The organism is Arthrobacter sp. P1_B9, assembly GCF_056406495.1.
On the sequence record NZ_JBFUAA010000009.1, the window covers coordinates 112810 to 201881 of the forward strand.

76 protein-coding genes, 3 pseudogenes and 2 riboswitches (1 of these 81 running past the window's edge) are annotated in these 89072 nt (G+C 65.8%); of the genes and pseudogenes, 37 read left to right on the forward strand and 42 right to left on the reverse strand.

The genetic code is table 11. The features are described from left to right. Both AC1D1A_RS13940 and AC1D1A_RS13945 read left to right on the forward strand, forming a co-directional pair. Nucleotides 1-442 carry the end of an MFS transporter gene (locus AC1D1A_RS13940; RefSeq protein WP_476947958.1) on the forward strand. 881 nt of this gene lie to the left of the window's left edge, so the window shows 442 of its 1323 coding nt (coding positions 882-1323); its start codon lies beyond the left edge, outside the window; its stop codon occupies nucleotides 440-442. A gap of 217 nt (nucleotides 443-659) precedes the next feature. Further along, on the forward strand, nucleotides 660-1496 hold the full coding sequence (locus AC1D1A_RS13945; protein ID WP_476947959.1) for a hypothetical protein: 837 nt from the start codon (nucleotides 660-662) through the stop codon (nucleotides 1494-1496). 162 nt (nucleotides 1497-1658) lie between these two features. On the opposite strand, the gene xylB is transcribed toward AC1D1A_RS13945, so the two are convergent. Then, on the reverse strand, nucleotides 1659-3173 hold the full coding sequence (gene xylB, locus AC1D1A_RS13950) for a xylulokinase (protein ID WP_476947960.1): 1515 nt from the start codon (nucleotides 3171-3173) through the stop codon (nucleotides 1659-1661). 19 nt (nucleotides 3174-3192) lie between these two features. After that, the gene (gene xylA / locus AC1D1A_RS13955) at nucleotides 3193-4383 is read right to left on the reverse strand and encodes a xylose isomerase (protein ID WP_476947961.1); all 1191 of its coding nucleotides are present in this window, start codon (nucleotides 4381-4383) and stop codon (nucleotides 3193-3195) included. A gap of 209 nt (nucleotides 4384-4592) precedes the next feature. Here xylA and AC1D1A_RS13960 point away from each other — a divergent pair, with 209 nt between their 5' ends. From AC1D1A_RS13960 to AC1D1A_RS14000, 9 genes are all read left to right on the forward strand, one after another. Further along, nucleotides 4593-4760, forward strand: coding sequence for a hypothetical protein (locus AC1D1A_RS13960; protein ID WP_476871425.1), 168 nt, complete (start codon nucleotides 4593-4595; stop codon nucleotides 4758-4760). Between the two features lie 10 nt (nucleotides 4761-4770). Next, on the forward strand, nucleotides 4771-5991 hold the full coding sequence (locus AC1D1A_RS13965; protein WP_476947962.1) for an ROK family transcriptional regulator: 1221 nt from the start codon (nucleotides 4771-4773) through the stop codon (nucleotides 5989-5991). Between the two features lie 211 nt (nucleotides 5992-6202). After that, nucleotides 6203-7222: a VOC family protein gene (locus AC1D1A_RS13970; RefSeq protein ID WP_476947963.1), complete on the forward strand. Its 1020-nt coding sequence runs from the start codon at nucleotides 6203-6205 to the stop codon at nucleotides 7220-7222. 6 nt (nucleotides 7223-7228) lie between these two features. After that, entirely contained in the window at nucleotides 7229-8191 is a 963-nt protein-coding gene (locus tag AC1D1A_RS13975) for a fumarylacetoacetate hydrolase family protein (RefSeq protein WP_476871427.1), read from the forward strand. Further along, nucleotides 8188-9231, forward strand: coding sequence for a cyclase family protein (locus AC1D1A_RS13980; protein WP_028275798.1), 1044 nt, complete (start codon nucleotides 8188-8190; stop codon nucleotides 9229-9231). Before AC1D1A_RS13975 ends, AC1D1A_RS13980 begins: the two co-directional genes overlap by 4 nt. A 61-nt stretch (nucleotides 9232-9292) precedes the next feature. Continuing rightward, nucleotides 9293-10417, forward strand: coding sequence for an FAD-dependent monooxygenase (locus tag AC1D1A_RS13985; RefSeq protein WP_476849705.1), 1125 nt, complete (start codon nucleotides 9293-9295; stop codon nucleotides 10415-10417). Next, nucleotides 10414-11487: an amidohydrolase family protein gene (locus AC1D1A_RS13990; RefSeq protein WP_476849706.1), complete on the forward strand. Its 1074-nt coding sequence runs from the start codon at nucleotides 10414-10416 to the stop codon at nucleotides 11485-11487. Before AC1D1A_RS13985 ends, AC1D1A_RS13990 begins: the two co-directional genes overlap by 4 nt. A 10-nt stretch (nucleotides 11488-11497) precedes the next feature. Beyond that, the gene (locus AC1D1A_RS13995) at nucleotides 11498-12496 is read left to right on the forward strand and encodes a fumarylacetoacetate hydrolase family protein (RefSeq protein WP_476947964.1); all 999 of its coding nucleotides are present in this window, start codon (nucleotides 11498-11500) and stop codon (nucleotides 12494-12496) included. A gap of 1 nt (nucleotide 12497) precedes the next feature. Then, entirely contained in the window at nucleotides 12498-13274 is a 777-nt protein-coding gene (locus AC1D1A_RS14000) for an SDR family oxidoreductase (protein ID WP_230008665.1), read from the forward strand. A gap of 18 nt (nucleotides 13275-13292) precedes the next feature. On the opposite strand, the gene AC1D1A_RS14005 is transcribed toward AC1D1A_RS14000, so the two are convergent. The 6 genes from AC1D1A_RS14005 to AC1D1A_RS14030 all read right to left on the reverse strand — a co-directional run bounded on the left by AC1D1A_RS14005 (nucleotide 13293) and on the right by AC1D1A_RS14030 (nucleotide 20284). Beyond that, on the reverse strand, nucleotides 13293-14075 hold the full coding sequence (locus AC1D1A_RS14005; RefSeq protein WP_476857615.1) for an SDR family NAD(P)-dependent oxidoreductase: 783 nt from the start codon (nucleotides 14073-14075) through the stop codon (nucleotides 13293-13295). Nucleotides 14076-14148: 73 nt separating this feature from the next. Beyond that, nucleotides 14149-15111: a LysR family transcriptional regulator gene (locus AC1D1A_RS14010; RefSeq protein WP_476947965.1), complete on the reverse strand. Its 963-nt coding sequence runs from the start codon at nucleotides 15109-15111 to the stop codon at nucleotides 14149-14151. A 75-nt stretch (nucleotides 15112-15186) separates the two neighbouring features. After that, nucleotides 15187-16764 carry a GMC oxidoreductase gene (locus AC1D1A_RS14015; protein WP_476857616.1) on the reverse strand — a complete coding sequence of 526 codons (1578 nt, stop codon included), beginning with the start codon at nucleotides 16762-16764 and terminating at the stop codon, nucleotides 15187-15189. Nucleotides 16765-16780: 16 nt separating this feature from the next. Continuing rightward, on the reverse strand, nucleotides 16781-18262 hold the full coding sequence (locus AC1D1A_RS14020) for an MFS transporter (protein WP_476857617.1): 1482 nt from the start codon (nucleotides 18260-18262) through the stop codon (nucleotides 16781-16783). A 187-nt stretch (nucleotides 18263-18449) separates the two neighbouring features. Then, a complete protein-coding gene (locus AC1D1A_RS14025; RefSeq protein ID WP_476849713.1) occupies nucleotides 18450-19247 on the reverse strand; it encodes a hypothetical protein in 798 nt (265 codons plus the stop codon). Further along, nucleotides 19244-20284 (reverse strand): Gfo/Idh/MocA family protein, encoded by a 1041-nt coding sequence (locus AC1D1A_RS14030; RefSeq protein ID WP_476849714.1) that lies wholly within the window; start codon nucleotides 20282-20284, stop codon nucleotides 19244-19246. The genes AC1D1A_RS14025 and AC1D1A_RS14030 overlap by 4 nt, the downstream gene beginning before the upstream one ends. Before the next feature lie 106 nt (nucleotides 20285-20390). On the opposite strand from AC1D1A_RS14030, the gene AC1D1A_RS14035 reads away from it, so the two are divergent. Then, a complete protein-coding gene (locus AC1D1A_RS14035) occupies nucleotides 20391-21653 on the forward strand; it encodes an ROK family protein (protein WP_476947966.1) in 1263 nt (420 codons plus the stop codon). 29 nt (nucleotides 21654-21682) lie between these two features. On the opposite strand, the gene AC1D1A_RS14040 is transcribed toward AC1D1A_RS14035, so the two are convergent. Further along, the gene (locus AC1D1A_RS14040) at nucleotides 21683-22099 is read right to left on the reverse strand and encodes a C-glycoside deglycosidase beta subunit domain-containing protein (RefSeq protein WP_476947967.1); all 417 of its coding nucleotides are present in this window, start codon (nucleotides 22097-22099) and stop codon (nucleotides 21683-21685) included. A 68-nt stretch (nucleotides 22100-22167) separates the two neighbouring features. Here AC1D1A_RS14040 and AC1D1A_RS14045 point away from each other — a divergent pair, with 68 nt between their 5' ends. After that, entirely contained in the window at nucleotides 22168-23151 is a 984-nt protein-coding gene (locus AC1D1A_RS14045; protein WP_476947968.1) for an apurinic/apyrimidinic endonuclease family protein, read from the forward strand. Between the two features lie 129 nt (nucleotides 23152-23280). Here AC1D1A_RS14045 and AC1D1A_RS14050 read toward each other — a convergent pair whose 3' ends face one another. The 12 genes from AC1D1A_RS14050 to AC1D1A_RS14105 all read right to left on the reverse strand — a co-directional run bounded on the left by AC1D1A_RS14050 (nucleotide 23281) and on the right by AC1D1A_RS14105 (nucleotide 34452). Next, nucleotides 23281-24285: a sugar phosphate isomerase/epimerase family protein gene (locus AC1D1A_RS14050; RefSeq protein WP_476947969.1), complete on the reverse strand. Its 1005-nt coding sequence runs from the start codon at nucleotides 24283-24285 to the stop codon at nucleotides 23281-23283. A 13-nt stretch (nucleotides 24286-24298) separates the two neighbouring features. Next, the gene (locus AC1D1A_RS14055) at nucleotides 24299-25510 is read right to left on the reverse strand and encodes a Gfo/Idh/MocA family protein (protein WP_476947970.1); all 1212 of its coding nucleotides are present in this window, start codon (nucleotides 25508-25510) and stop codon (nucleotides 24299-24301) included. Beyond that, entirely contained in the window at nucleotides 25507-25905 is a 399-nt protein-coding gene (locus AC1D1A_RS14060) for a C-glycoside deglycosidase beta subunit domain-containing protein (protein ID WP_223913478.1), read from the reverse strand. Before AC1D1A_RS14060 ends, AC1D1A_RS14055 begins: the two co-directional genes overlap by 4 nt. 8 nt (nucleotides 25906-25913) lie before the next feature. Further along, complete coding sequence (locus AC1D1A_RS14065; protein ID WP_476849720.1) at nucleotides 25914-26978, reverse strand: sugar phosphate isomerase/epimerase family protein; 1065 nt, start codon at nucleotides 26976-26978, stop codon at nucleotides 25914-25916. A 20-nt stretch (nucleotides 26979-26998) separates the two neighbouring features. Continuing rightward, nucleotides 26999-28102, reverse strand: coding sequence for a sugar phosphate isomerase/epimerase family protein (locus AC1D1A_RS14070; protein ID WP_476871442.1), 1104 nt, complete (start codon nucleotides 28100-28102; stop codon nucleotides 26999-27001). Beyond that, nucleotides 28099-28494: a C-glycoside deglycosidase beta subunit domain-containing protein gene (locus AC1D1A_RS14075; protein ID WP_476859983.1), complete on the reverse strand. Its 396-nt coding sequence runs from the start codon at nucleotides 28492-28494 to the stop codon at nucleotides 28099-28101. Before AC1D1A_RS14075 ends, AC1D1A_RS14070 begins: the two co-directional genes overlap by 4 nt. 73 nt (nucleotides 28495-28567) lie before the next feature. Beyond that, nucleotides 28568-30130, reverse strand: a complete 1563-nt coding sequence (locus tag AC1D1A_RS14080; protein ID WP_476947971.1) for a GMC oxidoreductase — start codon at nucleotides 30128-30130, stop codon at nucleotides 28568-28570. Further along, nucleotides 30124-30900 carry a TIM barrel protein gene (locus tag AC1D1A_RS14085; protein ID WP_476871444.1) on the reverse strand — a complete coding sequence of 259 codons (777 nt, stop codon included), beginning with the start codon at nucleotides 30898-30900 and terminating at the stop codon, nucleotides 30124-30126. Before AC1D1A_RS14085 ends, AC1D1A_RS14080 begins: the two co-directional genes overlap by 7 nt. Before the next feature lie 30 nt (nucleotides 30901-30930). Then, nucleotides 30931-31302, reverse strand: a complete 372-nt coding sequence (locus AC1D1A_RS14090) for a nuclear transport factor 2 family protein (protein WP_476849724.1) — start codon at nucleotides 31300-31302, stop codon at nucleotides 30931-30933. 6 nt (nucleotides 31303-31308) lie between these two features. Beyond that, entirely contained in the window at nucleotides 31309-32145 is an 837-nt protein-coding gene (locus AC1D1A_RS14095; protein ID WP_223913472.1) for a carbohydrate ABC transporter permease, read from the reverse strand. Between the two features lie 3 nt (nucleotides 32146-32148). Continuing rightward, the gene (locus tag AC1D1A_RS14100) at nucleotides 32149-33108 is read right to left on the reverse strand and encodes a carbohydrate ABC transporter permease (protein ID WP_476859986.1); all 960 of its coding nucleotides are present in this window, start codon (nucleotides 33106-33108) and stop codon (nucleotides 32149-32151) included. Between the two features lie 54 nt (nucleotides 33109-33162). Then, on the reverse strand, nucleotides 33163-34452 hold the full coding sequence (locus tag AC1D1A_RS14105; RefSeq protein ID WP_476947972.1) for an ABC transporter substrate-binding protein: 1290 nt from the start codon (nucleotides 34450-34452) through the stop codon (nucleotides 33163-33165). Between the two features lie 228 nt (nucleotides 34453-34680). Between AC1D1A_RS14105 and AC1D1A_RS14110 the strand changes: the two genes are divergently transcribed. Next, entirely contained in the window at nucleotides 34681-35625 is a 945-nt protein-coding gene (locus AC1D1A_RS14110; RefSeq protein WP_476849727.1) for a LysR family transcriptional regulator, read from the forward strand. Between the two features lie 64 nt (nucleotides 35626-35689). Here the strand turns inward: AC1D1A_RS14110 and AC1D1A_RS14115 are convergent, their stop codons facing one another. From AC1D1A_RS14115 to AC1D1A_RS14185, 15 genes and pseudogenes are all read right to left on the reverse strand, one after another. Beyond that, the gene (locus AC1D1A_RS14115) at nucleotides 35690-37168 is read right to left on the reverse strand and encodes a sugar phosphate isomerase/epimerase family protein (protein ID WP_476947973.1); all 1479 of its coding nucleotides are present in this window, start codon (nucleotides 37166-37168) and stop codon (nucleotides 35690-35692) included. A 32-nt stretch (nucleotides 37169-37200) separates the two neighbouring features. After that, nucleotides 37201-38493 carry a C-glycoside deglycosidase beta subunit domain-containing protein gene (locus AC1D1A_RS14120; RefSeq protein ID WP_476948003.1) on the reverse strand — a complete coding sequence of 431 codons (1293 nt, stop codon included), beginning with the start codon at nucleotides 38491-38493 and terminating at the stop codon, nucleotides 37201-37203. 123 nt (nucleotides 38494-38616) lie between these two features. Beyond that, on the reverse strand, nucleotides 38617-39474 hold the full coding sequence (locus tag AC1D1A_RS14125; protein ID WP_476947974.1) for a phosphotransferase: 858 nt from the start codon (nucleotides 39472-39474) through the stop codon (nucleotides 38617-38619). Nucleotides 39475-40184: 710 nt separating this feature from the next. Beyond that, entirely contained in the window at nucleotides 40185-41645 is a 1461-nt protein-coding gene (locus AC1D1A_RS14130) for an HNH endonuclease signature motif containing protein (RefSeq protein WP_476948004.1), read from the reverse strand. 150 nt (nucleotides 41646-41795) lie between these two features. Continuing rightward, a complete protein-coding gene (locus tag AC1D1A_RS14135; protein WP_476947975.1) occupies nucleotides 41796-42623 on the reverse strand; it encodes an aminoglycoside phosphotransferase family protein in 828 nt (275 codons plus the stop codon). Between the two features lie 1138 nt (nucleotides 42624-43761). Beyond that, nucleotides 43762-44691 carry a formyltetrahydrofolate deformylase gene (gene purU / locus AC1D1A_RS14140; protein ID WP_476947976.1) on the reverse strand — a complete coding sequence of 310 codons (930 nt, stop codon included), beginning with the start codon at nucleotides 44689-44691 and terminating at the stop codon, nucleotides 43762-43764. Next, nucleotides 44688-46154 carry a D-serine/D-alanine/glycine transporter gene (gene cycA / locus AC1D1A_RS14145; protein ID WP_476849732.1) on the reverse strand — a complete coding sequence of 489 codons (1467 nt, stop codon included), beginning with the start codon at nucleotides 46152-46154 and terminating at the stop codon, nucleotides 44688-44690. Before cycA ends, purU begins: the two co-directional genes overlap by 4 nt. Then, nucleotides 46144-46980: a methylenetetrahydrofolate reductase gene (locus AC1D1A_RS14150; protein WP_476947977.1), complete on the reverse strand. Its 837-nt coding sequence runs from the start codon at nucleotides 46978-46980 to the stop codon at nucleotides 46144-46146. Before AC1D1A_RS14150 ends, cycA begins: the two co-directional genes overlap by 11 nt. A 76-nt stretch (nucleotides 46981-47056) precedes the next feature. Beyond that, a complete protein-coding gene (lipA, locus tag AC1D1A_RS14155; protein ID WP_476947978.1) occupies nucleotides 47057-48064 on the reverse strand; it encodes a lipoyl synthase in 1008 nt (335 codons plus the stop codon). A gap of 14 nt (nucleotides 48065-48078) precedes the next feature. After that, the gene (locus AC1D1A_RS14160; protein ID WP_476947979.1) at nucleotides 48079-49491 is read right to left on the reverse strand and encodes an L-serine ammonia-lyase; all 1413 of its coding nucleotides are present in this window, start codon (nucleotides 49489-49491) and stop codon (nucleotides 48079-48081) included. A 117-nt stretch (nucleotides 49492-49608) separates the two neighbouring features. Beyond that, nucleotides 49609-50931 (reverse strand): serine hydroxymethyltransferase, encoded by a 1323-nt coding sequence (gene glyA, locus AC1D1A_RS14165; protein WP_476947980.1) that lies wholly within the window; start codon nucleotides 50929-50931, stop codon nucleotides 49609-49611. Continuing rightward, nucleotides 50928-51311: a glycine cleavage system protein GcvH gene (gene gcvH / locus AC1D1A_RS14170; RefSeq protein ID WP_476947981.1), complete on the reverse strand. Its 384-nt coding sequence runs from the start codon at nucleotides 51309-51311 to the stop codon at nucleotides 50928-50930. The genes glyA and gcvH overlap by 4 nt, the downstream gene beginning before the upstream one ends. A gap of 57 nt (nucleotides 51312-51368) precedes the next feature. Next, nucleotides 51369-52505 carry a glycine cleavage system aminomethyltransferase GcvT gene (gene gcvT / locus AC1D1A_RS14175; RefSeq protein WP_476874397.1) on the reverse strand — a complete coding sequence of 379 codons (1137 nt, stop codon included), beginning with the start codon at nucleotides 52503-52505 and terminating at the stop codon, nucleotides 51369-51371. Nucleotides 52506-52515: 10 nt separating this feature from the next. Beyond that, the gene (gene gcvP / locus AC1D1A_RS14180) at nucleotides 52516-55362 is read right to left on the reverse strand and encodes an aminomethyl-transferring glycine dehydrogenase (RefSeq protein WP_476947982.1); all 2847 of its coding nucleotides are present in this window, start codon (nucleotides 55360-55362) and stop codon (nucleotides 52516-52518) included. 52 nt (nucleotides 55363-55414) lie between these two features. Then, a riboswitch (glycine riboswitch) is annotated at nucleotides 55415-55522 on the reverse strand. A 1-nt stretch (nucleotide 55523) separates the two neighbouring features. Continuing rightward, nucleotides 55524-55621, reverse strand: a riboswitch (glycine riboswitch). A gap of 143 nt (nucleotides 55622-55764) precedes the next feature. Continuing rightward, nucleotides 55765-55941, reverse strand: a pseudogene (locus tag AC1D1A_RS14185) (short-chain dehydrogenase); the annotation flags it as partial. Nucleotides 55942-56019: 78 nt separating this feature from the next. Between AC1D1A_RS14185 and AC1D1A_RS14190 the strand changes: the two are divergent. Next, nucleotides 56020-57108 carry a type I restriction endonuclease gene (locus AC1D1A_RS14190; protein ID WP_476947983.1) on the forward strand — a complete coding sequence of 363 codons (1089 nt, stop codon included), beginning with the start codon at nucleotides 56020-56022 and terminating at the stop codon, nucleotides 57106-57108. An 825-nt stretch (nucleotides 57109-57933) separates the two neighbouring features. Here the strand turns inward: AC1D1A_RS14190 and AC1D1A_RS14195 are convergent. Both AC1D1A_RS14195 and AC1D1A_RS14200 read right to left on the reverse strand, forming a co-directional pair. Further along, on the reverse strand, nucleotides 57934-59628 hold the full coding sequence (locus tag AC1D1A_RS14195; RefSeq protein ID WP_476947984.1) for an AAA family ATPase: 1695 nt from the start codon (nucleotides 59626-59628) through the stop codon (nucleotides 57934-57936). 298 nt (nucleotides 59629-59926) lie between these two features. Continuing rightward, nucleotides 59927-60979, reverse strand: a complete 1053-nt coding sequence (locus tag AC1D1A_RS14200; protein WP_476948005.1) for a DUF4062 domain-containing protein — start codon at nucleotides 60977-60979, stop codon at nucleotides 59927-59929. Between the two features lie 67 nt (nucleotides 60980-61046). On the opposite strand from AC1D1A_RS14200, the pseudogene AC1D1A_RS14205 reads away from it, so the two are divergent. Further along, nucleotides 61047-61279: pseudogene (locus AC1D1A_RS14205) on the forward strand (recombinase family protein); the annotation flags it as partial. Here the strand turns inward: AC1D1A_RS14205 and AC1D1A_RS14210 are convergent. From AC1D1A_RS14210 to AC1D1A_RS14220, 3 genes are all read right to left on the reverse strand, one after another. Then, a complete protein-coding gene (locus AC1D1A_RS14210) occupies nucleotides 61275-61460 on the reverse strand; it encodes a hypothetical protein (RefSeq protein ID WP_476947985.1) in 186 nt (61 codons plus the stop codon). The pseudogene AC1D1A_RS14205 and the gene AC1D1A_RS14210 overlap by 5 nt on opposite strands. Before the next feature lie 360 nt (nucleotides 61461-61820). Beyond that, on the reverse strand, nucleotides 61821-63854 hold the full coding sequence (locus AC1D1A_RS14215) for an ABC transporter ATP-binding protein (protein ID WP_476947986.1): 2034 nt from the start codon (nucleotides 63852-63854) through the stop codon (nucleotides 61821-61823). Next, nucleotides 63851-65593, reverse strand: coding sequence for an ABC transporter ATP-binding protein (locus tag AC1D1A_RS14220; protein ID WP_476849745.1), 1743 nt, complete (start codon nucleotides 65591-65593; stop codon nucleotides 63851-63853). Before AC1D1A_RS14220 ends, AC1D1A_RS14215 begins: the two co-directional genes overlap by 4 nt. A 214-nt stretch (nucleotides 65594-65807) precedes the next feature. On the opposite strand from AC1D1A_RS14220, the gene AC1D1A_RS14225 reads away from it, so the two are divergent. Next, nucleotides 65808-66170: a VOC family protein gene (locus tag AC1D1A_RS14225; protein ID WP_476947987.1), complete on the forward strand. Its 363-nt coding sequence runs from the start codon at nucleotides 65808-65810 to the stop codon at nucleotides 66168-66170. 88 nt (nucleotides 66171-66258) lie between these two features. Further along, nucleotides 66259-66882, forward strand: coding sequence for a dihydrofolate reductase family protein (locus AC1D1A_RS14230; protein ID WP_476947988.1), 624 nt, complete (start codon nucleotides 66259-66261; stop codon nucleotides 66880-66882). A gap of 32 nt (nucleotides 66883-66914) precedes the next feature. Here AC1D1A_RS14230 and AC1D1A_RS14235 read toward each other — a convergent pair whose 3' ends face one another. Then, nucleotides 66915-67835 carry a 2-hydroxyacid dehydrogenase gene (locus tag AC1D1A_RS14235; RefSeq protein ID WP_476947989.1) on the reverse strand — a complete coding sequence of 307 codons (921 nt, stop codon included), beginning with the start codon at nucleotides 67833-67835 and terminating at the stop codon, nucleotides 66915-66917. A 136-nt stretch (nucleotides 67836-67971) separates the two neighbouring features. Between AC1D1A_RS14235 and AC1D1A_RS14240 the strand changes: the two genes are divergently transcribed. From AC1D1A_RS14240 to AC1D1A_RS14330, 19 genes and pseudogenes are all read left to right on the forward strand, one after another. After that, a complete protein-coding gene (locus AC1D1A_RS14240) occupies nucleotides 67972-68907 on the forward strand; it encodes a serine hydrolase (protein WP_476947990.1) in 936 nt (311 codons plus the stop codon). Nucleotides 68908-69390: 483 nt separating this feature from the next. Further along, nucleotides 69391-70056 carry a response regulator transcription factor gene (locus AC1D1A_RS14245; protein ID WP_223913445.1) on the forward strand — a complete coding sequence of 222 codons (666 nt, stop codon included), beginning with the start codon at nucleotides 69391-69393 and terminating at the stop codon, nucleotides 70054-70056. A gap of 44 nt (nucleotides 70057-70100) precedes the next feature. Next, nucleotides 70101-71633 (forward strand): sensor histidine kinase, encoded by a 1533-nt coding sequence (locus AC1D1A_RS14250; RefSeq protein WP_476947991.1) that lies wholly within the window; start codon nucleotides 70101-70103, stop codon nucleotides 71631-71633. Between the two features lie 300 nt (nucleotides 71634-71933). Then, nucleotides 71934-73166 carry a glycosyltransferase family protein gene (locus AC1D1A_RS14255; RefSeq protein WP_476947992.1) on the forward strand — a complete coding sequence of 411 codons (1233 nt, stop codon included), beginning with the start codon at nucleotides 71934-71936 and terminating at the stop codon, nucleotides 73164-73166. Continuing rightward, on the forward strand, nucleotides 73153-74373 hold the full coding sequence (locus AC1D1A_RS14260) for a glycosyltransferase (protein ID WP_476947993.1): 1221 nt from the start codon (nucleotides 73153-73155) through the stop codon (nucleotides 74371-74373). The genes AC1D1A_RS14255 and AC1D1A_RS14260 overlap by 14 nt, the downstream gene beginning before the upstream one ends. Continuing rightward, entirely contained in the window at nucleotides 74370-75545 is a 1176-nt protein-coding gene (locus tag AC1D1A_RS14265; RefSeq protein ID WP_476947994.1) for a glycosyltransferase, read from the forward strand. Before AC1D1A_RS14260 ends, AC1D1A_RS14265 begins: the two co-directional genes overlap by 4 nt. Before the next feature lie 161 nt (nucleotides 75546-75706). Next, nucleotides 75707-77428, forward strand: a complete 1722-nt coding sequence (locus AC1D1A_RS14270; RefSeq protein WP_476947995.1) for an ABC transporter ATP-binding protein — start codon at nucleotides 75707-75709, stop codon at nucleotides 77426-77428. Next, nucleotides 77425-78729 (forward strand): phosphotransferase family protein, encoded by a 1305-nt coding sequence (locus AC1D1A_RS14275; protein WP_476947996.1) that lies wholly within the window; start codon nucleotides 77425-77427, stop codon nucleotides 78727-78729. Before AC1D1A_RS14270 ends, AC1D1A_RS14275 begins: the two co-directional genes overlap by 4 nt. Continuing rightward, nucleotides 78726-79856 carry a phosphotransferase gene (locus tag AC1D1A_RS14280; protein ID WP_476947997.1) on the forward strand — a complete coding sequence of 377 codons (1131 nt, stop codon included), beginning with the start codon at nucleotides 78726-78728 and terminating at the stop codon, nucleotides 79854-79856. Before AC1D1A_RS14275 ends, AC1D1A_RS14280 begins: the two co-directional genes overlap by 4 nt. A gap of 5 nt (nucleotides 79857-79861) precedes the next feature. Further along, nucleotides 79862-80989: a phosphotransferase gene (locus AC1D1A_RS14285; RefSeq protein WP_476947998.1), complete on the forward strand. Its 1128-nt coding sequence runs from the start codon at nucleotides 79862-79864 to the stop codon at nucleotides 80987-80989. Nucleotides 80990-81082: 93 nt separating this feature from the next. Continuing rightward, nucleotides 81083-81919, forward strand: coding sequence for an alpha/beta fold hydrolase (locus tag AC1D1A_RS14290; RefSeq protein ID WP_476947999.1), 837 nt, complete (start codon nucleotides 81083-81085; stop codon nucleotides 81917-81919). A gap of 153 nt (nucleotides 81920-82072) precedes the next feature. Further along, nucleotides 82073-82570: a 2-oxo-4-hydroxy-4-carboxy-5-ureidoimidazoline decarboxylase gene (uraD, locus tag AC1D1A_RS14295; RefSeq protein WP_476948000.1), complete on the forward strand. Its 498-nt coding sequence runs from the start codon at nucleotides 82073-82075 to the stop codon at nucleotides 82568-82570. Continuing rightward, a complete protein-coding gene (gene uraH, locus AC1D1A_RS14300) occupies nucleotides 82567-82908 on the forward strand; it encodes a hydroxyisourate hydrolase (protein WP_230010411.1) in 342 nt (113 codons plus the stop codon). Before uraD ends, uraH begins: the two co-directional genes overlap by 4 nt. Before the next feature lie 506 nt (nucleotides 82909-83414). Beyond that, complete coding sequence (locus tag AC1D1A_RS14305) at nucleotides 83415-84755, forward strand: MFS transporter (RefSeq protein WP_476858189.1); 1341 nt, start codon at nucleotides 83415-83417, stop codon at nucleotides 84753-84755. 69 nt (nucleotides 84756-84824) lie between these two features. Further along, complete coding sequence (locus AC1D1A_RS14310; protein ID WP_476858188.1) at nucleotides 84825-85505, forward strand: GntR family transcriptional regulator; 681 nt, start codon at nucleotides 84825-84827, stop codon at nucleotides 85503-85505. After that, entirely contained in the window at nucleotides 85505-86290 is a 786-nt protein-coding gene (locus AC1D1A_RS14315) for an aspartate/glutamate racemase family protein (protein WP_230009168.1), read from the forward strand. The genes AC1D1A_RS14310 and AC1D1A_RS14315 overlap by 1 nt, the downstream gene beginning before the upstream one ends. Nucleotides 86291-86315: 25 nt before the next feature. Next, nucleotides 86316-87779, forward strand: a complete 1464-nt coding sequence (locus AC1D1A_RS14320; protein ID WP_476948001.1) for an amidohydrolase family protein — start codon at nucleotides 86316-86318, stop codon at nucleotides 87777-87779. Between the two features lie 8 nt (nucleotides 87780-87787). After that, entirely contained in the window at nucleotides 87788-88513 is a 726-nt protein-coding gene (locus AC1D1A_RS14325; RefSeq protein ID WP_476874376.1) for a maleate cis-trans isomerase family protein, read from the forward strand. A 196-nt stretch (nucleotides 88514-88709) separates the two neighbouring features. Beyond that, nucleotides 88710-89072 (forward strand): annotated as a pseudogene (locus tag AC1D1A_RS14330) (pyruvate dehydrogenase (acetyl-transferring), homodimeric type); the annotation flags it as partial.

The following is an 89072-nucleotide window of genomic DNA, read 5'->3' on the forward strand; positions in this document are numbered from 1 at the left end:
CCCGATCGGCGGAGTCCTCGCGGACAAGGTGGTCAAGGGTGCGAGCCGGTACATCCGGTTGGCGTTCCTGTGCCTGATCCCGGTGGTGGCGGTGCTGCTGCTCCTCCCGGCCGATCCCGGCAGCCAGATCCCGGCGATGATCGTGACCCTGCTGTTCTCGCTTATCGTCTTCACTATGCGGGGTGTGTTCTGGGCGCCGATGGACGAGGTCGGGATTCCGGAGGAGACCAGCGGCACGGCTTTCGGAATCGCATGCCTGGTCGGTTATGCACCAGGGATGTTCGCTTTCATCGTCTACGGGACAATCCTCGACGCAAATCCGGGAGCCGCCGGTTACCACATCGTGTTCCTCGTGCTCGCGGCGCTCGCCCTCGTGGGAGCGGCCGTGTCCAGCGGGCTCGTGCGAGCCGCCCGGGCCCGACGGGCTGCGGCCGAGGTTTGATCGTGTACCGGACGACGGCGGGGACTTCCCGCCGTCGTCCGCTTCCGTTTTGGTGAGGTGCTGGACAGCGCGGGCGAGCCGCCGTCGGAGGCATGGATGGCGCCGAAGATCTACCGTGAGAAGCGTCTCAAATTATTACCGAGGCAGCCGGGGGCCACCTGCCGGCAGGGTAAAGTTATCTGTTCGTAACATTTATCTGACTGAAATGTGTTTGAAGATGCCTGCAGACTCCGCTAATGAAGACAAGCCGAAACAGCTCCTCGGGCTAAGTGGCACCCAGACTATTGGCTCGGCGTTGGCCGCGGTGACCTCTGCCTTGGTGGGGTCCTTTCTAGGCGTTGCCGGGACGCTTATTGGCGCCGCACTCGGCTCCATCGTTGCCACGGTGGGCGCCGCCCTGTATGCCCGGACACTCAGTTCGGCCGCCACCGTGGCAATGACGAAAATCCCAAAGCGACGCAGGGGTGGACTGCCCGCTGACGACGCCGGCGTGCTGGCCGCCAGCGCCCCGGCCGAAAGCGACGGACCTCAATCCAACCGGCTGAAGAGGCAGGTCACCCCAAAGACCTGGATTAAGATCGGGGCGGTCAGTGCTGCCGCATTCGTGATCGCGATGGTCGGTGTCACTGCAGTCGAATTCGGAACCAATAAGCCCATCTCCAGCCTGGTCTCGTCGGCGTCGAGCATCGACGGTGCGGCTGGCCCCACGACGACGCTGGGCACGGCCCTGGGTGGCACTCCGACTGTCCCGGACAAAACGGATGCATCGACCAAGGACGTGAAGGATGGACCCGGGCAAGTCGCGCAAGTGCCCGGGCAGGTCGAGCAAGGTGCCACCAAGACAGATGGCCTGACCACGGAGGGTAGCCCCAGTGGCACGGACAGCGGCTCGGCCGGAACCGCAGTGCCGGGAGCCGGCGCACCAAGCGACACCACGCCGGCGGACGTCGCCCCCGAAACCGGCCAGAGCCCGGAGCCTGCCCCCGCAACCGAACAGACCCCGCAGCCCGAGGTGTCCTCGGATTCGGGATCGGCCGAGCAGCCCGCACCGTAATGGCGATGATAGGGATCAAGGACCGATAGGAACCTGTTAGGGCCGGCGGGGCCGGGCGGCGGTGTTGTGGCGGCTGGCTCATCCCACGAGGACCACCGTATTCTCAGCGGTCAGCCGGCATTTCGTTGCCGCGTTGAAGCAAGGGCATTCACGAGCTCCGGCTCAGTTGCCGGGGTCAACGCGACTGCTCGCCCGCAGGTAGTTTTGCCTGATGGCCGGGTGGAAGTCCGGGGCGGGTGCGGCGTCCACCGCGACCGGCCAATCCGGCCGGTTGCCGCTCGAGGCCCAGACTGCCTGGACGGCAGCACCCCGGGCCACGTACTCCCCCGGGCTCGGGACCACGACCGGCAGGTCGAAGACCTGGGCTGCGATGGCCTGCACCGCGGGGTTCTGCACGGCGCCGCCGATCAGCAGGAGCCGTGTTGCGGGGCTCCCTTGCGCCCGCAGGGCTTCCAGCCCGCCGGACAGTCCGCACATCATGCCTTCGATGGCGGCCCGGGCCAGATTGCTCCTGGTGCTGGAGGCAATGCTGAGCCCGTGGAAGCTGGCCTTGGCGTGGGGCAGGTTGGGCGTGCGCTCACCTTCGAAGTAGGGCACGAGCACCACGCCGCCGGCGCCGGGTTCGGCGCCCAGGGCAAGTCGCGCAAGTTCGTCGAAGTCCACGCCCAGGATGCCTGCCACGGAGCCGAGCACGCGCGCGGCGTTCAGTGTGACGGCGATGGGCAGGTACTCGCCGCTGGCGTCCGCGAAGCCCGCCACCGTTCCGCTGGGATCGGCGACGGCACGGGACGCCACCGAGAACACCGTGCCGCTGGTGCCGACGGACACCACCACGTCCCCGGGTTCGGCCCCCAGACCCAGGGCGCCGGCCGCGTTGTCCCCGGCGCCGGCACCAAGGAGAATGCGGTGCCCGGGTCCGGCCGGGCCAGCCAATTCCGCTGTGCCGGAACCGAAACAGTCGGGGTGGACCGCCCCGGCGGCGTCCCCGGGGCCGAGCACCCGCGGCAGAATCACGGTTCCGGGATCCCGGTGCCCGGCACCCCCGCTGGCCTCCCTGGCGTCCCGGCCGAAGGCCAGTTTGAACAGCTCCAGATCGTATTCGCCGGCCGAAGGGCTCCAGTATCCGGTGCCGCTGGCATCGGAGCGGTCGGTGGTGAGCTGGTCCAGGTCCGGGCCCAGCGGGCTGGTTGCTGCCGGGCCGTAACCGCGGAGCCGCCAGGTCAGCCAGTCGTGGGGCAGCGCAACAGCCGCCACCCGGTCCGCCAGGTCCGGTTCGTGGTCCCGGACCCAGCGGATCTTGGTGATGGTGAAGGAGGCCACCGGGACCAGCCCGGTCCTGCGGGCAAAGTCCTCCGCCCCCACTTCGTCGGTGAGAGCGGCCGCTGCCGACGCCGATCGGGTGTCGTTCCACAGCAGCGCCGGGCGCACCACGTTGCCGTCGTGGTCCAGCAGCACCATGCCGTGCTGCTGGCCCCCCACCGAGAGCGCACTGACGTCCGCCAGCCCGCCGGCGTCGTCGAACGCCGCTGACAAGGCCCGCCACCAGTGATCCGGGTGGACTTCGGTTCCGTCCGGGTGGGCGGCCCGGCCCTCGCGGACCAGCGTTCCGGTGCCGGCGTCGAGGATCACCACTTTGCAGCTTTGGGTGGAGGAGTCGACGCCGGCAGCAAGGTTCATGGAAGCAGCCGTCACGGTCTTAGCGGGCGCCGAGCAGGTGCTCGATGAAGAGCTGCTGCAGCTTCACGAAACCGAAGCCCTTGCCGCCGAAGTAGGCGTCGGCGTCGAAGTCCTCGTAGGAGGCGTGGTCCGCGCGGAGCTGTTCGTAGCCTTCGCCCGGGTTGAGGGTGGGTTCGTTGATTTCCGCCACGCGGGAGGACTGCAGCGCGGCCTGGACCTCGGGGTCGGCGCGGAAGGCCTTGGCGCGTTCCTTGAGCAGCAGGTAGGTCTGCATGTTGGCGGCCGCGGAGTCCCATACGCCGTCGATGTCCTCGGTGCGGCTGGGCTTGTAGTCGAAGTGGCGCGGGCCGTCGTAGGCCGGCCCGCCGTCGGGGCCGCCGTTTTCGAGCAGGTCCACGAGGGAGAACGCGTTCTGCAGGTCGCCGTGGCCGAACACCAGGTCCTGGTCGAACTTGATGCTGCGCTGGCCGTTGAGGTCGATGTGGAAGAGCTTGCCCTGGTAGAGCGCCTGGGCGATGCCGTGGGTGAAGTTCAGTCCGGCCATCTGCTCGTGCCCGGTCTCGGGGTTGATGCCCACCAGTTCGGGGCGCTCCAGGGTTTCGATGAACGCCAGGGCGTGGCCCAGGGTGGGGAGCAGAATGTCGCCGCGGGGTTCGTTGGGCTTGGGCTCGATGGCGAACCGGATGTTGTAACCCTTGTCAGTGACGTAGTCGCCCAGCAGGTTCACGGCCTCGCGGTAGCGTTCCAGGGCGCCGCGGATGTCCTTGGCGGCGTCGTATTCGCTGCCTTCGCGGCCGCCCCACATGACGAAGGTTTCGGCGCCGAGCTCGGCGGCGAGGTCGATGTTGTCGAGCACCTTGCGCAGGGCGAAGCGCCGGACGCCGCGGTCGTTGCTGGTGAAGCCACCGTCCTTGAAGACGGGGTGGCTGAACAGGTTGGTGGTGACCATCGGGACAATCATTCCGGTGGACTTCAGCGCGCCCGTCAGCCGGTCGATTTCACGCTGGCGGTCAGCGGCGGAGCAGCCGAAGGGAAAGAGGTCGTTGTCGTGGAAGGTGATGCCGTAGGCGCCGAGGTCGCTGAGCCTGTTGACGGCCTCGACCGTGTCCAGCGGCGGGCGGGTGGCCGATCCGAACTGGTCCTGGGCCTCCCAGCCCACCGTCCAGAGGCCGAAGGAAAATTTGTCGTCACGGGTGGGCTGAATCGTCATTGAATGCTCCGAAGGTAGTTGTGGCTGCTGTTGCGCGGCTGGCGGGGAAACCAGAGGGAATTGTTCTAGAGCCAAACATATTACGAATTTTGGCAGAGTCAACCCCAGCAAGCAAGGAATTGCTAACCGGTTCTGGCGCTGCGGGCGGGTGAATGTTAAGTTGTTCATAATAGCAATTTGGCCGGCAGATCAAGCAATGAGGCCCTTGAGTGAAGGATCCCACCGTGATTGATCAGATGGTGACCGAACGCAATTGGCCGGAAAACCTCAGCTACGAAACCCATCCGCGCACTGCGTCGGAACCGCAAGACCTCCGGCTGGATTCGGATGAGAAATTCCGCAACGCCTTCCTGGACCGCGCGGTGGCCGGCCGCTGATAGTGTCACGATGATGCCTCCACGTACTCTTGCTTCCGCGGCGGCGAGGGAGCCGGATCCGTCCCGCCGCAACAATTTGTCGCTGCTGACCTCCCTCGTCCACCACCACGGCGTCCTCAGCCGTGCCCAACTGACCCGGCACACGGGACTGAACCGTTCCACCGTCGGGACGCTGATCGGACAGCTCGTTGCGTTGGGCCTGGTCTATGAAACGGCGCCCGCCGGCGAAGGGCACGTCGGCAGGCCGAGTCCGAACGTCCATCCGAGCCCGTCGGTCGCGGCGTTGGCAGTCAACCCAGAGATCGACGCCGTCACTATCGGCCTGGTCAGTCTCGGGGGGAAGGTGCAAAAGAAGATCCGCTTCGACACGGAACGGATTCCGAGCGCCCGGGAAGCGGTGAATATCGCATCGGCCGTGATCGCCGGGATGCGCTCCGAGCTGGATGCGTCCTACCGGATCACGGGCATTGGCATGGCCGTGCCGGGCCTGGTCAACCGCGACGACGGCGTGGTCCGGCACGCGCCGCACCTGGGCTGGCGGAACGAGCCGGTCGCCCGAATGCTGAGCGAAGCCACCGGCTATCCGTGCCAGGCCGCGAACGACGCCTCCCTCGGCGCCGAAGCGGAGCTGATTTTCGGCGCCGGCGCCGGGCAGGGGAACCTGATCTACCTCAACGGCGGCGCCAGCGGCATCGGCGGCGGAATCATCTCCGACGGGCAATTGCTCAGGGGCGCCTCCGGCTACGCCGGGGAGATCGGCCATACCTTTGTCCGCTCCGAAGGAAAGCGCTGCCACTGCGGCGCCACCGGCTGCCTGGAAACCGAAGTCTCCCAGTCCCGCCTCCTCGAACTGGCCGGCCTAAGCCGCGGCGACACCGCCGACCTCGAAAAGGCGCTGGCGACCAGCAGCAGTGCTGAGGTGAACGACGAAGTGGCACGCCAACTCATGTTCCTGGACATAGCCCTGCGCAATGCCGTGAACATTTTCAACCCCGAGGCAATCGTCCTGGACGGTTTCCTGGGAACGCTGTACGCCCTCGCACCGGAGTCTGTGGACGGAGTGCTGCTATCCCAGGCAATGGACGGCCCCGCCGGCCAGGTCGAGATCTACCGTGCAGCGCTCGGTTCTGACCTGATGATGATCGGGGCCGCGGAGCTGGCGTTTACCCCGTTCCTGGCCGACCCCGCCGGCCTCGGCACAACCACCCGCACCGCGCCCGCGGCGGGCTAGGAACCCGGCACTGGTTCACCCGACACTGGTTCAAAAGCCGGAGCAGCCGGTACGGCGTTGCGCGCGGATCGACCCCTCAGGCCAACTATCTGCCATACAAATAGGTGGCATCAGTAAACGCCTCTTCACCGAATACTTCTCTTGCCTCAGTCTGGTTACTAGACCTGCAGCGACCCCACTCAAGGCAATCAGTACTTAGAAGGAATTCAACGTGGAAACTCCCCTCTCCCATCTTGCCCACCTCGAGATCACCACTCCCGACGTCGAAGCCTCGGCACGGTTCTACGAGGAAAAGTTCGGCATGCGCATCGTCGACCGGGTGGACGGCAACGTCTACCTGCGCTGCTGGGGTGACTACTACCGCTACAGCCTGGTCCTCGCCGAAGGTCCGGAAGCTTCCCTGGGCCGGATGGCCTGGCGCGCCAACTCCCAGACCGCCCTGGCAGCCGCAGCCCAGCGCGTCGAAGCAACCGGTGTCCAGGGCAGCTGGACCGCCGGCGGCCACGGCTACGGCAAGGCCTACGAATTCACCGGCCCCTACGGCCACCCCATGCGCCTCTTCTTCGACGTCGAGAAGTTCGTGGCTGAGCCCGGCTTCGAGTCCACCTACCCGGACCGGCCGGAGCGCCGCAGCAGCCACGCCGCAGCGCCCCGCTTCCTGGACCACGTCACCGTGGCCTCCTCCGATGTCCGAGGCTTCGCCAAGTGGTACAACGAGGCCCTGGGCTTCCGCGTCATGGCCTTCGTGGACCTGGACGAGGCACCCATCACCGTCTTCTCCGTGCTCACGACCAACGAAAAGTCCCACGATCTGGGCGTGGTCCTGGACACCTCCAGCCGCGCGGGACGCGTCAACCACATCGCCTTCTGGGTGGACGCCACCGAAGACCTGCTCCGCACCGCGGATGTCATGATGGAAAACGGCACCGCCATGGAATACGGCCCCTCCATCCACGGCGTGGGCGAGCAAAACTTCCTCTACTTCCGCGACCCCTCTGGCCTGCGCGTCGAGCTCAACTCCGGCGGATACCGCAACTACGTCCCGGACTGGGAAGCCAACACCTGGAAGCCCTCCGAAGGCTCCAACAACTTCTACAAAAACGGCGCCATGCCGCACTCCATGACCGAGTCCTTCCCTCCCGCGGAAGGCTTTACCGCCACCGAAGAAGGCGCCTCCCCCGAAATGAAGGAAGCCCTCCTGAACCCCTACGCCAAGCAGGGACGGGGCTAGGACACCATGGCCGAAACACAATATGCACTCATCCGGTTCCAGGAGACCGGTGACAGCAAGGCCCGCGCGGGCCTGCTGGTCGGCGACCGCGTCGTGGCCCTGAATGAGGAGATCAATACACTGATCGAGCACTGGGACACCACCGAGAGCCAGCTGGACGCCATCGCCGCATCGGCCGGCGAGGACACCGGCCTGGCGATGGCCGACATCGAGGTCCTCGCCCCGGTAGAGCCTGTCCAGGTCCTTCAGACCGGCGCCAACTACCGCAAGCACGTCATCGACCTCGCCGCAGCCCACCGCGAACCCGGCCAGGACGAGGACGAAGTCCGGGACCGGACCGCCGCGATGATGGACAAGCGCGCGGGCCAGGGAACGCCGTACTTCTTCATCGGGCTGCCGACGGCGATCGCGTCCGCCACGGACGACCTCACTCTTCCTGCCTACTCCAAGTCCCACGACTGGGAACTTGAACTGGCCGCGGTGATCGGCAGGACGGCGTTCCGGGTCACCCCCGAGGAAGCCCTGGACTACGTCTTCGGCTACACCATGGTCAACGACATCACAACCCGTGAGTACGTGTTCCGCAAGGACATGCCGGCGATCGGCTCGGACTGGTACCGCGCCAAGAACGCCCCCGGCTTCCTGCCCACCGGACCGCTGCTGGTACCCGCCAAGTTCTTCGGCGACCCGCAGGACGTCCAGGTCACGCTGAAGCTCAACGGCAAGGCCATGCAGGACGAGTCCACCTCAGACATGATCTTCGGTGTCGCCAAGCTGATCAGCGAGGCCTCCCAGATCATGCCGCTGCGCCCGGGAGACCTGGTGCTCACCGGAAGCCCCGCCGGCAACGGCCAGCACTGGGGAAGGCTGCTCCAGGACGGCGACGTCATGGAGGGCACCATTACGGGCCTGGGCACCCAGCTCATCCATTGCAAGGACGAAGTTGTCACTGAAGGCAGCCAGCAGTGACCAGCCAGGACACAGCACCAACCACCACCGGCACCGGGGAATCAGCCACCGATTCCCCGGTCATCCGGCGTGACGATCCGCTCGGCAGCATCCGCGCCATGGCCGAATCCCACAACAACTGGGGCCGCTGGGGCCAGGACGACGTCCTTGGGACCCTGAACTTCATCGACGCGGACAAGCGCATTGAAGCAGCAGCCCTGGTAAAGACGGGCGAGGCCTTCTCGCTGTCCCAGCCGTTCGACACCAACGGCCCGCAGAAGGGCTGGCGGCGACGCACCAACCCTGTCCACACCATGACCGACACCGGGGTGGACGCCGAACGCGGCAACCAGGGCTTCCCGCACGGCTTCGGCGGCGCGGACGACGTCATTGCCATGCCGCTGCAGTGCTCCACCCAGTGGGACGGCCTCGGCCACATCTTCGACCAGGGCAAGGCCTGGAACGGCCGCGCCGCAGGGGACGTGGTCACCTCCGAAGGCGACCTGGTCACCGGCATCGAAACCGCCGCGGCCAAGATCGTCACCCGCGGCGTCCTGCTGGACGTCGGCCGCGCGCTCGGACCCGAACTGGGAAGGAACGACGGCGAGCTGCCGGACGGTTTCGCCATCACCCCCGAACACCTCCAGCGGACCATCGACCTGCAGGGCCCCAGCTCAAAGGTTGGCCGGGGCGACATCCTGGTGATCCGCACCGGACAGCACACCCGGGTGCGCCGCGACGGCTGGGGCGACTACGCCGGCGGCTCAGCCCCGGGGCTGTCCTTCAGCACCGCACCCTGGCTTCACCGCAGTGAAATCGCGGGGATCGCCACGGACACATGGGGTTTCGAGGTCCGGCCCAACGAGTTCGACGGCGCCTTCCAGCCCCTCCACCAGATCGCCATCCCCAACCTTGGGCTGTTCCTCGGCGAAATGTGGGACCCGGACGGCCTCGCGGAGGCTTGCGCGGCAGACGGCAGGTACGACTTCCTGCTCACCGCGGCGCCCCTGCCCATTACCGGCGCTGTCGGATCGCCCGTCAACCCGATCGCCCTCCGGTAGCTTTCAGTACAACAGCACCACAACCATCATCAGTCAGGCCGTCAATACAAAGGAGTCAGCGATGGCAGCAGTACAGAACGTCGGAATCGTCGGGGCGGGAGCCGCGGGGCTGACCGCCGCCATCCTGCTGGCCGACGCGGGAATCCAGGTTGAAATCCTGGAGAAGGCCGATGCCCCGCAAACCCTTGGCTCTGGAATCACATTGCAGGGGAACGCCCTGCGGGTCCTCCGCCAGCTGGGCGTCTGGGAGCAAATCGAGGCGAAGGGCTACGCGTTCAGCACCCTCGGCCTGCGCGCCCCGGACCCCGCCGGCACCGTCATCGCCGTATTGGATGACATGCGGACCGGCGGCGACGACCTCCCAGCCACCCTGGGCATGTACCGCCCCGACCTCACCGCCATCCTCCGCGAGCGTGCCGGGCAGGCAGGCGCACGGATCAGCTACGGCAAGACGGTCGCCGAAATAACGGACGACGGCGGTTCCGTCACCGTGAGCACCTCCGACGGCGGCACCGACCGCTACGACCTCCTGATCGGCGCCGACGGCCTGCACTCAGCTGTCCGCAAGGCCATCGGCATCGATGTTGAACCCCGGTCCACGGGCATGGGCATCTGGCGCGCGTTCGTGGAACGGCCGCAGGACGTGGTCCGCACCGACCTGACGTACGGCGGCCCTTGCTTTATTGCCGGCTACTGCCCCACCGGCCCTGACACCATCTATGCCTACCTCGTGGAAAGGGCCCAGGAGCGCAAACACGAGGACGGCCCGCGCATTATGGCCGAACTCGCCGCAGCCTACGGCGGCCCATGGAACGAGATCCGCGCCAACCTGGACCAGAGCGCCCGTATCAACTACACGTGGTTCACTACCCACCTGGTGGACGGGCCGTGGAACCGCGGCCGCACCGTCATCATCGGCGACGCCGCCCACAGCTGCCCGCCAACCATCGCGCAAGGTGCTGCCATGGCAATGGAAGACGCAGCCGTGCTGGCCGAGCTCCTGATCGGCGCCGACGAGATCACCGAGACACTCTGGAAAGAGTTCGCCGACCGCCGACTGGACCGGGCAAAAGCAGTGGTCGACGCCTCCGTCCAGCTGGGCCAGTGGATGCTCGACGGCGTCCGGGACGCCAATGTGCCGGGCCTGATGCATTCAGTCTCCAGCTTGGTTAGGGAGCCCGCATGAGCACCGGCCCTGCTGAAAGACCCACAGTGGACGTCCACGCCCACATCCTGCTTCCGGCCCTGCAGCAATTGGTGGCCGAAGCTGATCCCGAGGGCTTCGGCGCTCAACAGGCTCTGGAAGGCCGGCGCAACGGACCAGAGTCGATGGCCGCTTCGGGAAAGATGATCAAGGAGCGCTGGCCGCAGCTGACGGACCTGGACCGCCGTCTTGCGGACATGGATGCCCAAGGCGTGGACGTGCAGCTCGTCTCGCCGTCGCCGTCGCACTTCTACTATTTCGCCGCGGAAGAGCTGGCCCTGCAGGTTGCCAGGGCCGCCAACCAGGCGGTGCGGGAGTTCGTGGACCGCGCCCCGGAACGGCTGAACGGCCTGGGCCTGGTCCCGCTGCAGCATCCTTCCTTGATGGTCGAAGCCCTGGAACACGCCATGCTGGAGTGCGGGTTGCTAGGCGTGGAAATCGGCTCGTTCGCCGCCACCCCCGCCGACCCGGAGCGCAGCACCGTTGAGCTGTCCGACCCCAGGCTGGAACCGTTCTGGAGCCGGGCCGAGGAGCTTGGTGCCCTGGTCTTCCTGCACCCGTTCGGCTGCTCGCTGGACGAGCGGCTGGACCGCTTCTACCTCGCCAACACCGTCTCCCAGCCCGCGGAAAACGCGGTGGCCCTGTCCCACCTGATCTTCAGCGGTGTCCTGGACCGGCACCCGAGCCTGTTGGTTCTGGCCGCGCACGGCGGCGGCTACCTTCCCACCAGCCTTGGCCGCTCCGACCATGCCTGGAGGGTCCGGCCGGAGGCACGCGGCTGTGCTGAGCCACCGTCGTCGTATGTGAAGAAGCTGTTCTTCGACTCCCTGGTCCACAGCCCGGCTGAACTGCGGGCGCTCGTGGCCGCCGCTGGCCCGGGGCAGGTGCTGCTCGGCTCGGACTACCCGTTCGACATGGGCTCCGACCGCCCCGCGGCCGAGGTCATCGAGGCGCGGCTTTCCGCCGAGGACGAGGCCAGGGTGCTGTCCGGCAACGCCGCTGCCCTGGGCATCACGCCCGCTTCCCTCCTCGCCGCCCGCCGCACAGCCTAAGGACGTTGTTATGGTCAAGATTGCTCGCTGGAACCACGACGGCGGGACGCAGTCCGGCTTCGTTGACGGCGGTACCTGCTACGCCCTGCCCGCAGGCCACACGGTCCAGACACTCCTGGAAGCAGGGCTCGAGGAGACCCTGGGTTTGGCCCGGCGGATCATCGGGTCTGGCCCGGCCGTTCCGCTGGCGGACGTGCGGCTGCTCGCCCCACTGGCGCCCGCCACCATCCGGGATTTTGTCGCGTTCGAGGAACACGTCGAAGGCGTGCGGAAAAGCATCGACGGCGTGGCCGGCGTGGTGCCCGAATGGTACGAGGCGCCCACCTTTTACTTCACCAACCCGCATACGGTGACCGGCACCGGCGAGGTGATTGGTATTCCGGCGGGCTGCGAGGACCTGGACTTCGAGACCGAGGTAGCCGCCGTCGTCGGGCGCGTCCCCGGAAGCGACGGCCGGAACCTGACTGCAGCGGAGGCGCACCGGCACATTTTCGGCTACACCGTCCTCAACGACTGGTCGGCGCGGGACCTGCAGCGCCGGGAGATGAGAGTCAGCCTGGGGCCGTGCAAGGGCAAAGACTTCGCCAATACGCTGGGGCCTTGGATTGTCACCGCGGATGAGTTCGAGGACCTGCACGACGCCGAGGGGTTCCTGCCGATCTCCATGGCCGTGGAAGTCAACGGGAAAGCCATCGGCCAGGACCTGCTGTCCAATATGGGTTGGCCGTTCGCCGAGCTAGTGGCCTACGCCTCGCAGGACTCCGTGGTCCGGCCCGGCGATGTGCTGGGCTCCGGCACCTGCGGCAGCGGTTGCCTCGCGGAGCTCTGGGGACGGAACGGCGCGAAGACTCCCCCGCCGCTGAAGACGGGAGACATGGTCCGCATGACGGTGGAAGGCATCGGGACCATAGAGAACACGGTAGGTGAACGCCGTAACGCCGGGACTCTGGTGCGTGCCCGGCAGCGTCCGCGCAACCGGGTTGCCGCTGCGGTTACGTCCGGTATCTAGGGTGCTCTCCCTTCAGCTCGATGGCCGGACCGTGGTGGTCACCGGCGCTGGCCAGGGCCAGGGCGCTGCCGAGGCGCGCATGCTGGTGGAGGCCGGGGCCCGCGTCATTGCCACAGACCTCGCAGCGGACATACCGGCCGAGCTGGCCGCCGTGTCATCGTCTTCGGCCGGTGCGCTGGTGTACCGGCAGCTGGACGTCAGCGATGCCTCCGGCTGGTCCGATCTCGCTTCCTGGATCGAGTCCCAGGGGTGGCAGGTGGACGGGCTGGTCAACAATGCGGGCATCACCCAGCGGAGCCGGTTGCTGGATGCCTCTGTGGCTGACCTGCAGCGCGTCTATGAAGTCAATGTCGCCGGAAGCTTGCTGGGGATCCAGGCGCTCGCACCGCTGATGGGCAGTGCCGCATCCATCGTCAATGTCGGTTCCGTCGCAGGCCTGACCGCGCACTATCCGGTGGCCTATACCGCCAGCAAGTGGGCGTTGCGGGGCCTCTCGCAGGTGGCGGCCATGGAACTCGGCCCGCGGGGGATCCGCGTTAATACTGTCCATCCGGGCTTCATCGAAACGCCCATGACGGCGAGCGCTAAGCCGGAATTCAGGCAGGCCACCCTGGCCGAGACCCCGCTGGGCCGCACTGGAAGCGTGGAGGAAGTGGCCGGCGTCGTGCTGTTCCTCCTCAGCCCGCTCTCGTCCTTCGTGACCGGCGCCGAGATCCCGGTGGACGGCGGCCAGTCGGGCCACGGCGGAGCAAAGTCTGTCTCCGACGCCATGCGCTGACGCGGTGCACGATTCCAACTAGCCCGGCAGCACGGCCGACCAGCCGCCGTCGACCATCAGGTTGGCGCCCGTCACGTATGACGCTTCGTCGGAGGCCAGGAACAGCGCGCATTTGGCCACTTCTTCCGGCGTGCCGATCCGGCCCAACGGGATGCTGCCGGCGATGGACCGCATGGGGTGGTCGGCGGCCAGGAGGTTGCCCTCGGTCGCTGCGGTGCGGATCATTCCGGGGCTGACAGTATTGACGCGGAGTCCATGCGGAGCCCCTTCGGCCGCGAGCTGCCTGGTCATGGCCACCACGGCCCCCTTCGTGGCGGTGTGGGCCAGCCGGCCGTTGGTCATGGAACCGGTAACTCCTGCCGTGGATCCCACCAGCACGATGGCGGCGTCCCGCACCCGGATCAGTTGTGGCCAGAAGTATTTGACCGGCAGGAACACCACATCCATCTCGTGTTCGACATTCCACTTCCAGTCGGCAAACGTGAGCTGCTCCACCGGGGCGAAGCGGGTGACCGCCGCGTTGGCATACAGGATGTGCACCTGGCCGTGGTTTGCGGCTACGTCCTGCGCCCATGCCGCCACAGCGGCCTCGTCTGTGAGGTCAACCCGGCTGCTGCTCATCCGGCCCCCGGCGGCGGTGACCTGGCGGACGGTGGCCGCGGCGCCGTCGTCGTCCATGTCACAGCCCACCACCACGGCGCCCGCCTCGGCGAAGGCGAGCGCCGCCGCCCTGCCTTGGCCGCTGGCCGTTCCGGTGATGACGGCGGTCTTGCCGTCGAGGCGCTGGCTGGAGACAGGCATGGGGGATCCCTTTCGAAAGTACGTTTCTTCGACTTTCGCAGGGATGGTCCGGATGGGGAACGGCGCTTTGGTTCTAGGTGGTATCCGCCGCGTGGATAGTTACCGGGTGCGCGGTGATGGGGAAGAGTTCGTGCAGCCGCGAACAGGCCCGCTGGACCACGGAACGCAGCCAGACGCTGGCAGGGTCCTCCGCCTGGGACGGGTGCCAGTACATCGCTTCCACGAGGGACGCTTCAGCGCCTTCGGAGAACCCCAGCACAACGATATCCGCGCCGCGCTGGGCCCGTGCTGCCAGCATCCCGGGGACGAGCGCCACGAGGTCTGTCCCTTCCACCAGGAGTGGCAGGGGCAGGAACCCGGCCACCACAGCCGCCACGCGGCGCTGAATACCTCGCGATTCGAACAGCTTGTCCGCCGGGGTGCTGATTCCCTCACCGAAATAGCCGACGGCGTGGGGAACGGTGGCCAGGTCCTCCACGGTGAGCCGGGGCCGCTGGAGCAGGGGATTTCCGGTGTCAGCCACAGCAACAAAGCTGTCCCGGAACAGCTGCTTGCTGGCTCCCTGCATCTGGTATCCCGTGGGCCCGACGAGCAGGTCGATTTTTGAGTAGTCGGCCATCTGGCCCTGGATCCCGGACTTGGCTGTGGGAACGAAATCCACCGACACTCCGGGGGCCTCCTCGCGCAGTATCCCCCGCAGCGGCCCCACGATCAGGGCCGCCGCGTAATCCGAGGCGGCGATAATGAACTCCCGCTCGCTCGTGCCGGCGTCGAAGCCGGACCGCACCCGCGTGGCCCGCTGGATGTGAAGCATGGCTTCATCAACCAGCGGGACCAGGGACTGTGCGAAGGGCGTGAGGTCATAGGCGCGGCCGTTCCGCACCAGGAGTTCGTCGTCGAAATGGCGCCGGAGCCTGGCCATTGCGGCGCTGGTGGCCGGCTGGCTGAGCTGGAGCCTCTCGGCTGCCCGGGAGATATTCCGCAGTTCCAGCAGGACCTGCAGCTGGGGCAGCAGGTTGAGGTCCAGGTTCTTCATACCCACAGGTTATCCGTGCCTCGACGTCAGCCCGGCCACAGCTGGCGGGCGTCTGAGCCCCAACGAGCAGCTGACCTAGGCACTCTGCGAACCAAGCTCCTCAGCAACCTTCCGGGCACCGCGGACGGCGATGGCCACGCTCATCAGCGTGGGATTCATGGCCGTGGCCGTCGGAATGAGCGCATTTCCGCCCACCACCAGGTTGTTGTAGCCCCACACGCGTGACCAGGGATCCGCCACCGAGGTGCCATCGTCGGTTTCACCCATGCGCATGGTGCCCTGGTAGTGCAGGCTCGAGCCGTTCGGCATTAGCCTGGGCTCGGCCACGAAGGCGCCCAGGGCCTTGCCGGCACGCCGCAGCCGCTCGGTTGCCTCGGCGATTTCCGCGTTTTCCCGTTCTGTGAGCGCATACTCGATTCTCATGTTGGGGAATCCCCGGTAGTCCGGCTCATTGTCGTCGAACGTGACGGCATCCTCGTAGCGCGGGTGCTTGCGCATGCCGTAGCCCATGTTGACGTAGCCCCAGCGGTTCTCGGAGTACGGGGTTCCCGGCTCCATTGGGAACGGCGTGGTCTCTGTGTACATGACCTGGACGGAGAAGGGGTGTTCCGGCTCTGAGAACGGGATGCGGTTGACCGCCGCGACGGGGTCTGCCGGGTTCAGTGCGCGCCGGGCCAGCTCGGCCTTAAGGTCTTCTTCGGTGGCGTACCGCCCCATCCTTTCGGCGTCCAGCGCCACCGTGGAGATGACCACGGGATGCTCGGTCAGGTAGTGGCCGAGGGCCTGCGGCCGCACACCGGATGCCCAGAGGAGCTGCGGGGAGCGGAAGGCATCGGCGGCCACCACCACGATGTCTGCTGCCACGAATGACTTCTCCCCGGTGCGGAGGTCCTCGACGGTGACACCGGTGACCCGGTGTCCGTCCAGTTCCACGCGGCGGACCAGGGTGAGGTCACGGAGTTCGAACTGCTTCGAGAGCGGGCTGTCCTTGTCGATCAGCGGGCCGAGGACGACGTCGGCCCCCGCCCAGCGCACCGAGCCGTCGGGCTGCGGGTCCCCGGCAACCGGAAGGGTGCCCACGCCGTACCCTTCCGGCAGCTCCGCGCCGAACTCTTCATCGAGGAGGGTCCGAATGGCCTCACCAACGGCGGAGTCGGCAAACGCTGCGCTGTGGACGTGCAGCAGCTGCTTCGCGTCCTCAATCAGACCGTCCCATTCCTCGTCAGCTATGAAGGGGACTTTTTCACTGAAGGCGGGCGACGGCGTCGCGCAGGTCCAGTGCGCACCTTGGCCACCCACGTTGGTGGCCGCAGCCGCCGCGGGAAAACTCGAGGCGTGGGCGGAGCCCGCGCCGCCGAAGTCCAGAAGGTGGGTTCCCTGGCGGGCGGTGAACATGCCCTCGGTGACTGTGGCTGCCGGGATGCCGAGCGACTCCCGGTAGGCGCCGGCCTGCGGCCCCTGCGACATTTCGCGCGCACGAGCCTTTTCGCCAGGGTCGGCAATGTTGCGGACGCTTTCGCCGGGAACCTCCGTCACCTGCGGTCCGGCTTCGAACATCACCACCCGCGCGTTCGGGACCTGCTCGAGGAGCACCCGCGCATAGGTGGAGCCGATGGGCCCGCTGCCGACGATGGCGATGGTTGGGTTGGACATGATGTCTCCTTTGAAATCAGGCCGAAAGGGATTCGGAAGTTGTTTGGGGGGCGGGAACGGGTTCGTCGGAGAGGCGCCCGTGCGGAAGCAGGACCGCCGCGACTATTCCCACGGCGTACGTGGCCGCCAAGGCAATAAAGATGGGGGCGAAGACTGAGCCGTAGATCTGAGCCACGCTGGCCTGCACTGCCGGAGCGGCCCCTTTGACCAGTTGCGGGGTCAGGGTGGAAGCGTCCAGGCCCGCCGGCAAGAGGGCCGCCACGCCGAAGCCGATCACCCCGCCGATAATCGCCGTCGCCACTGTTGAGCCCACCTGCCGCACCAGGTTGATGGTCGCGGTGATGGTGCCGGTCTGGCTGGCAGGAACAGCTCCCTGGACCACAGTGACGATCAGGCTCATGAACGCGCCGGTGCCCATCCCAACAACGGCCATGACGATCATGGGAACCCACAGCGGAAGCCCGGCGGGCAGCACCGCCATCACAAAGAGTCCGGCGGCCCCCAACGATGTTCCCAGGATGGGGAAGATCCGGTACCGCCCCGTCCTGCTGGCCAGCCATCCGGTGAGCAGGTTGCTGGTCAGCATGCCGAACACGGTTGCGATCGGCACGAGCCCGGACACGGTGGCGGTTGTCTGGTACGCCATTTGGACGTATGTGGGCAAATAGGCGGTGATGGAGAAGAGGCCGACGCCGATAATCGCCGAGAGTGCGGTGCCTGCCGCGATGGTCCGGTTGGCGAAGAAATGCAGGGGGACGATGGGTTCGGGTGCGCGGCGCTCAACAAAGTAGAAGGCAACAAAGCCCAGCATGCTGACCGCGAGCGCGGCAGCGGTGGCGGGGCCCGCGCTGCGTTCTGCGGCCCAGGTGGCGGCGAGGACAAGGGCCACCAGTGCGGCGGTAAATACAGCCGCCCCGGCAACATCGAAGTGGCGGGGCATGGGGCCAGGCTCCAGGTGGGGAACGGCAACCAGGGCAAGGGCCAGGGCTGCAGCGCCCACCGGGATGTTGATCCAGAAAACCCACTGCCATCCCCAGTAATCGGTGATGGCGCCGCCGAGAACGGGTCCAACCAGGACCGCGATGGGGAAAGCTGCGCCAATGATGGCCATGTAGCGCGGACGTTCCCGCTGCGAGGTGACCCTGGCGATGATGGTCTGCGACATCAGCTGCAGGCCCGCGGAGCTCATCCCCTGCAGGACGCGCGCGGCGATAAGCCAGGCCATGTCCTGCGAGAAGCCGCAGGCCAGGGAGGCCGCCAGGAACATCACCAGCGAACCGAGGAAGATCCGGCGGGCTCCCAGGACATCACCTAGTTTGCCGAGCACCGGCAGCAGCACTGTGCTCGCGAGGGTGTATCCCACAACAACCCAGCTCATGAGCTTCAGCGCGCCCAGCTCACCCGCAACCGTAGCCAGGGATGTGGACACCACGGTGTGGTCCAGGGCCCCGAGGAACGAAACCGTGAGCAGGGAGATAACAAGGAGACGGAGTCTCAAAGGTGAAAGTGGCATAGTGATCTACCCGAACGATCGGGCCGTCGACGCGACGTATTGTGCCTCCGGCGCACCATCACGACGGAGAACGGGTTCGGAAGGAACCCCGGCGCCGTTACTCATGCTACCGCACTTTAGTTTGAAAGCAACAAAAGAATGCGTGAATTAGACGCCTATGGCGGGTGCCCATTTATGTAGCAAGCACGGCGCGCGTGAGGGACATGTCCTCGAGCAGCTCATCCAGGTCCGTTCCGGGCTGACCGGAAGACCGCGCCTCGATAGCCCGGCGCAGCGCCAGACGGGCTGATGATTCATAGCGCTCCGGAGCCCTTAGTGTGCCGTCCCCGGTGGACGTCTCCAGCCGCGTCAGCCCGGCCTGCTGGTCCATGGTGACTTCGGTTCGCACCTCGCCGAGGGCCAGCACCTGGAGCAGGCCGTCGGCGTGAAGGCCTGCTGCCGCCGTCGCCCCCAGGGTGACGGGCATTGCCCCGCCCGCGGATCCCCCTGAATCCAGCAGGGCAATCCTGGCTTGCGCCGTGGCACTGCACACCTGGAGCGTCAACGGGCCCCCGACCAGTGACCGGGCCCAGCCCAAGCCGTCGCGGATTACCGCTTCAACGCCTGCCGCGGGGGCAGCGCACTCGACGGTGACGATCCGGGCCGGCCTGCCTCGTCTGGCCCGGAGGGCATCGGCAACCACATCCGGGCGCAGCCGGGGACGCTCAACGATGACCGGGATGTCACCGGGCCACGGGTAGGCTCCGATTCCTTTCTGCGGGAGCGCAGCAGGGTCCGCAATCACCACGGCCGCCGCTCCCCTGGCCCGGGCGTCCAGCATGCCCTGCCACCAATCGCCGGATCCAGGCACCACAGCCACCGCCCCGCTGACGCCTCTGGTGAGTGCAGCACTGACGGAAAGCTCGGCGACAGCCGCGACATAGGAAGGTAACACCGTGAAGATGCCGAGCCCTGGATCTGCCGAACTCATTGCGACACCCCTTCCAGAACCTTCGCTGCGGCAGCATCGGCCAGGTCGATTGCAAACTGCGAGTCAGCCAGCAGCTCGTCGTACTCCACCGGGACCCCGCCTTCAAGGAGCGAGGCAAGCAGGCGCCACTCAGCCATATAGCCGTCTTCCGGATCCCGCCTGTACTCCGTCCACTGCCCGTCCGTGCTTCGCACTCGGGTGGCCGCGCTTCCGGCATGGACAAAGGCGGGCGGGAAATTCACCTCGATGCGGTCGTGGGAGGTGGCGATATTCATCCTCCAGAGGGCATCCGGTCCTTCCGGAAGCATGGTAAGCGCCAACTGGACCAGGATTCCGCCGGCCCGATACCCCACAAGGTAGCCGACTGGCGGAGCGACCCTGGCGTAGACAACCTCGTCGATGCCTGGCGCGATGTCCCTCACGGCCGGGAGATCATGGATCGCAAGACCGGTCAGCAGCTGCCGCAGGACGCCGGCCGCAACCACAGGACTGTCGAGGTCCAGGCGTCCCCGCCGGGCGGCCTGGAAAGGGCCGCCCTCGGCGACCAGCCGGTGGTACCTGTCATTCGGCGGGAGCGCCAGCGTCACGGAGATCGCCTGTACCCGGCCCGCGAGGGCCACAAGATGATGCCTGGCCCGCCCCCACGCGGCGTCAAACAGGTGGTTCGTCCCCACCAGAAGGACCGTTCCCGCGAGCCGGCAGGCAGAGATGACTTCGTCGGCTTCTTCCCTGCTGGTGGCCAACGGCTTCTCGCAAAAGATTGCAGGCTTCCCCGCGGCTACAGCCGCCAGGATTTGGCGGGCATGTTCAGCGGGCGGGCTGCAGATGGCCACCAGGTGGACAGCCGGGTCCGCAAGCAGGTCCGCCTCCCCCACTGACCACCGGGCACCAAGCCTTTCGGCCAGGCCCTGGGCGCGCCCACTTCCCGCATCGGCAATGTGCACCACCTTGAACAGCTCCGCCAGGCGCCCCAGCACCGGCAGATGCAGGGCCGCGACGCCCGGCCCGGCCCCAAGAACTCCTATATTCCAAGGCATCGTCGCCCTCCCCCTTTTGTCCTTATTATTCATAAGTACGGAAATATCCGGCTATAGTCGCGTTCAACCCCACCTTAGTCCCCTCTTATGTGTGAGAATTGTGATCATGACGACAGAGTCCACACTCCGCTTTGGAGCACAAACGGATGAAGTGACGAGCCTGCTGAGGATCGTCAACCTGGTGCGAACGGGCGAGGCGACAACGCGCCCGGAAATCGGCAAGGTCACCGGGCTGGGCAGGGGCGTTGTCAGCCAGCGTGTGGACCAGGCCATTGAGATCGGCTTTCTCGGGGATGGAGAATTCGGCGCCTCCTCCGGTGGCCGCGCACCCCGGACCCTTCGCTTCCGCGCGGAGCAGGGCCGGATCGTCATATGTGCACTCGGAGCCGCTCATATAAGGGTTGGCGTCACTGCCCTGGACGGCGACATCCTGGCACACACGCACCGCACCTGGGACATCGCTCAGGGCCCCGAGAAGACAATTGACGCCGTGATGGCGCTCGTTGACGACGTGCTGAAAAAGGATCACCAAGTGCCCGTCTGGGGTGTGGTGGTGGGCCTCCCCGGCCCGGTTGACTTCGCCACGGGACAACCGGTGGCACCTCCGATCATGCCCGGGTGGAATGGATTCGATGTCCGCACACCCTTCGAGGACCGCTTTAACGCACCGGTGTGGGTGGATAACGACGTCAACCTGCTTGCCCTTGGTGAGCGCGCCCGGCGTCGCGAATCCCTCGCGAACCTCATCTATTGCAAGATCGGTTCCGGCATCGGTGCCGGCCTGCTGTCCCAGGGCAGGATCCACCGCGGCGCCAACGGCGCGGCCGGCGACATCGGCCATGTCCGGGTTTCCGACTCCCATGCCCAATGCCGCTGCGGCAAGATCGGCTGTCTCGAAGCGGTGGCCAGCGGCTGGGCCCTTGTCAGGGACGCGGAAGAGGCTGTCAGGGAAGGCACCCACAGCTCCCTGGCTCCGCTGGCAAAAAAGGGGACACTGACCCTCGAGGAGATCACCCTCGCGGCCCAGGCCGGGGACCCGCTGGCCATCACACTGATTCAAAAGTCGGCCCGGGTAGCGGGTGAGACCATTGCAGCCCTGGTGAACATGTTCAACCCCGGAATCATCGTCATCGGCGGGGCCATGGGATCGGCCGGCGAAGTATTCCTGGCCGAAGTGCGCCAGCGGGTCTACGAACTGTCCCTGCCGCTCGCCACCCGCGACCTCACCATCACCTTGTCCGTCAACGATGAGCGCGAACCCCTGCGCGGAGGAGCCGAGCTGGCGCGCGAGCAGCTGTTCGATGTCACCTTCCCGCGCTGGTTTGCTGACGGCAGGCCCTCACCGGAACGGCATGCCGTTACCGCATAGGGTCCACTGCGTGGCCTGGGCATAGCCGCTCAGGCCACGTCGCGGGAAACGCTGGGTACCGGCGCCCGGTCAAGCTCCAGCTGGGCCTCCAGATGGAACGGCAGGACCAGCGGAGAACCGGGACGCGCCTGAAGGTAGGGCACCAGCAGCTGGAAGTCGACGGCGATGGCGTGCACCCCGCGGGAAAGCTCGCGCCTGCCGGCCAGGACCAGCCTGTCCTGCACGAACCACCACCCGGACTCCGCCTGCAATGCGTCCGCACCCACGCGCCGGGCCCCCAGCACCACCACCAACTCCCCTGGTGCCACCGGGATGCCGTCGACCTCAACTGCGAGCTCAGCCACGCTGGAAAGGGGCATTGAGCGGATCCACGACAGGCCGAGCCGGAGTTCAAAGCCTTCCGGCGTGGCCGTCAGCGCATCTTCGCGCAAAGCGGTTTGCAACATGGCTTCCGTCCTTTATCCTAAAAGTGACATAAGTTTGTCATTAACAAGCATAAATGGGAAGGCATCACATGGCCCCCGCACTTCCTGAGAACTGGACCCTCTGCGCCAGCTCGTTCAACTGGACTCCGGAGATCACGGCAGCCCGGCGGACAGCCTCGGACGTTGTGATTGGCATCGCGGATTCCGTGACGAAGACAATAGAGCTCGAACCTGGGCTGCTGTGGCGGTCCTTCCCCGCTCCGCAGGACGCCGAGGTAGACGAACTGCGGGATTCGCTGGCGGCAAGAGGGGGACGCGTCAGCATCGTTGGCGCCAGCCTCGACGACTTCACGTCCCCAACCGACCGCCGCTCGTTGCAGGAGCGCCTGGACTTCCTGGTCCCCCAGCTCAGCGCCGCCAGCCGAGTGGGTGCCCGCGGGATCCGGTTACCGATCGGACAGGCGGGCACGGAACTGCTCACGATGCTGCAGCCGCTGCTGCATGAACTCGATCTGGTGCTGTACGAAGAAATCCAAGGGCAGCAGACTCCAAACAACCCTTCGGTGGCACCAGCCCTGGATGCGATAGCCGGGCTGGCAGATGAGCGCGTTCGGGTACTCGTTGACATCAGCATGCTCATGCCGGCCCTTCCCGTCACGTACCTTCATGAGTTGCGGCAGGGCGGCGTTCCTTCCGATCTTCTGGCGCGCCTGGAGAATGACTGGCGCGATCCCGCCACCCTCGATGCCGTTACCGCCCTGCTCCGCGCAGGGAAGGTTCCGCCGCGCATCCACACGCTCTTCATGAACCTGCTCATCCGCTTCGGCCGCAGTGACGCCGCAGACCTGCAGGGCATCCTCCCCCTGGTGGGCGCCTTCCATCTGAAGTTCTGGGATCTGGACGACGACGGCGGCCGGGTTTCCCGGCCGCTGCATGACCTCGGCATCCTGCTGCGCGGGACCGGCTTCAGGGGCACGCTGACCAGCGAGTGGGGCGGCCACGAGTGGCTGCAGGACGACCCAACGGAGATGACGCGGAGTCACCTGGCCCTGGCGGGGGCAGCCCTCACGTAGCCAGCATTGGTGGAGCCGGCACCAGCGGCCCGGGCTGCCCTCTGACCGATATAAAACGCTGACCGGATACAAGAAGCTCATGGCACAGGAAAGGCCGGCCCCGCGGGGCCGGCCTCACTTGTCTGCGAATTATTTCGTGCTGAATGCGGCGTCGAAAGCTGCGGCGGAGGGTTCATAGCCGGAGAGCCGGCGCACGAAAGCCAGCGCCTCGGGGGCGCCCTCCAGCCGGTCCATTCCGGCGTCCTCCCACTCCACGGACAGCGGCCCGCGGTAGTCGATGGCGTTCAGCATCCGGAACGCATCCTCCCACGGCACGTCGCCGTGGCCGGTGGAGATGAAGTCCCAGCCGCGGCGCGGATCAGCCCAGGGCAAATGAGAGGACAGCCGGCCGTTGCGCCCGTTGGACAGGCGCTTCTTCGTGTCCTTGCAGTGCACATGGTAGATCCGGTCCTTGAAGTCCCACAGGAACCCCACAGGGTCGATGTCCTGCCACACCATGTGGCTCGGGTCCCAGTTCAGGCCAAAGGCCTCGCGGTGCCCGATCGCCTCGAGGGCGCGCTGCGTTGTCCAGTAGTCGTAGGCGATCTCTGACGGGTGCACCTCATGGGCGAACCGGACGCCCACCTCGTCAAAGACATCGAGGATGGGGTTCCACCGGTCGGCAAAATCCTGGTAGCCGGCGTCGACCATCTTTTCGGAGGCGGGCGGGAACATCGCCACGTACTTCCAGATGGACGATCCCGTAAAGCCGGTCACCGTTTTCACGCCCAGCTTTGCGGCGAGCCGTGCAGTGTTCTTCAGTTCCTCGGCGGCACGACGGCGGACCCCTTCAGGATCGCCGTCGCCCCATACGACGTCCGGCAGGATGCCGCGGTGCCGTTCGTCGATCGGGTCGTCGCAGACGGCCTGGCCCTTGAGGTGGTTGGAGATGGTCCACACTTTGAGGCCGTGGCGTTCAAGAATGTCCAGCTTGCCCTGCACATAGGCGTCGTCGTCCCAGCGCCAGGGATCCAAGTGGTCACCCCAGCAGGCGATCTCCAGCCCGTCGTAGCCCCACTCGCCGGCGAGCCGGGCCACCTCCTCGAACGGCAGGTCGGCCCACTGGCCGGTGAACAAGGTAATTGGTCGTGCCACGTACTTCCCCTCCTCAACTGGCCGGCACGGGAACGCCGGCGGCGACCCGTGTCCAGGCGGAATCATTTTCGGAACTGCGCTCGACAGCGTCGAGCACCCGCTGCACCCTCAGCCCGTCGGCGAACGACGAATGCGGGACGGCGCCGCCCACGATGCCCTCCACTAGGTCCTTGACCTGGTGGGAGAACCCGTGCTCGTAACCGAGCATGTGGCCTGCCGGCCACCACGCCGAAACGTAGGGATGCTCCGCTTCCGTGACCAGGATCTTCCGGAAGCCCTGGCGGTCCGCAGGGGCCGTGCGGTCGTAGAACTGGACGCTGTTGAGGTCCTCCAGGTCGAAGGCCAGGGCGCCCTTGTCCCCGGAAACCTCAATCTGCAGCGCGTTCTTCCGGCCGGTGGCAAACCGGGTGGCCTCGAACGACGCCAGTGCGCCGGATTCGAAGCGGCCCGTGAAGATGGCGATATCGTCCACCGTCACCTGGCCGGAGCCGACACCGGCAGCGCCGGAAAGCCCGGTATCGGAAGGTCCAGTGCCTGAAGTGGAGCCTTTCAAAAGAGGCCGCTCCTTCACGATGGTGTCGATAACGCCGGACACCTTCTCCAGGTTCAAGCCGGTGACGAACTGGGCCAGGTCGATGGCATGGGCACCGATGTCCCCAAGAGCCCCGGAACCGGCGTGTTCCTTCTGCAGACGCCACGCCAGCGGCATCTCCGGGTCCACCAGCCAGTCCTGCCGGTAGGAGGCACGCACCTGGGTGATCGTGCCGACGGCACCTTCGGCGATGAGGTTGCGGAGGAAGGTGACGGCCGGAACGCGGCGGTAGGTGAACCCGACCATTGCCTGGATGCCCCGGGCAGCCGCCCGTTCGGCAGCTTCGGCCATCGCTTCGGCTTCCGCCACCGAGTTGGCGAGTGGTTTTTCGCACAAAACGTGCTTACCGGCCTCCAGCGCGGCGATCGCGATTTCGGCGTGGGAGTCGCCGGGGGTGACGATATCGACGACGTCGATATCGTCACGGGCGATCACGTCCCGCCAGTCTGTTGCTGACTCTGCCCAGCCCCACTTGCTGGCAGCGGCGGCGACCGCTTCAGCGTTGCGGCCGACAACAACCGCCATTTCCGGTTCGGCAGGCAGGTCGAATACCCGCGGCGCCGTCCGCCAGCCCTGGGAGTGGGCAGCACCCATGAAGCCATAACCGATCATGGCCACGCGCAGGGTTTTCATGCGAGCACCACTGTCCGTTCAACCGCGACGCGGTTGCCCACGTAGCGCATCGGCGCGATCTGCATATACAGCAGGCGCAGGGTGAGGATGACCTCGACGTCGATCTCCTCGCCGGCGTCGGGGACGCGGTCCAGCGGGATGATCACGTCGGGCTTGTCTGCGACGAACCACAGGGTTTCCCATTGCTCCGGGAGTTCAGCTATGGAGTAGGACTTGTCCTGCAGTTCGAAGCGGAGGGACTCCTTGGGAATCTCCACGCCGTTGACCGTTGCAACGACGTCGTCAACGGCGGACAGCCAGAGGCTGCGGTACCAGGGCAGCTGCACCGATACGGCAATCCCCTCGGGGTGCCTGCGGACGTCGGTGTCCTGGAACAGGGAATTGTGAGTTGCCATGGCTTTCCTTACTTAACAGTCTCGACCAGGGTCGCGTGGGAGTCGGATGCATTTGGATCAGCGGCTTCTTCGATGGCATGCCGCATCAGCGTGTGCTGCTTCTTGACGAGGTCGATCGGATCGGATTCGCCCAGGTCGGCGAACGCGTGGCCCTCCCACTCGCTGGACAGGTAGCCCTGGTAGCCGCCCTTGACGAACTGGCGCACAATGCGGGGAATGTCCATCGCGGGTTCATTGCCGTGTTCGTCGATGTCGTAGAACTTCGCGTGGACATGGAAGATCTGCGGCATGATATCCAGCCATTCCTCGGGCGGAACCAGTCCATGCATGTTGAACGCCAGCCGGGTGAAGGGACCAAGGCGCGCGGGGTCGAAGTTGTTGGCGTTCAGGTAGTCCTCGAACTCCTGGTTGCGTTCCTGCATCGGCAACGGCTTGCGCCAGATGTCCTGCATGACGGCAAAGTGCTCCTCGGGCAGCCCCATTTGCGTCAACGTGCGGAAGAGGGTCGGGGAAAGGCTGTGCATCGTCGAGCTGAAGTCTGCGGTGAAACCGAGCCGGTCGCTTCCCAGTTCCTCGTACATCTCGCGGATCTGCAGGATCTTGGGATCGTTCGGCCCCTGCGGCGCGTGAATTTCGTAGCCGAGCTTCTGATCGTACTTCTCGGCCAGGGGAAGCAGCCGGCGGAGCAATTCCTTGCCCGCGGAGCGGATCACCACGCGGTGGAATCCAAGCTTGTTGGCCGTGTGCAGCTGCGCGGCGAAGAAGTCGTACTCCTCATCGGGTGTCATGTCCCGGTCCTTGCGGCGGCCCATGTCCAGGTTGGTGCCCACTGCGCTGGGGGTCAGGCCGTAGCGGTCCATGCTGTCGCGCCACAGGCGGACGAAGTCGTCGTCGACGTCCGGGTAGGTGCGCAGCATCTGGGCGATGTTGAACTCAACCCCCGGGCCGAGGCCTTCATCTGCAACAGCTTTGATCAGCGTCTCAGGGGTGTAGAGCCCGGCGGCGAACTCGGAGGTGAGCGAATAGAGGGTAATGCCAAGCTCGATGCCCGAGCCTGCGATGCCTTCTGACATAATTTCTGGTTCCTTCGTTGTCAGCCGCGGACGGGCTGGGCGAGATGGCTATTGAGGATGCGGCGGGCTTCTGAAGCGTCGGTGATCATGGCCGAACCGGCGTTGGCGGCCGCTGAGCGCTGGACTGCCTGCTCGCCGCGGATAATGTCGAACGGGTCCTGCCAGTTGTTCCAGTGCCAGCCTTCGTACTCGCTGGAGATTGCGCCGGAGTAGCCGTGCTCAACCAGTTGCCGGACAAGGCTCCGGACCGGCACCGAGGGCTCTTCGCCGGTCTCGTCGATGCCGAAGAACTTGCCGTGCACGTGGCGGACCCAAGGCATGATCTCCAGCCAGGTGTCCAGCGGGGCAGGACCGAAAAGCCCTGTTCCGTTGATGGCGAAGTCAATGCCAAGGTCGGGCCGGCCGTTCCGGGCGGCCAGGCCGATGAAGGCACCGAAGCGTTCACCGTGAACCTTTTGCGTGTTTGGCGGTCCGTCGACGTAGAAACCATTCCACAGGTCAACCACCTGTCCGAGAAGTTCCTCCGAAGCACCACGGCGGCGGTAGGCCTCCAGCAGGGAGGGCGCAAAGCCGGTAACGGTGGCACCCCAGTCGGCGGTGAAGCCGAGCAAGGGGGAATTGAGTTTCTCGTAGCGGTCGCGAAGGGCCAGGACACGCTCGTGGGCGCCGTGCTGGTCCGCGTGGACTTCGAGGGCCAGGGTGACGCCGTACTTCTCGGCCACGGGCAGCAGGCTTTCCATGGCGTCCGGAGTCAGGGAGATCTGCACCCGGGCGATCGGGAAGCCGAGCCTGGCGGCTACTTCGATCTGCTTGCGCATGTATTCGACAAGCTCGTCATGGTTCATCAGCCGGTCGCGGCGGATACCGGTGTCAACGTTGACTGCGAGCGAGGTGGGGACCAGGTCCACCTCGGCCACAAGATCGCGGAACTGGCCCACGAAGTTGTCATCGATCCGGTCCGGGAAGCCGCGCAGGCTGGAGAATCCGATGACTTCGAGCCCTGGGCCGAAGCCTTCGGCCGCTACTTTGCGGATCAGGCCATCGAGGTCGTACTGCCGGGCGTGGAAGGCCCGGGTGAAGCTGTAAAGGGTGACGCCCTGGATCGGCGTGCCGAGGCTGGTCATCGCTGTCCCACCTTCATGGTCTTGGTGTCGTGCTCTTCGATGTGCAGCACGCCGTGGTCGGTGATGATGTAGGGGATGTAGAGCTTCAGGTCCACCCTGACCTCGTGCTCGGTCCGGCTGTCCGGGACGGGAAGATCGCCCGAAAGGACTGCCGAGTCCAGCGGGAACCACCATTCGCCGGTCTCGTCCACGAGTTCCTCGAAGCTGAAAGTGCGGTTGTTCATGGTCCAGCGCAGTGAGCCCTCGGGGGCGGCGACGCCGTCCACTGTCAATGCAGCTCCAGCGATGCAGGAACCCGGCAGGGCCCGGTACCAGGGGATGCGGACTTCGACGGCGGTACGGCCGTCCTGGGTGATCAGTGTTCCCTGCTCGATTATGCGGTCGGCGATCATCGAGACCTCCTTGTCTGCGGCATGCCTTGCCTGTGGTTGAACGAAATAGCAGCGGCATCGCACCACTTATTCATTATTTAGTCAGTCTATTGTCTGATTCAGACATAAGTAAAGAGCTGTTGAGTTCTTCTCTGAGTTTCCGGGCGCCGCGCACTGCGAGCGCCACAGCGGTCAGCGTGGGATTGCAGGCCGTGGCGGTGGGAATGACGCCGTTGCCGGCCACGAAGAGGCCGGGGACCTGCCACACCTGGCTGTCGGGCGAACACACGCTCTCGCCGTCGTCCCTTGCACCCATCCTGGTTGTGCCCTGATAGTGAAGCGAAGCGCCGGGCGGCATGACGAACGGACGCTCGTCGAGCGGTTCACCCACCGCCTTGCCCAGGCGGACAATTTCCTGCTTGGCGCGGTCCAGTACCTCGTGATCCCGCCCTGTGAGTCGATAGTGGATGCGCATGGCGGGCATCCCGTACGAGTCGCGGACACCGTCGTCGAACGCCACCCGGTCATCGCGCTGCAGATCCTTGGCGCAGAACAGGCCAAGCCCCACGATAGAGCCCGGGACAACGGGGTCATCGTCGGCCAAGGGAACCGGTGACGCATCCAGTTGCATGATCTGGCCGTGGAAGGGTGCCCCGTCCGTGTAGGGAACCCAGGCAACTCCGCTCTGCTCACTGAGCGCGCCGTTGGCGGCTGCCCGGCCCTGCGGAGCCGTGACATCACGCAGCCGGCTCGCGAACACCACCTGCGCCTGGTCGTTGAGGTAACGGCCCAGGGCGTCGGGCCGGATCCCGGAAGCCCACAGCAGCTGCGGCGTGCGCAGGGCATCCGCACCCACCACAACGTAGCGGGCGGTCACCTGATGGGTTTCGCCGCTGCGGCGGTCCTGGACTTCGATGCCGGCAGCAGCTCCGTCCTCCAGGAGCACACGCGTTACCAGCGACTCATCATAGAGTTCAAACTGCGGATTTTCCCGGGTCACATCCCCCATCACGACGTCGGAACCTGACCAGACCAGGCCGCCGTCCTCCCGCCGGTGTACAGCAAGAGGCATGGGCTGGACGCGGTAGGCGGTGCCACGGCCCGCGTCCACGGCGGCGGCGAGTCGTTCCCGGACGAGGTCAGAGAACGGAGCCCCGTCAAAGGCGCGGGTGGTCACCCCCAGCAGCCGGTCGGCGTCCTCAAGAAGCTCTTCAAGGTCCGGCAGGAACGGAATGCGCTCTTTGCCGCCCGGGCGGGGGCAGGCAGCGGTCCAGTGAGCGGCCATGCCGCCCACGTTGCTGGACATGGCGGCAACGGGCATCCCGTCCTCGCCGGGGAAGACGTAGCCGTCCTGGAGCAGGTAGGTGCCGGGCCTGGCCCTTCGCTCCCCGCTTTTGACGGCGCCGGGTGAGTTCACCGTTTCGGCACCTGCACCGGGGCCTTCCGATGCCCGCTGCGCGAGGCTGCGGCGTTCAGGATCCTCAATGTTCTTGACGTGCGCCCCGGGTGGATTGCTGACCGTGGGGCCCACCTCGAACATGGCGATGGTGGCACCAGGGGCTTCCTCGCTGAGGATCCGCGCGTATGCCGATGCCGTGGGGCCACTGCCGACGATGGCGACGTCGACCGCAGCGGGATACCGGTTACCGCTCACCATCCCGCCACCAGTTCCTGGATGCGCCGGACGGACTTCGCCGAGTCGATCGTGGGGTAGTACTCGAGCCCGATGGGGCCGGCATACCCGCTGTTCCCCAGGTCCGTGAGCCGGGCGTGCCAGTCGATGGATCCCGAGCCGGGTTCGCCGCGCCCCGGCGCATCGGCGATCTGAACATACTTGATGAGGTCGCCGGCGTTGGCGAGCTCGGCGGCCACGTCCTCGCCCTCGACCGTGGAGTGGTAGAGGTCGTAGAGAACGCCGAAGTTGGGCGAGTTGACGCCCTTGGCGACATAGACGGCTTCCGAGGTCCGGTCCAGGAGGGCTCCCGGGTGGTCAACCCTGACGTTCACCGGTTCGAGGACCAGGGTGATGCCGGACCCCTCGATGTGCGCGACGCCTCGGGTGAAGATCTCGATCAGTTCGTCCAGCTGGTCCTGCCGCTTGCGCCCGCCGAATCCTGTACCGCTGCCCACTACCATCCGGGGGCAGCCGAGCTGCTGTGCCACTTCGACGCCGGCGTCCAGCCCGGTGTAGAAAGCATCGTGGTTGCGGGGCGGGATCATGAACTGCATACGCGGTTCCGCCAGTTGGGAGGTGAGCTGGACTCCGGTTTCGTCGAGCGCGTGCTTCAGGGCCGGGATGTCTTTGCCCGTTGGGCCCCACATTTCGACGGCGTCGAAGCCGGCCGCTGCCGCCGCGCGAACCCGGTCAGCAGCACTTTCGCCTGCTTCGGCGAACAAAAGGTCGATATTGGGCGAAAGTTGAAACATGGATGTCTCCTAGGGAATTGAGATGGTGGTCTAAAACATGGGGTGGTCGTGGACCGGGTGCTCGGGAACCGGCTGAAGCACGTCCCAGTGCTCAACAATCCGCCCGTTTTCGAAGCGGTAAATGTCTGCGACGGCGGCGTCGGGACGCCCGGGACCTGAAGCGCGTACATGCACCAACGCCAGGTCACCGTCCACCAGGATGCGCTGAACCTCGAACCGGGAGTCTGGCGATCCGTCGAACTTCGGCGTCAGCATCCTTACTGCCGCCTCAGGCCCGTCAGGAATGGTCGGGTTGTGCTGCCGGTAGTCGTCGGCCACAAGGAAGTCGAAGGCTTCACGCACCCGTTTTTGGGTGTAGAAGATCTCCACGAAGCGCTCGAACGCTGCGCGGTTGTCAACCATCGCGGGTCAGCCCTTCAGGCCGCCGGAGAAGCCCTGGATGAACCGTTTCTGCGCGAACAGGAACAGCGCCAGGATGGGAATCATGGAGACGATCACTATCGCGAAGATCGAGTTCCACTGGGAGACCAGGGAGCCGATGTAGTAGTACATGGCCACCGGCAGCGTCTGGTTGGCGGAGCCGCCCAGGAAGATCAGCGACGTGAAGAAGTCGTTCCACACGATGAGCCCGGCGAAGATGGTGACCGTTCCCGTGGCTGGGGCCATCATGGGGAACACCACCTTGGAGAAAATCTGGGATTTGCTGGCGCCGTCGATGGTGGCCGCTTCTTCGTAGTCCGTGCCGAGGCCGCGGAAGAAGTTTGCGTAGAGGAAGATCGACAACGGCAGGAGCATGCCCGTGTAGAGGATGATCAGGCCCCAAGCGGATCCGGTGAGCCCAAGGGCCCGTGCACCCATGTAGAGCGGGACGGCGCCGAGCTGGCCGGGGAGGATGATGGCGATCAGGAAGAGGTAATACGCGCCCTTGCTCCAGCGTCGGGTGCTGCGGGAGATGACATATCCGGTGATGGAACCGAGTGCGATCAGCCCAACGATGCTGCCTGCGGTGATGATGGCGCTGTTGACCAGGCCCATCACCACGTTGGAGTTGCCGGTGGCGGTGAGGACGTCGATAAAGTTGCTGAAGTCGGGGCTTGTTGGCGGAGCCAGGGCCGAGGTGGTGAACAACTCGTTGTCCGGCTTCAGGGCAGTTGTCACCAGGAAGTAGAACGGCGCGAGGAACACCAGGGCCAGCGCCCAGAGGCCGACTTCGCGGAGCAGGGTGAGCTTGGTGTAGCGGAACATGGCTTAGTCCTCAGGGTTCGAACGCGTCAGCCGCTGCTGGAGAACGGCGAAGATCAGGATGATGGCGGCGAGCACCAGGGCCAGGGCGGCACCGCCGCCGAAGTTCCCGAGCGCAAAGGCCTGCTTGTAAACCAGCGTGGCCAGCGTTTCCGTCGCTCCGGCCGGTCCGCCGCCGGTGAGCGCCATGATGGGATCGAAGACGCGCAGCCCCTGGACGATTCCCAGGGTGGTGGCGATGGCGACGGCGGGGCGGATGGCGGGCAGGGTAACGTTGCGGAACCGCTGCCACAGGTTGGCGCCGTCAATGGCCGCCGCCTCCTCCACTTCCACGGGGACACCGGCCAGGCCGGCCATAAAAATCACCATGGCAAAGCCGGTGGAAGACCAGACCAGTACCACCAGGACGGTCCAGATGGCCCACTGCGGGTCGGCCAGCCACGGCTTGGCCTGGTCGCCGGCGCCTATTGCCGTAAGGAAGGCATTGAGCGGACCGTCGAAGTCGAAGATGTATTTCCAGATGTAGGCCGTGGCTAGCGGGCTGAGCACCACCGGCATGAAGAAGAGGGTCCGGAGGATGTAGCGCGTCTTGACGACGCGGTTCAGGCCCAGCGCAATGACCAACCCGGCGATGTTGCCCAGGAGAACCGAGCCAAAGGCCAGAAAGAGGGTGTTGAAGAGGGCTCCGAGTTTCGTGGGGTCCTTGAAGATGGCCTCAAAGTTTGTCCAGCCCGTGATTTTGAACGAGCCGATGCCCGTCCAGTTGGTAAAGGCGAAGAATCCGCCGATTCCGGTTGCCACGTAGTGGATGGCAAACACCAGGGCGATCCCGGGCAGCGCCCACCACCAGTGTCCGAACTGCATGGGCCCCCGCCGGGGACGGGTGTTCTCACCCGCCCCCGGCGTCCGCTTGCCTCGCCGGGGTGCTTCAGCTGCTTCGCTTTTCGGTTGCATCGTCGCAGTCATTGGTATTCCTTGCTTGTCCCTTTGAGTCGTCGGAACGTTGATGGTCAAGAACTGCTACTGATCCCAGGCCGCGTCCATGGCCTGCAGGACCTGGTCAGGGCTCTTCTGGCCGGTGATGATGCCCTGGACCCCCGTGGCCAGTGCGTCGTAGACGGCGGAATTCGGCCACTGGATGTTGGGCAGGGGGCCGTACTTGCCGTCCTTCATCAGGCCTCCGACGTTCTTGTAGGCGCCGCCGTCGAAATCGTACTTGTCGAGTCCGCTGACCGGCAGGGCACCGTCGATTTCTGCGAATGCCTTGGTCTGCTCAGGCTGGGCGGCCCAGTCGAGGAAGGCCTTGGCAGCGTCCTTGTTCTTGGAGGCCGCGTTGATGGAGAAGGCGTAGTTTGCGCTGGCAAATACGTAGCTATTACCTGAGCCCTGTTCCGCCGGGAACGGCCGTACGGCGAACTGGGAGCCCCCAGCGGCGGACTGCAGCTGCTTCCAGCTTGGGGCCGGGATGAAGCCGCTCACGGACGATCCGCTGGCAAGCCCCTTGGTGATGGCATCGAAGCCGCCGCCGGCAGCACCCTTCTGGAAGCAGCCCGCGTCCTTCAAGGTATTAACTGCTTCGAGGGCTGACTTCCAACCGTCCGAGCCGGCGAAGGTGGTTTCCTTGGCGGCGCGCTTATCGTTCCATTTCGGGTCTTCCGCGTAGACGCGCGAGGCTGCCAGGGACATCGCCATCAGCCCTGTGTTGGGAGGGGCTGATCCGGCAAGGGCAAAGAGGGATTTACCGGAGGACTCCAGAGCCTTGCACTGCTGCTGGAGGGAGGAATAGTCGGCAGGGAAGCCACCGGCTGCAGCTGCAGCCGTCTCATTACTCACCAAGGCAGAAATCGTAATTTCCGTGGCCTGGCCGTACACCTTGCCGTCGGTTCCAAAGGTGCTGGCGCTTCCCTCGGGGAGCAGTTGCTTCGCGGCATCGTCAAGCGGCTCAAGGAAACCTGCCTGGACGAGCGGCAGGATGCTGCGGCCGGTGCCGGAGCCGGGTGAGGTCACTACGACGTCTGAGGCGTTTCCGGCCTGGAGCTGTGTGCGCAGGGTCTGGTCGTAGGAGTCGTTCGGCTGAGGATTGAAGGTGATTTTCACGTTCGGGTGTGACTTCATGTAATTTTCTGCCAACACCTGGAAGGGGCTCTCGATGGTGTTGGATGTCGCGAAGGACAGTGAAAATTCCTGGGAACCACCCGAAGAGGAGCTGCTGCCGGTGGAGGCCGAGCAACCGGTAAGAATGAGTGCTGCGACGGTGGGGACGGCGAGGGCGCCGACCTTCAGGCCTGAATAGCGACGGTGCTGTGTCATGTCCAGCCTTTCTGACTTCATTGTCCAAAATCCGGGTGTCGTGACCCCGGTCACTCACAAGTATGCAGGAGATGTGCCTAAAAGACACATAAGTCTTTGCTATGACGGACATAAGTTTAACGGGGGTCCGCGGAAGGTCTATTCAGACGCCTGATGGCTTCGCCTAGGTTATTGATCCCGCTGATAAGCTCCCTTGAAACGGTTCCACTTTCAAAGGATCGCTGCGCCGTGACGAAACATGTCCTGCTTTCCCGTCTCGACCTCAACCTGCTGATCTCGCTGGATGCCCTCATTACCGAGCGAAGCGTTACCAGGGCGGCCGAGCGGCTCCACCTCAGCCAGCCGGCGCTCAGCGCCTCGCTCGCCCGGCTCCGATCCCACTTTGGGGACCCGATCCTGGCCCGCCGCGGCAATGCTTACGAGCTCACCCCCTTCGCCCTCCGGCTCGCGGAGCACACCACCACCGCGCTGGAGGCCGCACGCCGCGTCTTCGAAAGCCAGGCCACCTGGGAACCCACAGAATCCGAGCGCGAGTTCTCCATCTACGGCTCGGATTACGGCTTCACCACCATTGGCCGGGTTGTTTCCGAGCTTGCAGCCGAGCGCGCCCCAGGTGTCCGGTTCCGGTTCATGCTCCACAATCCGATGGTGGTGGAGGATGCAGCCAACCGCCTTCGATCGGTGGACGGCATGGTGATTCCGCATGGATTCCTCACCGGGCTGCCCTACCTGGACCTGTGGAGGGACGGGTGGGTGGCCGTGGTCTCCACGTCAAATGAAGCCGTCGGCGAGCAAATCACCATGGAAAACATCGCTGAACTTCCCTGGGTGATGACCTATCAGACGCGCTCAGCCTCAACGTCGGCGGAACGGCAGATCCAGCAGCTGGGCGTTGAGCCCCGCGTGGACGTGGTTGTTGAAAGTTTCCAGTCCTTGCCGCATTTTGTGGTTGGGACCAACCGGATCGCGCTCATCCAGGCGGCCCTGGTGCCGTTCGCCCTGCGCGTGGGCGGGATTCGGATCCTGCCGCTGCCCTTCGATGCCACGCCGCTGGTTAATGCCTTGTGGTGGCACCCCGTGCACAACCGCGACTCCGAGCATGAGTGGATGCGGGGCCTCTTCAAAGAGGCTGCCGACATCGTGGCAGCCGCCGCAACCAAGGAAACCCCTTAAATGCCTCGATGCCCGGCCGGCTAAACGGACGGGCATCGAGGCTATGGGACGTCGGCCTTTCAGGTCAGGCTGATGCCAGCGCCGTACGCATGCTCTTGCGGATGAGGTCATGCTGCTTCCGCACCAGCAGCAGCGGATCCACCTCACCGAGCTCAGCGAAGGCATGGCCTTCCCATTCGCTGGACCAGTAACCGCGGTAGCCGCCTTCGACGAATACGCGGACCAGTTCCGGATAGTCGATGGCCGGCTCGTTGCCCTGCTCATCAATGTCGTAGAACTTCGCGTGGACGTGCATGATTTGCGGCATGATGTCAGCCCACTCCTTCGGGCTGACGTGGCCGTGCATGTTGAACGCCAGGTGGGCGAAGGACCCAAGCCGGGCAGGATCGAAGTCACGTCCCCGCAGGTACGCAATGAACTCCTCCTGCCGCACCCGCATCGGTGCCTCGGTGCCCCAGATAGCCTGCAGCCTTTCCACAGCTTCATCGTCCAGCCCGGCACGGCGAACCGCGCGCAGGAGCGTGGGAGACATGCTGTGCATGGTTGAGGAGAAGTCAGCCACGAAGCCCAACAGCGGTGAATCCAGCTCGGCGTAGACGTCGCGGACCTTCATGATCTCGGGCGAGTTGGGTCCCAGCGGTGCATGGATCTCGTAGGCAAGTTTGAGTTCGAGGTCCTCGGCGAGCGGCAGCAGCCGGCGAAGCAGCTCCGGCTTCGCGCTCTGGATGCGGACGAGCGGGAAACCGAGCTTCTTGGCGCCGTGGAAGAGTGTCTGCGTGAACTCGTACTCCTCGTCCGGGGTCATGTCGCGGTCACGGCGGCGTCCCATGTCCAGATTGGCGCCGAAGGAGCTGGCGGTGAAGCCGTGCTTGTCGAAGGCGCGCTGCCACGAGCGCACGAAGTCGTCAGTCACGTTGGGATAGGCAGGCAGGACCTGCGATGCCACAATCTCGATCCCGGGGCCGATGCCGAGCTCGGCCACGCGGTTCAGCAGACCGTCGAAGTCGTACCAGCCGGCCCGGAATTCGGCGCTTGCCGAGTACAGGGTGAGCCCCAGCGAGAACGGATCTTCCTCCGCTTTCGGTGGGGGCGGCGGGACCGCCGTCGTCAGTTCCGGTGCCGCCGCAGCCCTGTCCGTGACGGTCAGCTCCAACGTCTGGTTCACGAAGTTGGGAACGTACATGCCGGGACCGCCATCCTGGCCGGGCGCAATCTGCATGTAGGGCAGGCGCAGCTCACCGATGAGCCGGACGGTGTGCTGCTCGCCCAAGGCAACAGGGCTCTCCGTTGTGGCGATGAGCAAGGGATGTTCCTGGAGGTACCAGAGCGTTTCGCTTTGAGCGGGCAGGTCCGGGAGCGCATAGCGGACACCGCCCAGTTCCAGGGACAAGTTCCCGGCGGGGATATCCTGGCCGTCGACGGTGAGCCGCAGGCTGGAGACCGAGGAGAGCCACAGACTTCGGTACCACGGCAGGGTCAGGGCAAGCGCGAGACCGTCGGGATGGGTGCGGAGGCTTGCATCGTCAAGAAGTCCGTTTGGCATTGTTGCTCTCTTTACTGGGAAAAGGGGATGGGTCAGGTAAGTTCGCCGGTGATGCGGCGGATCAGGGCGTGTTGGCGCCGCACTTGCTCAAGGGCGTGCCATGGCGTGCGTTCGCCTTCATATTCACTGGAGAGATAACCGGTGTAGCCGCAGTCCTTGAGGGCCTTGAGCACGGGCAGCCAGGGAATCTGTTGGTCTTCCAGCTGCTCGTTGATGTCGTGGAACTTCGCCTGGACGAACACCACATACTGGGCGATATCGGCGAAGTCGGCGGGGTCGACGCCGATGCCGTCGAGGAAGGCGGGCCGGGTCTCGCGGGTCTCACCTGCGCGCAGCGGAATGGGCCGGTCCTGGAAGATTCCGGTGTCGATGAGCAGGCCGAAGTTCTTGGTTCCGGTCCGTTCGATGAGTCCGATGTAGTCCTCGACGACGGGGTGCCTGATGGGCGTCGGCGAATGAATCTCCGGGCAGATGATGATCCCCAGCTCGTGGGCCAGATCAAGGGAGCGTTCCACGGACTCGGTCCAGATGGGGTCTGGGACCAGATCGCTGGACACCACGCCGATCTTGGGGCGCACGAAGCCGAAACCCAATTGGTTGGCAAGCCGCAGGTCCCGTTGCAGGGCCTCCGCACCCTCGGCGACCGTCATGGTGCGGCCCGGGTGAAGACGGGTGTCTATCCAGGAACCGTAGTTCGTCGGCTCCAGCGAATACTTCTCCAGCAGGCCGAACCAGTTATCGATCCAGGCCGGGGACGGTTCCGGATAGTTGGGAACGTGGCCCTCGCCGAGGATCTCGACGCCGGTGGCGCCCACGTCAGCGACGGCGGCCAGCGCCGCCTCAAGGTCCATCACTGTGCCGTAATCGCCCATAAAGCTGTAGAGGGAAACGCCGTAGCGGAAGGTACCTTCGCCGCCTTCCGGCGCGAGCGTCACCTTGCGGCTGGTCCGGTGGGTGGTGGGCTGGTGCTCGACTGGTATGTAGGACATCCGCAGCCGCAGCTCGATGGAGAGCTCGTGGACGCCCTGCGGCAGACCGCCGTCGAGGGGAACGGTGACCACTGCCGCTTCCTCAAGGGGCCAGCGCACGCCATCACTGTCCCAGAGCTGCTGCAGGGTGTAGGTCCGCCCGCCGAAGGTCCACAGCGGAACGTCAGGTCCGACGTCGACGATGCCGCCGATGCGAACGGCGATGCCATCGATGAGGGACGCGGCCATGCCCCGGTAGGAAGGCATCCGGACCCGGAACTGAAAGCCGGTTACACGTCCGCCGTCCGTTACGTTGCGGAAGCCGACGGACTGGATGAGGTCTCTTTCGAGAAGCATCATTGCTCACTCTCTGTAGGTGCAGAATCCAGAGTAGCAATCATTCTGTCGCTTTTGCACCTAAGTGAGCACCTAACCTACAAAACATGCCAGGGGCTGGCCGGGCTGGCCGCCTCGAGGGCCTCAGCTCCTTTCGGCCCGTTCCGCGAGGACGCCGATGGCCAGAGAGAAGCGGCCAGGTAACGGCGAAAGTGCCAGACGGAGCCAGACGGCGTCCGAGTACGCATCGAACCGGGCTGGACTGACGCGCAGTTCCTCGGCCACGGCCAGCACCTGCGTGTGAGCGGTCAGATATCGTGCCGGCGTCATGCGGTTATTTCGTAGATGAAGCTCCAGATGGACGTCCAGACCGGCCAGATCCCGGGCAGCCTCGTGCCGGGCCGTACTGTCGAAGTCCAGCAGTCCGGGCGGGATGTCGCCGTCGGGAACGATGATTTGCCTGTCGTACAGGTCTCCGTGGGCCCATACCACCGGATCCGGTGCCGTCCCTATCAGGTTCATGGCCACGTGCTCTGCGGCGGCGCGCAAGACAGCGCGCTGAGACGACAACTCGGGGACGTTTTCATTGTGCCGCAACCAGTCGTCCACCCGTCGACACACCTTCGTCGCTTCCCACTCTGCTGAACGGAGCGGAAGGCTGTCGAGAGCACCTCGTGCTGCTGGACCATGGGAGCCGTTCAGTTCCGCGACCCAGGCGCGCGACCATTTCTCCCATGCCCTGGCGAACGCTTCATCGCAGACGGCCGCTCCCACCCGGCCCAGCTCGTTCAGAGTCGGTCCCGGCATGGCGCTGAAAACGATGACGTCCGCCTGGGAACTCTGACGAAGGATTCTGGGCGTTGTGAAATTGCCGGCGTCCAGCAGGACGTCCATTTGCGCGCAGCGCTCGGCCGGTACGACGGCGCCCCCGGCCCCGAAGATCTTTATATAGCGGCCCTCCGCCCGGACGACAGCCTGGTGGTACGGCCAATACGAAATCAATTCCCCCTGCTGCGCTTCCCCCCGTAAGGCGGGAAGTCCCGGATCGTCCAACGGGATAAGTTCGAACTGCCCGTGACGCAAGTAAGCTCCCCGGACGCCGGGCACTCCCGGCGTCCGGACCTCCAGTACAAATTCGCCCGGTGTCTTCTCTGGCCACGCCCGCTGAACCAGCCAGGACGTGCCGGTAGCGTCGTCGGCAGACGCCGGAACGGCGGAGGGCCAATCCATGGAATCAATTCCATGGACCGGCGGAGACACCAGCGAGTGGTGCGACGCAGCAGATTGACGCGTTCCAGGCGTCCCGGGCCCCCGAACAGTAGACAGCCATGCTCCGTCCACCATGCCCCCGCTTCCCCATACCCAGGCTCTTCCGGCGCAAGCCGTTCGTGTGTCCAGCGTGAACTACAACAATGAGGCAGGGATGAAACGGTCATGAAGAAACTTTCATCAAGGCCTTCTTCCCCGTCCACTCGGCGTCAGGCGTCGCAGGATCGCCGCAGCAGGCAGACCCGACGAACCCGTCCGGTGAGTCGAGATTGACCCGGACCGTGATGGGCGTGGGGACAGTGGCCTGAATCGCGCTGGTCCTGGCCGATCCGGCCTTTCAGGGTCACGGCTCAGGGTCACGGCGGAGGCAGGGGTGCAGGCCAATAGCCGGCTCATCCTTCGAACCTTTCATTGGACGGGGAGGGGAACATGGAGCGCCGATCCTACGCCGCGATGAACAGTGCCCAGTCAGGAAAGGGATCCACAGGTAATGGCGGCCCGGCTTCTCCGGGTCCGACGGCCTCTCCGGGTCCGACGGCGCCGGCAAGTACGTCGAGCCCGTCGGGCGGTTCCAACTCCCGGCCTTCACCCGCGTGGCCGAGGTGCTGCGGCCAGCGTGGTGGTTCCCAGTCTTGTTGTTCGCTTGGATAGGAGCGTCCCGCGGGTGAGATCCAGCCGGGTGACTGGTCCCGGGTGGCGTCAACCGGCCTCCATGCTGTGGTGTGTCTGAGTCGGTGGTGCCGCCGGCATGGCTGGCCAAGGTTGGTGATGCCGGTGCCGCCTCCCTCGGACCAAGCCAACAGATGATCCGCTTCGTTATCCAGGGAATGGTTGTTACAGCCCGGAAAAGGGCACCGGCCATCCCGAAGCCGCAACCATTGGCGCATCGCCTTCGGAACCCGGTAGCTGGTCCGTCCGATTTCCAGCGGCGCTCCATTGCGCGGATCGGTCAGCACACGCAGGAACGATCCGGCGCCATCCCCTACAAGCCGGCGGGCCATGCTCGGCGGAACGGGACCATACCCGTCCAGCGTGGCCGGTTCCGACTCGGCGCCCAAAAGAGACAGCACCGGCACGGTCACCAGGACCTGCGCCTTGGGTGACGGAGTTCCTTCCGCCACCCCCGCCAGCAGCCAGTCGGCGGCGACGTCCGCACGGAGCTGGGTCAGGGTCCGGGATTCATTCGGCTCCTGCAGGGCACGGGCCGCTTCCGTGGCACGGGACCATGCAGCCACCGCCACATCCGCAGTCAGATAGGCCGAGAGCCAGGCCATGCCGTCCCGGTCCGGCACATATTCCAGCCGACGGTCCTCCACACCCTTGCGGTGGCGGGCTTCGATGCTTACGGGATGGTGCAGCTCACGCCATCTGCGCGTCTTGGCCCGGAACCTGCCCTGCACCAGCTCCCCCGCGGGGCAGCCACGCGCGGCAAAGGGAGCTTCGGGGTCCAGGAAATGAGCCTCCAAGGCAGCCGCCGCGGCGGGGTCCAGACCGGACGATTCATCACACATCACCCGCGCGTGTTGCCATGAAATGCTCCCTACTTGCAGCGCAGACAGCGTCAGGGGCAACTTAGTGGTCAGGGTGGCCGACTCTGCCAGGAGCGCCGCCGCCGATCTTTCACTCACGGTCAGGACACAGGCCACCTCTGCTGTCACGGCCATTTCCTGGGCGGTGCGCTCCTGCGGGGAATCGGCTGGGCCCGCCATGGCGACGGCAGCGCGGGCATATCCGGCGGCGAAGTGCACTTTCAGGGCGGCCAGCCTGGCTTCCATGCTGGCGACCTCAGCCATACCGTCCAGGCACGCGTCCGCTTCGTCCCGAAGAGGGTCGGCGCCAGTCGAGGCCGCGTTCCCGGCTCCGCGACCGGCAAATGCAGACAACCTGGCAAGGGAGGCCTCCATGGCCTCCAACGTCTCCGCAGCTGCTTTGCCTTCCACACCCTCAGCATGGCAGGCGCCACTGACATTTAACTCTGGCGTCAGAGTTGCAGGCGAAGTCCGTCATCCAGGATCTGCCTTATCCCGAACTTTCCTACGGCGAACATCCGCGGATTATCGTCGGAGTTGCTCAGCATGGCGGTGGACAGGATGAGGGCCCAACCGCGGGCCCTCATCCAGGTGTCTCCATCTACTGCGGAGCCAAAGGCGCCCATGAAGCGGCGGCGGGTGCCGGCGTAGAACATCAGCCACCACCGCAAGATCGACAGCCGGGTCCCCTGCCCCGACGTCGCCGAAATCGATGACGCCGGCCAGGGAGCCGTCGTCCGCCAGCAGGATGTTGCCAGGGTGGAGGTCTCCGTGGAGCATCATCGCCGGACCATCCCAGGCTTTGGCGGCGCAGGCCTGCGCCCACACTGCTCTCAGCGCTGCCGCCTGCGGGTAGCGTTCGCGGTCCCCGAGCCGTTCTATCAGCACAGCGTCACGGTCCGCCAGCGGCACGCCTCGGAAAGGGTTGACCGGGACGCCGGTTTCGGCGGGCACGTGAAGGGACAGCAGGAAATCGGCGAGGCCCTTAGCCGCCGGCCCGCGGCCTGCCGGCCCGACGTCGGCCGCAGCGGCTCCGGGGACCCACCGCACGATGCTCCACGGCCATGGAAAGTCCGACGTCGGCCTGCCGGCATGGACGGGGACAGGAACCGCGACCGGGGAGCGGCGAGCTATGTCGGGAAGGTAGCGCTGCTCATGCAGTATCAGCGGAACGGCCTCCGCCCTGCGCGGCAGCCGGACGGCCAGGCCGTCACCGAGCCGGAAGGTCTCGTTGTCCCAGCCGTTCGCAACCCGCGCTATCCGACAGTCGGCGAGGTCGGGCCGCTGGTCCCGGACGAGGCGCTGGACGACGCTGTTACTCACTTCCACCGTGGCTGGCGGCATTCGAGCCATTCAGAAATCCGCCTTCCTTTGTGCCGGCAATGCAGTCCGGTCCTTTCCCTTGTCCGAATATAGGTCAAGAGCCCAAGAGCCGACGGGGCGCGGGAGGACATGGAATCCGACGGCGGCGGGATGCCCCGCCGTCGTCCTGGGACAGCATGAAGTTGCGGCTAGCTCATCCGGCGTGGACCACCGGATTCTCAGCGGTCAGCCCGCGCCCTGGCCCTCGCGGGCGACCTCTTCCAGAATCCTGGCTGTCGGCGCTGCCGTCATCAGCTGCCCGATCACCTCGGGTTTGTCCCACACCTGGCTGCGCAACTTTTCCAGAAAGCCGGTCGCGGCGTCCGGAGGGTGGACTTGAACCGTCGCTGCGCCGCCCTCCTGACGCAGGTAAACAAGCGACGGTGGCGCCGTTGACGTTGGTGCCGTCGTCGCTGAGCAGGAAGGTGATGGAGGCGGCGAGCTGCGCGGCGGTGGCGGCCCAGCCGAACTTCACTACCTCGGAGCGAGACTGTGGCGCAACGCAATCACCAAGGTAGTCGGCGGATGGATCGACGACGACGACTGTTCCGAGGCGGACGCCCGCAGGATCGTGCAACTCGTCGGACGCGACCACGCCCGACGCGTGTACGCGCTCCCCGGAGCGCCGACCGAGATCCCGAGCAAGCAGAACGGACATCATGCTGAACCCCGGCCCAGCAAAGTCGAACCAGTCTGAATTCGACGGACTCTGATGCCGTCGTCTTGACCTTCTATGGAGCCCAGTCGGCGTCGTCCGCTGGCGTTTTGTCAGTTTCCATAGGACAGTGCCTGCCACAGGATCACTGCCAACAGGGCACCGGCCGCGAGAATGACAGCCCAGGTTTCCCTGCGCAACCGCCGATCAGCGCGCTTCCGGTGCGATGACTCGCGCGCTGGCCGCGGCCGGCTACGCGCTAATTTCGACCCGAACATAATCCTCCCGGTGGAACATTCGCCGTTCGGACCAGCCGTCAAGGACAACCCAGATGATGGATCCGTCTGGCGTGGTTCCGTCCACGGTGCCGGAGCCGATAGGGCGGCCGTCCTGCGAGAGCCTCACCGGCTGCCCGACGGGCAAGGCGTTCCACGACACTGGGCGCCAGCGCGGCACATTTGTCGGTTTCATGGCCTACCGCAAGATGACGGTGCGGTTGCCGAGCAGCAGGATCCTGCCTTCACAATGCCAGCGGACGGCGTTGCGGAGGGCCGCGCATTCGGCGTCCCGGCCCACCGCCACCAGGTCATCAGCGGTGTACGTGTGGTCCACCTCGATGACCTGCTGGGAAATGATCGGGCCCTCGTCGAGTTCGGCGTTGACGTAGTGAGCCGTGGCGCCCACGGTCTTGACGCCGCGGTCGTAGGCCTGGTGGTACGGCTTTGCGCCTTTGAAGCTGGGCAGGAACGAGTGGTGGATGTTGATGGTCCGTCCCGCCAGCTGTGCCGAGAGCTCATCGCTCAGGACCTGCATGTAACGGGCCAGGACCACGAGTTCCACGTCGAAGGCGTCCACCAGCTCCATTAGCCGGTCCTCCGCCTCGGGCTTGGTGTCCTTGGTGACTGGCAGGTGGAAGAACGGGATGCCGTGCCACTGGACCAGGCCCTCCTGGTCGCGGTGGTTGGACACCACCGCCACGATTTCGACCGGGATGTCGCCGGTGCGTGCCCGGAAGAGTAGATCGTTGAGGCAGTGGCCCATTTTGGACACCATCACCAGGACACGGCGTTTGCGGCCGTGCGGTTCCAGCTGCCAATTCATCTCCCACTTTTCGGCCACAGGCGTGAAGTCGCGGCGCAGGTCCTCGGTGCTGAAGGAATCCTGCCCTAAGGAGGCGTCGGAGGAGGAACCCGAGGAAAAGTGGACGCGCATAAAGAAGTGCCGTTGCCCCTTGTCCCCGTACTGCTTGATGTCCAGGATGTCGCAGCCGTGGTTGAGCAGGAATCCCGAGACCGAATGGACGATGCCCGGCGACTCAACACAGTCGACGGTCAGGATGTGCTCTGCCGTGGCACCGGGTTCCACAGCTGCAGGCTCGGGGCTGTTTGGGGTCTGTGCGGTCATTTCTGCACCTTCTCAAACTTTCGCGCAACAGCTGATTCCTCGTCCTGCGCGAGCTCAGCCTGGAAGCTTTCATAGCGGGCCAAGTGCGCGGGGCGCCGGCGCAGCACGAACCACGCGGCGCCGAGCAGAATGAACCAGACCGGCGTTACCAGGAGTGCCAGAAGTGTGTCCGGCTGCGTGGTCAACGCCCAGAGGACGAAGGCGAAGAACGCGAAGACCACGCAGACCATGGGGATTCCGCCGGGCATCTGGAACTTGGACGCGTCATGCAGGTGCGGGCGGCGACGGCGGAAGGCCAGGTAACTGGCCAAGATGATGGACCATACGAACACGAAGCAGACGGCCGACACGGTGGTCACCATGTCGAAGGCCTTGCCGATGTCCTGTCCGGCGTACATCAGCACCACGCCGGAGAGCAGGAGGACGCAGGACAGGAACAGGGCGTTCTGCGGGACCTTACGCCGGGACAGGCTGCTGAAGACTGACGGCGCGTCGCCCTCCTGGGCCAGCCCGTAGACCATGCGCGACGTGGAGTAGATGCCGGAGTTGGCCGAGGACATGGCCGAGCTGAGCACCACCAGGTTCACGATCGTTGCCGCGGCTCCGAGCCCTGCCAGGGAGAACATGGCGATGAACGGGCTGTGGCCAGCCTGGAACTGGGTCCAGGGAGTGACAGACATCAGGATGATCAGGGCGCCCACGTAGAAGAGCAGCACTCGGATCGGGATGGAGTTGATGGCCTTCGGCAGGCTCTTCTCCGGGTCTTTGGCCTCCGCGGCGGTGGTGCCCACCAGCTCAATGCCCACAAAAGCGAACACGGCGATCTGGAAGCCGGCCACAAAACCCATGAACTCGTTCGGGAAGAATCCACCGTGGCTCCACAGATTTGTGAAGCTGGCAGGGCCGGCATCGGACTGGAACCCGCTGAAGATCATAAACAGGCCCACCACGATCAGCGCCACGATAGCGACGATCTTGATCAGCGCGAACCAGAACTCCGTCTCGCCGAACGCCTTCACCGTGGTGAGGTTCAGGAGCAGGAGGATGGCCACGGTGGCCAGGCCCGGGATCCACAGCGGCAGCCCCGGCCAGAGTTCCTTGGAGTAGCCGGCAATGGCGATGACGTCCGCGATCCCCGTGATCACCCAGCAGAACCAGTACGTCCATCCGGTGAAGAAGCCGGCCCAGGGCCCAAGGAGGTCCGCTGCGAAGTCGCTGAAGGATTTGTAGTTCAGGTTGCTCAGCAGGAGCTCGCCCATGGCTCGCATCACGAAGAACAGCATGAAGCCGATGATCATGTAGACGAAGATGACGGAGGGTCCGGCCGCGGAGATGGTTTTGCCCGAGCCCATGAACAGGCCGGTGCCGATGGCGCCGCCAATGGCGATCAGCTGGATGTGCCGGTTGCTGAGCTGCCGCTCAAGATGCGGTTCCTGGTGGGAAGTTACGGTTTCAGTTGTCACGTGCTGCTCCTCGAATCAATGCTGTCTGGAGTGCTGCTGAGATGGGCGCCTGACCCGGTCCGCCGGGAACCGAGCCAAGGCTGTTGAAGCTGTAGAGATGTATGCCCGCGAGGTTGCCAGGCTGGTTTTCCAGCCCGGACACCAGGCTTTGCGGCGAGTAGTGGTCGCCGCTCAGGAGTTTGCGGGCCAGCGGGCCCTTCCGGCTCAGGAACTTCAGGGAACTTCCGACGCCGATCTGCGTAGCCAGCGAGACCAGTTTGGTCCGGGGCACGGACCCCGCCACCCCTGCCCAGATGGGCAGCTCAACGCCTTCGCGGCGCAGGAGCGCCGCGTAATCAAGGATTTTCTCCGGGGCGAAGCACATCTGGGTCACAACGTGCGAGGCTAGGTGCTGTTTTGCCAGGAGGGCGTCCAGCACCTCCACGGGGCCGGCGGAGGGGTGGCCCTCCGGGTAGCCCGCAATGCCTGCCCGCATCAACCCGCCTGTGTACTGCGCGATGTCCTCCAGCAGAGGAAGGGCGGACTCATACGGGCCGGCCGGCTGCTTCCGGTCCCCGCCGATGACAAAGACCTCGCGGATGCCGGCGGCATCGCAGTCGCGGAGGATTCCGGTCAGCTCGGCCCGGTCATGCAGGGTCCGCGCGGCGAGGTGCGGGATGACGGTGTAGCCCAGCACACCAAGCTGCACGGCAGTGCGCATGGTCCGCTCGATGCCGTGATGGGGCAGGCACGTCACCGTGAGCGTCGTGGTCAACGGCACCAGGTCCGTGACGCGCTCAACGATTCCCCCGGAAGGGATGATTTCTATTCTGATGGGGAACATCATTGGTCCTCTCTGAACATCAGATTTTTTGGGCATCAGGTTTTTGGGTATCAGGTTTTGGGCATCAAGGTTGGGTTGTTCAGGCCGTAGCTGCCAGCAGCGAGCTGGCTTCCTGGCGGGTGCTGCCGGAGCTTTCGATGTGCGCGAGTTCGGCCGGGATTTCCCAGCCCTTCTTGCGCATCGCGGTGGCCCAGAGCCGGCCGGCGCGGTAGGAGGAACGCACCAGGGGCCCGGACATGACGCCCAGGAAGCCGATCTCGTCGGCTTCGTGCTGCAGGTCCACGAATTCCTGCGGCTTGACCCAGCGGTCCACCGGCAGGTGCCGTTCGGACGGGCGCAGGTACTGGGTGATGGTGATCAGGTCGCAGCCGGCCTCGTGCAGGTCCCGCAGCGCCTCGGAGATTTCCTCGCGGGTCTCGCCCATGCCCAGGATCAGGTTCGACTTGGTCACCATGCCGAGCTTGCGGCCCTGGGTGATGACGTCCAGGGAGCGCTCGTAGCGGAACGCCGGGCGGATCCGCTTGAAGATCCGGGGCACGGTYTCGACGTTGTGGGCGAASACCTCGGGCTTGGAGTCGCAGATCGCCGCGATGTGCTCGGGCCTGCCGGAGAARTCSGGGATCAGCAGTTCGACGCCGGTGCCCGGGTTCAGTTCGTGGATCTTGCGGACCGTCTCGGCGTASAGCCAGACGCCCTCGTCGGCGAGGTCGTCGCGGGCTACRCCGGTCACGGTGGCGTAGCGCAGSKSCATGGCCTGGACCGAGCGGGCCACCTTGGTGGGCTCGAACATGTCCACGGGSGAGGGCTTGCCGGTGTCGATCTGGCAGAAGTCGCAGCGMCGGGTGCATTCGGAGCCGCCGATCAGGAASGTGGCCTCCTTGTCTTCCCAGCATTCGAAGATGTTCGGGCAGCCGGCCTCTTCACACACGGTGTGGAGGCCCTCCTTCTTCACGAGGTTCTTGAGCTGGACGAACTCGGGGCCCATCTGGACCTTGGCCTTGATCCATTCCGGCTTCCGTTCCACCGGTGTGGCCGCGTTTCGCTGCTCAATGCGCAGCATCTTCCGGCCTTCTGGTGCCAGTGTCATTAGTTCTCTTTCCTTCAGCATTCGACGACGTTGACGGCAAGGCCGCCCATGGCCGTTTCCTTGTATTTGGAGGACATGTCCTTGCCCGTTTCGCGCATGGTCACGATGACTTCGTCGAGGGAGACCCGGTGCGTGCCGTCGCCCCAGAGCGCCATCTTGGCGGCGTTGATGGCCTTGGCGGCGGCGATCGCGTTGCGTTCGATGCACGGGACCTGGACCAGCCCGCCGATCGGATCACAGGTCAGGCCCAGGTTGTGCTCCATCGCGATTTCCGCGGCGTTCTCCACCTGCTGGGGCGTGCCGCCCATGACTTCGGCCAGGCCGGCGGCCGCCATCGACGACGCCGAACCCACCTCGCCCTGGCAGCCCACCTCGGCCCCGGAAATCGAGGCCTGCTCCTTGTAGAGCACCCCGATCGCGGCGGCGGTCAGCAGGAACTTGACCACCACGTCGTCCCGGTCCTGTTGGGTGGCTTTGTCCATGCCGGGGGCGAAGTGCAGCGCGTAGTAGAGCACGGCCGGGATGATGCCGGCGGCGCCGTTGGTGGGGGCGGTGACCACGCGCCCGCCCGAGGCGTTTTCCTCATTCACGGCCAGGGCGATCAGGTTGACCCATTCCTGCCAGTACTTCGGGTCCCGGTAGTCGGGGTCCTCACCGCGGGTTTCCTTCAGGAGCCGCTCGTGCCAGTCCGGGGCGCGGCGGCGGACCTTGAGCCCGCCGGGCAGCAGGCCGGTGCGCTTGAGGCTGACCTCGACGCAGCCTTCCATCACCGAGTAGATGTGCAGCAGGCCCTCCCGGATCTCCTCTTCCGTCCGACTGTCCTCCTCGTTGATCCGCATCACCTCGCTGATGCTCAGCGAGGTCTTCCGGCAGTGTTCCAGCAGTTCGGCGGCCGTGCGGAACGGCAACGGCAGTTCCTTCTTCGATTCGTCGAGTTCCTTCAGGGCCGCGTCCTCCTCGCCCTCGCGGACAATGAAGCCGCCGCCGACGGAGAAGAACGTGGCCTGGTGCAGGGTCTGGCCACCGGCGTCGGAGACCGTGAACGTCATGCCGTTGGTGTGCCGTGGCAGGATGGTCAGCGGCCGCAGGACCATGTCCTTTACCCCATACGGCAGGGGCACAGCCCCGCCCAGCTGCAGGGTGCCGGTCTCGGCGATCGTGGCCAGCCGGTCCTCCACTTCCTCGGGCAGGATCTGCTCGGGGTGGAAGCCCTCGAGCCCGAGCAGAATGGCGGTCATGGTGCCGTGGCCGTGGCCGGTCGCGGCGAGGGAGCCGTAGAGGTCCACCCGGAGCGACGCCGCCTCTGCCAGCTTGCCGAGGGACTTGAGTTCTTCAGCAAACACGGCGGCGGCCCGCATGGGGCCAACGGTGTGGGAACTGGATGGCCCTATTCCGATGGAAAAGAGGTCGAAGACTCCAACTGCCATGATGCGTACCTTCCGCGGAGAAAGAGAATGATGGTCAATGACTAGAGGCGGGGCTCACCGCACCGGTCCCGGCCCCCCAATGACCCTGGACCGGTGCGATGATGCGCCCATTGAGCGCTAGGCGAGGTTAGCAACCGAGGGGTAGAGCGGGTGGGCGGCGGCGAGGGCCTCCACCCGGGAACGCAGACCGGACAGGTCCGCGCCGGCGTCGGCGATCAAAGCCTCGGCGATGATGTCGGCAACCTCGGTAAAGGCCGCCTCGCCAAAACCGCGGGTCGCCAGCGCCGGGGTGCCGATCCGCAGCCCGGAAGTGACCATCGGCGGACGCGGATCGAACGGCACGGCGTTGCGGTTGACGGTGATGTCGATCGCCGCGAGGCGGTCCTCGGCTTCCTGCCCGTTCAGCACGCAGTTGCGCAGGTCCACCAGGACCAGGTGCACGTCGGTGCCGCCGGAGATCACGTTGATGCCCTTGGCGGTCACGTCGTCCTGGACCAGGCGCTCGGCGAGGATCCGGGCGCCGGCCAGCACACGCTCCTGGCGYTCCCTGAACTCCTCGGACGCGGCGATCTTGAASGCCACGGCYTTGCCGGCGATGACGTGCTCCAGCGGSCCGCCCTGCTGGCCGGGGAACACCGCCGAGTTGATCTTCTTGGCGATCTCGGCGTCGTTGGAGAGGATGATGCCGCCGCGCGGACCGGCRAGGGTCTTGTGCGTGGTGGAGGTGGTGACGTGCGCGTGCGGGACCGGGGACGGGTGCAGCCCGGCCGCGACCAGCCCGGCGAAGTGCGCCATGTCCACCATCAGGTACGCGCCCACCGAGTCGGCGATCCGGCGGAACTCGGCGAAGTCGAGCTGCCGGGCGTACGCGGACCAGCCGGCCACGATCAGCGCCGGCTTGTGCTCCAGGGCCAGGGCCTCGACCTCGGCCATGTCGATCCGGTGGTCCTCCTCACGGACCTGATACGGGATCACGTTGTAGAGCCGGCCGGAGAAGTTGATCCGCATGCCGTGCGTCAGGTGCCCGCCGTGCGCCAGATTCAGGCCCATGATGGTGTCGCCCGGCCGGATCAGGGCRTGCATCACCGAGGCGTTGGCCTGCGCACCGGAATGCGGCTGCACGTTCGCGAACCCCGCGCCGAACAGGGCCTTGACCCGGTCGATCGCGAGCTGCTCCACAACGTCCACGTGCTCGCAGCCGCCGTAATAGCGCTTGCCCGGGTAGCCCTCGGCATACTTGTTCGTCAACACCGAACCCTGCGCCTGCATCACAGCCCAGGCGGTGTGGTTCTCCGAGGCGATCATCTCCAAACCGTCCCGCTGCCGGGACAGCTCGGCGTCGATCTTCGCGGCGATCTCCGGATCCAGCACGGACAGGTCCGCGTCCAGGCTCGGCGAAACGACCTGCTCAAACGCGACGGTACCCGTCGCGGCGCTCACAGCTCGCCGCCGTTCTTGGACGCGTACTCTTCAGCCGACATCAGTGGGCCTTCTTCGGTCACGGCGACCTTGAACAGCCAGCCGGCCCCGTACGGATCGCTGTTGATCAGCGCCGGATCGGAAACGACGGCGTCATTGATCTCCACCACCTCGCCGGTGACCGGCGCGTAGAGGTCCGAGACGGACTTGGTCGACTCGACCTCGCCGCAGGTCTCCCCCGCGGTCACCGCGGAACCGACCTCGGGCAGGTCCACGTAGACGATGTCGCCCAGGGCGTCGGCGGCCACGGCCGAAATCCCAATTCCTGCAGGGCCAGATCCGTCGGCAGCAACCCACTCGTGTTCAGCGGAGTACTTCAGTTCGGCTGCAACTTTGCTCATTTATCTCAATCCTTAAGTTCGTATGTGGTTTCGGCAGGCTCAGCCAGCGGCGGCCGGCTACTTTTGGCGCTTGTAGAACGACAGTGCGACGACTTCGAAAGGCTCCGTCTTGCCGCGGAGGTCAATGTCCAGGGCTGTGCCCGGTGCGGCGTGTTCGATGTCGACGTAGGCCATCGCGACCGGGTAGCCGAGGGTGGGGCTGGGCTGTCCGGAGGTCACTTCGCCGACGACGTTGCCGTCCTTGAGGACCGGGTAGTGGCTGCGGGCGGCACGGCGTCCGAGGCCCTTGAGCCCGACGAGTTTGCGGCCGGTCGTGGAGCCTGCGCCGGCTGCCTTGAGCTCGCTCAGGGCGGCCTTGCCGACGAAGTCCGACTCCTTGGCGAGCGAGACGACCGGGCCCAGGCCTGCTGCGTATGGGTTGCCTTCGCGGGAGAGTTCGTTGCCATAGAGCGGCATGCCGGCTTCCAAACGCAGCGAGTCACGGCAGGCCAGGCCGGCCGGGATGAGCCCGTGGCTGGCACCGGTTTCCAGCAGTGCTTCCCAGAGACCTGCCGCATCCTCGTTCGAGATGTAGATCTCGAAGCCGTCCTCGCCGGTGTAACCGGTGCGGGCGAGGAGCAGATCTTGTCCGTAGATCTGAACCTCAACCGCAGCGTAGTACTTCAGCTCGGTGACCAGGACATGCTGCTCGGCCGGGACCAGCGTCAGCAGGATGGCTTCGGCGTTCGGGCCCTGGACGGCGATCAGCGAGATCTCGGCGGAAACGTCTTCCACCGTCACGTCGAACCCGCCTTCTTGGGCAGAACCGGCCCTTTCGGCCAGTGCCGCGGCCACGACGTTGGCGTTGCCTGCGTTGGGGACCACCAGGTACTTGTCCTCACCGCGGCGGTAGGAGATGAGGTCATCGATGATGCCGCCGTCTTCCTGGCAGATCAGCGAGTACTTCGCCTTGCCGACGGCCACGGCCGACAGCTTCCCGGCCAGGGCGTAGTCGAGGAACGCCGCGGCGTCCGGGCCGGTGACCCAGACTTCGCCCATGTGGGAGAGGTCGAACAGGCCCGCGGCGTTGCGGACGGCGTGGTGCTCGGCGAGTTCGGAGCTGTACTTCAGCGGCATCTGCCAGCCGCCGAAGTCCGTGAAGGAGGCGCCGGCCTTTTTGTGCTGCTCGTAGAGAGCGGTGTAGTTCTCACTCATCAGAAAATCCTTAGTTTTCGAATTCGGAAAGCGGCGGGCAGGAGCAGACCAGGTTGCGGTCTCCGGCGGCGCCGTCGATGCGTCCGACCGGCGGGAAGTACTTGTCCTGCCTGAGTGTGTGGACGGGGAATGCGGCCTGCTCACGCGGGTACTCGCGGGTCCAGTCGGTGCTGACGACGGCGGCTGCCGTGTGGGGTGCGTTGCGCAGCGGGGAGTTCTCCACCGTGAAATCGCCGTTGGAGACCTGGTCGATCTCCTGGCGGATGGTGATCATCGCCTCGATGAAGCGATCGATCTCCGCAAGGTCCTCGGACTCGGTGGGCTCCACCATGAGGGTGCCCGCCACGGGGAAGGACAGCGTGGGGGCGTGGAAGCCGAAGTCGATGAGGCGCTTGGCCACGTCCTCAGCGGTGACGCCGGTCCTGGCGGTCAGTTCCCGCAAATCCAGGATGCACTCGTGCGCCACCAGGCCGCTCTCCCCCGTGTAGAGCACCGGGAAGTGCTCATCCAGCCGGGATGCGATGTAGTTCGCCGCGAGCAGCGCGGACTTGGTGGCCTCGGTGAGGCCCTGGCCGCCCATCAACTTCACGTACGCCCAGGAGATCGGCAGCACACCGGCGGATCCGTAACGCGAAGCGGAGATGGCAACTCCCTTTCCCGGTTCGACCTTGTTCGCGTCCCCCGGCATGAACGGCGCCAGGTGGGCCTTTGCAGCAACCGGGCCAACGCCCGGTCCGCCGCCGCCGTGAGGGATGCAGAAGGTCTTGTGCAGGTTCAGGTGCGAAACGTCGCCGCCAAACTTGCCCGGCTGGGCCAGCCCGACGAGGGCGTTGAGGTTGGCGCCGTCGACGTAGACCTGGCCGCCGGCGGCGTGGATCGCGTCGCAGACCTCGCGGACGTCGGCGTCGTACACCCCGTGGGTGGACGGGTAGGTGATCATGATGCAGGACAGCGCGTCCTTGTTCGCCTCGATCTTCGCCTGAAGATCGGCGTGGTCGATCGTTCCGTCGGAGGCTGTGGCCACCACAACCACCTTCATGCCGGCGAGCACGGCCGAGGCCGCATTGGTGCCGTGGGCCGAGGCGGGGATCAGGCAGATGTTGCGCCGGGCGTCCCCGCGGGAGTGGTGGTAGCCGCGGATGGCCAGCAGGCCGGCGAGCTCGCCCTGGGATCCGGCGTTGGGCTGGATGGAGACCTGGTCGTAGCCCGTGATTTCGGCGAGGTCAGCTTCGAGGCCGCTGATGAGTTCCCGCCAGCCCTCGGTCTGGGAGTCCGGGGCGAACGGGTGGATGGAGGCGAATTCCGGCCAGGAGATCGCTTCCATCTCGGCCGTGGCGTTCAGCTTCATGGTGCAGGAGCCCAGCGGGATCATGGTGCGGTCCAGGGCGAGGTCGCGGTCCGAGAGCTTGCGGATGTAGCGCAGCAGCTGGGTTTCGGAGCGGTGCGTGTTGAACACCGGGTGCTGCAGGAAGTCGGAGGTGCGCAGCACCGTCTCGGGCAGTTCGAAGCCCTTGGCCTCCACCACCGGGCCGGCGCCAAAGGCGACGACCACCGCGGAGAGGACCTCCGGCGTCGTGGTTTCATCGACGGACACGCCAACTGTGTCCGCGTCGATGAGCCGCAGGTTGATGCCCCGGGCCTCGGCGGCGGCGATGACCTTGGCGGCCTTGCCGGGCACGCGGACCGCGAGGGTGTCGAAGAAGGAGTCGCTCACCAGTTCCCGGCCGACGATCTTCAGCGTGGCGGCAAGGGCGCGGGTGTTGTTGTGGACGGTCTGGGCGATCGCCTTCAGCCCGTCGGGGCCGTGGTAAACGGCGTAAAACGAGGACACGATGGCCAGCAGCGCCTGGGCGGTGCAGATGTTGGAGGTGGCCTTCTCACGGCGGATGTGCTGCTCGCGGGTCTGCAGGGCCAGGCGGTAGGCCGGGACACCGGCGTTGTCCTTGGAGACGCCGACGATGCGGCCGGGGAGCGTGCGTTCCATGCCCTCGCGCACCGCCATGTACGCGGCGTGCGGGCCGCCGAAGAACAGCGGCACGCCCAGGCGCTGGGTGGAGCCGACGGCGATATCCGCGCCCTGCTCGCCCGGAGGGGTGATCAGGGTCAGGGCAAGCAGATCCGCCGCCACGGTGACCAGTGCGCCGCGTTCTTTGGCCTCGGCGATCACGCCGGACTGATCCCACACCCGGCCGGAGACGCCCGGCTGCTGGAGGACGAGACCGTTGATGTCGCCGTCGGGCAGACCGGCGGAGAGGTCAGCGACCTGCACCTCGAAGCCCAGCGCTTCGGCGCGGCCCTTGACGATGGCAATGGTCTGCGGGAGGCAGTCGGCGTCGAGGACGGTCTTGGCCCCGGCAGCAGACTTGTTTTTGTTGGCGCGGCGCATGAGAAGCACAGCCTCGGCAACCGCGGTGGCCTCGTCCAGGAGGGACGCATTGGCGACCGGGAGCGCGGTGAGGTCCTGGACCATGGTCTGGAAGTTCAGCAGCGCCTCGAGGCGTCCCTGGGAGATTTCCGGCTGGTACGGGGTGTAGGCGGTGTACCAGGCGGGGGCTTCGAGGATGTTGCGGCGGATCACCGGCGGGGTGACGGTGTCGTAGTAGCCCTGGCCGATCATCTGCACGGCCGTCTTGTTCTTGGAGGCGAGCTTGCGCAGTTCGGCCAGCACCTGGACTTCGCTGAGGGGGCTGTCCAGGGTGAGGGGCTTTTCCTGGCGGATGGAATCGGGGACCGCGTTGTCAACGAGGCCATCAACGCTGTCGTAGCCGACGGCCTTGAGCATGGTGTCGATGTCGGCCTGGCGGCGGGCGCCGATGTGGCGGTCTGCGAAGGTGGACGGGGACGATTGAACCGTCATGAGAGGAACTCCATAATTCAGGTGGCATCAAGACGCCACGATGATTCGGGTTCCTCCCCGCTCTGTATTGGACCTGAGAGTTTCCGTTTTGCCCTGCTGATAGCAGCGCGCCACTTGCACCGTCGGTGAGCCCGGTTGCCCGGACTGCTTTCCAGAGTTGCCTTGCCGCGGCGGTACGTGGGCCTGAGAGATTCCTGGGGAGGATTTGCTCCTACGGCGCCTGCTGAACGTACCGGCAGGACTCTCCCGCCGCAGATCATAAGCTGTGCCACTGGTCGGTGACACAGCTCACAATTTATCCGGTTCCCGGGCAGGATGCAAAATTTATTTCAATTGAGTCGCTGTTCCCGCGGACGACGGCGGGACCTCCTGCCGCCGTCCGTTTGCGTTCGGCTCGCTCCCCTACAGCGCGGACCAGCCGCCGTCGGATGCGAGGATGGCGCCGTTGATGTTGGTGCCGTCGTCGCTGAGCAGGAAGGTGATGGACGCGGCGAGCTGCGCGGCGGTGGCGGGGGTGGGGACGGTGGCCTGCATCAGCGGGCCGAGGCGTTCGGCCGCGAGCTGGGATCCCCAGTGGGCCCCTCAAACGCAACTTTTCATCAAATTGGCACAGGCCTGCGCTACGGTGGGCAGCACTATCAATTCGTAGGGGGACAAATGGAGTTTGCAGAAAAACTTTCGGCTTTGGCAGCAAAGGTGCGCCAGCAGCGAGGTGTAATCCAGACAGAAGAGGCAACAAAGAATGCTTTTGTCATGCCTTTCATTTCCACAATCCTTGGCTATGACGTCTTCAATCCCCTGGAAGTGGTCCCGGAGTTCATCGCGGATGTGGGTCTCAAAAAGGGCGAGAAGATCGACTACGCGATCGTCAAGGACGGCGAAGTACAGATCCTGATCGAGTGCAAGAAGTCCTCGGAACCCGTGAAGATCGAGCACGCCTCTCAGCTTTTCCGGTACTTTGCCGTCACCAACGCCAGAATCGCCATCCTCACCAACGGCGAGGTGTACCAATTCTTCACGGACCTCGATGCCCCGAACCGCATGGATGCCAAGCCATTCCTGGTGCTCGACTTGAACGACATCGACGAATCCCTGATTCCGGAGCTGCAAAAACTGTCCAGGGACGTCTTTGATCTCGACTCGATCATCAGCGCGGCCGGCGAACTGAAATACATCGGCGAACTCAAGCGGACCCTGGCGGCACAATTCAAGGAGCCCGAGGACGAGTGGATCAAGTTCCTCACCGGTCGGGTGTATACGGGCCCCTACACCCAGAAGGTGCGTGAACAATTCACCGCTTTGGTGACCAAAGCGTCCAAACAGTTCCTGAACGATCAGGTGAACGAGCGGCTGAAGAAGGCCCTCGGCGCCCCGGCCTTTCCCCAAACTGACGACGCTGCCGCTTCCATCGTCACCAGCGCACCCGTGGCCGAAGCGGATCTGGCCGAGGCTGACGGCCTGGAAACAACGCTGGAGGAAATCGAGGGGTACCAGATCGTGCGGGCCATCGTTTGCAGCGAAGTCAAGCCCGCTCGCGTAGCGCAGAGGGATGCCAAATCGTATTTCGCGGTGCTGCTGGACGACAACAACCGCAAGCCGATCGCGCGACTGCACTTCAACCGCACCCAGAAGTACATCGGCATTTTCGACGACAACCGGGAGGAGACGCGGGTGCCGATTAGCTCGCTGGAAGAGATCTACGAGCACACCGAAGCACTCCGCGCGAGCGTAAAAAGCTACCTGTAAGCGCCGAAACTGGCGGCCCAGTCCAGCCATCTGATTTCACAGTCGGTACAGGCGGACGACGGCGGGACCTCCCACCGTCGTCCGCTGTCCTTAATAGCGCCCCCCTGCTGTGTTGCCGGACCCCGCAGTCACGCGTGGCCGGCTGCGGCCATCCCCGAACACCTGAGCCGGTCAGCCGCAGCGCGAGCGGGCGAGGGCCTATTCGGTTTCGGCCGGGGTCCGCGAGGAGGTTGTCGGGTATCTGTGCGCCGCCTTGATTGACGCGACGTTCGAAGGCGTGGATCCAGTGGGCGCGGGGACGGACCCAGATGCGGTGTCGTCTTTGGTGGCGGCTATTGGGGTGCTGCGGGTGCCTGCGGCTCAGACCTATGGATCACACGCCCGTCGAGGACAGCGGCCCCAAGGCACCCTGCGACGGCCGATATTGGACCTTACGTCAAGTAAATAAGTTGAACTTTAAAGTAAAGTCCTTTGCGTTACCCTAGCTCCCGCAGCCATGACCACCAAATGGCCGACGCTGTGTTTGCACTCCGCGCGAACACAAGCAAAGAGCAGCGGTAGGAACCAACCTGACCGAGCGCTCCCAAGGAAGCCGGGACCGAACGTCCGCCCTGGCCAAAACATGAAGTTATCGCCGATCTCGTCCGCATGCCAACGCGGCTCGCTGCCCTTAGTGAATTCCGAATTATGGATGAGAAGATATCGCGCACTTGTATCTCATCCTTCGCCTGAACGTCCTCAGGTATCGTTGCGCGGAAATCTCTGAATCGCCCTTCCGTGGCACCTGACTCGCCCGGCAGTTGAACATCCTCCAGCCGGCACGGTTCACGTATGGATATTTGCGGACCTGACAAGTGCGATGACTTCCTGAACTCGCTTCTTCAGGTCGAACGGCCACTCGTTGTCCCAGTTCCGCACTGCCATTTTCGAAATGGCGACTTTACTCGGCTGTTGGATTCCGATCCGACCAGTGGCGAGGGGATTCGACCATCGCTCTTGTTCGGGCAGAGCGCGTGCGCGGATGGATGGATGCGCGGCGCGTATCGCGGAGGTGAGAACGTGCTCGGGAACGTAATTCTCGATCGTGTAGCCGGCCGTCACCCAAGCCATACCTGTCGAGGGATCATCGCTCAGGTCACTGATCACACGCTCCTTATTGCGATTAAGGCGGCCGCCGCGGGACTTCCTGTCGGAGTCAATCAAGACCATCATGTACCGATTGAGGTTGCGAAGGGAGATGAACTCCTCCACTTCCTCAGCGTCGAGCGGGGATAGTGCATTTAGCAAAGCTCCGCCGTAGAACATCACTGAGTAGTGGGTTCCTTCAACAAATTGGCCTGGGGCGAGTTGCTCGATCCAGTGCTTGAGGTAGATGCGATCCGAGGGTCCTTCGACCCAGAGGACAGCATTGGTCTGTACGAGGTCCGAGGGACGATACCCGAGGTCTGCACACACAGCGGCCCTTTCTCTGGCAGCGCCGGCATACCGGACGCTCGAAACTCCATTGTCACGAGTAACATGAAAAATGCTCCCGATCTCGGAATCGAGCATGTGGGCCGAATGAGTCGCGATGAAGTACTGATTTGTTGTACTCGACTCAAGATACCGGAGCAGCTTGCGCTGAAGGACTGGGTGCAGGTGCACCTCAGGTTCCTCAATGCACAGAATTGACCTCTGAGTGACCGTTGCGGCAGCTGCGATGATCACCACCTCATGAACGCCGGTTCCGACGTTTTCAATGGGCAGCGTGCGCCCCCCTTGCGTGATGTGGATCGTCGAGAGATCGTGGGGAATGTCGATGGTGATGCTCGGGTCGTCCATTACGGCGCGGACAAAGTCCTGCACCTTGCCGAATAGTTCCTTGTCCTGCAAGCGATCTGTCGACGGGTTCTGCAACTCCAAGAGGCGGCGCTTGATGCTCAGCCCATTCAGATCGGGAGCCTCACCGCTCTCATCAGAGATTGTTCTCACGCCGCCCACTGTAAACGCGGAGGGAGACTGCGGTCGCATCTGAAGAATCCGGCTAAGAACCCTATACGCATCAGCTCCTACGCCACCACCACCGGTACTGGTCAAGGACAAGGACAAGCTATTGGCGAGCGGACTATTGCCTGCTGCCCGGGTTGCTGCCTTCAAAGCTTCCTGATCGATCCCTTTTTGCCCTGTGACACCGACTTCCACCATATCTGCTCGCAAACTAGAGGCGATGCCAGGTAGACGGAGGAAGGCACCAATCCGTTCCAATTCCGCAGACGGCAGTTCCCACGAGAGTATGTCCTCTATACGGACTAGCTCCAGCCGGACGAAAGAGTGCTCCGCATCTCCTAGTGGGCGATCCCACGTGGACCAAGGACTTGCCTCGGCGCCATACGTATCCGCGATCACACGTAGGATATTGGATTTTCCGGTGTTGTTCTGACCCGCGATGAGATTTATCTTGCGCAGAGGAAAAATAATAGCTGGCCGGTCTGAGGGGAAGCTCCGGTAGCCGCGAAAAATAAAGCCGTTGATTAGTGTCACTATCCCATCATGGCTTATCGCTCATGTTTGTTTGCTGCTTACGGAGCAAACGCCGGGTCCTCTCACGGCCCTGACCACCTCCTGCGCAGAACACCCAGATCGCCCGCGCTGCGTACTTAGCACGGAAGACACAGCTGCCATTCGTTCAGGGCACACCCCTTTACTGCAGATGGGCGCAGAGAAACACCGTCATCTCTGCAGTCCTAGAGTGGAGATTAGGGTGGATGGATGCCTAAATACAGGGGCCGGGACTGAGCGTGCGTGGCACTGGTCACGAGTCAGCCATGGCATGAGTCACCTAGACTGGAACACCCGACGATTCTATGGAATTCGGCATATCATCGTTTGGATCCTCTTCCGGCGCGGTGTCACGCTCTTCGATCAAGGTAAGTCGAACGTGTCGATGCAGCTCGGTACCGAGTTCAGTAAGCGTCCAGTATTCGCCCTTATCGGCCACAGCGTGTTTGCGCCCAGAAGGTTCGACAAGACTCAGGGCCATCAGGTCCGAGAGGACGCCTCGTACCTGGTTAATGGCCGCGAGCCACCAGCTCTTGGCCTGATCTTCACGGAGAGACATTGCCAAGTGGTTGGATGCGTCCCTCAGCTCCAGTTCGGTTGCAAGTGACGGTGCAAGTTCGAGAAATATGTCCGCGATTGTGTGAGGCTTAGATCTCACCCACTCAGCATCGTATTGGCTGTACTTATAGTCGAGAACGCGTTCTATATTCATCAGCTTGTCCATAAGACTCTCAACCTCCGATGACTTATCGGCATCTCGCTCGGCAGAGATCGTCTTCAACTCCTCGCGCAGACGAGCATTCTCCGCGCTCAGTCGTGTGAGTTCTTGGGTGAGTTCGGGGCCGGCGGTAGCCGAGGACCTAACCCACCCTTCCCGAGGGTTTGCCGTGAAAGCTTTAGAAAGAGCGATAGAGACCTTGCCGTACAGGTCATCCCCCGACTTCCAGAAGCTAACAGGTTTGGACTTAACCAGCGCTTTGAAACTGGAAAGTGAGCGGCGCCCAGGGGTCCCCTTGTCAATAAACTCGGCGGGCCATGCGACGGAGTCTTCGATAATGAAGCCCATTACCGGGATCACTTTAGACAGCGCATATTCGTACTCTTTATGCGTAAAGCTGATCCCGTCGACGGTCGAACCATACCGATGAGCGACGATCACGCAATAGTAGTCCGACTCGTCGATGTGCCTTGTGATAATTCTCCACTGTTCATCGTCGGCCGCACTGAACATCTCCATGCCTACTGGAATATGACCCATCTCAAGGACTGCCTTATAACGACGTCGCGCTCGGCCTTGAGATCCTCGTACGTGGAACTTACAAACACCTGATATTTGGTTGCCATGTCACCCCTCATAAAGAAGGGTACGAGCCCACAAGCGGTCCCCCGGTCAGAGTCGGGTGCGAGCTTGCCTGCGACACCCGATCGAAGGCCAGGTTCTGGACCGGGTTCACTGACAAGGCCTCGGGCAGGGACACCGCCAGGCCACAACTCACGGAACTGCTTCGGTTCGCCCTCGATGGGGGCACCAGTGGCTGTGCACAGGATGGGCTGGCTCGCCCGCAACCTCGATGACTTGCGTGCACTGGTCATAGCCCTCACGCGCAAAGGCGTGCGGGTGGAGTTCGCTAAAGCGAGAAGGCCGCGGGTGTGTTCTCGATGACGAGTGTGCTCCGTTGGCTTCCTGCTGCTATCAGGCGGGCCTTGCGTTCGTCATAGCCGGTTGCGCGCAATTCGGCGGTGGCGGCGTCCTTGTCGAACTTCAGGTGCCGGGCGGTGAGCCGGCGCAGGCGTTCGTCATGTTCGAGTTTCACGAACCAGGTTTCATCCAGGAGGGGTGCAACCTCGTTCCATGGGCCTCGCCAAAGAGAAGGTAGTTGCCTCGCCAGAAAAACGCCCTATCGGGACTCCCTTCCAGCATCGCTGCGTCCCTCCACCGGACCGCTGACGGCGTGCCCCGGCCATCAAATGGCACTCGGGTGGCCTAGTATTCGAATCTGTGGAGGTCGTTGATTAGCCCTTGGGTTGACCGATGAGCATAAGACTCGGAAGTCTGTCACTACGGGAGTCTGTGAGTCGTTGCCTGCAGGCCGATAGCGGATATTACGTAAAGTTGATCCGCCCAATAGCGAACTACCGATCTCGTCCGGAGCCCGACACTGGAGATGTTGTCTCTAGACCTCCGCCACCGGAGCCGCGAACTGCGCCGCATACAGCGCCGCATACGCCCCGCCCGCCTCCAACAACGAAGCATGGTTCCCCTGCTCCACGATCTGGCCGGCTTCCATCACCAGGATGAGGTCGGCGTCGCGGATAGTGGACAGCCGGTGGGCAATGACAAACGAAGTCCGGTCCGAGCGCAGGGCACTCATGGCCTTCTGCACCAGCACCTCGGTGCGGGTGTCCACCGAGCTCGTGGCCTCGTCCAGGATCAGCACCGAGGGCCGGGCCAGGAACGCCCGGGCGATGGTGAGCAGTTGCTTCTCGCCGGCGGAGACGTTGGAGCCCTCGTCGTCGAGCACGGTGTCGTAGCCGTCCGGCAGGGACCGGACGAACCGGTCCACGTACGTCGCCCGCGCGGCTTCCAGGATCTCCGCTTCCGAGGCACCGGGCCGGCCGTAGGCGATGTTGTCCCGGATGGTCCCGCCGAACAGCCAGGTGTCCTGCAGCACCATGCCCATCCGCGAGCGCAGCCCGTCCCGGGTCATCGAGGTGACGTCCACGCCGTCGAGCGTGATCTGCCCGGCGTCGAGCTCGTAGAAGCGCATCATCAGGTTAACCAGGGTGGTCTTGCCGGCACCGGTCGGGCCCACAATGGCCACGGTCTGCCCCGGTTCGGCCACGAGGCTCAGGTCAGTGATCAGCGGCTTGTCCGGCGAATAGGAGAAGGACACGTCCTCGAACACCAGCCGCCCCCGGCCCCCGTTGGGCGTCACAGCCGGGACGGGATCCGGGCCCTGTTCCTCGGTGTCCAGCAGTTCGAACACCCGTTCGGCCGACGCCACGCCGGACTGCAGCAGGTTCGCCATGGACCCCAGCTGGGCCAGCGGCTGGGTGAACTGCCGGGAGTACTGGATGAACGCCTGCACATCTCCCAGCTGCATCGCCCCGGAGGCCACCTGCAGCCCGCCCACCACGGCGATCCCCACGTAAACCAGGTTCCCGATGAACGTCATGGCCGGCATGATCAGGCCGGAAATGAACTGTGCGCCGAAGCTCGCCTGGTACAGCTCCGCGTTCTTCTGCCGGAACCGCTCCTCCACCTCGCGCTGCCGGCCGAACACTTTCACCAGGGCGTGCCCGGTGTAGGTTTCCTCGATCTGCCCGTTCAGCTCCCCGGTGTGCCTCCACTGCGCCACGAACAGCTTCTGCGAGCGCTTGGCGATCACCGCCGTCGTCACGAGCGTCAGCGGAATGGTCACCAGCGCAATCAGCGCCAGCGTGGGCGAGAGCAGGACCATCATCACCAGCACGCCGGCCACGGTCAGCACCGAGGTCACGGCCTGGCTGATGGACTGCTGCAGGCTCTGGGAGATGTTGTCGACGTCGTTGGTCACCCGGCTGAGCAGCTCGCCGCGCTGCACGGAGTCGAAGTAGCGCAGCGGCAGCTTATTGATCTTCGCCTCGATCCGCTCGCGCAGCCGGAAGACCGTGCGCTGCACGACGCCGTTGAGGATGTACGCCTGCATCCAGCCGAACACCGATGCCAGCACGTACAGCACCAGCGCCCACAGCAGCACGGTGGCCAGCGCGGTGAAGTCGATCCCGGCGCCAGGGGTCAGCGTCATGGCGCTGAGCATGTCCGCCTGCTGGGTCTGCCCGGCGGCGCGCAGCTGGGCGATCACCTGGTCCTGGGTCTCCCCGGGCGGCAGCTGCTTGGACACGACGCCGGCGAAGATCAGGTTGGTGCCCTCGCCCAGGAGCCGGGGGCCGATCACCGAGAACGTCACCCCGACGACGGCGAGCACCAGCACCAGGACCAGCCACAGCCGTTCGGGCCGCAGCTCCCCCAGCAGCCGCCGGGCGGAGGGCCAGAAGTTCATGGCCTTCTCGGCCGGGATGTTCATCCCGGCGAACGGGCCGCCGCGGCCGGGTCCGCCCGCCGGGCGGGGAATCCGCATCGGGGTTTGCGCCGCGGGAGCCCCGGGAGCCCCGGCGGCAGGAGCGGCGGCGGGGGCCGGCGTCGGCGCCTTGTCGGTGCGGCTCATGCTGCCTCCTCCGCTGCGAGCTGGGAGTTCACAATCTCCTGGTACGTCTCCGAGGTCGCCAGCAGTTCCTCGTGCGTGCCGTGCGCGACGATCCTGCCGCGCTCGAGCACCAGGATCCGGTCCGCGTCCACAATGCTGGAGACCCGCTGGGCGATGATAACCATGGTGGCCCCGGCGGTGTGCTGCTTGAGTGCCTGCCGCAGCCGGGCGTCCGTGGCGGTGTCCAGCGAGGAGAAGGAGTCGTCAAAGATGTACAGCTCGGGCTGTTTCACCAGCGCCCGGGCGATCGCGAGCCGCTGCCGCTGGCCGCCGGAGACGTTGGTGCCGCCCTGCGAGATCGGCGCATCCAGCCCGCCCTCCAGCTCCTCCACAAAATCCTGCGCCTGCGCAATCCTCAGGGCCCGCCAGAGCTCGTCCTCGGTGGCATCGGGCTTGCCGTAGAGCAGGTTGCTGCGCACCGTGCCGGAGAACAGGTAGGGCTTTTGCGGGACCAGGCCGATGTGCCCCCACAGCAGGTCCGGGTGGAGCTCGCGGACGTCCACGCCGTCAATCCGGACCGAGCCGGAGGTCGCGTCGAACAGCCGCGGCATCAGGTTCACCAGGGTGGTCTTGCCGGAGCCGGTGCTGCCGATGATCGCCGTCGTCTGCCCCGCGCGGGCGGTGAAGTTCACGTCCGACAGCACCGGCTGCTCGGCCCCCGGGTAGGCGAATCCGACGTCGCGCATCTCCAGCTCGCCACGGGCTGCCCGCCCGGCCGCGCGCGAAACCGGGCGCAGCGGCGGCCGGACGCTGGATTCGGTCCCGAGGACCTCGCCGATCCGGTCCCCGGACACGGCGGCGCGCGGGATCATGATCGCCATGAAGGTGGCCATCATGACCGACATCAGGATCTGCATCAGGTAGCTCAGGAACGCGATCATGGTCCCCACCTGCATGGACCCGTCCTCGATCCGGAACGCGCCGAACCAGATCACGGCCGTGCTGGAGACGTTGAGCACCAGCATCACGGTGGGGAACGCGAGCGCCATGAGCCGGCCGGCGCGCAGCGCGGTGTCCGTGACGTCCTCGTTGGCGCGGGCAAAGCGGGCCGTCTCCACGTCCTCCCGAACGAAGGCCCGCACCACGCGGATGCCGGTGAGCTGTTCGCGCAGCACCCGGTTGACGGTATCGATCCGGGCCTGCATCACCCGGAACAACGGCACCATCCGGAAAATGATCGAACCCACCGCGGCCAGCAGCACGGGGACGCTGACGGCGATCAGCCAGGACAGCTGCAGGTCCTGCCGGATGGCCATGATCACCCCGCCGATGCAGAGCATGGGCGCCGTGACCATGAGTGTGGCGGACATCAGGACCAGCTGCTGGACCTGCTGGACGTCGTTGGTGGAGCGGGTGATGAGGCTGGGCGGGCCGAACCGGGTGACTTCCTGCTCGGAGAACGCGGCGACCCGGCTGAAGATGGCGCCCCGGACGTCCCGGCCCAGCGCCATAGCGGCCTTCGCCCCGAAGTACACGGCCACGACCGTGCAGATGACCTGCAGCAGGGTAACCGCCAGCATGAGCCCGCCGATGCGCAGGATGTATTCGGTGTCGCCCTTCGCCACGCCCTGATCGATGATGTCCGCGTTCAGGGTGGGCAGATAGAGGGAGGCAATGGACGCCGCCAGTTGGAAGACGACGACGGCGAGCAGCAGCCGCCGCTGCGGCCTCAGGTATTCGACGAGCAGTTTCCAGAGCATCCGGTCTCCACTTCACGCGTCACAGACTGTGTCACACAGAACGATGTGAGGGTCAGTTTACGTCCCGAACCCGGGAGTGGGCCGGGTTCCTCTGAGGGCGAATCGGGGGCGGGCCTGCGGCGATGCTCAAATGCGCGGTTTGCTTGCCGACCCGGGCCGCTTGCCGGGCTGCGTTTGCTTGCCGGGGCTGCGGCCCGGGTGTAGCTTGATCCGGATGCTGCGCATTGGCTCAATCGTCATCCGGGTGGACAACCTCGAACGCCAGATGAGTTTCTGGCAGGCCGCCCTGGGCTACGAGCCCCGCTACGAGCCCGACGGCGACTTCGTGATCCTCCAGCCGCCGGGCGGCGTGGGCACCTGCGTCTCCCTGGACCGCGTCCCCGCGGCCGTCCAGATTCCCCCGCGCCTGCACCTGGACCTCTACACGGACACCCAGGACGCCGAGGTGCAGCGCCTCCTGGGCCTGGGCGCCACCCGGATCGAATGGAGCAAGCGGCCCGCGGACGCCGACTACGTGATCCTGGCCGATCCGGAGGGCAACAGGTTCTGCGTGGTGGACACCGCCGGGAGCCCTTGAAACCTGTTGCTTCGCGAGGGAACGGTGTGCCAGCCTCGAAGTGATCCCGTCGCCGCGGCGACGACGGGCGACGGAGAAGGAGCACGGCATGGGACTCATCCATATCGACCTGTTCACCACCCTCGACGGCGTTGCGCAGGCGCCCGGCGGGCCGGACGAGGACCCTGCCGACGGCTTCGCGTTTGGCGGCTGGCAGGCGCCCCTCATCGACGAGGTCGTCGGCGAACAGGTCGTCTCCGGGATGGCGGGGATGGACGCGCTGCTGCTCGGGCGCCGGACCTACGACATTTTCGCCGGATACTGGCCGCACGCCAACGGTGAGATCGCGCGGCTGTTCAACCGCATCCCGAAATATGTGGCCTCGCGCGGGACGCCGGCCCTCGAGTGGGCCGACTCCACGCTCCTCGGTCCTGATATCGTCGCCGCCGTGCGCGAACTGCGCGACCGGCACGAGAACATCCACGTGATCGGCAGCCTCGACTTCGTGCAGACCCTGTTCGCCGAGCGGCTCTTCGACCGACTCACGCTCTGGGTGTATCCGATCCTTCTCGGCGGCGGAAAGAAGGTCTTCGCGGACGGGGTGGTTCCGACGAACCTCAGGCTCATCGAGCCGGTCGTCGCCTCACCGAAGGGCGCGGTGCTGCAGCGCTACGCGCTCGCCGACGGCACCCCTGGCGTCGGCGACATGTCGGCCGTAACCCAGGAGGGCTAAAGCGACACGCCCCAGCCGTTGCCCGCGCCCAACTAGCCGTTCAGCACCACGTTCGCCGGCGGCTCGCCCGCCAGCATGATCTCGATCTGCCGCTGCAGCAGCCGGCCCATCCTCGGGCGCATCGCCGAGCTCGCGCCGCCCACGTGCGGGCTGATGATGACGCCCGGGGTCCGCCAGAGCGGGTGGTCCTGCGGCAGGGGTTCGGGATCGGTGACGTCCAGCGCGGCGCGGATCCGGCCGGAGGCGGTGTGCCGGACCAGGGCCTCGGTGTCCGCCACCGGGCCACGGGCCACGTTTACCACCAGGGCGCCGTCCGGCATGGCCGCGAGGAAGGCGTCATCAATCAGGTGCCGGGTGGAGTCGCTGAGCGGAACCCCCACCACCACGATGTCGTGCTCCGGCAGGAGCGTGTGCAGCTCCGCGATGCCGTGGATCCGGCCGCGGTCATCCGTCCGTTCGGTGCTCGCCACCCGGGTCACGGTGGTCTCGAACGGCAGGAGCCGGTCCTCGATCGCTTTGCCCACCCCGCCGTAGCCAACGATCAGGACGCGGCGGTCGGCCAGGCTGGCCGTGGGCCGGGCGTCCCACCGTCCTTCCTGCTGGTGCTGGATCAGGCGGGGCAGTTCGCGCTGGCTGGCGAGGATCAGGGCGAGCGCCAGCTCCGCGGTGGAGGTCTCGTGCACGCCGGACGCGTTGGCGAAGACCCGCCCGGCCGGCAGGAACTCCGCCACGCCGTCGTACCCGATCGACTGGCTCTGCACCAGGGCCGTGTCCACCGCTGCCAGGCTCCGCAGGACCTCCGGGCCGCCCATGTACGGCGGGACCACGATGTCGATCCGCGGCAGGGGCGGCTCACCGGCGAGGTCCCACTCCAGGACGGTGACGTCCGGGTGCGGCTGAAGGTACTCACGCAAGGTGGGGTCCGGCAGGCTGACAGTAATTTTCCGGGTCATGAATGCCAGCGTAGTGGACCCGCATCTGGGATTTTTGTCCCACTTGGGCCGCGCCCCGCGCGCTCCGTGGACTTCGCCCCCGGCCCGGCCTAACGTCGGAGGCACCACCCAGTCGAGTCCGGAAAGGCCCACGTACATGATGAATCCGGGCCCCCGGCCGGCCGCTCCCACCCACCGCAGGAACGTGGTGCTCGTCTGGGCCGCCGCGGTGCTGGTGCTGGCCGCCGTCGTGGTCCTCGGCGTGATCCGCACCGCACCCGGCAGTGATTCCCACACCCGTGACTTCCTGACCCGCGACTTCCTGACCGGTGACGTCCTGACCGTCGCCTGGCAGCAGGAGCCGGGCCCGGCGGAGACCGCACCGGCAGCCCCGGCGGCCGCCGCCGTCGACCTTCCCGCCGAGATGCAGCGGATCATCGGCGCGCACCCCGATCACCGGATCGGCGTCGCCGTGCTGGACACCCGCGACGGCCAGCTGCAGAGCTACGGCGACGTGGCACCCTACACGGCGGCGAGCACCGCGAAGGTCCTGACGGCCGCCGCCTACTACCACCTCGTGGAAACCGGCGATAAGTCACTCGATGCTCCCCTGGGCGCGTTCAATGCCGCGTTCCAGCTCAAAGCCATGATCAACACCAGCAGCGACGACTCATGGCTCCTGCTGATGCGGGACATCGGCTACCCCAACCTCACCGCCTACGCCGCCACCCTCGGCATCACCTACGATCCCGAACAAAACCTGCTGGCCCCGACGGACATGGCGCGGCTCCTGGCGCAGGTCACCACGGGCAAGCTGCTCAACGCCGGTCACACCGCGGAGCTGCTCGGCTACATGCAGCACACCAATGACGAGGACCTCATCCCGGCCGCCGTCGCGCCCGGCATCACGGTCCACCACAAGTACGGCGTGGTGCAGGGCTACGTCCACGACGCCGCCCTGCTCAGCGCCGCCGACCGCTCCTACGCGGTGGTCATCTACACGTGGGGCCCGGACGACGCCGACAGTGCGGACCGTCTGGACCTCATCCACGACCTGACTCACCAGCTCACAGACGCGCTTTTTGGGCAATAACGGGCCGGCAGGGGCCAGCTACTGCGAGTGAGCTGTTAACAGGCTGAAAATCAACCGATCAGAGGTGGCGCAGGCTCCATTACGGGGGCAGGATGAAAGAAGCGGGAATAGTCTCAGCCGCAGCTGCCCGATGGAACCCCACGCCGTGGGGCCGTCCTCTGGAGGAGCACCAGATGTCCATTCCTTCTGAATCAAGAACGTTCAGTCGCCCCGACGCAGGGGCCTCTTGTCCAGCGCGCGGTCCAGCACGTCCCGCCGCGCCGCCCTGACGGGTCCGCACCAGCTCAACCGCCGGCCCCACACAACGGGGCACGGGTCCGGCCCGCACTACGGGCTGATCGAGGCTGCTGGGGCCCCGGAATTCCTCCCAGTCACATGTAGGAGACGCCGCAGTATTGGAGCAGGCCTAGGATCCCGCGAAGAGGACCGTGCAGATGCGCGGCTAGGGGAGCCTTCCGGAGCCGGGCTGTCCAGGGAGTCACCTTGACCCGCATCCTCATTGCAGAAGACGAAGAACGCATCTCCCGCTTCATCGAAAAGGGTCTGCGCGCGGCTGGCTACGTGCCCACGGTGGTCGCCGACGGCGTCACGGCCGTGGACTACGCCTCCAGCGGCGAATTTGATCTCCTGCTCCTCGACATCGGACTCCCCCGCCTGGACGGGTACGCCGTCCTCGCGGCGTTGCGCCGCGGCCAGGTGGGCATCCCGGTCATCTTCCTCACGGCCCGCGGATCATCCAGCGACACCGTCGCAGCGCTGGAGGGCGGCGCCGACGACTACATCGTCAAGCCTTTCCACTTCGAGGAACTCGTGGCCCGCATCAAGGCCCGGATCCGCAAGTCGGACACCGGCGATGTGCTGGCGGGAAGCGTCATGCGCTACGGGCACTTGGAGCTGAACCTGCTCACCCACTCGGTCAGCGTCGACGGCAGGATGGTGGAACTCTCTGCCCGCGAATTCGCGTTGGTGGAAATGTTCCTGCTCCACCCCGGGCAGGTCCTGAGCCGGCAGCAACTGCTCAGCCATGTCTGGGGCTACGACTTCGACGGCACGTCCAACGTGGTGGATGTGTACGTGCGCCAGTTGCGGATGAAACTCGGCGCGGACCGGATCCTCACCACCCGCGGCGCCGGGTACCGCCTCAGCTAGGCATAGCAAGCTGATCCGCGCAGGAAGGGAACAGAGTGGCCACCTTGGATGAACATCCCAGTGAAGACGGCCAGGCCGCGCCGGCGGTTGCCTTCCCTGAGGCGGAAACCCAGGACCCGTCCGGCTGGGGCGCAAAGATCCACTCGGTGCGTTTCCGGGTGGTGGCCGCCATGCTGGGCATGATGCTCGCCGGGGTGGTCACAGCCGGGATGGTCACGTTCGTGGTCCAGTTCCAGGACTCTGATGCCAGGACCGACCAGGCGGTTCTCGACAAGGCGAATGCCGTGGTCAAGGTCGTCCAGACAAAGAAGAAAACGTCCGGTGACTACGCCAACAGGACGTACGTCAGCGCCCTTCACGAGGCCGCGGAGGATATCGAGCCGCGCAGCAACGAGGTCATGGCAGGGATAGTGGATGGGCATGTGGCATGGACCGTTGAAGGCAACGGAGACAGCAACCTCCTGAACAACAGCATGTTGGCCGATGCTGCCCAGCTCAGCAACCCGGCCGGCGCGTCCTTCGGCGAGCTGAACTCGGACGGCCGTCCACTCAGGACAGTGGTGGTGCCCATGAAGGGCGCCCCCGGGACATTCTTCCTGGTCGGCCGGGACGCCGGCGATCAACGCGAGCACAACGCCAGCTCGGTGCGGACGTATTCGCTGGTGGCCCTCGGCATGCTTCTGGCTGCAGCGGTGATCGGCAGCGTGGTTGCGGGCCGGCTGCTCGATCCACTCCGCCGTATGCGCGAGACGTCCCGGGCGGTGGGCCCGGAGGACCTCACGCAAAGGGTGACGGTGCGCAAGGGCGAGGACGACGTCACCCTGCTTGCCAAGACCTTCAACACCATGCTGGAAAGACTCGATGAGGGCGCCCAGCAACAGCAGCAGTTCCTGGACGACGCCGGCCATGAGCTGCGGACCCCGCTGACCATTCTCCGCGGGCACCTCGAGCTCGTGACGGTCGATGATCCGGACGATGTCATTGCCACCAGGGACGTGCTGCTGGACGAGGTGGACCGGATGCAGCGCCTGGTGGACGACCTCCTGCTGCTCGCCAACTCCGGCGAGATCGGCTTCATCCAGCGTGAACCCGTCCGGGTCCCGGAGCTCCTGGATCAGGTCATGGAGAAGGTGCACGTCCTGGCCGACCGGCACTGGCAGATCGATGAAAGAGCTGGCTACGTGGTGGAGGCGGATCCGCAGCGCCTCACCCAGGCACTGGTCCAGCTCGCCGCGAACGCCGTCAAGTACACCGGGCCGTCCTCCACCATCGCGCTCGGCTCCCGGATTGAGCGCCCGACGGCGAACGACGGCACCTCGCTGCCCCCGCAGGACACCCTCGTGCTGTGGGTGCGCGATGACGGGATCGGCATCGCCGCCGAGGACCAGCAACGGATCTTCGAGCGGTTCGGCCGGGCGCACACGGGCCGCGGCGTGGAGGGCTCGGGACTGGGCCTTGCCATTGTCGCGGCCATTGCCCAGGCACACGGGGGCGTGGCCACGGTGGAATCCGAATACGGCCACGGGGCCACGTTCCTGATCCGGATCCCCCTGCAGTCCTCCGGGGTCCGCGTCTGACCTGCCCCGCCGTCTGACCTGCCCCAGCCCTCTGGCCCCACCTCGCCTCTGGCCCGCACCCGCTGGTGCCCGTGCCTAAGCGCGGCGCCGCAAAAGCGGGCCCTTGGATGAGGAATCCTTAATCTTCCCCTCATCCCACCCTCACTCTCGGGGCGCACGCTGATGCTTAACATCAGACAGCACCTGCCCGGACACAGTCGCGATCGCGGCCTTGTCCGGGGGCACCGGGGGCGGGGGAGGATTGTTGTGGAGCCACTGCGGATAGTGCTGTACTCACATGATTCAGTGGGCCTGGGACATGTGCGTCGGAATCTGGCACTGGCCCACGCGCTGAACAATCAGCTTCCCGGGCTGATCGGCCGCCCCGTCACCGGAATCCTCATCACCGGCACAGCCCTCGCACCGGCGTTCCGGTTGCCCGAGGGGTGGGACTGGGTGCTCCTTCCCGGTGTGGCGAAGGGTTCCGCGGGCTACCTGCCGCGGAACCTGACCTTGCCCATGGGGGAGCTCGTGCCGTTGCGGGCCAGGCTGCTGCAGGCAACGCTGGCCGGCTTCTCCCCCCACCTCGTGGTGGTGGACCGGCACGCCACGGGCGTTCATGGCGAACTCGAAACAGCCTTGCGCCACGCCCGCACCGCCGGGCCCGTGCGCGTGGTGCTGGGCCTCCGCGAGGTCCTCGACTCGCCCGCCGCGGCCCTCGCCGAATGGGCCAGGGTGGGCGGTCCCCGCGTTGTGAAGGACCTGTTCGATGCCATCTGGGTCTACGGCGATCCCGCCGTCCACGATCCCGTAGCCGCCGGCGAAATACCGTTCGCCCTCCGAAAGCTCATCCGGTACACGGGCTACCTGGCCGTGGGGCGCCCTCCGGCCTCCGGCACCAGCTGCATGCCCGGGCGGTACTGCATGACGACGGTCGGCGGCGGCTCGGACGGCTATGCCCTGGCCCGCGTCGCCGTCGCCACCCCGGTCCCGGACGGGCTGGGACACCTCGTGGTCGCCGGGCCGCAGATGCCCGCCGAGCAGCTCGATGACCTCCGGCAGCGGGCCCGCCCCGGCGTCAAAGTGGTCGCTACAGTCGATGACATCGTGTTCCACATCCGGCACGCCGGCGCCGTCGTGGCCATGGGCGGCTACAACACGGTGTGCGAAATCATGAGCACCCCTGTCCCGGCCCTGATCGTGCCCCGCACGCAGTCGCGCGCCGAGCAGCGGATCCGGGCCGAGTCCCTCGCCGCGGCCGGGTACCTGGAGCAACACGAGATTGGCACGCTGACGCCGGAGATCCTGGCGGCCTGGCTGGCCGCCCGGATCGGCACCACCGTGGACCGCCGTCGTGCGGTGCTGGACGGCCTGATCCGGGTTCCGCAGCTGGCCGCCGAGCTGCTGCGGCCGCTGGCCACTACCGAGCTGGCCCAAGCGGATCGGGACGGTGCCGATCAGGTCGCCGCCGAACGGGCCAGTGCCGAACAATTCAGCGCGGACGAAAGCGAGGCCGCAGCGAGCGTGAAAGGTGCCAGCCGTGTCGCCGTTTGAACCCGGGACGGCGTACGTCCTGAAGATGTACCCGCGGTTCTCCGAAACGTTCATCGTTTCGGAGATCCTGGCCCGCGAGGCCGCCGGGGACCGGATCGAAATCTTCTCGCTCCGTCCCACCGACGACCCCCGGTTCCACCCCGAGCTCGCCCGGGTCCAGGCACCGGTGACGTACATTGACCGCCCCATCAAGACTGTGGCCCTGTGGGAGAGCCTCCGGATGGCCGACGCGGCCGGGCTCACAGCCGCCGTCGGCCGGAATTTGGGCGAACTCGCCGCCGCCTCGGCAGACGACGCCGTGCAGGCCATCAACCTGGCCACCGCGCTGCAGAACCGCAACATCCGGCACATGCACGTCCACTTCGCCTCGGGATCAACCACCGTGGCCCGGCTGACGTCCCTCATCACCGGCATCCCGTTCTCGTTCACCGCGCACGCGGTGGATATCTTCCATGAATCGGTCCAGGACGAGGACCTGCGGCTCAAGCTCGAGCAGGCCCACCACGCCGTGACCATCAGCCAATACAACATGCGCTACCTGCGCCGCCGCTTCCCGTCCTCGACCGCCCGGCTCCATCTGGTGCGCAACGGCCTGGAGCTGGAGCGCTTCCCGTACCGGGAGCCCCGGCCGCTCGAAGCCACCCTCCGCATCGCCGCCGTCGGGCGCCTGGTGGAGAAAAAGGGCTTCCAGTATCTGTTGCCCGCGGCCGCCGAACTGCTGGACCAAGGGGTCAAACTGGACCTCCGGATCGCCGGGACCGGGCTCCTGGCCGAGGAACTGGAGGCCGGCATCGGCCAGCTCCGACTCGGCGCCCATGTCCGCCTGCTCGGCCCGCAGACCCAGGACCAGGTCCACGAGCTGCTCCACTCCTCCGATGTCTTCGTGGCGCCCTGCGTCGTCGGCGCCGACGGCAACGCGGACGGCATGCCCACGGTCCTGCTCGAGGCCATGGCCACGGGCGTCCCCTGCGTCAGCACGTCCGTCACCGGGATCCCCGAAGTAGTCCGGAACGGCTCCACCGGGGTCCTGGTCCGGCCGGGCAACCCGCACGCCCTGGCCCGCGGCATCTGCCAGCTCGGCTCCCCGGCCACGGACAGACTTGCCATGTCCCGCAACGCCCGCGCCCTGATCGAGGAGGACTACAACGTCCACCGCCAGGCCGAGCTCCTGAGGTCCCTCTCCCGTTCTGAAAGGAGAGTCGCATGACCCGCGTGGCCTATCTCTGCGCCGACCCCGGCGTTCCTGTCTTCGGCACCAAGGGCTCCTCCGTCCATGTCCAGGAAATCGTCCGGGCGTGGCGCGGGACCGGCGCCGCCGTCACCGTCTACTGCACCCTGCTCGGCACCGAGCGGCCCAGCGACCTTGCCGATCTCGACGTCGTCGAAGTCAAGCCGGAATCCGTCCCCGCCTCCGCGCGGGAACGGGCGGTCCAGGACGCCGCGCTGGGCCTGGCGGACGAGGTCCTGCGCAACGGCTGCGGGCTGTTCTACGAGCGCTATTCGCTGTTCAGCCCGGCGCTGTCCGTGGTGGCCCGCATCCTGGACGTGCCGTCCGTGCTGGAGGTCAATGCGCCGCTGATCGAGGAGCAGCAGCGGTACCGCCAGCTGCTCGACGTGAAGAAGGCTGAGACGGTGTTCCGCCGCAACGCCGCGACGGCCGACGTCGTGGCCTGCGTCTCGGATCCCGTGGTCCGCTGGGTGCGGGCGCGGGTGCCGACCGCCAGGACCGTGCTGGCGCCTAACGGAGTGAACGTCGAACGGATCACGGCCCGCCGCCCCGGCCGCCGGAATCCGGACCACCTCACCGTCGGGTTCGTCGGAACCCTGAAGCCCTGGCACGGTGTCCCCGGCCTGCTGCACGGTGTCGCCCTGGCCAACCAGCAGACCGCCGACCCGGGCCTGCGCTGGCAGCTTCATGTGGTGGGTGACGGCCCCGGCCGGCAGGACCTCGAACGCCTCGCCGAATCCCTCGGCGTGCCGACGGTTTTCTCGGGCCCCGTCGCGCCGGCTGCGGTGCCCGGCCTCCTGGCAGAATTCGACGCCGCCGCCGCACCCTATCCCCCGGACGGACCTGGCCAGGACGATTACTTCTCGCCGCTGAAGGTTTTTGAGTACATGGCAGCCGGGTTGCCTGTGATCGCGAGCGCCGTGGGCCAGATCCCGTCCATCATCCAGGACGGCCGCACCGGGATCCTCGTCCCGCCCGGGGACCCCGCCGCGCTCGCGGACGCCCTCCTCCGGCTCGGCCAAGACCCGAATTTGCGGGAAAGGCTGGGGCTCGATGCCCGCAACGACGCCGTGCAGCGGTTCAGCTGGAGCGGGGTGCTGTCCCGGATCACCGAGGCGCTGCCGCCTGCACGCAGACTGGCCAGGCAATGACCACCACTGCCAGGCATTCGCACCCCCGCAGCTGGCGGACCTTACGGCGACGGACCCGCACCAGCCCACCGGCTGAACTCTCACCGCTGCGGCGGACCTTGCGGTGCGTCCGCCCGCATTTGCGCGGGCACAGGCTGCTCATCACTTGGGGATTCATTGCCATGGCCGTGGAAATCCTCTTCCGGCTTCTTGAGCCGTGGCCGGTGAAAATCGTCCTGGACTCCGTCTCACACTCACTCGGCGCCAATCTCCGCAGGTCCCCGCTCAGCGTGGAGGCGAGTGCGGAGGTGCTGCTCCTCTGCGCCGGTGCGGTGGTTGTCATCTGCCTGATCCGGGCCGTGGCCGGCTACGTGTCCGCGATTTCGTTTGCCCTGGTGGGTACCCGGATTTCCTCCGAATTGCGCGCCCGAACCTTCCGCCACCTCCAGGGCCTGTCGATGCGCCACCACAGCCGCGCCTCCACCGGCGACACTGTCCAGCGGCTCGTCGGAGACGTGTCCCGGCTGCAGGATGTGGCCGTCACGGCGGGGCTCCCCCTCATCGGCAATTTCGTGTCGCTGATAGCAATGATGTTCATCATGCTCTGGCTCGATCCTTTGATCGCACTGGTGACGTTCGTGTCCATCGGGATATTCGTGTTGGTGTCCCGCAAGAACTCGGGATCGATTACTACCGCGGCCCGCAAGTCACGCAAGGGAGAAAGCGCCCTGGCCACCACCGCCGCCCAGACGTTGGGCGCAATGCGCGAAGTCCAGGCGTATGGACTCGAAGACACCCTCAGCTCGGGCTTCAGCAAGAGCAACCAGTCGGCCCTTGGCTCCGGCGTGGTCACGCTGCGGCTGGCCGCCAGCCTGCAGCGGAAGACCGACGTCCTGACGGGAATCGCGACGGCGGTGGTCCTGGCCGCCGGCGGATGGAGGGTGATGCAGCACGTGATGACCCCGGGTGATCTGGTCGTCTTCCTGACCTACCTGAAAACCGGGCTGAGGCCACTCAAGGATGTGGCCAGGTACACGAGCCGCATCGCCCGCGCGACGGCGTCCGGGGAACGGGTTGCGGACCTGCTTGAGGCCCAGAGTGACGTGCCCGAGTCACCGCACGCCGTCGCCCTCAGGAACCCGCACCCGGACATTGTGTTCGATGATGTCTGGGCCGGCCACTTCGAGGAAACCGCGGTGCTCAAGGGAATCACCCTGACCATACCGGCAGGTCAGCACTGCGCCGTGCTGGGGCCCTCCGGGGCCGGAAAGTCCACACTGGCAAGCATGATCCTTCGGATGGTGGACCCGTGGAAGGGGAATGTCAGCCTCGGCGGCGAGGACCTGCGGGACCTCAAGATCGCTTCCGTCCGCGCCCACGTCTCCATCCTGCTCCAGGACTCCGTGCTGTTCGGAACCTCCGCCCGGGAGAACATCAGGTTCGGCCGCCTCGATGCCACCGATGAGGAGATCGAAGCCGTGGCGGCCCTCGCACAGGCCGACGGTTTCATCCGCGCGCTGCCCCAGGGCTACGAAACCGTCCTTGGCGAGGCGGCCAACAATCTTTCCGGGGGCCAGCGTCAACGGCTGGCCGTCGCCCGTGCCATGCTCCGCAAGGCCCCGATCGTGATCCTGGACGAGGCGACCGCCGGGCTCGATCCGGCATCCCGGGATTCGGTCCTCAGCGCCCTGGACACACTCACCGAGGGCCGGACCTCCATCACGATCACCCACGACGTCAACTCGGCCCAATCGTGCGACCGGGTGATCTGGCTCGAAGACGGCCAAATCCTGGAAGACGGGCCGCCGCAGTCATTGCTGGCCGATCCGGATTCCCGCTTTGCCGGCTGGGTCCACCGGCAGCAGACCCCCGAGCCGGGTGAACTGTTCAAGGTGCCGACATGAGCACCCCGCAGGGACAAAGGCTGCAGGAAGAGTGGCTGCAGGCGCAGCGGCGCGACGCTGACCGTGCCTTGGCGGCCCGGGACCCCCGGATCCCGGCCCTGAACTGGGTGCTCGACGACGAGCTGCTCTCCGGGCTCTTGGGCGAAAGTGTCCAGATCATCAGGACCCGCTACAAACCGCACACCTCCGCCCTCGTCGCCTTCCGCCGGGCCGGCTATGGGGCCGGCAGCTACGGCTGGGCATTGACCACAACACCGGAGCACGTCGGGAAACTGCAGCAGCGGGCAGACAGCTCGCAAAAGCGCGACGGCGGCATCCGGCTTGTCCAGCCCGACCGTCCGCACGGTGACGTCGTCGTGGCTGTCGGCCCCATCGAAGAGGACTGGCCGCTGCGCCCCAACCTGCGGTGGCTCCGGGACCACGGACTCGGACGGCTCGGAGCGCTCCCCGCGGCAGGGCGCTTCCTGGACCCCCCGGTCAGCGTGCTGAGATACAACCCGGAGCGCAGGCTCGTTGTCAGGATCCCATCGGCGACACTGCCCGTCGTCGTCAAGACCGCCGTCCAAGCTGACGAAGCTGCCGAAGGTCTCCGCCTGCGGCAGCGGCTTCAGAGCCACGGCATCCCGGTCCTGCCCGAACTCGCCGACCCGGAATGCGCCGCGCACGGCATCAGCGCCTCCCCGGACTGGGGCCACGGAGACCTGGGCGGCGTCGACAACGATCCGGCCGCCTACCGGGCCGGCCAAGCCCTGGCGGCGATCCATGGAATGGACGCGGGAACCGGAGCGGACCCGATGGCGGACATGGAGGACCTTGTACGCCAGCTCATGGCCACGCGGTCCATGATCACTTGCCTGCTCCCCGGGCTCGAGGCTCCGGTGGACGCGCTCTCCGGCCGGCTCCTGGCAGCTGTCGGCGCCGCCGGCCCCCGAAGGCAACAGCCGGTGATGGTCCATGGTGACTTTTCGGCGGACCAAGTTCTGGTGGACGGCCCGGCCGTCCGCATCATCGATTTCGACCGAGTCAGGACCTCCGACCCGGCCAGAGACCTTGGGTCCTTTGCCGCGGTGGAGGACATCGCAGACCCCGCCGGCGTCGGGCCCGTCGCCGGCGGCCGCAAGACGGCCCAGCTGATCGACGGTTACCGCGAGGCCGGCGGGCACGTATCGCAGGCCAGGGTGGAGACCTGGGCGGCCTTCCGGTTGTTCCTGAACAGCGTCGACCCGTTCAGGAACCGGGCCAGCGACTGGCCGGCCGACACGAGCTGGCATATCCGCCGGGCCCTGGAGTTGATCGCATGAGCTGGCACCCGCCGCTTTGGAAATACACCGACGACGCCGGCACGGCGTGGCGCGTCCACAACGCGTGGCCCGACAAAGAACCCGGAGAATACCTGCTTGAGGTCCGGACTGCAGAACGGCCCGGCGTTCGGGGAGCACATCTGAGCCATGGCCACTTTGAGATCCTGCCGGAGGACGATCCCGAACTGCCGGCCCTTCGGACCGAAAGACAGCGCGGGGAAATCATTTCCCACTGGCCCTACACGCGGGCGATCATCCGGGCGGAGGGATGCTACATCAAGGTCTTCCGGCCCGGCAGGGCCGCGGTCCCGGCCGAACGGTACGCCCAGATGGACCTCCTGCTGGACGCCGGCGCCTTTACGGCGCCCGAGGTGCTTCAGAGCTCCCCGGACACCCTCGTTTTGAGCGCCCTCTCCGGACCGACGCTCGGCGAAATCGGCGAGGACTACGTCACGATCGGCGACAAGGAGTTTGCCGGCGCATGGGAAGAATGGTCCAGCGCCTGGCTCGCCCAGCTGAGCGCGGCGTCTGACGTCAGCAGACAAACCGTTCTGGGCGCCCTGCCGGTCCATTCACCGGAGGTGGAAGCGAGGGGCGTGGCCCGTTGGTTGAAACTATGGCTGCGCCACACAGAGAATGTTCCGGAATTGTCCACCCAACGCGGCACCTTGATCGCCATGGCAGATTACGTCACGGCGAACCTGCTCGGCTCGGTACCGGACGCGCTGGTATGGGCCCACGGAGACCTGCATGACCGGCAGATCATCGCTGGCGACGGCCGGTCCCCGTTCGGGCTGCTGGACTTCGACGATACTGCCCGGGCCGAAGCCGCCCGCGACCTCGCCTACCTGGATTTCCATCTGGAGCGGCGCATGTGGCGCAGTAACCTGACGCCGGCGCGATACCTTAAGGCCCACACAAAGGTGCTGGCCGTGGCCGAGCAATTGCAGGTCAGCCCGGATCGGTTCGATGCCTACTCGGACGCACGCTGGCTGCGACTGGCCTGTTCTTCGCTTCCTTCGGGCTCATCGCTGGCGACCCGCGTTCTCGAGGACCGGGTAAGGCATCGTCAGTCCTTCGGATCCACCGTCCTGGCCAGCAGCCGGCCCCTCGGATCCCGGAGCTGATCCACATGGGCTGGCACCCGCCCGTCCCGGCCGCCATCCTGGATGCTGACAACACCGAATGGCAGGTCATCCGCTCCTGGCCCGACGACTCCGCGGAGGACTACGTCCTGGAGTTGGGGGTTCCCGGCCGGGCAGGGGTCCGGGCAGCCCACCTCCGGGCGGGCCAGCTGGAGCTCCTGCGGGACGGCCGCGACCGGCGTCTCCCCGCCCTGAAGCGCGCGTCGCCGCTGGGGGTGGTGGTGGTGCACCGGGCCTATAAGCGTGCCGTGGTCAGAGCCGGGGAGCACCACCTCAAGCTCTTCCGGGCCCGCCAGTCCGACGAAGCGGTGGGCAGGCACGAACGGATGAACGAGCTCCTCGGCGCAGGGGACTTCCTCACACCGGAAATTGTTTCCTCCACCCCTGGCTGCCTCACCCTCATGACGCTGCCCGGCCGTTCCCTGTTCGAGCTGGGAATCGACCCCGCGGTCAGCGATGTGGTCTTTGAAAATGCCTGGCAAAAATGGTCCTGGGCCTGGGTCCGGCAGCATTCCCTGGCCTTGGCGCCCGCGCACCGCCCCACTCTCGAGGCGCTCCCTGTCCGGACGGCCGCCGTCGAACTGGCGAGACTGCAACACACGGTGCACCTGTGGCTGGTGCACGCCGGGGACATTCCGGCGGCGCAAGCGGAGCGCGCGGCCGTCCGCGGGGCCGCGGGGCAGGCCGCCCAAAAGCTGCTCCGGACCGATCCGGATCCGCTGGTTTGGTCGCACGGGGACCTTCACGACAAGCAGATCTTCACCCTGGATCCCGGCGCTCCCCTGGGCCTGCTGGACTTCGATGAAGCCTGCCGCGCCGAGGCCGCCGCCGACCTCGGCAACATCGCCGTGCACCTTCAGCTGCGCCTGCACCAACACCGCCTGACCGCCGAAAGGTACCAAACCGCCCGCCGCCACGTCATCGCAACGGCCGAGGAACTGCATGTCACCCCGGCGCGCTTCGACGCCTACGCCGCCGCGACCCGCCTGCGGCTCGGCTGCCTGTATTCCTTCCGGCCGCAGTGGGCCGACCTGGCGGAGGACTTCCTCGTTCCGGATGGTGAACAGGCCCTGGCGGCGGGAGTTCCGGCCGCTAAAGTGGAGCCCACGTACTGACTGCACACCAGATCGAAACCACCCCACACCGAACCACCCCACACCGAACCACCGAACCACCGCGCATTGCGCCGAACCGGGAGGACCGCTGGCATGGCTTACATCAAGGTTGGAACCGAAAACAGCACAGACGTTGAGCTCTACTACGAGGACCACGGATCCGGCCAGGCCGTGGTCCTTATCCATGGCTACCCGCTGGACGGCTCGTCGTGGGAAAAGCAGACCGCGGCGCTTCTCGGCGCGGGCTACCGTGTGATCACCTACGACCGGCGCGGCTTCGGACAGTCCAGCAAACCCACCGAGGGCTACGACTACGACACGTTCGCGGCGGACCTCAACACCCTCCTGACCACGCTGGACCTGAACGACGCCGTGCTGGTGGGCTTCTCCATGGGCACCGGCGAAGTGGGCCGCTACCTCGGAACCTACGGGTCCGCCCGGGTCTCGAAAGCGGTGTTCCTGGCCTCGCTGGAGCCGTACGTGCTGCAGGCCGAGGACAACCCCGACGGTGTCCCGCAGTCGGTGTTCGACGGGCTGATGGAGGCCGTGACGGCGGACCGGTACGCCTTCTTCACCCAATTCTTCAAGAACTTCTACAACAGCGACACTTTCCTGGGCACTCCCCGGCTCAGCCAGGAGGTCCTGAACGCGGGCTGGAACCTCGCCACCGGGGGTGGGCCCACGGCGTCGTCGGCGGCGCAGCCAACCTGGCTCACGGACTTCCGAGCCGACATCCCCAAGATCGATGTCCCGGCCCTCATTGTGCACGGCACGGCGGACAACATCCTGCCGATCGACGTCGCCGGCCGCCAATTCGCCAAGGCGCTGCCGAGTGCCGAGTACGTGGAGATCGACGGCGCCCCGCACGGCATGCTGTGGACCCACGCCGCGGAGATCAACGAGGTTCTGCTGCGGTTCCTGGCGAGCTGACCGGGGCCGCCGCGGAGCCGCCCTGGTTGACACAGCTCAGACGGGTACGGTTCAATCTTTTGCATATGCTGAAATAACAGTTCCACGATACGAATATTTTGTCCGTATAGCCCTACACCGTGGATGCCAGCATTGACACAAAGGATCTGGCACATGCTGTTGGACGACTTTAATGCCGCCGGACGCGCGGAGGCCGCCGCCGCCCTGCGCCCCTGCCTGGACATCGAGCGATGGATTGAGGAGATCGTCGGCTCGAGGCCCTTCGACAGTACGGAAATCCTCCTCCAAACCGCCCGCCGCGCGGCGGAACCGTTCACCGAGGCGGAGGTGGAAGCCGCGCTGGCCCACCATCCCCGCATCGGCGAACGGGCCGCAGGAGACAGCGCGGAGGCCCGGCTCTCCCAATCAGAGCAGGCGAGCCTGGGCGCTCCGGATCCGGCCGTCGCCGCAGCCATCGCCGCAGGGAACCGGAGCTATGAAGAGAAATTCGGCCAGGTCTTCCTGATCCGCGCGGCCGGCCGGAGCCGCGAGGAGATCCTGGCCGCCCTCAACGCCCGGCTCGCCCACACTCCCGAAGAAGAACAAGTGGTCATCGGCCAGCAGCTGCGCGAAATCGCGGTACTCCGACTCGAAGGACTGATAGGCGCATGAGCACTTCCCACGTCACCACCCACGTTCTGGACACGGGTTCCGGCAAGCCCGCCGCAGGCGTCGCAGTCACCTTGGACATGCTCGACGGCGAACGCTGGGTCAGGATCGCGGCCGGCGCCACTGACGATGACGGCCGCGTCAAGTCACTCGGCCCCGACAGCCTGGGCTCCGGCACCTACCGCCTGGGCTTCGATACCGGAGCCTATTACGCGGCCGCCGGGACCGAGACCTTCTTCCCCGAAGTCACACTGACCTTTGCGGTGTCCGAAGCGCAGGCCCACTACCACGTCCCGCTTCTGCTGAGCCCCTTCGCCTACTCCACCTACCGGGGCAGCTAAGCCCGGAGCAGCCAAGACCGGCTGCCAGCACCACGTCACACCCCTACCGGCCCCGGCACCGCTCCGGGAACAGGCCTCCCTGCCTGGTGGCCGGCGCAGCCATGTTCCGGCGCAGCCATGTTCCGGCGCAGCCATGTTCCGGCGCAGCCATGTTCCGGCGCAGCCATGTTCCCGCGCAGCCCGCCCGGCCCCCAGGGCCAGTCACAAACGACATTTTCGCGGCGAACCGGCCCAGCCGGCCCATGACCCTTGACAGTGGCCCACGTCACTCCTAATCTGAATTTTGGGATCCCAAATCGGGATCCCAAAACAAGAAAGCTTGCCGGGCCCCGCCCTCCCAGATTCTGCACCTGATCCGAACCTGATGTCAGCGCTGACATCAGCCCTATCAACCGCTGCGATCGACACAGGGCCCGCGCACAGGACGCCCCACGCTCCGGCATCCTGACCCTCAAACAAATCCCCCATCACCTGCCGGCATGTTTACTCTCTATCAAGGAGAAGTTGTGTCTCTTCCAAATACCGAAACAGCAGTACAGCCCGATGACCTCACAAGCTCCAAGGACGGCGTGCAACGGCGCACGAATGTCCGATGGAAAATGTTCCTACTCCTGCTGGTCCTCGTGTCCGTGAACTACATCGACCGGGGATCCATCTCTGTTGCCCTGCCCATCATCCAGAAGGAATTCAACATGGCCCCGGAGCTCGTGGGCCTCCTGCTCTCAGCCTTCTTCTGGACCTACGCCCTCATGCAGATCCCGGTCGGCTGGCTGATCGACAAGTTCGGCCCCCGCAAGGTGATGACCGCGTCCTGCGTCGGCTGGGGCGCCGCAACGGCGGCCTCCGGCCTGGCCGGAGGCTTTGTCAGCATGTTCATCGCCCGCCTGGGCATCGGCGTCACCGAGGCCGGGGTCATGCCGGCCGGCGGAAAACTGAATGCCATCTGGATGCACAAATCGGAACGCGGCCGCGGCGCCACCATCCTTGACGCCGGAGCCCCTTTGGGCGCCGGGCTCGGCGGCATCCTCATCGCAGGCCTGATCGCCTCGACGGGCAGCTGGCGGAGCTCCTTCATCATCGCCGGCGCCGCCACCGTCCTCATGGGCCTCGCCGTCTGGTGGTACGTCCGGGACAACCCCCGCCAGCACCGCGGAGTCAACGACGCCGAGGCCGAGTACATCGAGGCCTCCCACGCCGCCGAGGACGCCGAAGCCGAGCTCGACGGCAGCAAGGGCAAGCGCGCCCTGCTCCCCTACCTCAAGTTCCGTTCCTTCTGGGCCATGTGCTTCGGCTGGCTGGGCTTCAACGGCGTCTTCTACGGCCTGCTCACCTGGGGCCCGCTCTACCTGGCCCAGGCCAAGGGCTTTGACCTGAAGACCATCGGCTGGTCCACGTTCGTGATCTTCGGCGCCGGTTTCGTCGGCGAAATCCTCGGCGGCACCATCGCCGACAAATGGCGGGCATCTGGCGCCTCGGCCAACCGCGTCATGCGCACCCTCCTGGGCACCTCCAGCGTCGTAGTGATCGGCGGCCTTGTCGGTGTCACCGTCGTTGCCGACCCGACGACGGCGGTAGTCCTGCTCTCCGTCGTCATGTTCTTCCTTCGCTGGGTGGGCCTCTTCTGGAGCATCCCCTCGATCCTGGGTGGCCGGACCAACGCCGGCGTCCTGGGCGGCGCGATGAACTTCAGCGGCAACATCTCCGGCTTCGTCACCCCGATCGCGGTCGGCCTGATCGTCGGTGCCACCGGCTCATACACCTGGGCGCTGCTGTACTTCGTGGGATCCGCGATCATCATGGGCGCATCCGTGCTGACCCTGAACTACAACAAGCGGCTCCCTGTCTAAGCTAGGCCACGAAACACCAGTTCCCGAAGCCGGGAACGCAGTGCCATAAAGAACCCGAAATGGAGCACCATGCTTACCGCAGAAGAAACCCAGGACAAGGAACGCCCCCTCCGGGAGGCTGTCCGGGACACCCTCCGCAACAGGATCTTTGAAGGGCACTACGTTCCCGGCACCAGGCTGGTGGAGCGCGACCTCGCCGCCGAATTCAACGTCTCCCGCCTCCCGGTCCGCGAGGCGCTGCGAATGCTGCGCCAGGAAGGCCTGGTCAGCGACCGCGGCGCTCGCGGGGCCGAAGTCAGCTCGCTCAGCCCCAAAGACGTGGAGGATCTCTTCGACGTCCGCCAGTCGCTCGAAGTGCTGGCCTGCAGGCTGGCCGCGGCCCGCGCCACACCGGAGGACCTCAGTGCGCTGGAAGCCTTGTTGGACGTGGCCGAGCTCTCTCTAGCCAAGGGCGCCATTATGGACGCCCACCGGGCCAACAGCGAATTCCACGATGCCATCACCCGGATCGCCAACAACGGCTTCCTCAAATCGGCGCTCGAACCCCTCCAGGGCCGGATGCACTGGCTGTTCCGGCATGTGAGCGACCTCCCCGAACTCATCGAAGAACATCGGGCGCTCTACACCGCGATCGCCAGCGGTGACCCTGACCGGGCGGCTGCCCAGTCGGCGTCGCACATCGACAAATACCGGGAACAGTTTCCGGAGAATTTCCGCCGGACGGAACCCGACCTTCATCGGAAGAAGTAATGAAACTCCTTGTCATCAACCCCAACATCAGCAACGATGTCACTTCGCTGATCGAATCCGAAGCCCGGCGTTCAGCCTCGCCCGGAACCGAACTGGTAGTCCGGACCGCCGGCCACGGCGTCGAATACATCGAAACCCGCTTTGAATCGCTGATCGCCGCCGGTGCCGTCGCCGAAATCATCGCAGAGTACACTCGCGACGGCGCCAGCGTCGACGGCGTGGTGGTCGCCGCATTCGGCGACCCAGGGATGCCGGCGCTGAAGGAACTCGCCGACGTCCCCGTCATCGGAATTACCGAGGCGGCACTTTGCGCCGCCGCCCTGCAGGGGCACCGGTTCTCGATCATCGCCATCTCGGACCGTATCCGGCCCTGGTATCTGGACTGCGTTGAACGGTTCGGGCTCGCCGGCCGGCTGGCCTCGATCCGCTCCATCAACGAGAGCCTCAACGGCATCGGTTCCGTGCAGCAGGACTTCAAGGAGACCCTGCTGGCGCTCAGCCGCCAGGCCGTCGCCGAGGACGGGGCCGACGTTGTGATCCTCGCCGGCGCGCCGCTCGCCGGACTTGCCCGCGAGCTTGCAGGCCAGATCCCCGTCCCCGTGGTGGACGGCATTTCCGCTGGCATCCAGATGGCCCAGTCCGTAGTCAACCTCCAGTCCGGTCCGCACCGGGCCGGCGCCTTCGCGCCGCCACCGGTCAAGGCCCGCAAGGGGCTTTCGAAAAACCTCGATGCCGCCCTCACGACGGCGCAGCACGCCACCCGGCTGCCCGCACCGTCCCACTAATTTTCTTTCTCGAAGGAGGACAACGATGTCCCACACCCCAGACCTTGTCATTGCCAACGGCACCGTGGTCAACAGTTTCGGCCGCCAGAATGTGCACGTCGTGGTGCACGGCAGGACGATCGTCCAGCTCGTGGACGCTTCTGAGCCGGTCCCCGCTGCCGCCAGGACCATCGACGCCGCCGGCCAGCTGGTGATTCCGGGTGGCGTGGACGGCCACTGCCATGTCGCCCAGGTAACCGGACGGTTCCGTACCCTGGACGACTACCGGACAACATCCACCGCTGCCCTCTGGGGCGGCACCACCACCATTATCGACTTCGGCATCCCCCGCGACGCCCGCGAGACCCCGCTGGCCGCGGTGTTGCACAAGAAGGAACTGGCACGCGAGTCCCGCTGCGACGTCGCCCTGCACGGCTCGGTGGTCCAGTGGGACGAGACTGTGCCGTGGCAGCTCGAACAGCTCGCCGCCGAAGGTGTCCGTTCGGTCAAGATGTACACCACGAACCGGGGCACCACCATGGCCGACGGGGACACCATCCTGAAGGTCATGCGCGAGATGGTCCGGCTCGACGGCCTTACCTACATCCACGCCGAACACGATCCCATCATTGCCGACTGCACCCAGCAGCATGCGGACGACGGCCGCATCGGCATCGAACACCTGCACCGGACCCGGCCCGAACTCGCGGAGGAGATCTCGGTCAAGGAGACCCTGGCGATGGCCGAGTACACCAACGCTCCCGTCTACTTTGTGCACCAGTCCACGCCGGGGGCCGTAGACCTCGTCGCCGGGGCCCGCAGCCACGGAATGGACGCCTTCTCGGAAACGTGCCCGCACTACCTCACCCTGGACGACACCGTCTACGGCACGTCCTTCCCCGAGTGGTACGCCTGCTGCCCGCCGATGCGCAGCCCCGAGACCGTCGCCGCGCTGCGGGACCGGCTTGCCGCCGGAGCCATCCACACGGTGGCCTCGGACCACTCCTGCTACGATCTCACGCAAAAACGCGAGCGATCCGATGACATCCGCGCCATGCCGCACGGCCTGCCGGGAGTGGAAACCCGCATGCCTGTCACCTTCACCGCCATGATGGACGCCACCGGCGGGGCAGCCCGGGTGGAGGATTTCGTGGAAGTGTTCGCCGCCGGTCCGGCCCGGATCAACGCCCTGCCGGGCAAGGGAACGATCGCAGCAGGGTACGACGCCGACCTCGTCGTCTTCGATCCCGCACAGGAACTCACCGTTGACGGCGCTGCCCTGCACATGGGAACGGATTTCTCGCCGTTCGACGGTAGGACGCTCGCCGGCTGGCCCGCCGTCGTGGTGTCCGCCGGACGCGTCGTGCTGGACGCCGGCGGCTTCCATGACCCCGGCCCCGTGGGCCAGTTTGTGGCCCGAAACGGTTTCCGCGAGCACCAGGCGGCCGCGGCCACCGCCCCCGTCAGCGCCACCCCCGCCCCCGCCGCTGTCTACCCCGCTGCCCGCTAGGAGCACCCATGCCTTCCGCAACCCGCCCCACCCGTATCGGCATGATCGTGCCGTCCTCCAACACCTGCCTCGAGCCGCAAAGCTACCGGATCCTCGGCGACCGCGACGACGTGACAATCCACTTCGCCAGGATCCAGGTCACGCGGATCGCCCTCGACGATTCCTCCGACCGGCAATTTGATGCCCCGGCAATGCGGGCTGCCGCCGAGATCCTGGCGACCGCCGACGTCGACGTCATCGCGTGGAACGGCACTTCAGGATCGTGGCTCGGCGCCGATCACGACCGCGAACTCGTCAAGGGAATACAGGACGCCACCGGCATTCCCGCCACCACCTCCACACTGGCGTACATGGAGGCCTTCCGGTCCTTCGGCACCGAGCGGATCGGGCTGTTCACCCCGTACACGGAGGACGTCAACGAACGGATCGTGGCGTCCTACGAACGGGACGGGATCAAAACACTTGACCACCGTTTCCTCGGCCTGAGCGACAACGAATCATTCGCCCGGGTCTCCGACGCCGAGATGCGGCCCGGATCCCTGGAACTCGCGGCACAGAACCCGGACGCGCTCGTGTACCTCTGCACCAATCTCTACGGTGCCAACATCGCGGAGGAAATCGAGGCGGCCATGGGCGTTCCCGTGCTCGATTCGGTGGCCGTGACCCTGTGGCACTGCCTCAAAATGGCCGGCGCCCCGCTGCTCTCCCCGCGGTGGGGCAGGCTGCTCACCTAAGCCTGACCGCCAAGGCAACGCGGGGTCAGATACGGCCGATGCCGGGCGGCTTTATGGGCCGCATCTGACCCCGCGTTGCCTTGTGTACCGACCTTCCAACCGATTGTGACTGCCGGGCCGCGGTGATGCGCCGCTGATGTTGACGCGTCCCAGCCTCTCTCGATAATCTCGAAATGCAAGAAAGTTTTTCCACATAATGAAAAATATTGATCACCATTCAACGATGAAGAGTGAGGTGGACGTGGCTGCAGGAGAAGATACCTCCCATATCCTCAGCGGGTTGACAAACCAGCTGCCTGATCGTGATCCGGAAGAGACCGCCGAATGGCTGGAGTCCCTGGATACCCTGATTCAGGAACAAGGCACCGAACGTGCCCAGTACATTATGCGAAGCCTGCTCCAGCGGGCCGGCGCGCAGAGCGTGGGTGTTCCGATGGTCACCACCACGGACTACGTCAACACCATCCCGGTCGACCAGGAAGCGGCATTCCCTGGCGATGAAGAGATCGAACGCAAATACCGTGCCTGGCTGCGCTGGAATGCCGCCGTGATGGTGCAC

What these genes read in the sequence shown, in the direction of transcription:
- AC1D1A_RS13945 (WP_476947959.1), top strand. Translation starts at nt 660, where the DNA reads ATGCCTGCAGACTCCGCTAATGAAGACAAGCCGAAACAGCTCCTCGGG.
- xylB (WP_476947960.1), bottom strand. Translation starts at nt 3,173, where the DNA reads ATGAACCTTGCTGCCGGCGTCGACTCCTCCACCCAAAGCTGCAAAGTG.
- xylA (WP_476947961.1), bottom strand. Translation starts at nt 4,383, where the DNA reads ATGACGATTCAGCCCACCCGTGACGACAAATTTTCCTTCGGCCTCTGG.
- AC1D1A_RS13965 (WP_476947962.1), top strand. Translation starts at nt 4,771, where the DNA reads ATGATGCCTCCACGTACTCTTGCTTCCGCGGCGGCGAGGGAGCCGGAT.
- AC1D1A_RS13975 (WP_476871427.1), top strand. Translation starts at nt 7,229, where the DNA reads ATGGCCGAAACACAATATGCACTCATCCGGTTCCAGGAGACCGGTGAC.
- AC1D1A_RS13985 (WP_476849705.1), top strand. Translation starts at nt 9,293, where the DNA reads ATGGCAGCAGTACAGAACGTCGGAATCGTCGGGGCGGGAGCCGCGGGG.
- AC1D1A_RS13990 (WP_476849706.1), top strand. Translation starts at nt 10,414, where the DNA reads ATGAGCACCGGCCCTGCTGAAAGACCCACAGTGGACGTCCACGCCCAC.
- AC1D1A_RS13995 (WP_476947964.1), top strand. Translation starts at nt 11,498, where the DNA reads ATGGTCAAGATTGCTCGCTGGAACCACGACGGCGGGACGCAGTCCGGC.
- AC1D1A_RS14005 (WP_476857615.1), bottom strand. Translation starts at nt 14,075, where the DNA reads ATGCCTGTCTCCAGCCAGCGCCTCGACGGCAAGACCGCCGTCATCACC.
- AC1D1A_RS14010 (WP_476947965.1), bottom strand. Translation starts at nt 15,111, where the DNA reads ATGAAGAACCTGGACCTCAACCTGCTGCCCCAGCTGCAGGTCCTGCTG.
- AC1D1A_RS14015 (WP_476857616.1), bottom strand. Translation starts at nt 16,764, where the DNA reads ATGTCCAACCCAACCATCGCCATCGTCGGCAGCGGGCCCATCGGCTCC.
- AC1D1A_RS14025 (WP_476849713.1), bottom strand. Translation starts at nt 19,247, where the DNA reads ATGAGTTCGGCAGATCCAGGGCTCGGCATCTTCACGGTGTTACCTTCC.
- AC1D1A_RS14030 (WP_476849714.1), bottom strand. Translation starts at nt 20,284, where the DNA reads ATGCCTTGGAATATAGGAGTTCTTGGGGCCGGGCCGGGCGTCGCGGCC.
- AC1D1A_RS14035 (WP_476947966.1), top strand. Translation starts at nt 20,391, where the DNA reads ATGACGACAGAGTCCACACTCCGCTTTGGAGCACAAACGGATGAAGTG.
- AC1D1A_RS14040 (WP_476947967.1), bottom strand. Translation starts at nt 22,099, where the DNA reads ATGTTGCAAACCGCTTTGCGCGAAGATGCGCTGACGGCCACGCCGGAA.
- AC1D1A_RS14045 (WP_476947968.1), top strand. Translation starts at nt 22,168, where the DNA reads ATGGCCCCCGCACTTCCTGAGAACTGGACCCTCTGCGCCAGCTCGTTC.
- AC1D1A_RS14055 (WP_476947970.1), bottom strand. Translation starts at nt 25,510, where the DNA reads ATGAAAACCCTGCGCGTGGCCATGATCGGTTATGGCTTCATGGGTGCT.
- AC1D1A_RS14060 (WP_223913478.1), bottom strand. Translation starts at nt 25,905, where the DNA reads ATGGCAACTCACAATTCCCTGTTCCAGGACACCGACGTCCGCAGGCAC.
- AC1D1A_RS14065 (WP_476849720.1), bottom strand. Translation starts at nt 26,978, where the DNA reads ATGTCAGAAGGCATCGCAGGCTCGGGCATCGAGCTTGGCATTACCCTC.
- AC1D1A_RS14070 (WP_476871442.1), bottom strand. Translation starts at nt 28,102, where the DNA reads ATGACCAGCCTCGGCACGCCGATCCAGGGCGTCACCCTTTACAGCTTC.
- AC1D1A_RS14075 (WP_476859983.1), bottom strand. Translation starts at nt 28,494, where the DNA reads ATGATCGCCGACCGCATAATCGAGCAGGGAACACTGATCACCCAGGAC.
- AC1D1A_RS14080 (WP_476947971.1), bottom strand. Translation starts at nt 30,130, where the DNA reads ATGGTGAGCGGTAACCGGTATCCCGCTGCGGTCGACGTCGCCATCGTC.
- AC1D1A_RS14085 (WP_476871444.1), bottom strand. Translation starts at nt 30,900, where the DNA reads ATGTTTCAACTTTCGCCCAATATCGACCTTTTGTTCGCCGAAGCAGGC.
- AC1D1A_RS14090 (WP_476849724.1), bottom strand. Translation starts at nt 31,302, where the DNA reads ATGGTTGACAACCGCGCAGCGTTCGAGCGCTTCGTGGAGATCTTCTAC.
- AC1D1A_RS14095 (WP_223913472.1), bottom strand. Translation starts at nt 32,145, where the DNA reads ATGTTCCGCTACACCAAGCTCACCCTGCTCCGCGAAGTCGGCCTCTGG.
- AC1D1A_RS14100 (WP_476859986.1), bottom strand. Translation starts at nt 33,108, where the DNA reads ATGACTGCGACGATGCAACCGAAAAGCGAAGCAGCTGAAGCACCCCGG.
- AC1D1A_RS14105 (WP_476947972.1), bottom strand. Translation starts at nt 34,452, where the DNA reads ATGACACAGCACCGTCGCTATTCAGGCCTGAAGGTCGGCGCCCTCGCC.
- AC1D1A_RS14115 (WP_476947973.1), bottom strand. Translation starts at nt 37,168, where the DNA reads ATGCCAAACGGACTTCTTGACGATGCAAGCCTCCGCACCCATCCCGAC.
- AC1D1A_RS14120 (WP_476948003.1), bottom strand. Translation starts at nt 38,493, where the DNA reads ATGCTTCTCGAAAGAGACCTCATCCAGTCCGTCGGCTTCCGCAACGTA.
- AC1D1A_RS14130 (WP_476948004.1), bottom strand. Translation starts at nt 41,645, where the DNA reads ATGGAGGCCTCCCTTGCCAGGTTGTCTGCATTTGCCGGTCGCGGAGCC.
- AC1D1A_RS14135 (WP_476947975.1), bottom strand. Translation starts at nt 42,623, where the DNA reads ATGGCTCGAATGCCGCCAGCCACGGTGGAAGTGAGTAACAGCGTCGTC.
- purU (WP_476947976.1), bottom strand. Translation starts at nt 44,691, where the DNA reads ATGACCGCACAGACCCCAAACAGCCCCGAGCCTGCAGCTGTGGAACCC.
- AC1D1A_RS14150 (WP_476947977.1), bottom strand. Translation starts at nt 46,980, where the DNA reads ATGATGTTCCCCATCAGAATAGAAATCATCCCTTCCGGGGGAATCGTT.
- AC1D1A_RS14160 (WP_476947979.1), bottom strand. Translation starts at nt 49,491, where the DNA reads ATGGCAGTTGGAGTCTTCGACCTCTTTTCCATCGGAATAGGGCCATCC.
- gcvH (WP_476947981.1), bottom strand. Translation starts at nt 51,311, where the DNA reads ATGAGCAAAGTTGCAGCCGAACTGAAGTACTCCGCTGAACACGAGTGG.
- gcvT (WP_476874397.1), bottom strand. Translation starts at nt 52,505, where the DNA reads ATGAGTGAGAACTACACCGCTCTCTACGAGCAGCACAAAAAGGCCGGC.
- gcvP (WP_476947982.1), bottom strand. Translation starts at nt 55,362, where the DNA reads ATGACGGTTCAATCGTCCCCGTCCACCTTCGCAGACCGCCACATCGGC.
- AC1D1A_RS14190 (WP_476947983.1), top strand. Translation starts at nt 56,020, where the DNA reads ATGGAGTTTGCAGAAAAACTTTCGGCTTTGGCAGCAAAGGTGCGCCAG.
- AC1D1A_RS14215 (WP_476947986.1), bottom strand. Translation starts at nt 63,854, where the DNA reads ATGAGCCGCACCGACAAGGCGCCGACGCCGGCCCCCGCCGCCGCTCCT.
- AC1D1A_RS14220 (WP_476849745.1), bottom strand. Translation starts at nt 65,593, where the DNA reads ATGCTCTGGAAACTGCTCGTCGAATACCTGAGGCCGCAGCGGCGGCTG.
- AC1D1A_RS14225 (WP_476947987.1), top strand. Translation starts at nt 65,808, where the DNA reads ATGCTGCGCATTGGCTCAATCGTCATCCGGGTGGACAACCTCGAACGC.
- AC1D1A_RS14230 (WP_476947988.1), top strand. Translation starts at nt 66,259, where the DNA reads ATGGGACTCATCCATATCGACCTGTTCACCACCCTCGACGGCGTTGCG.
- AC1D1A_RS14235 (WP_476947989.1), bottom strand. Translation starts at nt 67,835, where the DNA reads ATGACCCGGAAAATTACTGTCAGCCTGCCGGACCCCACCTTGCGTGAG.
- AC1D1A_RS14240 (WP_476947990.1), top strand. Translation starts at nt 67,972, where the DNA reads ATGATGAATCCGGGCCCCCGGCCGGCCGCTCCCACCCACCGCAGGAAC.
- AC1D1A_RS14265 (WP_476947994.1), top strand. Translation starts at nt 74,370, where the DNA reads ATGACCCGCGTGGCCTATCTCTGCGCCGACCCCGGCGTTCCTGTCTTC.
- AC1D1A_RS14270 (WP_476947995.1), top strand. Translation starts at nt 75,707, where the DNA reads ATGGCCGTGGAAATCCTCTTCCGGCTTCTTGAGCCGTGGCCGGTGAAA.
- AC1D1A_RS14275 (WP_476947996.1), top strand. Translation starts at nt 77,425, where the DNA reads ATGAGCACCCCGCAGGGACAAAGGCTGCAGGAAGAGTGGCTGCAGGCG.
- AC1D1A_RS14280 (WP_476947997.1), top strand. Translation starts at nt 78,726, where the DNA reads ATGAGCTGGCACCCGCCGCTTTGGAAATACACCGACGACGCCGGCACG.
- AC1D1A_RS14285 (WP_476947998.1), top strand. Translation starts at nt 79,862, where the DNA reads ATGGGCTGGCACCCGCCCGTCCCGGCCGCCATCCTGGATGCTGACAAC.
- AC1D1A_RS14290 (WP_476947999.1), top strand. Translation starts at nt 81,083, where the DNA reads ATGGCTTACATCAAGGTTGGAACCGAAAACAGCACAGACGTTGAGCTC.
- uraD (WP_476948000.1), top strand. Translation starts at nt 82,073, where the DNA reads ATGCTGTTGGACGACTTTAATGCCGCCGGACGCGCGGAGGCCGCCGCC.
- uraH (WP_230010411.1), top strand. Translation starts at nt 82,567, where the DNA reads ATGAGCACTTCCCACGTCACCACCCACGTTCTGGACACGGGTTCCGGC.
- AC1D1A_RS14310 (WP_476858188.1), top strand. Translation starts at nt 84,825, where the DNA reads ATGCTTACCGCAGAAGAAACCCAGGACAAGGAACGCCCCCTCCGGGAG.
- AC1D1A_RS14315 (WP_230009168.1), top strand. Translation starts at nt 85,505, where the DNA reads ATGAAACTCCTTGTCATCAACCCCAACATCAGCAACGATGTCACTTCG.
- AC1D1A_RS14320 (WP_476948001.1), top strand. Translation starts at nt 86,316, where the DNA reads ATGTCCCACACCCCAGACCTTGTCATTGCCAACGGCACCGTGGTCAAC.
- AC1D1A_RS14325 (WP_476874376.1), top strand. Translation starts at nt 87,788, where the DNA reads ATGCCTTCCGCAACCCGCCCCACCCGTATCGGCATGATCGTGCCGTCC.